Here is a 115343-nt window from a genome sequence, read left to right on the forward strand (position 1 = left end):
ATTAATAGCACACTTTAAACCACATAAAGATGAACTATGTGAAGATTGCCAGATGAGATTGGAAACGAATCCAATGCGCGTTCTTGATTGTAAAAAAGATCGAGAACACCCTGCTATGGAGACAGCCCCGTCCATTTTGGATTATTTAAATAAAGAGTCACGTGAGTATTTTGAAACAGTAAAGTCTGTGTTGGATAAGATGGGGATCTCATATGTAATTGATCCAAATCTTGTACGTGGTCTTGACTATTACAATCATACAGCTTTTGAAATTATGAGTGAGGCAGAAGGTTTTGGTGCTATTACTACTCTAAGTGGTGGAGGGCGTTACAATGGACTTGTTGAAGAAGTCGGGGGTCCAGAAACAGCTGGAATTGGTTTTGCCCTAAGTATCGAACGTCTACTCATGGCTTTGGACGCTGAAGGTATTGAACTTCCTATTGATGAACAGCTTGATTGCTATGTCGTAACCGTTGGGCAAGAAGCTAAAAAAGAAGCTGCAGCTATTGTTTATCAGCTACGTCAAGCTGGTATCCAAGTAGATAAGGATTATGCAGATAAGAAGATGAAAGCGCAATTTAAAGCTGCTGACCGATTAAGAGCGAAATATGTTCTTGTCTTGGGTGAAGATGAGTTAGCAAACGGTCAAATAAATGTGAGGAACATGGACACAGGAGATCAACAAACCATCCAACTAGAAGAAATTGTAGAGCATATGAAAAAGGAATTTAAGGAGGATTAACTCATGAGTGAACATCGTCAATTATGTGGTTATGTACGGGAAAGTCAAATAGAAGAAAGAATAAAGCTGAAAGGTTGGGTACAAAAACGACGTGATCTTGGTGGATTAATATTTATTGATTTACGTGATCGTTCCGGAGTTGTTCAGGTAGTATTTAATCCTGAAGTATCTAAAGAAGCTTTAGAAACAGCTGAAAACGTTCGAACAGAATATGTAGTTGAGATTGACGGAAAGGTCATAGCTCGTGATGAGAATACCGTAAATGAGAATTTAGCTACAGGTGAAATAGAAGTAATGGCAGACTCCATCGCTATTTTAAATAAATCAAAAAATCCTCCTTTTATGTTACAGGAAGAGTCAGAGACTTCAGAAGAACTTCGTTTGAAGTATCGATATCTAGATTTACGTCGTAGTCCGTTACAAGAAACATTTAAACTTCGTCATCAAGCTACACAAGCCATTCGCTCCTATTTAAATAACGAGGAGTTCCTAGAGATGGAAACGCCAATGTTAACGAAAAGTACACCAGAAGGAGCACGAGATTACTTAGTTCCGAGTCGGGTTCATGAAGGTGAATTTTACGCACTTCCTCAATCACCGCAAATTTTTAAACAGTTGATTATGATGTCTGGCTTCGAACGATATTATCAGTTTGCTCGTTGCTTCCGTGATGAGGACTTGCGTGCTGACCGTCAACCGGAATTCACTCAAGTTGACATTGAAACATCCTTTATGTCACAAGCCGAGATTCTAGACATGACAGAGCGAATGATGAAGAAAGTAATGAAAGATGTAAAAGGTATTGAGCTTGAAACACCATTTCCTCGTTTGAAATATGACGATGCAATGGAACGCTATGGTTCAGACAAACCTGATACTCGCTTTGGACTAGAGCTTGTAAATGTCTCAGAAGTCGTGAAAGAATCTGGTTTTAAAGTATTCCGAAATGCAGTAGAATCCGGTGGAACGGTGAGTGCTATTAATGTAAAAGGAAAAGCAAGTGAGTTTTCTAGAAAAGACATTGATAAATTAACAGAGTATGTGAAGGTATACGATGCGAAGGGGCTAGCTTGGTTAAAAGAACAAGAAGGTGAATTACAAGGACCTATCTCTAAATTCATCGAAGGCGAAGAAGCAAGCAATCTCCGCAGTATGCTGAATATTGAAGAAGGTGACTTACTTTTATTCGTTGCAGATAAAACCTCAGTCGTCCATGATAGTTTAGGCGCTCTTAGACAGAAGTTAGGTAAAGAACTGGGTTTAATAGATGAAACTCAGTTTAACTTCTTATGGGTAACAGATTGGCCACTATTCGAATACGATGAAGACCTTGGGCGCTATTTTGCTGCTCACCATCCATTTACCATGCCTGAACGAGAAGATATTCATAAAATGGAGAATCAGCCAGGAGAAGCGCGTGCTCAAGCCTATGACTTAGTATTAAATGGCTATGAAATTGGCGGAGGAAGTCTCCGTATTTATGAGAAGGAACTGCAAGATAAAATGTTCGAGATACTTGGGTTTACAAAAGAGGAAGCACAAGACCAATTTGGCTTCTTACTAGAAGCTCTTGAATATGGTGCTCCGCCACATGGTGGAATTGCGTTAGGATTTGATCGTTTCGTCATGATTCTAGCTGGACGCACGAACCTTCGTGATACTATATTATTCCCTAAAACAGCTTCAGCTTCTTGCTTACTAACAGAAGCACCTGATTCCGTTAGTGATGAACAATTGAATGAACTTCACCTTGAACTGAACGAAAGAGCAAAGAATCGCCAATCAGGACAAGAGTAATAGGTAGTCATTCATATTTCGTTTAGCAGGATAATAGTGGTTGATGTAAATTGTTAGATATGCTATGATTTTAGTACAAAGTAAATGAGCCAATCCTGATGTGTACGTTTTCCGACCAAATCGTTTTGACCGAACATCAATTATACGGGAGCTTGGCGTTTTCGGACAGCGTGCAAGCCTCATGTTCATTGAACGAGAGGACGCACAAACTCTGGAACAGAGCACCCACCTGCCTAGTGCGGGTTCAAAACATTGGATTCGACGGCACGATTGGGATTGGCTTAATACATATTTAGATCCTTAAGGGGGAAGCCTTAAGGTTATTTTTTTGTCTTTTTCTACGTGGTTCATACGAACGAACATCGTTATTGGTTTGTGTAATAGGGTTTGAGGTATACTGTGATACATAATGACTACAAAGAATTGTGAGTAGGAGTGAGGATATTGCTTCACCAGTTTTCAAGAAATGAATTAGCAATAGGTAAAGAAGGACTGCAATTAATGAAGGATGCCACAGTTGCTGTATTAGGGATTGGTGGTGTTGGTTCGTTTACTGTCGAAGCACTTGCAAGAAGTGGAGTAGGTCGCATTATTTTAATAGATAAAGACGACGTAGATATTACAAATATCAATAGACAACTTCACTCATTGCTTTCAACTGTTGGACAATCAAAAGTAGATGTTATGGCGGAACGTGTGCATGACATTAATCCGGAATGTGAAGTCATTCGATTAAAGATGTTCTATACAGAAGAAACATATGAGCGGTTGTTTCAGTATGAGTTGGATTATGTAATTGATGCTAGTGATACGATTTCTTATAAGATTCACTTAATAAAACAATGCATAGATCGAGATATCTATATCATTTCTAGTATGGGGGCAGCGAATAAAACTGACCCAACCCAATTTGAAATCGCTAATATCTTTGATACAAGCTACGATCCGATGGCACGTGTGATTCGAAATAGATTACGTAAGGATGGATACAAACAAGGTGTCCCAGTAGTTTATTCTAAAGAGAAACCAATTCGAATTCGAGAAGATATTCGCCAAGCCATTACGCCAGACGATCCCAAAACACGTAAATCAGAACAGCCACCTTCATCAAATGCCTTTGTTCCATCTGTATCAGGGCTTATTATGGCAAGTCATGTAGTAAATACAATTTTAGAACCAATTGATATAGAACGTTATTAGAAGTAGGCTTTGTTAAACTATTTCTATGGTAAAAATAGGTGAGATACGTTATTCAACAATCGAGGCATTATGTTGAAGACTTGAATTCGAGAGAAATTTTTGGAAGTTAATGTTATATTCCTCAGTATTAGTAATGGGTAGACCAAATGATTTATAATGGACGTAAAGGTACTTAGAGGAGGTTCTTCGTTTGGGTGCAGAAGAAGTTATCAACTTATTATTGAGTTACCTGAATCAGTAACCACAGAAGATATAATGATTAGATGAAGGAAGTTCTTTTACTCATACGAAGTAAAAGAGAAAATGGATAAATGAGTGAAATAATATGGGCTCAAACCTAGGACAAAGGTTTTACGCCCTTTTTTTATATTTGCGTTTTAAAGTACATGGATTAGAAAGCTATTTCTTATTCTTCTTAGTATAATTACAGATACTTTATAAGTAGATATAAACATACAGTACATATGTCAAAGTAAGTTATAAAAGAAGCCCCAGCATTATGCTGAAGCTTCTCTAGTTTATTTTTTAAATGTCTCAGGAAACTGTTTGACAACTCCTTCAGAGATCGCATCTGCCATTAAGATTATATGAGTCATTCCATCATCGATCGCAACAATTCTTTCATCCCATTCTTTTTCTAAGCTTGCAATTAAGTCATCTGTTACCAATTCTAAATGTATATATAGCATTTCTTTTAAATCTTCATTTTTTAAATGGGGATTGGCACCACTAAGGAACGCCGCAATATCATCAGCATTTCTATACCAGTCTTTGTTAAGCTTATCTATCATTTTTTCGTTCCCATTTTTAGCGGCATCTACGATTTTACCAGCTATAACGATATGTTCTTTTAGCAAATCAGTAAGTTTGTTCCCTGCTTTCTCTCCATACACTGGCTTGATTGCATTTCCTATATCCTCCTGATTCCTCAGAAGTCTTGATAGCACTTCTTTTTGATCCTCAGCCCCCGCTGTTGTTGCACTTGTAATATAATTGCTTGTCCACAATACATGATCAACCCAAAGTCTTCTAAATTCATTTTTGAACTTTACCTCTGATTGACTGATACATTGTTCCTGTGTTTTAGCATTGACACTAATTGTCCCTGGTAACGTATTAAGAATAAATACTAAAATTACCGCTATAAACATTAACTTTTTCATCCTATATTCTCCTTCCAAAATAAAAGTTCCTTCATATTATTGTTTTATTAAATTTTTTCATTCGTTAAAGTTATCTCGAATCCAAGTATTCAGCTTTTGCGCGCTTTTCTGGAATAAGGAACGGTCCTTTCATTTGTCTTAATCGTACAATAGATCAGGTTGTTAACTGGCTATTTGTGTTAAAATTTGAATTAGATTGTTATGCTAACTAACGCAAAAGAGTTGAAGAAGAAAAAACTAATATTGTAGCAGGAAGAAAAGAGTTTTTAAGGTGGTTGTAGTATGCAATCTAATGCTCTATTTTATATCATTCAAAAGGAAATCGTGTCGGTTGAAGACTATATTAATTGGTCGCACAGTTTATTAGAAAACAATATATCATCACCGTCATTAAACATAATTGCTACTTTTTCATTTGAAGATAATATTTTTGAAGTTGAAGAGTATTTTAATAAGGCATTAAATGAGCTAGAAATTCAAAAACCTAGCTTTGAAGTAAGTACGAGAGCTTATATAGAGCTTTTAGCAAATAAAATAATAAAAGTTAATAATTAATCAGAAATGTTTGGTTTAGCTAAGAGGATTTTTCATATTGTTGCAACAAAGTTAGATTACCCGGATGATTTGCTTGAGTGGTATGAAATTAGTGAAATGATTGACAGGCTACAATATGATGAGGTTGCTTTGGAATTTAATGAAGAGGATATATTATCCAAGATTAAATATAAGGCAGAATCTTTTCAGGGGGTAAACGATTAGCTTTTGTTCTAACGGATTCTATAGTTGCAGAACCACATTAATGAATATCTTGAAATCAAGTCTTCATTTAAAGGGCGCGAATCTGTAATTAGGATTCGCGTCTTTTAAACAGATTAAAGTTTCAATAAAGACCACTAATAAATTGGATATTTATATTAAAATATATGGAGATTAAATGTTGGTGTGCTTCAACAAGGGTTTTGAGATTTATGTTTAAATGGAATAATAGAAAAAGGTTTTGGGGGGAGATGAAATGAAGAACAAATTCATTTTATTTATTGTTTTAGCGACTATTTCATCCGCTTTGAATGGTTGTACTAATCAGGATTTCACTTCTCCAATGTTATTTTCAAGAGAAAGTGAAAATTGGGCAATTGAAACGGCTATTCAGCAAGAGAAAACTGGGGACACATATTTCGAAACATACAAAATACAATATTACTTACAAAAAAGATGATGTTGAAAAATATATTCAAAAATGGTCAGAAGGAGAAGAAGTTACTTTCGACTATGGTATAGAAGGATTAGATATTGAAGAAAATCCTCAAATAAGAATATTTCGTGGTTATGAAGATTATTGGGAATTAGGTGTTACTAACAATTCAGTTTCGGAACCATATACCAAAGAAGATGAGTTTGAAGCATTTATAAAATTAGATGGTGGTCAAAAAGAAACGTTTTCCCTGAGTTTTAATAAAAAAAGAACAGAAGATTTAAAGAACATAGAAGGCAATGTGATAAATAATTCATTGAAAGAACCAATAGGAGAACAGGGGAGATAATATTCTTCAACTATTGAGTGCTATAGATCAACAAATATTAGTAGTTGTCTCGAAGTCGAGTCTTCCAGATTAGGGCGCGAATATGGAATAGCAACAACAATACAAATAGAAAAAAAGACATCCCATGAAGGGTTGTCTTTTTAATTGCATATAACAAATCGATGCAGGTTTAAACTAATCTGTTATCTTGCAACTTGTTCTAGATTTCCGTTCTTCTCCATTCGGAATGCTGCTTTGGATTGGTCATCTTCATCGAAGACTACCATTTTGCGAGCACGGTCCATAATATTGATGAGAATTTTATAATCCTCTTGAACCGTATGGTATTGTTTCTCCATATGGGAAAGTTCTTTTTCTAGTTTTTCATTCTCATTACGTAGTGTTTCATTCTCTTGTTCTAGTTTCGCTACTTTAGATTGTGATTGATGAGATGCGTGATAGTGAGATTTTAGTTGTTTCATATGTTGAATGACTTGGTCAAAGGTTACAGAAACTGCAGGTTGCTCTTCTACTTGTGATTGATTAACAGGTTCCTGAACAGCCACTGTTTCATATTTGGTAGGGGCCTCCCATTCAAGGTCCTCCTCATCCTCTTGAGAAAAAACCATTGCCGGTTGTAGTGATGTTCTTTCAGATTGTTGTTGATTGGCAAGGGCACGTTTCTTTTCTTTACGTTGACGTTTCGCGATTTCAATTGCTTGAATATATTTTCTACGCACCTCTGCATTCCATCTGAATCCACATGCTGCGGAGGTGCGGTTTAAATGATCTCCAACTTCATCAAAAGCCTTTAATTGCGTGCTGCCTTCTCTTATGTGTCGAAGTACAGTCTCTGCTAGTAATAAATCATCCTCGTGGGACCAAGCATCTTGTCTTACTTTTACCATAGTATTTTCCATCTCCTTTTCTCCTTTTCCTGTTAAATGGATATCTTACCTTTTAAATATTCCCTATTAACCTTTTCATTTTTATAAAACTAGTTTGTTATATTTGGTTCTATTGTTAACGGAAAGAAGAAAAATATACCTATGGATAAGAGAAAAATACTATTTTCTTTTATTTTCTATACTTTCAAATACCTGACTAAGACCTTTTTCAAATTTTCCAGTCTTTTTGGGTGAATAATAGATGGCATCTTTAATAGAATCAGGTAAATATTGCTGGTCTACCCAACCATTCTCATAATTGTGAGGATATTTATATTCAACGCCTCTTCCTAATTTTTCGGCACCTTTATAGTGAGCATCTTTTAAATGTTTAGGGACATCTCCGCTTTTTCCATTACGAATATCATGTAATGCAGCATCTAATGCCTTATAGGCTGAATTAGATTTAGGGGAAAGTGCTAATTCTACAATGGCATTGGATAAAGGGATTCGTGCTTCTGGAAAACCTAAACGTTCTGCAGCTTCGACAGCTGCTATCGCTCTCGGTCCTGCTTGAGGATTTGCAAGGCCGATATCTTCGTAGGCCACCACAATCATTCTCCTAGCAATACTGTCTAAGTCACCAGCTTCAATCAATCTACCTAGATAATGAAGTGATGCATGAACATCACTTCCACGAATCGATTTTTGAAAGGCCGATAGGACATCATAATGAGCATCTCCGTCTTTATCGTGAGAAAAACTCTTCTTTTGCATGCATTGTTCCGCACTATCTAAATCAATTACTACTGTGCCTTCTTCGTTAGCGGGAGTTGAAAATACAGCCAGTTCAAGTCCGTTTAATGCAGCACGCAAGTCCCCGTTAGCTGAATGGGCAAAATGGTCGATTGCTTCTCCTGAAATATCAATGGTATAAGTTCCTAGTCCATTCACTTCATCATTCATTGAACGATATATGGCCTCTTTCACTTCATCTACTTCAAGTCGCTCCACTTCAAATAAATGGCAACGGCTTCGGATGGCAGGGTTGATAGAGTGGTATGGATTACTTGTTGTACAACCGATCAGTGTAATTAAATTGCTTTCAATATGTGGTAGCAAAAAGTCTTGTTTGCCTTTATCTAATCGGTGCACTTCATCTAAAATAAGAACGAGCTGCCCAGACATTTTTGCTTCTTCAACTGCGATTTCCATATCTTTTTTCTTGTCAACTACAGCATTTAACGTTTTCACACGTAAGTTTAATGTTTTGGCAATCGCCATCGCCAATGATGTTTTTCCGGTGCCTGGAGGTCCGAATAGAATCATGGAAGCTAGACGGTCTGCTTCTACCATTCGTCGAATCATTTTGCCTTCCCCAACAAGATGATGCTGACCAATAATGTCGTTGATGTGTGTGGGGCGCATACGAAATGCTAAGGGTTGTTGGTTCATTTACGTTCTCTCCTTTGTTGCATATGTAAAAAGTAGATGTTGGTATGGTTTTTTTGTTTAGCTCCAGCATCTATCCCATCGAGTAGTCAGCTTTTTGAATTGAGCTAGTGTCTTGAGCTTATCTATAGGTTCATTTTCTTTCCTTTTTATAGTAAGTCATATATAGTTTAAGTTTGATTAAACGTATGATTATGTTTTATTTTAGCCTATAGATGTAGCAGATAAAATGCAAGAATCATGCAATTCGTGCTATAATAGCAATGTTTGCATACTTTACGTATTTTGGACGCAGAAAGGAGTATGCGATATGGTGCAACAATTAAAGAATTCCCACGCTCAGATCATTCGAAAACAATCATCCATTCGTGAATTGATGATTCGTTGGTCTTTTTTTGTTATTGGATTAATTATTCTAGCATTTGGAATTGCGTTAACCATACAAGCAGAGATGCTCGGTATTGGACCCTGGGATGTTTTCCATGTAGGGTTAAATAAACAGTTTGGATTAACCGTTGGCACGTGGTCCATTATAGCTGGTATAGTTGTTGTTGGATTTACTTCAGCTGTAACAAAGTCATTTCCACAAGTCGGTACGATTTTAAACATGTTATTAATTGGCGTATTTATTGATGTATTTTTATTTATATTACCAGACCCTCAAGCAATTTGGACGAATATTGTTGTATTTGTACTTGGGGTTGTTGTACTTGCCTATGGAATCGGAATTTATGTTGCCCCTGAATTGGGAGCTGGGCCAAGAGATGGGCTTATGTTAGTTATTCGAGATATAACCGGTCTTAAGGTTCAATGGGTCCGCAATGGCATAGAAATTATTGTATTTCTATTAGGGTGGATGCTAGGTGGCCCTGTAGGTGTTGGTACAATATTTATTGCATTCTTTTTAGGTACAATCGTAGGCTATTCATTGCCTCAAACGAAAAAGCTGTTAGATTACTGTATTCAGAGAGGTGAACGAGATGAAAATCTCAACAAAAGGTCGTTACGGTCTGACCATCATGATAGCTCTAGCCAAAAAGTACGGTGATGGTCCGATATCTTTAAAATCAATTGCTCGCGAACATCAATTATCAGAGCATTATTTAGAACAACTAATTGCACCATTACGGAACGCTGGATTAGTAAGAAGTGTCCGAGGAGCCTATGGGGGTTACATGCTTACACGTAATCCAAACCAAATTACTTCAGGGGATGTCATACGAGTGCTTGAAGGGCCGATTAGTCCAGTTGAAGGCATAGAAGATGAAGAGCCGGCGAAACAAGCATTGTGGATGAGAATTCGTGATGCAGTGAAAGATGTACTTGATACGACTACGTTATATGATTTAGCTCAACATGACGATTCAGAAGATCAAGAAGCGTATATGTTCTATATTTAATAAACAAAGAAGGGAGGGGAAAGAATGCCCCCGATCTATTTGGATCATGCTGCTACTGCGCCAATAAGCAATGAAGTGATAGAAGCTATGGTTCCTGTGTTGCAAGATGTATATGGAAATCCTTCTAGCGTCCATTCACTTGGTAGAAAAGCTCGCAAAATTTTAGATGATGCACGAAAAACGCTTGCAACAAGTATAGGAGCTCAGGAGAAAGATATCATCTTCACAAGTGGCGGCACAGAAGCGGATAATTTAGCGATAATTGGCGCTGCTAAAGCTAACCAGCACTTAGGTAAGCATGTAATCACGACAGCAGTCGAACATCATGCTGTTCTACATCCTGCTGAACAGTTAGAAGCAGAAGGTTTTGATGTTACGTATCTACCTGTTAATGAAGCGGGATTGATCTCCATTGATGATTTGCAGGCTGAATTACGAGAAGATACCATTTTAGTTTCCGTGATGTACGTTAACAATGAGACAGGAAGTATTCAACCTATTGCGGAGATAGGTACAACCTTAACTGAGCATCAAGCACTATTCCATACCGATGCTGTCCAGGCTTATGGTGCACTTCCGATTCAAGTGGACTCTTTGAATGTGGATTTATTAACGCTATCCGCTCACAAAATCAATGGACCTAAAGGGATAGGAGCTTTGTATGCAAAAGAAGGTATAAGCTTGCATGCTCAACAACATGGTGGTGAACAGGAACGAAAACGAAGACCTGGTACAGAAAATACAGCCGCTGCTCATGGTTTTGCAAAAGCAGTAGAATTGATGAAAGAAAATCAAAGAGAACGTGTGCAAACATATAAACGGTATAAAAAGCTTTTTCTTGATACACTTAAAGAAGAAGAAATTGATTTTACTATTAACGGTGGGCGAATTAACATTCCTACTATAGTTAATCTACACTTCCCAGGTATGAATGTAGAGACATTGCTTACAAACTTCGATTTAGATGGTATTGCTGCTTCAAGTGGTTCAGCATGTACTGCAGGATCAGTAGAACCTTCTCATGTTTTGCGTGCTATGTTTGGTGAGGGTGATGAACGAATAACAAGTTCAGTCCGCTTTAGTTTTGGACTTGCCAATACAGAAGAAAATGTACAAGAAGGTGCACGTAAAGTAGCAAAAGTTATTAAGCGATTAACAAAGACATCTTAAGGTGGTGACAACAATGAAAGACCCAAAAGATACCCGCGTTGTAGTTGGGATGTCAGGCGGCGTTGATTCGTCTGTTGCAGCATTGTTATTAAAAGAACAAGGCTATGATGTTGTCGGGATTTTTATGAAAAACTGGGATGACACAGATGAAAATGGCGTCTGCACCGCAACAGAAGATTACGAAGATGTAATCCGCGTATGTAATCAATTAGATATTCCGTATTATGCGGTTAATTTTGAGAAGCAGTATTGGGATAAGGTATTTACCTATTTCCTAAATGAATATAAAGCCGGCCGTACTCCAAACCCAGATGTGATGTGTAATAAAGAAATTAAGTTTAAAGCATTTTTAGATCATGCCATGTCCCTAGGAGCAGATTATTTAGCGACAGGGCATTATGCTCAAGTGCGTAAAAATGGTGAGCGCTATGAAATGCTAAGAGGCAAAGACAATAATAAAGACCAAACCTATTTCTTGAATCAGTTGTCTCAAGATGTTCTTTCTAAGGTCATGTTCCCACTTGGCCATTTAGATAAAAGTGAAGTAAGAGAAGTAGCAAAAGAACATGATTTGGCAACTGCAACAAAGAAAGATTCAACAGGCATCTGTTTTATTGGAGAAAGAAACTTCAAGGAATTCCTTAGTCAATACCTTCCTGCTCAACCTGGAAATATGGAAACAATGGAAGGCGAAGTAAAAGGGAAGCAAGATGGGCTGATGTATTATACATTGGGTCAAAGACAAGGTCTAGGTATTGGTGGGCCAGGCGAGCCTTGGTTTGTCGTTGGTAAGAATGTTGAAGACAACATTCTTTATGTTGGACAAGGTTATCATAACGACTTGCTATACTCAGACGGATTAGAAGCATCTGAAATCAACTGGGCTCTAGGTGAGCCACCAACGGAAACTTTTACTTGTACAGCGAAGTTTCGCTATCGTCAAGAAGACACCCCTGTTACAGTAACTCCAGTTAGTGAAACACATGCAAGAGTAGAGTTTCATGAGCCACAGCGTGCAGTTACCCCTGGTCAAGCCGTTGTATTTTACGACAAGGAAGTATGCCTTGGGGGAGGCACGATAGATGAAATCGTAAAAAATGATGAGTATGTGTCTTATGTAGGTTAATATCCCTGACTCTGTTGAGTTAGGGATTTCTTTGCATATGATTCAACGAATTAACGAACTGATACCTCATGGCAATAGAGTGTATAATTTTGTAAGGAATAAATGGGAGGAAACATCTATGGATCATCTCAATCAAGGAATACAATATATGCAAGAACAACAATATGAAGAAGCTGCTCAAAGCTTTACACAAGCAATTGATGAAAACCCTAATGAACCATTAGGATATATCAATTTTGGCAATCTACTTCTTCATATGAACGATCCTGAGAGAGCAGAGCGCTTTTTCGAAAAAGCAATTGAAGTGGATCAGGACGCAGCAACAGCTTATTACGGGTTAGGGAATGTTTACTATGAACAAGAGCAATATGAAAAAGCTCAAAAACCCTTCCAACAAGCTATCCAAAAAGGGCTAGAAGAAAGCGATGCTTACTATATGTTAGGGCTAACACTTTTATATCAAGAACAATTTAAGTTGGCGATGCCGTATTTATTACGTGCTACCGAATTATCTCCAGAAGATTCGGAAATACATTTTCAATATGGAATGTGTTTAGCTCAAGTAGATTTAATTGATGATTCTATAAGTACGTTCCTTAAAGTGATTCAACTAGATGAGGAGCATAGTGATGCTCATTATAACCTAGGTGTAGCCTTATTGTATAAAGAGGATCCCCATAAAGCTATGGATCATTTCCAGCGAGCACTAGAGATTCAACCTGATCACATGTTAGCTTCACATGCAAAAGCGAAAGTTGAAGAAGCTCTAAATCAAGATACAGAGGAATAAAAGGAGAACATCGCAATGGAAAAGCAAATGGAAGAACAATTCAAAACCGAAAAAGGATTTATTAAAGGAGAGCTCATCCGTATGATTTATCATAATGAGGATGAGCACTTTTCCATTGCCTTAATACATATTGTAGAAACGAATGAATCCATTGAAGAAAGCGAAATTGTCGTCAAAGGTCATTTCACTCGTCTAGATGAGAAAGAACATTACATTTTTTATGGGGACCTAATCCACCATCCTAAATTCGGTGAACAATATAATGTAGAACATTATCAAAAAGAAATCCCTACCTCAAAAGAAGGGGTCGTCCTGTATTTATCAAGTGATTTGTTTTATGGGATTGGAAAAAGGACTGCGGAACGAATTGTTGGTGTTCTTGGTGAACAAGCAATACCAAAAATTCTTCAAGACCCGTCTGTTTTACAAGATGTTCCTTATATGAAGCAAGAAAAAGCAGATCAACTAGTGGCAGATCTTAAAGAGCATCAGGGGTTTGAACATATCGTTATTTCGCTTTCTGAATATGGCTTTGGTTTACAGATGGCACAAAAGATTTACGAAACGTATCAAGATCGAGCTTTAGAAATCTTACAAGAAAATCCATATCAATTTGTTTTTGATATAAATGGGTTTGGTTTCAAACGTGCTGATGAAGTGGCAGCTAAACACAACATAGCCTTTGATCATCCAACACGTATTCAGGCCGCGTGCCTTTACACTCTAAATGAATGGTCTCAACAGGGGAATGTGTTCGCACCCTACGATGTGTTAGTTGAGGAAGTTCAAAACGTGTTAAATAATGACAGTTCTTCGGTTACATCTGACGTTATTTCCCGTGAAATTAATCAGCTTGCTGAAGAAGAAAAATTAATTCAAGAGGAAGGGAATATATATTTACCTTCCCTTTACTATGCTGAGTCAGGTTTTGCTGAGCAATTGCATCGGCTATTAATGGGGGAAGTGGAAGAAGAGTATTCCCAAGCAGAATTAATGAAAGTTGTTGGAGAAATTGAAGATGAGGAAGAAATCAGCTATGGGAAGGAGCAATTTGACGCAATTGAAAAAGCGCTACATTCAAATTTAATGATTCTAACAGGTGGTCCAGGAACTGGAAAAACAACCGTCATAAAAGGAATTGTAACTGCTTATGCAAAATTAAATCGTAAATCGTTAAAACCTGCTGATTACGATGCTGAAGAATCCTTTCCGTTTTTACTAACAGCTCCTACTGGACGTGCTGCGAAACGAATGAATGAATCTACAGGCATACCTGCTGTTACCATTCATCGATTATTAGGTTGGAATGGTGGAGAAACGTTTGAGCGAGACCAGGATCATCAATTAGATGGAAAGATTCTTATTATCGATGAATTTTCCATGGTGGATATTTGGTTAGCCAATCAGTTATTTAGGGCTATTCCTTCAGATATGCAAGTGTTACTCGTTGGAGATGAGGATCAGTTGCCTTCTGTAGGACCTGGTCAAGTTCTCTCTGATCTTCTTACAACGAACTTAATTCCTGCCACACAGCTCCAAGAAGTATATCGTCAAAAAGAAGGGTCAAAAATTATTCAGCTAGCCCATGATATGAAGCAAGGAAGATGTAATGCACAATCACTGGCTAAAGCAAAAGACTTTAATTTTATTTCTTGCGTAGAGCATCAAGTACTTCATGTTATTCAGACCGTGTATGAAAAAGCAATGGAAAAAGGGCACAGGTTAAAGGATATACAAATTTTGGCTCCCATGTATCGATCGAAAATTGGCATTCATCGACTCAATCAAGAAATCCAACAATTAGCTAACCCTCCTAGTCGGCAGAAAAGAGAAATGAAAACCAAAGAAGTCATTTATCGAACTGGTGACAAGGTCATTCAACTTGTTAATCAGCCAGAATCTGGAGTTTATAATGGAGATATAGGTGAAATCGCTGCAATCTTTAAAGAAGATGAGACAAAGGAACAAAAGGAAAAGCTTGTGGTGTCGTTTGAAGGTAAGGAAGTTGAATATTCACGTAAAGATTTAACTCAATTGATGCATGCGTATTGTACCTCCATACATAAATCCCAAGGCAGTGAATTCTCGATTGTGATTTTACCTGTTGTAAGAAGCTACTCAAGAATGTTGCGTCGTAATTTACTTTATACAGCTGTGACGCGAAGTAAGAGGTCTCTCATTATTTGTGGAGATGAACAAGCCTTCCGACGTGGTGTGGAAACAGTTGATACCAATCGTCGTTACACTTCTTTACATGAACGTATGGATGTTTTATTTAACCAAATCCCAACAGATGACAATGAAAATGAGGAAGAACTTTCCCCTTATGACTTTATGTGATCCGCACATACTATAGATGTTCACCTGTTTCGGTGAACCTACCATTGGGTGCCAATTTTCAACTTAAGATGTATGTTTTGGCAATGAGTTGGTAACAATGTCATGCAGAAGGAATTATTCGGTAAGGAGTGCCTGCTGTATGCATTGTCCAAATTGTAATCGTAAAGATATCGGTAAGATTGGAAGTAATCAATACTATTGCTGGAACTGTTTCATTGAGCTTTCTATTACAGATAATAAAGTTCATGTTCATCAGGTAGAAGAAGATGGTTCCCTAAGCTCTCTCGATGATTTATTTGGAGAAGAAGAACAAGCAGCCCAATGGTAAATCCATTTAGGGTGGTGAAGCGGATGAATAGAACATTCACATCTCTTGCAGCTCTTGGGGTAGGTGCCGCACTATACTCGAGGAGAAGACGAAGAGGTAAGAATAATAATTTCTTTTCTCAAAAATCAATGAAGCGTATGCGAAAGAGAGTACGAAAAGCATTTGAATAATGCAAATGGGGCAGACTGCTAGTAAAGAGTCTGCCTTTTTTACAAGGAAAGAAAGTTAATTATTTGCGCTTACATGTCTAGCTCCAGCGTTCATCGAGGCGTGTGAAAGGCGGTGTTTCCATTGGATAGTCAACAACAGGGTACAACAATGAAGTGGATTTATCGAAGCATCTTAACGTTATTAGTCCTGTTAATTGTCTTCTTACTCATGAAGTTATACCCTTTCTATGAAGCTTTTTTACAAATTATCTTAACGTTATTGATACCATTTATTATTTCCATGTTTCTTGCCTATTTACTTCATCCTATAGTAGAAGCACTTCATGAGCAACATTTGCCAAGATGGTTAGCGATTATGATCATTTATCTTTTCTTCTTTGGTGGAGTTGGATATGTTGTTTATAAAACATATCCGGTTTTTTTGAAACAGTTAAAGGATTTAATTCATAATATTCCTGGGTTTGTGGACACTTATCGAACGTGGATTTATAGTCTGTATGAAAAAACGTCTTTTTTACCAGAAACGGTTCATGATCGTATGGACAGCATCCTCTTAAATGTGGAAAGAATGGGTGAAGACGCAGTAGCTTCTATTGGTACTAAGTTGACAGGAGTATTTGATGTTGTCATTATCATTGCTGTCATTCCAGTTTTAGTTTTTTATATGCTAAAAGACTTTCCAATTATGAGAAATTTGTTATGGCAGTTCACACCTTCAAAGTACAGAAATGAAGGTAAAGAAGTGTTGAGTGAAATTGATAGGAGCCTAGGGGGATACATTCGTGGACAATTACTTGTTTGTTTCTTCGTAGGAATGATTTCTATTCTAATGTTATGGCTGATTGGTATGAAATATCCCCTTGTTTTAGGTGGAATAATGGGTATAACAAATGTTATTCCTTATTTCGGACCTATTTTAGGAGCTATACCAGCATTGATTATTTCGTTTACGATGGGAATAAAAATGGTCTTATTAGTAGGCATAATTGTGTTGATTGTACAGATTATAGAAGGAAATTTACTTTCTCCTTTTATAGTAGGGAAGAGTTTGCACATTCATCCTGTCCTCATTATTTTAGCATTATTAGTTGGCGAAGAGGTGGCAGGTATTATCGGAATGATTGTAGCCGTTCCAGTGCTTACTATAATTCGGGTAATCTTACATCACATTCGATTACATCGTCACAAGGTTTGACATTTAAACAAGAGTTCTCTATAATTTTTGATACCATATACTTAACAAATACCTAACTAATAAAGGTTAGTGAACTAAAGTTACGTTTATTAACGTGCATAGAAGAGTAATCTAATACAAAATACGAAGATGGATCGAGTACATGGCAGACCGTCCAAAATAGAGAGAAGCACCCTTGGCTGGAAGGTGCTTTGGATGAAGGGTCATGGAAGGCTAATCCGGAGTGCGGGTAATTTCCGCCGGTAGCGCGCCGTTATTGCGATGGAAGACAGTGTCTTCATTGAGTGATGAATGGATTTCCATTCATAACCAGGGTGGTACCGCGAATATCAACTCTCGTCCCTGCAGTTAATTGCAGGACGGGAGTTTTTTTATGTTTAATTTCGTGGGAAAACTCCATTTACAAATATATTAACCAACCTTATCCAAGGAGGAACATATTATGAAAACATTAACTTCTGCACAAGTTCGCCAAATGTTCTTAGATTTCTTCAAAGAAAAAGGGCATAGTGTCGAGCCGAGTGCATCCTTAGTCCCTCATGAGGACCCTACATTACTATGGATTAATAGTGGTGTTGCTACACTGAAAAAATATTTTGATGGACGAGTTATTCCTGATAACCCACGTATTGTAAATGCACAAAAATCAATTCGTACCAACGATATTGAGAATGTGGGAAAAACCGCCCGACATCATACTTTTTTTGAAATGCTAGGGAATTTCTCTATTGGTGACTATTTTAAAGAAGAAGCAATTGAACTAGGGTGGGAATTTTTAACGAGTCCTGACTGGATTGGGTTTGAACCAGCACGCTTAAGTGTGACGGTTCATCCAGAAGATGATGAAGCCTATGAAATCTGGAGAGATAAAGTTGGTGTGGACGAGGAACGAATCATCCGTTTGGAAGAGAACTTTTGGGACATCGGTGAAGGTCCAAGTGGTCCAAATACAGAGATTTTCTATGACCGCGGAGAAGAATATGGTAATGATCCAAAAGATCCTGAGCTATACCCAGGTGGAGAGAATGAGCGTTACTTAGAAATATGGAACTTGGTATTTTCTCAGTTCAATCATAATCCAGATGATACGTACACCCCTCTTCCTAAGAAAAACATTGATACAGGCATGGGATTAGAAAGAATTGTATCGGTTATACAAGATACTCCGACAAACTTTGAAACAGATTTGTTTAAACCAATCATCGAGCAAACAGAACAATTTGCAGATGGAAAGTATGGAGAGGATCCTGAAAAAGATGTAGCGTATAAAGTGATTGCGGACCATATCCGAACAGTGACCTTTGCTATAGGGGATGGTGCTTTACCTTCCAATGAGGGAAGGGGCTATGTTCTACGTCGTCTCTTAAGAAGAGCAGTTCGTTTTGCTAAACAAATTGGAATACAAAAGCCATTTATGTATCATCTAGTACCTCATGTAGCGGAGATTATGGAGGACTTCTACCCGGAAGTAAAAGAAAAGCAAGACTTCATCACAAATGTAATGAAAACCGAGGAAGATCGTTTCCATGAAACGCTGAATGATGGCCTTTCTAGATTAACAGATATCATTAAACAGGAAACCGAAAAAGGGAAGAATGTCTTTCCGGGTACTGAAGTATTCCGTCTATACGACACATATGGATTTCCAAAAGAACTGACGGAAGAATACGTCCACGATGCAGGCTTTATTTTAGATGAAGAAGGCTTTCAACAAGAAATGGAACGCCAGCGTGAGCGTGCCCGCAACGCTAGACAAAAAGTGGATTCTATGAGCGTTCAAGAAGGTGTACTAGGTGAAGTAACTGTAGAAAGTGACTTTGTAGGGTACAATGAAATAGAGACATACACTACTATTACAGAACTTGTGAAACAGAAAGCCTTTGCTTCAGAAGCTCATGAAGGGGAAGAGGTTTACCTTTTCCTAGAACAAACACCATTCTATGCTGAAAGTGGTGGACAGATTGCTGACAAAGGTTGGATTCAAACAGAAGAAGCGACATTGGCTGTTCAAGATGTACAAACAGCGCCTAATGGGCAAAATCTACACCACGCAATCGTTCAAGAAGGAGCCATTCGTAAGGGAGATCAAGTGAAGGCTAGCGTAGAGCGTTCTTCTCGTTCCCATACAGTGAAAAACCATACAGCTACCCATTTGTTGCATCAAGCTCTTAAAGATGTGTTAGGAGACCACGTTAATCAGGCAGGTTCAATGGTTTCACCAGATCGTTTACGTTTTGACTTCTCCCATTTTGGTTCTGTCACAACAGAAGAGCTAGAACAGATTGAAACCATTGTGAATGAAAAAGTATGGGAATCTATACCTGTAGCAATCGACTACCACTCTTTAGATGAAGCAAAAGAGATGGGGGCCATGGCACTCTTTGGTGAAAAATATGGAGATACCGTACGTGTTGTGAAAATGAATGATTACTCTGTTGAACTTTGTGGTGGTTGCCACGTTATGAACACAGCGGAAGTAGGGTTGTTTAAGATTGTGTCTGAGTCTGGTATTGGTGCTGGTACACGTCGTATAGAAGCTGTTACAGGTAAAGGCGCATACCAGTTTATGAACGGGAAGCAACAAATTCTCCATCAGGCTGCCGACTTATTGAAAACAAAACCAGAAAACGTACCGGAACGTATTGAAGGATTGTATCAGGAAATGAAAGATATCCAACGTGCGAAAGACTCCTATGCAGCAAAACTTGCTAATATGGAAGCTTCCTCCATTCTTGATCAGTTTGAAGAAGTAGAAGGGGTACACTTGCTAGCCAAGCAAGTCGACGTCTCTGATATGAATGCATTACGTAATATGGTAGATGATGTAAAACAAAAAATGACATCTGGTATTATTATCCTTTCAGCCGTAAATGATGGGAAAGTACAACTTGCAGCTGGTGTTTCAAAAGATTTAATCGAACAAGGATATCATGCAGGTAATTTAATCAAAGAAGTCGCTACACGCTGTGGAGGCGGCGGCGGAGGTCGTCCAGACATGGCTCAAGCAGGGGGTAAAAACCCTGAACAAGTCGAAGAAGCACTTTCCTATGCAAAAACATATGTTGAATCTGTTTCTTCGAGCCAATAATTCGTTATAATGGAATAAATACGTATACATTGTCAATTTCATGCTGCATACATGGAGGAGATAAGTGGGTACATCTATTAAAGAGGTGATTCGATGAGTTCCATGGACAAGACCATGAAATTTAATTTCGCAGAAGAACCATTTGATGATAACGTCAAAGAGGTATTACTTTCTGTTCATGAAGCGTTAAAAGAAAAAGGCTATAATCCTATCAATCAAATTGTAGGATATCTTTTATCAGGGGATCCAGCTTATATCCCTCGTCATCAAGATGCGCGAAATATGATTCGTAAAATAGAACGTGATGAGCTAATCGAAGAATTAGTCAAATTTTATCTTGAACAACAACAGCAACAAGAGGAGTAACATGAAGATAATCGGGTTAGACGTTGGAGAAAAAACGATAGGCCTCGCAGTAAGCGATGCATTTGGTTGGACTGCACAAGGCATTACAACACTTTACTGGGAAGAAGGCGACTATGAAAAAGCTTTTAAAGAACTAGACCCATACATGAAATACCATGAAGTGGAAAGGCTAGTTGTTGGACTCCCGAAAAACATGAATGGTACGATAGGCGAACGTGGAGAAGCTTGTCAGGAGTTCGCGGAGAAGCTTCGAGAATATTACAACCTCCCAGTAGACCTATGGGACGAGCGTTTAACGACGATGGCTGCTGAACGGGTTTTATTAGATGCAGACATGAGTCGTGGCAAACGAAAAAAAGTAATTGATAAAATGGCAGCTGTAATTATTCTACAGGGCTATTTAGATTCGAAAGGATAGGTGACAACATGGCACTAGAAGAAAAAGAGCGCATTATTATCCCAGATGAAAACGGGGAAGAACATTTATTTGAAGTATTATTTAAATTTGATGTAGACCAGACAGGTCACTCTTACATCGCTGTTGTTCCAGTAGAGCAACAAGAGACAGAAGAAGTAGAAGTATTTGCATTCCGTTATGAAGAAAAAGATGATGATGAAGACGATCTAGCCCTTTATCAAATTGAAACAGATGAAGAATGGGAAATGGTTGAGGAAGTATTAAATACCTTCACAGAAGATGACGAATAAATTGCTAAAAAGAGCCTGCCGTTGGTAGGCTCTTTTTATATCTGTTAGATAGTGGATTTATTATTCCATAATAGCCCCATTATCTTGAAGGCTTGAGTTCGAGATAATTTCTTTTTATTCGTTATAAAAGGGATGATTTCGACTCTTTAGTTAGAAAAATATGTGGCCTCGGGAACACCTCTCGTCCTGTTGCGAGCTGGTAAATTGGGGCGGTCGCTCCTATTTTTTAAAAGTAGCTCCTGTTTTTGATTCTCGCTCCGAAAGCAGGGAAAGTCGCTCCAGAGCCGATGTTTTAACGCGCTACATCCTGTAGCAAACTCCACCGACCTCACGTCATGTGAGGCCGCAGGAAAGCGAGCTAATTCCCGGCCCACCACTTAACACAACGGAAACACCTCACTCTCCCTAAAACTATCTCGATTTTAGGTGTTCCACATTATGCCTCTTTACCTGAATAAACTTTTGTTCTTTAGTTTCCATATAGAAAAATAAATGATTACCATAGCTTTTCTATATAGAAATATGATGGGTACATAGATTCAAATATTCCCATCAAACTCACACATCATAGGCTTAATAATTGTATAAATGCTTTTCTTCTATACAAATTCACACTAAATAATGGATAGTGCTTGTCATTTTATAGTATAATGGAGCGGATGAAAGGAGGAATTGTCATGACTCCGTCGAAAAAAGACGACCAAAAAAATGAAAACCAATCAAAACGAACAGATGAAGCTCGCACTGTACGAAAAATAGTTGGAATTACATTAACAGCTCTCGTACTTGCGATTATTATAGTGGGGGTATCTGGCTATGTATATATTAACTCCGCATTAAAACCTGTTGATCCTAGTGATGAAGAAAAAAGAGAAGTTAAAATTCCTATCGGTTCTTCTGTATCTGAAATATCTAAGATTCTAGAAAAGAATGAGGTTATAAAAGATAGTCGAGTATTTCGCTTTTATATTAAATTTAAAAATGAATCAGGGTTTCAGGCAGGAGAATATCAATTCTCTTCTGCGATTACGATGGATGAACTAATATCTGCTCTTAAAACTGGTAAAGTGATGAAGGAACCTGTATTAACTGTAACGATTCCTGAAGGGAAGACCATTGATCAAATCGCGGATATTTACTCTAAGAAAACAGATATTGAGAAGGAAGAGTTCTTAGAGAAAGTAAATGATGTAGAATATATTCAAACATTGATTAATCAACACCCTAGTATTCTCTCAGAAGCTGTACTAGACCCAGAAATTCGAACACCACTAGAAGGATACTTATTTGCTGCCACCTACCAATTTTTCGAAGAAAGTCCTTCTACAACAAAGATTGTAGAGAAGATGATAAAGAAAACGGAAAGTATTGTCACCCCCATGTTAGGTGGTATTAAAGAACAAGGTTTGACGGTCCATGAAGCAATCACTATGGCCTCTCTGATTGAAAATGAAGCTAGAACGAAAGAAGATCGAAAGAAAATTTCAGGTGTTTTTTACAATCGTCTTGAAGATGATATGGCTCTTCAAACAGATCCAACTGTCTTATATGCTTTAGGAAAGCATAAGGACAGGGTGCTACACAAAGATTTAGAGGTAGAGTCCCCTTATAACACATACCAAAATAAAGGGTTACCTGTAGGTCCAATCTCAAACTTTGCTAAGAATTCTTTACAAGCAGTTGTGGAACCTACCTCATCAGACTACTTCTATTTTGTAGCTGCTCCAGATGGTGAAATATATTATGCAAAAGATTTTGAGGCACATAAACAACTAGTAGATAAACATTTAAATTAAGGAATATACGAAAGGAATGCGATTATGGACTCGCATTCCTTTCTTTAGTTATGCTACAATTATAGGGTTGTATTGACATATCCTATAAATTGTTGTGCAATTCCTAAAGGAGGTATATGGATGTTAGATGACATTCAATTAGATTACTTACGGTCAACTATTGAACAAAAAGATACATTTACTCAGTCATTAGAAGAGTATGCTTGGAAAAATGACATACCTATCATGGATCCTTTAGGAATGGATTTTGTTCAACAAATGATACGTATAAAACAACCAAAGCGAATAGTAGAGATTGGTACGGCCATAGGCTATTCTGCTATACAAATGGCAAGAAGTGTAAAAGACGTTATGATTACAACAATTGAAAGAGATAAGAACAGATATAACGAAGCTCTTCAGAACATAGAGCATGCTGGTTTGTCTCATCGCATTCAAGTCGTATTTGGCGATGCGTTAGAAGTCATGGGAGACATTGAACAGTATGGTCCTTTTGATGTTTTATTTATCGATGCGGCAAAAGGACAATATCAACGCTTTTTTGAAGGATACACTACCTATCTAAATTCTGAGGGAATCGTGTTATCAGACAATGTCCTGTTTAAAGGATACGTAGCCGACAACCCAAATGATGGTTCCAATAAAGCCAAAATTGCAAATAAAATTCGTGCTTATAATGAATGGCTCACGGAACATCCTCATTATAAAACAACCATTTTACCAATTGGTGATGGAATCGCAGTAAGTGTGAAGAGGTGAATGATATGACGAAACCTGAGTTGCTAGTCACTCCAACTAGTGTGAATGATATCTCTGTATTAACTGAGGCCGGAGCAGATGCTTTTCTAGTAGGTGAGGAGTATTTCGGCTTACGATTAGCAGGTGAATTTGATAGAAACGATATACAAAAAACAATTGAAATAGCTCATGAAAAGGGAAAAAAAGTTTATGTAGCAATGAATGCTATCTTTCATAATGAAAAAGTGGATTCACTTGCTGATTACATTCATTTTGTGAAAAATGCAGGAGCAGATGCTATCGTTTTTGGAGATCCTGCAGTGTTAATGACTGCAAGAGAAGTAGCACCAGATATGAAGCTACATTGGAATACGGAAACCACAGCTACAAACTGGTACACATGCAATTACTGGGGCCGTAAAGGTGCCTCACGTGCAGTACTTGCTCGAGAACTTAATTTAGATTCAGTAGTTGAAATTAAGGATCATGCTGAAGTAGAAATCGAAGTTCAAGTGCATGGTATGACCTGTATGTTCCAGTCGAAACGAATGTTACTAGGTAATTATTATCGTTACCAAGGTAAAACGATGGAAATTCAACGCCAGGGCCAAGAAGAAAATCTGTATCTTTATGATCAAGAGAGAGATAATTCTTATCCAGTATTTGAAGATGAAAATGGAACTCACATTATGAGTCCTAACGATATTTGTATGATAGATGAGTTAGATGAATTAGTTGAAGCAGGTATTGACTCGTTGAAAATAGACGGAATTCTAAAATCTTCTCAGTACTTGCAAGCTGTAACAGAAGCTTATCGAAAAGCTATTGATGCCTTATTAGAAGATGAAGATGCCTATTTTGATATAAGAGAAGACTTATATCATAACATAGCAGACATTCAACCTAAAAACCGCCCATTAGATACAGGCTTCTTCTTTAAAGAAACGGTGTATTAAGGAGGTATGAACGTTGGCTCTAGAGCAAATTTCAAAAGTTATTGATGGAAAGAGAAAGATTGTTAAAAAGCCTGAACTTCTTGCACCTGCAGGGAATCTTGAAAAATTGAAAATTGCTGTTCGTTACGGAGCAGATGCAGTATTTATTGGTGGGAAGGATTTTGGTTTGCGTTCAAATGCTGATAATTTCTCCATTGAGGAGATGGCTGAAGGAGTAGAATTCGCAAATTCATTTAATGCTAGAATATATGTAACCACTAATATATATGCTCACAATGAAAATATGAGTGGTTTAGAAGAGTATCTAAAGGATATACAAGGAGCAGGTGTATCTGGAATTATTGTAGCTGATCCTTTAATTATAGAAACATGTAAACGTGTAGCTCCTAACCTTGAGGTGCATTTAAGTACTCAACAGTCTCTTTCTAATTGGAAGGCTGTTCAGTTTTGGAAAGAAGAGGGACTAGAGCGTGTGGTTACTGCTCGAGAAACAGGGCATGAAGAAATTAAGCAGATGAAAGAAAGAGTGGATATTGAAATTGAAGCATTTATTCATGGAGCTATGTGTATTTCTTATTCAGGTCGTTGTACATTGAGTAATCATATGACAGCACGAGATTCAAATCGAGGCGGTTGCTGCCAATCTTGTCGTTGGGACTATGACTTGATGGTAGATACGGGCAATCAACAACAAGAAGACCAAGCAATGTTCACCGATCCTTCTGCACCTTTTGCCATGAGCCCTAAAGATTTAAACTTAATCATGTCTATACCGAAGATGTGTGATATTGGTATTGATAGTCTGAAAATAGAAGGTAGAATGAAATCCATTCACTATGTAGCTACTGTAGTTGGAGTATATAGAAAGGTGATTGACGCCTACTGCGACAACCCTGATAACTTCCAAATCAATCCTAAATGGGTTGAGGAGCTTGCAAAATGTGCAAACCGTGATACAGCTTCTGCGTTTTATGAAGGTACACCAAGCTATAAAGAGCAAATGTATGGGGAAGATAACCAAAGCCGCAAAACGAACTATGTGTTTTCTGGATTGGTACTAGACTTTGATCTTGAAACAAACATAGCTACCATCCAACAACGTAATTACTTTAAACCTGGGGATACGATTGAGTTTTTTGGACCAGAATCAGATGGGTTTACTCAAATAGTAGGAACTATATGGGATGAGAAAGATAATCAAATGGAAGCCGCTCGTCATCCACTACAAATCGTCAAAATAAAAGTAGATCAACCCGTTTACCCATATAACATGATGCGTAAGAATAAGGGAAAGGAGCACCAAACATCATGAGTGATAAGCCAGTTGTAATAGGAGTTGCAGGAGGTACAGGTTCAGGTAAAACGACTGTGACCAGATCAATAAATCAACAATTTACCAATAAAACAATTTTAATGATGGAACAAGATTTCTATTATAAAGATCAAACTCATCTTCCATTTGAAGAACGATTGAAGACAAACTATGACCACCCACTTGCTTTTGACAATGACTTGTTGATAGAACATATTCAAAAACTAATTAATCGTGAGTCTATTGAAAAGCCTGTTTATGATTATAAGCTTCACACACGCTCAGATGAGGTTATCCAAACAGATTCAAAAGACGTTATTATTCTAGAAGGTATTATGGTTTTAGAAGATACTCGTCTTAGAGATTTGATGGATATTAAGGTTTTTGTTGATACAGATGCAGATGTGCGTATTATTCGTCGGTTATTGCGTGATATTAAAGAAAGAGGTAGAACAATTGATTCAGTGATTGAACAATATGTTAACGTCGTTCGCCCAATGCATCTTCAATTCGTAGAGCCAACCAAACGCTATGCAGATATTATTATTCCTGAAGGTGGACAAAATCACGTTGCTATTGATTTATTGTCTGCTAAGATTAAAACTATTCTAGAAGAAAAGTCGTACAGCAATTAACCAAGAATTAGTAAAAAGATATTGAAAACAGAATGAAAATCTGCCATTATATGTGGTAGTAGTTCTAGAACACCAACTTACTATATAAAATGGATACATGCAATATTTGAGCGCACAGCTATGTGCCGCTCATTTTTATATAGGGATTTGGAGATTTCTTTTCATAGGAATTAAGGAGTGAATGAGAAAATGGCTGAAGAAAAAAGTTACTATATGACAGACGAAGGTAAAGAAAAGTTAGAACAGGAATTGCACTATCTAAAAACAGAAAAACGTCAAGAAGTAGTCGAGCGCATTAAAATTGCACGAGGATTCGGAGACCTTTCAGAGAACTCTGAGTATGATGCTGCTAAAGATGAACAAGCATTTGTAGAGTCCCGTATCGCTAGTGTAGAAAATATGATTCGTAACGCAGTGATTATTGAAAATGATGCAGGGAATAAAAATGAAGTATCATTAGGTAAATCGGTTACGTTTCAGGAGCTTCCTGATGGGGATGAAGAAACCTATAAAATCGTAGGAAGCGCTGAAGCTGACCCATTCGAAGGAAAAATCTCAAATGAATCACCGATGGCAAAAAGCTTAATTGGTCGTGAAGTTGGTGAAGAGGTTACTGTCGCCACTCCTGGTGGAGACATCGATGTAAAAATTGTAAAAGTTGAATAGGTGACAACTTATTCATCACCTTATGAGCCTAGCACATGTGATTTATGTGCTAGGTTTTTTCATGAGAAGGCTTACCAGCTCGCCCGCAGGAAAGCGAATTATTTCACCGTAACCCCCTTCCACTTTTCAAGTATCGGACCCATCACCTTTTGAATATATCTCGACTCCAAGTCTTCAAGATAATGGGGCTATTGCGGAGTATTAGCTGAACTATTACCCCAAGCCGAGTAATGGCTATCGGACCCGCGGCCAAATGTTTTATGTCTCCCGAAAGGACATATAAGCCCTTATTTTTAGTGAAAACCCTCTTTAGGTAGATCTTACGGACAAATAAAACTTTATTTTTTACAAACAGCGAACTAAATGTCCATTAGCTTTCTTGCCACAGAATTTTTTGTTATGAACCAATTGTTATACTAGAACATACTAGGGTGTAGACCCGTCAGAAGATATTCAAATACCTCAACCTCTCTAACTTCGCAATGTTTCCGTTTCTCCCAACATCGCAGGAGTTGTTCCACGGCCACCTTTATTCTAACTAAATCTACGAAAACATCGCTCTTTCTGTGCGATCACCAAATTTATCTCAACTTCAAGTCTTCAAAATTATGCCTCGATTATTGAATAACTTTTAATAACTATTTTTCTCTAGCGCCTTATCTTTTAATGGCTCTTATCGAAACGTTTAATTGCTATTATCGCTGGTGATAATGGTGAAGAGGTGAGGCCAATGAAAAGCACTCGAATAAAAGGGATTGCAGTCGTCCTGTTGATTAGTTTTGCCCTTATCCTTTACCGATTAGCTGATTTACAACTATTCAGCTCAGAGGATTTTGGTCGTGAAGGGGTTAACTTACTAGAGAAAAGTGTAGAGCAGAGAACTCAACAACTATCCATTAACGATGGAAGAGGTCATTTTATTGACCGAAACCAGATTGAGTTAACAAAACCAAAAGAGCATGATATTGTTTTTTTTCCTTTTTTAAGAGATATGGATTATCCTTTAGAAGAAGTATCAGATACACTTGGAATCCCTGATTATAATTTAAATTATTACATAAAAAATACAGAAGATCCCTTTTATATATCAGATATACTGAATGAAGAGGTAACTGAGGAAATGTTTACGACGCTTAAAGAGTTAAACTATCCAGGAATTTATCCTGTCGAGCGTAACCTTGAAGAAGATCCAGTGTATGCATCTCATTTTCTAGGTCTAGTAAGAGAAAAGGAAGGGAAAGAGGAATCCACTTCCACATTTTCTACAAGAGGTATTTCAGGTTTTGAGGCTGTATTTGAGCCTTTTCTAGCAACAAACGGAGAAGAAAAGCTCTTGTATCATGTCGACGCACATGGTGATCCATTATTCGGTCTCAATGTTAAATACCAAGGAGTGCAGGATGCTTTTTATCCGGTACAGGTCCAAACGACAATTGATATTGATATACAGAAAGAAGGAGAACGTATCCTAGAACAGCAAGGTATAAAAAAAGGAGGGTTAGTACTATTGGATGTACAGTCTAGAGATATCTTATCTATGGTGAGTAGACCGCAAATTAATTATGAGAATCCATATTTAAACGAAAACGACTCCAAGGATGACACGTTACACAATTACATGCTAAAGGCGCATTTTCCTGGGTCTGTATTCAAGACGGTTATTGCTGCTGCTGCTATTGAACACCCTTCTATTAATATTCATCGTATGTTTAACTGTGACCTTGGTATTAAAGAAGATGTTCCACCCGAAAGAGAATTGGGGATGCTCAGCTTCACAGAAAGCTTTGCTCAGAGTTGTAATCGGACCTTTGTGGAGATCGCACAAGAAATGATGGAAGAAGACCCTGAAGTGATTGATCATTATGTGGAGAAATTAGGCCTTAATGGGACTGTCGGCTGGAAGGGAGATGTGTTTCATTTCAAGGAATTTAGCCAGTTTCCTAAAGAAGAGGCCACAACTATATGGGCGCAAGATAATCATAAGCGAGACGCTAACATGATTGCTAATACGGCCATAGGTCAACAAAATGTAAAAGTTACACCACTGGCAGTAGCTAACATGATGGCTACTATTGCTTCGGATGGAATGAAAAAAGAAGTACGCGGTGCTTCTAGAGTGCTATACAAAAATGGTGCTCCCATGGCAACATTTGAGGAGCATCCAATTGAAGAGAATCGTCTCTCCTCTTATAGTGCTCTTCGCTTGCGAGAGTTAATGTATGAAGTAGTGAATAGTAAGGACGGAACAGGTAACGTTCTTCAAGGTTTGGGGGTTTCTGGGAAATCAGGAACAGCAGAAGTTGGTCCAGGCATAGAACCATATCGATGGTTTGCTGGATTTTTCCCTTATGAGCAACCACGTTATGCCATGGTCGTTGTGGACCTTGATTCAAATGATTCCGATGCTACCTATGCTGTATATAGAAAAATGGTGGAATATCTTAATGAAAAGACCTTCTAATCTAACATGGTAAGAAGGTCTTTTGTTTATACAAATGAGAAGGGTATTCTTTTAATAAATACTCTTTTAAAAACACTTCTTTATCAGTAGAAAGGACAAATTCAAACACATGCTTTTCTGTAATCTTATAGAGTTCCAATAAACTTCCATCAAAAAAGTGCACTGTAAATATTTGATTCACCTTGTCATAACCTACTTCTTCAAAGGTTGATAAGTTCCACATCTCTCGACTAAACTTCGATGATTTCACTCTATTCCACCTCTTTCGCAGAATTTGTATATATAGTTCATTATATTACACATTATTCTGAAAAATTCCTTCTTCGTTACAAAAAAAGTCCAAAAACGACAGGTAAATATAAAATTCATCATTCGTGAAGCATTGGTTCTGTTTTTAACCCATAGTATAATGTAGCAAAGGGGGATGGAATGATGGATAATGGATCTAGAATAAACCGCTTTGATAAAAAGCGAAGAAGTACAAAACTAATCACAACTCTCGGTATTGTAGGTGGTGTGCTAGCAGCAGTATTGTTGCTTATACTAATCTTGCCTTTTGGAGAGAATGGTACACCGGCTGCAAGCGATGAAAATGAAAAAGAAACGAAGAATGAAGAAAGCAATCAGAGCAAATCGAATGAGGAAACGGACACTTCTAAATCTGAAGAAAACGAGCAGGAGGGCCAATCCTCTTCAGAAAATGATGGTACTTCAAAGCAAGAGGAAGAACAAACTGATTCAACAGATAAAGAGAGTGATAAGAAATCAAACGATAAGGAAAATGAATCAGAAGAAGATAATACCAATTCAGAAGAAATCACTACAGAATCAGATGATCCAAATGTTGTGAAAACAATCAAAAAGGACTGGGAGCCAATAGTTACCGATCAAGAAGGCAATCACACAACAACCTACACAGAAGGTACGAAAGATTGGAAGGAAATGGAGGCTTCCTTTCGTAAAGCAACAGGGCTAAGTGAAGGGAATATGATTAATTGGTGGACTACAAGAGGGAAAGATAGTCAAAGCGTTGTTGGTACCGTAACGAATAATGCTCAAACAAAAGTGTACCGCGTGTATTCTACCTGGGTTGAAAATGAAGGGTGGAAACCAGTAAAAGTTGAGGAATTAAAAGAAAACGACAAAAAGAATAACCATAAAGAAACAAATCAAGAAGAACAAAATGAAGAAGCTAATGAAGAGGAAGAGCAGTAAGGAGAGAAGACAATGACAATAGGTATAATCGGTGCAATGGATGAAGAAATTCGCATTCTTTCTCATGAGATGGATATTCAATCTAAAGAAACCATCGCAAGTTGTGTGTTTTACAAAGGTACACTTGAAGGGAAGGAAATTGTATTAACAAAGTCTGGTATAGGAAAAGTAAATGCAGCTATGGCAACTAGTATTTTGCATGAACGGTATCAACCTTCCCATATTATCAACACTGGATCAGCTGGGGGATTTGCAAAGGAACTCAAAGTTGGGGATTTAATTATTTCTTCTGAGGTCCGTCATCACGATGTAGATGTAACAGCTTTTAGTTATGAGTATGGACAAGTTCCTGATATGCCAGCTGCTTACATACCTGATGAGAAGCTTGTACAGGTTGCTGAGGAAGCTACAGAAGAATTGCATGATATTCATAGTGTAAGAGGATTGATTGCTACAGGAGATGCCTTTATGCACGATCCAGCTAGAGTAGAGTTTGTACGAAGCAAATTCCCACTATTACAAGCGGCAGAGATGGAAGCTGCAGCTATTGCGCAAGTTTGTGTTCACTATCAGACTCCCTTTGTAATTATACGGTCTCTATCAGATATTGCTGGCAAGGAGTCAAGTGTATCCTTTGATCAATACCTAGCGACAGCAGCTAAACATGCAGCTACACTCATACAGAGCATGCTTAAGAATCTATAGTATTTCCATGATTTACTAGACTCTCGCCTTCATTATACATGTTATCATGCTAAAAGAGGGAGAGGTGGTAAAGTGGAAAACATGACAAAAGAATTAAAAGCCAAAATAGAAGATTATAAGCGTTTTATCTTAACATTAATTATTTTAAGCTTCTATTTTTATATAGGTACATTGATTACCACTTATATTCATCCGAACAAATTTAACTCCATATTATTAATGTTGACAGGTGTTAGTATAGTAGCATCTATGCTATTTGTAGTGAAATGGAAGAAGTACTATAAACAGTATCAAGAGCAACACCAAGAATAAGGAAGTAGGTAGAAGCGCGAGGGGCTAATTCAATGTCTCTCGTGTTTTTTTGTGTCAAAAACAGATGACACAAAATCTCCCGAACTCAAAAAGTTCGGGAGATTTGTTAATAATAGTACCGGTAATAATAAAAGCCACCAAGTACAAGCAATAGGATTAACAATACCACAACCAAACCTAAGCCGTATCCTCCATAGTATGGTCTATAGCCACATGGTAGTGGATATGCTGAATAAGGATATCCACAGTCTCCAAAGCCGTACATGCACTCTCACCTCATTAACCTGTATAGTTATGATTAGGGTATGTGCGGAGGTGAAAATCTGTATAGGGAATAGCCTATATAGCTAGGAAGAAGATTTATTTTTTTCTTTGCGATAGAATTCATGAAAAATCTTCATTAATGCTCTTTTCTCGATGCGAGATACATAACTCCTTGAGATTCCTAGTTTTTTTGCGATTTCTCGTTGAGTCAATTCATCTTTCAATCCTAGACCATACCTACCAATGATAACTTCCTTTTCACGGCTATCTAAAATTTGTAAGTATTCTTGTATTTTCTCAACTTCCATATTTAACTGGATTAACTCTACAACATCTGCATTTTCCGCTTTAAGAATATCGATTAAGCTAATTTCATTTCCCTCTTTGTCTTGGCCAATTGGGTCTTGTAAGGAAACATCCTTTTTTGTCTTTTTTAAGGCTCGTAAATGCATCAATATCTCATTTTCAATACAACGTGCAGCATACGTTGCAAGTTTTGTTCCCTTTCCTGGAGAGAAGCTTTCTATTCCTTTAATTAACCCTATCGTTCCAATGGAAATTAAGTCTTCATTGTCCTCGCCTGTATTCTCAAATTTTTTGACAATATGAGCGACAAGACGAAGGTTATGTTCAATTAAGCGGTTTCGAGCATCTTCATCTCCTTCTTGCATGGCTTCTAGACATTTTGTTTCTTCTTCTGAACTAAGTGGTTGTGGGAAGGCATGATTTTTAACATAAGATACAAAGAAGATCGTTTCTTTAACAAGATAAACCAAAGCGGACACTAAACTAGACAAACGCATGCACCTCCACCATTCATTTAGGCCATAGCCTATATAGTAACCTTATGCAACACGTTTTTCGATTGTGTCTGTCCAGTATAGAAAAGTATGAGTAAAGGATTTAATTCAAGCTATATAAAAAGAGAAATGTAATCATAAATATAAAAACGAGGTTTTCTATTCGCTAAAAGACCTAAATAAAATGTAAGATCTTTTGATTACCTTAGTCAGAAGGATGCTATGGAAGAAACATTTTATTCTGTATTGTTCAAAATGGAATGATTAATTATCATGTTGCAATTTGTGTAAGAGGGATGGAAAGATTGAATAGGAAACAACTAGCTTTTACTATCGATTTAAGCTTAATTAAGAAGAATATTAAAGCTGTGCTTATTCTCCACATTCTATTATGCTTTCAATTGGAATAACAAAAAACTAACAGGATTACAAAATAAAAAGCATTCTACTGAGCGAGTAGAATGCTTTTTGTATGAATTACGATTGTTGTTCTTCTGATTTAAATGCTTTATCATAATCGTCTTTTATGCTTTGGTCCCATAGTCGCACACCGCTTCGATAAGCAGCTCGTGAGATCATGTGCCCTGATACAGGAGCTGTTATCAGGACAAAGATAATCCCAAGGATGAGCTTACCACTAACAATTCCATATTCAATATACATAAATAGGAACGACCCAATCATAATTCCAGCTACCCCTAAGGTTGCGCCTTTTGTTGCAGCATGTAGACGAGTGTACACATCTGGAAATCGTAATATTCCAATAGAGCTTGAAATAATAAAGAAAGTTCCAGACAGTAGGAAAAGCATGATCACGATGTCCCATATGATTTCAATCCATGTCCCGCTCAATGATAACACCCTTTTCCAAGAATTTTGCGATAGCAACGGTTCCTATAAACAACAGGATACCAATCAGTAATATAATATCATTTAGCTTAGTAGTAACAAGATAAATGGCAAGCAATCCTGCCAATCCCATAAGATTGATACCGATTGTGTCTAGCGCAACGGCTCGATCTGGATTAGTTGGCCCCTTTATAGCTCGATAGAGCAGAATGAATATAGAAATAGAGACTCCGACAATGCAAATTTCAGTGACAATTTTTAATAAAGCTTGCGTCATTTCTAGGGCTTCCATGCTATCTTGTCACCTCCTTAATTGCCTTTTCAAAGGAATCTTTGATTGAGTTAATCTCTTCTTCGACATCCTCTATATTCATCGCATGTACGTAAATATAGGAGTGGTCGTTTGATACAGCAATGGATAGAGTACCAGGAGTAAGTGTAATAAGGTTGGCTAGTAGTGTAATTTCCCAATTGCTTTTTAAATCGATTGGCAATGCAAAGATACCTGGTTCCATGTCCAAGTTTGGCTTATATACCCATTTTACGATTGAGATATTGGATAGCAAAAGCTCTTTAATAAATAGCAATACTAAATAGATAATCTTCATGACACGCTTCATGTAAAATTCGTCTGGGATAAATCGCTGTAATAGAAACAGCATAAAGATTCCAATCAGATACCCTACAACGAAATTGCTAAAGTGATAGCTTTCATTTAAGAACATCCACATGAGCGCGATAGTAATATTTAATACAATCTGAAAAGGCATATTAGGTCTACTCCTTTAACACGGAATCGATGTATTGAGATGGGTCTAATAAATATGTGGAGATGTCTTCAACCATTGGATACACATATTCAGCTCCAACTCCGAGAAAAACAGAAAAGGCGACAAGGAAAGCTATTGGCCACGCGTACGCTCTTGATTTTATGCGATTTGGCGTAATGGTATCGTCCTTTTCACCCCAAAACGCTTGTATGAATATACGAATCATGGAGAATAGAATCAAAAGGCTTGTGATTAAGCCAATGATGACAATAGCAATTTGATCTTGGGCGAGCCCTTCTTGTAATAGTAATAATTTACCTATAAAGCCACTAAATGGAGGGATACCAGCCAACGTAAGTGAAGCCACAAAGAATAACCAACCTATAACAGGATAATGATGAATCAGACCTCCCATTTTTCTTAAGTCGCTTGTGCCAGTTATAGCTACAATGGCACCTACAATCAAGAAAAGTGTCCCTTTAACAATCATATCGTGCAATAGATAATAAATAGAACCTGAAATAGAAGCTTCTGTGTATAGTCCTATTCCCATAAGCATAAATCCAACTGCCGGAATAATGTTGTATGAAATAATTAACTTAATATTATTGGTGGATAGCGCTCCAATAACGCCTGAAATCATAGTTAGAGCAGCTAACCATAAGAAAAATTGATGCGTGATATCAATCTCATAGACAAAGATGGTTGTGAACACACGTAATATAGAGTAGATTCCAACTTTTGTTAGCAACGCACCAAATAAGGCTGATACTACTGGGTTAGGCACAACATATGATTTAGGAAGCCAATAGTAAAGTGGAAAAACAGCTGCTTTTGTTGCAAACACGAAAAACAACAGAATGGCTATGGTCGTAAGAATACCTCTTTGTTCTACTTCTTGAACACGCTCAGCGATTTGAGCCATGTTAACCGTTCCTACGACAGAATATAAAAAGGAAACCACGGTAACGAACAGGATAGAAGAGAATAGATTAATTAATACATATTTAATCGATTCTCGTAACTGAATCTTACCACCGCCTAGAACGATAAGGGCGTAAGAGGCCATTAATAACACTTCAAAAAATACGAATAGGTTGAATAAATCGCCAGTTAGAAATGCACCTGAAACGCCAGTGATTAGTAAGAAAAAGAATGTATAGAAATAGAAGTTTTCTTGTTGTTGACTTAGACTTTTTCTTGCAAAGAATACACAAGCTACTGCAATTATATTGGTTGTAATAACTAGAAGGATAGAAAGCATATCGGCTACTAGAACGATTCCATATGGTGCTTTCCAACCACCTGTTTCTAAAATGATAGATCCATTTTGAAAGACCAAGTACCCAATATAAGAGACAACAACTAAGTTACTAATGGATACGATAATAGAAAAGATACGGACCATTTTTGTTTTGTTATGAATAAAAGCTGCAAAAATCCCAGCTAATAACGGTATTAAAATTGGTAAGACGGCTAAATTACTCATAATCGCTACCCCTTAATTCTTCCATATTGTCGGTTTCGTTTAATAATGAAGCTCTGTAGGCTAACACTAGCAAAAAGCTTGTAACTCCGAAACTTATGACGATGGAGGTTAGAATGAGTGCTTGAGGAAGAGGGTCTACGTATTTTTCAACACCCTCTACTAATATCGGTGGTTTCCCACGTTTTAACTTACCCATCGTTAAAATAAATAAATGGGCTCCATGGGAGAGTAAGGCTGTTCCGATAATAATTCGTAACATTTGTTTTTGTAATAAATTATAGATACCAGTTGCAAATAAAATACCAGCTAACATTGAAGTGATAATTTCCATATTATTTCGCCTCCTTCTTACGGCGAAGTTTAATCATTCCATATATCCCTAAAGCTGCTATTCCTAAAACGGCAATTTCAAATAGCGTATCTAGTCCACGCATATCAACTAAAATAACGTTTACGACGTTACTTCCTCCACCCAACGATTTAGATGTTTCCAAGAAATAATCTGAAATAGGGTCAAACCATTTGCTAGTATAGGATGAAATCCCAACAAGGGTCATCATACCTCCAAAAGATATTGAAATTGCGGCATTCATAAAGATAGACCCTTTTGATTCATTTCGTTTTTCTAACTTCGGTAGATGCATGAAGACAAGAAGGAATAGAGCCACAGTTACAGTTTCAATAATCAACTGTGTTAACGCAAGGTCTGGAGCTCGGTATAAAACGAATAGAATCGATAGTCCATATCCTACTACGCCTAAAATAAGAATGGCAGCAATGCGGTTATTCGTAAAAATGGTAGCAATAGAAGCTAGAACCATCATACCTACAACTAGTAACTCAGGTAACCTTATTTTTGCTAGGTCAGTAGCATCAAGGTTTATGCCATTTGTAATGACAATCATGCTTATAGTGCCAAAAATAATCGCAATTAATATGAGCTGAACATAAAGTTTTAGCGAGCCAGTCATATAGGTTTTGGTGATTTTCGAAGAGAAGCGTTCCGTTCGATCAACCAACCAATCATAAACACGATTGAAACTTAACTTACCAGGAATCACATTGTAGATAGAATTCCAACGTTTACGCGTTAGTACAAGAAGGGTTCCAAGACCTACGACAGCAAGGGACATGAATAACGGAGTTACGAATCCATGCCAAAAACTAATATGTTTATGGCTTTCATGGCCACTAATGGCTTCAGCTGCATGAGCTAAGAAGGACCCATTCACTAGATGTGGGAACAAGCCAATGACAATAATTCCAATAACTAAGATGATAGGGGAAATGAGCATTCCAATTGGTGCTTCATGTGGTTTTTGAGGTAGCTCCTCTTTTTTATATTCACCACGAAACGTACCGAAGACAAGGTACATGGAATATACAAATGTAAAAATACTACCAAGTACCGCTAAGAATGGGATTGCTGTTGCTAATCCTTGAGCGATTCCACTATATTCTCCTAATTCCAGGGAATATTTAAAGAACATTTCCTTACTATAAAAACCATTCAAGAATGGGAGAGGTACACCGGCCATAGAGAATGTACCAAATAACGCTAGTGTAGCTGTAATGGGCATAAAAGTCATTAATCCGCCTAGCTTTCGTATGTCTCTTGTGCCTGTCTCATGATCCACTATACCGGCAACCATAAAGAGACTACCTTTAAAAGTAGCATGGTTTAATATATGAAATACAGCAGCAAATATAGCTGCGTCTGTACCGAAGCCAAGCATAGACATAATCATACCAAGTTGACTAATCGTTGAAAAAGCTAAAATTCCTTTTAAATCCGTTTGGCGAACTGCCATGAAGGAGCCCCAACAAAGGGTGATAATACCTATACCACTAACTACAACAAAGAACCATTCGCTTAGTGAAAGTATAGGCAAGAAACGTGCTACTAAGAAAATACCTGCTTTTACCATCGTTGCAGAGTGTAAGTAGGCACTAACGGGTGTTGGAGCTTCCATTGCATCAGGAAGCCAAATGTGAAACGGAAATTGAGCTGATTTGGTAAAGGCTCCTAAGAATACAAAACCTAGAATCCATCCGAAATAAGGGCTATTCATAATAGTATCCTTTTGATCGATCATGGATTGAATACTTGTTGTATCTGTAACAATTGTTAATAGAATGAGTCCAGCTAACAAGCTTAATCCACCAAAAACTGTAATTAACATCGATTTTAATGCTCCATAGCGGGATCCACTTCGATGATTCCAATAACCAATTAAAAGAAAGGATGAAAAAGAAGTAAGTTCCCAAAAGGAATACAGAGCATACACGTTGTCTGAAAATACAACGCCTAGCATAGCAGCCATGAACATAAGAAGATATACATAAAAATGGCCTAATTGTTCAGTCTTATGTAGATAATATATTGAATATAGAACCACTAAGGTGCCAATACCACTAATTAATAGCCCAAACAATAGTCCAAGCCCATCTAAATATAAATCAAAGTTAATATCTAGAGAAGGTATCCAATTATATGACTGTGAAATTGGAGAAAATTGTTTGCCCACCTTAAGGATAAGGAACAAAAATATACTAAAAGGGATAGGTAAAACAAACCATCCTGTATGAACCTTTTGTTTCCATTTACTTAAGAAGGGTATAAGACACGCAAATATGAGTGGTAAGAATACAGCAATTAACATTGAGTCTAAATCCTCCCTCGTTTTGCAAAGCGATTGTGCTTTAGCATATGTTTGTTCTTGTTGACATAGTATCCACTCCATTGTAAGCAAAAAAAGGTCCTAGGTTCAACTAATGTTTACTTGCAAAGGGGGAATGATGGGTTTTTATATTAAATAGGAAAGAATTATATAAACGAAAACGTGTATTATCGTTAAGTCTTCCCAATTTTGATAGGGTTGAGTTGATAAATGGGAAAAAATCAATAAAAAACCTTATCACTTTTTTGTGATAAGGTTTTGAAGCATCCTTTAACTTGTTTGTTTGATGGAATGAGAGATAGATCTTCGTTTTAGTTCTTCTTCAATTAGTTTAATAAATTCATCGCTTAAGTTTAATTCGGTAGCTTTTATATACGCATCAAGTAACAATTCATCAGATATGTGTTCCATAGCACTTCGCCAGCATACTATGCGGGCTAACACACCTCCTGCTTGGAATAAACTTTATGAGTTAATCCAAATTTATTAATTTCCTCCACTTTATAGCCTTTGTTTACTCTCTTGTGTCCTTAAGCCATTCTTCTTAGTGACATGAATTGCCCAATAGAAACCTTGCTCAATCTTGTCATAGATGAGTAGTAATACTAAGCTTTTCATTAAGAATTTGTTGTTCGAACATGTAACTCATGTAATGTAAATTAACTTTATCATGAATCATATATCGCTACAACATAGGTGATATCCACAGGATCCTGTATATAACTTGTGGGTAAATGGTTGATAATGGAAAGATAAACTGATGCAATACTGTGAGTTTTGTGGAGTAAGTTATCCACAGTGTAAACTATGTAGGAATTTGTCGAAAAGTTTCTTGTCTAAATAGTATTTTTAAACATATAATGATTAGGTTTCTCAAAAAAATTAAACTTTTTTTTGAAAGGCAACGCTAAATTGTATATCATGAATAAGTGGTTAATGTTCGGTAATAGGCATAAATTGAGGTGAGCCCGGTGTTGAAAAAGTTTTTACCAAATGAGCATGTTCAATCTGTGTTTGAGATTAAACCTTTGGATTTAAAAAAACAGGGGATTAAGGGAATCGTTACAGATTTGGATAATACGCTGGTAGCATGGGATACGAGAGACGCTACTCCCGAAATAGTTGAGTGGTTCAAATTAATGAAAGCAAATGGCATTCAAGTCACCATTATATCTAATAATAACGAAAAACGAGTAACATCATTCTCAGAACCTTTAGAGATTCCTTTTATCTATAGCGCTAGGAAACCATTAGGACAAGCATTTCGAAAAGCACAACAAGCAATGGGTGTAAGGAAACAGGAAATGGTGGTAATTGGAGATCAACTATTAACGGATGTATTAGGTGGAAATCGTGCTGGATTGCATACGATATTAGTAGTACCCATTGTGCAAACAGATGGATTCTTAACAAGAGTTAACAGAAAGATAGAGCGGCGCCTGTTAAGCTGGTTTCGTCGTAAAGGTATGATTTCGTGGGAGGAACAACAATGGAAAAAATAATTTGTCAAGGATGCGGCGCTGAGATTCAAACCCATGATCCAAATGCTGTTGGATATGCACCTTCATCAGCATTAAATAGGGATGAAGTTATATGCCAACGATGCTTTAGACTAAAACATTATAATGAAGTGCAGGATGTAGATTTAACAAATGATGATTTCTTAGATATGTTAAACCAAATAGGTGAAGCGAATGGAATAATCGTTAAAATCATTGATATCTTTGATTTCAATGGAAGTTTCATACAAGGTCTTCCTCGTTTTACGGGGAATAAACCAATTTTGTTAGTAGGGAACAAAGTTGATTTACTTCCAAAGTCTGTTAATCCAAATAAAGTTATGCAATGGATGAGGAAATCTGCTAAAGATCAAGGTTTGAAAGTTTCTGATGTTTTTCTAGTGTCTTCCAAAACTGGACAGGGGATGAAAGAGGTAGCTGAAGTGATGGATCAGATGCGTAAAGATAAGGATGTTTACGTAGTAGGTTGTACAAATGTGGGGAAATCTACATTTATTAACCACTTAATCCATGAAACTACGGGTCAAAAAGAAGCTATTACGACCTCTTATTTTCCGGGAACGACATTAGGCTTCATAGATATTCCGTTAGATGAAAGGTCATCGCTTTATGATACTCCCGGTATTATTAATCATCACCAGATGGCTCATTATGTTTCAGATCAAGATTTAAAAGTGATTACACCAAAGAAAGAAATTAAACCGCGGAATTTTCAACTAAATCCAGAGCAAACTCTTTATTTTGGTGGGTTGGCCCGCTTAGATTTCGAAAAGGGGGATAAGCATTCATTTGTATGCTATTTTTCCAATGAATTAATGATTCATAGAACTAAATTAGAAAAAGCGGATGAGCTGTATAAAGATCATGTTGGAGAGATATTAGTTCCTCCAAACGAAACTACATTAGCCAATTTACCTCCATTAAAACCACAATCCTTCTATATAGAAGAAGGTAAAACAGACATTGTGTTTTCTGGGCTTGGATGGGTAACAGTACCAGAAGGCGGGGTTACTGTTACTGCTTATTCACCAGAAGGCGTCCGAGTATCGCTACGTTCATCTCTAATATGATAGGAGGGCAAGGTACGTTATGGGTTATATATTTGGTCTGATTGGATATCCTGCTAAGCACTCCAGGTCTCCATGGATTCATCATCATTTTCTTGAACAGCAACATGAAAGTGGGGTGTATCGAATTTTTGAAACATCCCCTGCAGATTTACAATCTACACTAGCATCAATGAAGCAATTACAAATAGATGGTTTTAATGTTACTGTACCTTATAAAGAAGACATCTTACAGTATCTTGATAAGCTTGATCCGTATGCAAAAAAAGTTGGTGCAGTTAATACCGTCCTCTATCAAGACGGTGAGTGGATTGGTTATAATACAGATGGAAAAGGGTTTGTTCGATCACTATTAGAAGCCTACCCCAATGTAGATTTATCCTCCTCAAAAGCTCTGTGCATTGGTGCTGGAGGAGCGGCTAGAGGAATCTATACTGCTCTGTTAGAAGAGGATATGCAGCGAGTAGATATTGCCAATAGAACACCGGAAAGAGCGAATACGATTGTTGAGTTAAATGATCAAGAAATTCCTTCTAGAGCAATATCTTTAGGTGAGGCAGAGAAATCACTGGAGCAGTATGATATTATTGTACAAACAACCTCCGTGGGAATGCCTCCGAATGATCATCAACAAATTATTTCCTTGACAAATGTGAAAAAAGGAGCAATTGTTGCAGATATTGTCTATAAGCCATTTGAGACAATATTTCTACAAGATGCGAAACAAAAAGGTGCTCATATCCTCCATGGACATGGTATGTTGATTTATCAGGCAGCTTTAGCCTATGAAAAATGGACGAATACAACGATCCAAGCCGACGAACTTCTAGGGAAATTTGAACAACAATTGAAAGGTGATGACGCATGTTAACAGGTAAACAAAAACGATTTTTACGTTCTAAAGCACATCATTTAAGCCCAATTTTCCAAGTGGGGAAAACTGGTGTGACCAATAATATGGTTACACAGATTGATGAGGCTTTAGAGAAAAGAGAGTTAATTAAAATAAGTATTTTACAAAATAACTTTGATAATAAAAATGAGGTAGCTCAAGAATTGGCTGATGGAGCAAACGCGCATATTGTTCAAATCATTGGGAATACCATCATTCTTTATAAAGAATCTTCCAATAATAAGGAAATCCAACTACCTTAAAAAGGAGTATAGCATGAAAAAAATTGGGCTGTTAGGAGGGACATTTGATCCTCCTCATCTCGGGCATCTACTGGTAGCAGAAGAAGTGTATCATGCTCTAGACCTTGATGAAGTATGGTTTATTCCATCAAATGATCCCCCTCATAAAGATTCAACAGACACAAATACAGAAGATCGATTAGAGATGACCCGAATGGCTGTCCAATCAAATCAACATTTCAATGTGAACACAATTGAGATTGAACGATCGGGTACATCTTTTACGTTTGATACAGTCAGTTCTCTTGTGAATACCTACCAAGATACGGAGTTTTATTTTATTATGGGTGGAGATATGGTGGAGTATTTACCTAAATGGCATAGAATTGAAGAGTTACTAGAACTAGTCTCATTTGTGGGGGTTCAACGAAAAGGGTTCGAACTCCAGTGCGAATATCCAATTATTAAAGTTGAAACTCCTATGTTTGAAGTTTCTTCCACTTTAATCCGTAACCGAGTTCAAAATGGTGGATCTACTAGGTATTTATTGCCGGAAAGAGTTGAAACCTATATAAAGGAGCGAGGTTTGTATGGAAAGAGATGAAGCACTAGCAGTCGTAAAACCAAAGCTAAAGCAAGAACGATATGATCATACTGTTCGCGTGATGGAAACATCCATTCAGCTTGCTCAAACTTACGGTGTTGACGAGAAAAAAGCAGAAATAGCTGCTATTTTTCATGATTATGCTAAATATCGCCCAATTGAAGAAATGAGGCGTTGGATTCAAACAACTTATTTGCCAAAGGATTTACTTCATTATCATCATGAGTTATGGCATGGTCCAGTTGGAGCAAAGCTTGTCGAAAGAGAAGTAGGAATTCATGATCGGGAAATATTAGAGTCAATTCATTATCATACAACTGGACGATCTCATATGACCCCTCTTGATAAAGTAATTTTCCTTGCAGATTATATAGAACCAGGAAGAAAGTTTCCAGGTCTCTCTGATGTGCGAGATGCGGCTTGGATGGATTTAAATCATGGATGCTGGATGGCTGCTAAAAATACGATACAATTTCTAATGAGTAAAAACCAACCGATTTATCCTGAGACCTTTAATGCTTACAACGCATTAACGAAAGCAAATAAAAACTAGAATAGCTGGAGGTAAGATAGAATGGACAGTAAAGAACTGATGGAGCTTGTGGCAAAATCATGTGACGATAAACGTGCTGAGGATATTGTTGTTCTAGATATGAAAAACGTATCTCTTATTGCGGACTACTTCCTTATTTGTCACGGTTCAAATGAACGCCAAGTACAAGCAATAGCGCGTGGAATCAAACAAGATGTTGAAGAAAAGGATATCGAAGTGAAGAGACTGGAAGGGTTTGAACATTCTAGATGGGTCCTTGTAGACTTAGATGATGTTGTTTGTCACATTTTCCATGAAGATGAACGCGGTTATTATAATCTTGAACGTCTTTGGGGAGATGCACCCACTTATACGTATCAAGAGATTGAACAAAATCAAGGCCAAATGTAATGATGAGTTACGGACGATTTGCCCAGGTCTATGATCAGCTCATGAGTGATGTGCCTTACGATGAATGGGTAAGCTTCACAAAAAATCGTTTGCATGAGTCTTCTATTGTAGTTGAAAATGTAGCTGATTTAGGTGCAGGAACAGGGGAAATCACCCTCCGATTAGACAAAGAAGGATATAAAATGACCGGGGTTGATGTATCAGAAGAGATGCTCAGTATTGCTCACCAAAAATCAATTCAACATCAATCTAGCATAAGATGGTTACAGATGGATATTACTAATATGAATACAAGCTCCACATTCGACGCCGTGGTTTGCTATTGTGATGTTGTGAATTACATTACAGAAATTCATCAGGTTCAAGCATTCTTTCATAATGCTTATCAATTACTAACTCCTGGAGGGACATTTATATTTGATGTCCACTCTACTGGGTATGTACAAGATTTTCTTGCTAATCAAACTTTTGGTACAGTGACAGATGATATCTCTTATATTTGGTTTTGCGAAGAAGGAGATAGGCCGTACTCAGTCTCTCATGATTTGACGTTTTTTGTGAGAGAGGGAAATCAGTATGAGCGATTTGATGAGCTCCATTATCAGCGGACTTTTTCGGTTGAGACATATGTAGGCTATTTACAGGAAACCGGCCTTAAGGTACGTAGCATTCATGGTGATTTCTCTGATGAAAACGGTTATAATGAAGAAAGTCAAGATCGTATTTTCTTTGTATGTGAAAAACCATATAAGTAAGAGGAAGCCTGATTTATGAGGCTTCCTCTTTTTTTAGTAGTAAATATCCCGAGCTTAATACTTATATTAAATGTAAAATCAGAGAGGATTTTTTGTGACTAAGTCGAATATGTGTATTAGTCATTTAGTTGATTCGATATCTCTCGTTTATCCTCTTGGTATTTTTTATGTGTCTTTTGAAAGAGGTGATGAAACATGTCTCCAATTTCCTCTTCAAGTATTTGAATTCCCTCCCCTGTAACACCACCTTTAACACAAACCTTGGCTTGTAAAGTAGATAAAGAATAATACCCCTCTTCAATAAGCTTTCCAAACCCTATTAACATTTCGGTTATCATGGTAGTCGCATCTTCATTTGTTATGTCTGTCTCTTCACATGCAGCTTGCACGAATCGTTGGATAATATAACTAAAAAATGCAGGTCCGCACGATACGATATCGGATGATACTCTAGTAATTGCTTCGTTAATTTCAAGTGGTCTTGAGTAAAGTTTCACACTTTGTTGAATGTATGCTTTCATAACAGGATCAATACGTGTACCAAAAGTCATTAAACTGACCCCAGTTCTCGCTCTATTTGTTATGCTAGGAATGATTCTGGCGACTTGACATGGGACGAGTTTTTCAAGTTCTTCAACTGAATATGGACTTGTAATCGATACTAAGCAATGTTTCTCGGTTAACTGTGATTGTATGTCCGTTAAAAGGGGGTATATATCTAATGGCTTTACACAAATAAATAGCACATCTACTTTTTGAGCTAATGTAGCAGGATCATGTATGACATTTATATCCGGATAATAATCTTTTAACGCTACAGCTTTTTTTAAAGATCGATTGGTTATATACAAATCTGATTGTTGTATCATGCCAGAATCTAACCAAGCTTCCATCAAGATTCTCCCCATATTACCTGTACCAATAATTCCCCATTTCATCTATGTCCCTCCTTTACTCCAAAGGTCTTCTACATTTTATGTGCCAATATTAAATATATGAAGAAAGGTTGTTTGATTATGAATCGAATTATAAAAACCTTTGCTGTTATTGCTGCCGTGTTAATTGTTGGCATTATTGTATTAAATCAGCAAAACCAGCCGCAAACGGTTGCCTCTAATAACCCCGTTACTATCTCCTCAACAGAGTCATCTCTTTCCGAAGAAACATCCATTATCAATAATGAAGCTAATGATATTTTGTTTGTAGATGTTAAGGGGGCAGTTGTTCACCCTAATGTTTATCAAATGAAGCAAGGAACTAGAGTGAAGGATGCAATCAAAGAAGCAGGTGGGTTACGAGATGATGCCAATCCACTCTCCGTTAATTTGGCTCAAAAGTTATTAGATGAGATGGTTATTTACGTACAAGAGGAAGGAGCAATTTCCTCAGGTTCACCTATAGGTACAATCGAGACGGATAAAATTTTTGTAAATCAGGCTACATCAGAAGAGTTGCAATTATTACCTGGCATCGGAAAAGCAAAAGCAGAAGCCATTATTGAGTATAGGGAACAGAACGGACCTTTTATGTCCAGTGAGGAGTTGATGGACGTTAAAGGGGTAGGGGAAAAAACTGTGGAAAGCTTTCAGGATAAAATCCAAATTCCTTAACGATATTGACGAGTGGTTAAGCAGAGAGTAAACTGTATAGGAAAATTCAGAAAAGGGTGGTGTACAATGAAACGTATATCCTGGGATCAATATTTCATGGCACAGAGTCATTTACTAGCGCTACGTAGTACGTGTGAACGTTTGGCTGTTGGGGCAACCATTGTACGTGATAAACGAATTATAGCAGGTGGATACAACGGGAGTGTATCTGGAGGAGTACATTGTATCGATGAGGGGTGCTACGTTATTGATGGTCATTGTGTGCGTACCATTCACGCGGAAATGAATGCTTTATTGCAATGTGCAAAATTTGGTGTGGCAACGGAAGGTTCAGAAATTTATGTCACTCATTTTCCATGTTTGCATTGTTGCAAAGCTTTAATACAAGGTGGAATCAAAGCAGTTTATTATGCAACGGACTATAAGAATCATCCATATGCCCTACAGTTGTTTAAAGATGCAGGTGTCAGAACAGAAAAAGTAGAGCTAGAAAATAATATGATTGATCCAAATTCACAGGAAAAATTACAGTACATACAAAATTTAATTGAACGCTTAGAACAACAAAAAGTCCCTGAGGAAGAAATCGAATCCTTAAGAAGAGAAGCGGCCTCTTTATTTCAGGTTAATGAGTGAGGATGAGGAGTTCAACTTTACAAACTTTTCATAAAGTTGAATGGCATGACCACCTGTTAGAATAAAGTTCATTAACATTGGAAGAGGTGGGAGACAAGTGAAAGGGACGTGGCACTATATAGCAGTATGTGCGTTGCTCGGTCTCTATATAGACAATGTAAGACCTGTTATGACTTTCCTGTACATAATAGTCATCGTTTTATTATTATGGCGACTCCGCATGTCCTGGGTGATTATAGGGGGAAGCGTATCTGTTTTTTGCTATTTCGCATTTACTTTTACAATCGTTTCCCCTTCATCATTGGAAATAGAGGATGAACGTATTCAGAAATGGGAAGGGAGAGTGATTTCGGCCCCTATTAACCGCAAGGAGTACCTTCAATTTAATGTTAAAGATTTACAAAAAGAGAAAAAGTGGAGAGTTACAACTTTTTCTACCTCTGCTCAAATTGCGGGGTTAGATGTAGGTTCTATATGTAGGTTTACTGCCATGCAAGCACCTGTTCAACAGGCTAGAAATCCTGGAGCATTTGATTTTGGTGAGTTCCTACAATCTAAAGGGATATCAGGATCACTGCATGCTGATTCCAAATCCATTGCATGCAAAGCTACGAAAGGTATATCAGTCATCCATCAATTCCGCGAATTTATCATTGTTAACATCCAAAAGGCATATTCCCCCTCGACAGCGAGTTGGATAATGACTTTGGTACTCGGTAATGATGAATGGATGGATGAAGATATTGTTGAGTTGTTTCAGCGGTGGAATTTGTCCCACTTGTTGGCGATATCCGGATTGCATGTAGGATTATGTATTACTTTTTTTACTCTCCTTAGCTTTCGAACAGGATTTCTTACAAAAGAGTCTATTCGGTGGTTATTAATTTGTTTATTGCCATTGTATAGTATTATTGCTGGTGGAGCACCTTCCGTTGTGCGAGCAGTATGGATGGCAGAAATAATCCTTTTTATGACGTGGTTACAAAAACGTAGGCCTGTTACAGATATCATTAGTTTTTTGGTGGTCGTTCTTCTTCTAATTGACCCATACCTCGGATTTCAGCTAGGTTTTCAATTTTCCTTTCTTGTTACATTTGCTTTATTACTCTCCAAACAACTTTTTACAACTATATCCCCTCTTCGCACCCTTCTCCATGTAAGTATTATTAGTCAACTTACTCTTATCCCCATTCAAGTTCATCAATTTTATATTTTAAACCCCGTTTCGATTGTGGCTAACGTTTTTCTAGTGCCTATTTTCTCAATAATTTTGTTGCCATTTTGTATCTTCTTAGCTATAGTTAATTGGCTACCTGTAGTGGTTATCTCTGTTTTGGATCAATTGTTTACGATTGTAATCCAATTTTTAATACAATGTCTTCATATAATCGATCAATATCTATACATAGATTGGGTGATTGGGGAAATCTCCCTGTTAAGTGGAGTTGGTTATTATAGTATGTTTTTTATATTTATGTACATGTGGGAGCAACAGAAAAACGTTAAGGCATTTATAGCTAGTACAACTATGGTTTCTGTGTTGATTGTTCATTCGCTCTTTCCTTACTTTTCACCGGTAGGAAGAGTGACCATGTTGGATGTTGGTCAAGGGGACACCATTATTATTGAATGGCCTTACCGAAAGCATGTTCTTATGATTGATGCCGCTGGAAAAACATTTAATGATAATGGTGAAATATTCACGTATGCTATCAAACCTTATCTTCATTCAAGAGGTATTGGAAATGTGAACACACTCATCCTAACGCATAAGGATAGAGATCATATGGGGAGTGCCGAACTAGTTCTAGATCATTTTCATGTGGAAACACTTTTACTTAACCCTTTTTATCAGTTGGATTCTACGCCTGAAGATATTGATGTAAAAAATCTCCAAACAGGAGATACAGTGACGATTGAAAATATAACGTTTGTTGTGTTGCATCCAAAGCGTGAAGCAAAAGAGAAAAATGAGAACTCCTTAGTACTTTCGACTTCAATAGGTGGTAAAAGCTGGTTACTAACAGGTGATATTGGGAAAGAAACGGAACTTGAGATCGTGCAACAGTTCCCGGGATTAACAACCGATGTTCTAAAGGTATCTCATCATGGCAGTCGGTTCTCAACATCCGATTCCTTTGTAAAGGAAGTTAATCCAAGTGTTGCGTGGATATCTGTTGGTGAAAAAAATACGTATGGCCATCCTGCAAAAGAGGTCATTGATTTGTTAGCAGGTGAGGGGATTTATGCGATGAGAACAGATTTGCATGGGGCTGTCTATTATGAATTTAAAGAAAAGACAGGTACGTTTTTTCAATATCTCCCATAAGATAGCAATGTAAATAAAAGATTTGATTCATATAAATTCCAGGAACGGTAATACTTATATAGCCTCTCAGTTACTTCAGCTATACATCTTTACTTAATAGAACAAAGAATTGCTTTGTTAACAGTGTATGGGCTAGACCTGGTGGCCTGTATACTCACAAGCAAACATTTTTTAACTTTCTTTACTTAAAAAAAGAGACTGTAACAACAGTCTCTTTCATGTTAGGTATTGGTTCTAAGTAATAGGTATTTCATCCATCTTTTATAAGATTTCAATTAAGCGAACGCCTACTCCAATTGCAAAGATGACGAAAAAGAAAATAAAAGAAAATAGAAATCCTTTAGCAGAATCAACTACATCGTTTGTCGGTGATTGCACTTCTTTTTTAAATTCGTTCACGTTTACCCCTCCTATACCATTTCCTAGTATAAGCGATTATACCAGAAAAATCTATATTTCGTACAGAAAATACGTACCAATTGCCTTCCTTTGTTGACAAGAGTTAACATCCATAGTTTTTGTAAATTAGGCTAGGCTATGAGTATCGACAAAATATCGTTTGGAAAGTAGTATCCTGGGGCTACTCTCTAAACGTTTATATAGATCATGGGGGGGATGGGATCTCCATTTCCCCTTCTCATAATCAACTCTTGAAAGCCTTCCGAATTCCATATACCATTACGTTATAGTGAAATGGAGGAAGGAACATGGTCTACTTCGAAGCCTTAAAACAAATAAAACAAAAACAATTTGATTCCGTGTATTTACTTTATGGTACAGAAAGTTATCTTGTTCAAGATATTCAGCAAGCCATTGTCCAGTATGGGTTAACTGAAGAAGAGCAAGAAGTCAATTTATCCATATATGACTTAGAAGAGTTTCCAATTCAGGAAGTGGTTATGGATGCAGAAACATTTCCCTTTTTTGGAGAACGAAAAATTCTTATTTGTAAAAATGCGAGCCTATTCAAGGCCAAGCCAGATAAAGCACAAGTTGAACATGATATGAGCGTTTTACAACAATATTTAACTGAACCAGTTGATTATTCAATCTTAGTATTCATTGCCCCGTACGAGAAGGTTGATGAGCGAAAAAAAGTCATAAAGCAAATCAAACAACAAGGAAAGGTTATTCCTTGCCAATCTTTAAAAGAACATGAAATGAGCGATTGGATTCAGTCTATAGCAAGAGAATTACATATAAACATAGAATCTGCAGCGATTGATGTTTTTATTCAAGAAAATGGGACCAACCTTATGGCTATTCGTAATGAACTGCAAAAGATGTCATCATATGTTGGGGACGAGGGAACGATTACAAAAGATATTGCTGAAATGCTTGCCGCTCATAATCCGCAAGCATCAGCACTCAAGCTTGTGGATGCAGTAATGAACCAAAATGTTGAACAGGCCATTTTGCTCTATAAGGATTTAGAGAAACAAAATGAGGAACCTATTGCCTTATTAGCGTTGCTTGCTTCTCAATTTAGATTAATTTATCAATCTAAGCTTCTAAAGCAAAAAGGGTACAGTCAAAACCAAATGGCTCAACAAATAAAGGCTCATCCCTTTGCAATTAAAATGGCATTAAAGAGGGAAAGAGGGTTTTCTGAGGGACAACTAGCACAAATAACTCAACTGCTTACGGAAGCGGATGCCTCGATGAAACAAGGGAAAATGGAAAAAAACCTTTCATTTGAGTTGTTATTATATGAACTTATTCACGTAAAGAAGAATAAAAAGTAAATAAATATATGAAAAGTTCAGGGCGACTGCTATACATGCTAATGATGGAGGTTCGATTAAATCCGCTCCCTCACGTAGCAATATGAACTCACCCATGTCGTGTAGCCGAAGGAAATACAAATACCCAAAGTTAAAACCTTATTTATTGCAACTGAAAAAGGCATTTACTTCATACAGGCTTAGTAACATTCTCCTTATACAGTGCTTATCCAGACTCGATGTTGACTTATCGTATGGAAGCGAGCGAAGCATATTAGTTGCTGGGCGATGGAGCTAGACCTGTATGGACAAAAGTTTATACTTTTTTTACTAACAAAAAACCTCGGCTAGTGGACCTAACAGGACCATTAGCCGAGGTTTTTAGTAAATAAAACGACCCTTTAAAAGGATCGTTTGTTGGTCATAGTAAATGCAATTGTCTTACGCAGAAAGATTTTTAACTTTCTTATGAAGACGAGATTTGTGGCGATTACCATTGTTTCTATGAATAAGGCCTTTGCTTACAGCTTTATCAATTTTACGAACAGCTGTTTTAAGAGCATCTTGTGCTTCTTCTTTTTTATCTTCGCTAATAAGACCTTCAACTTTTCTTACTGCAGAACGCATTTCTGTTTTGAAAGAATGGTTCTTAGAACGTTGGAAACTTTGAGTAACAACACGTTTTTTCGCTTGTTTAATATTTGGCATATATCTTTCACCTCCCTGGAGAATTAAGCCTGCTTTATCTAATAAGCAACTTCTCGAACAAGAGACATTTTACCAAAGCAGAAGATAGTTTTCAATAGAGATATGCATGTAAAGATAAATCTCTTGAAATGTATGAACACCTTCTATCCTGTTTATGCTAATACCAAAACGGAGGTGTCCTTAATGAATGTTGACTTAGAGCGATACCAGATAAGAACTGATTTAGCTGTAGAAGCAAAAGAATTAGTGGACGAAAAAGAAAATCAAAATACAGATTCAAAACAAGGTGTCACTGTAAGAGAAAGTCAAGACGGAGATATTAAAGTAACTTATGTAGATATTGATGAAGACGGTGCAGAGAAAACCGGTAAGAAGCCGGGTTCCTATATTACAATTGAATCTCAGGGAATACGTAATCATGATTCTGAGTTACAACATCATACTTCTTCTATCTTTGCTCGAGAGTTAGAGGGTCTTATTAGTAAATCTAACCTTCCAGACGATGCGAGTTGCTTGGTGGTAGGGCTTGGAAATCACAATGTTACTCCTGATGCATTAGGGCCAATGGTCATGCAAAAGCTTTTAGTAACCAAACACTTATTTGAATTACAACCTGAACGAGTTGACGAAGGGTTTCGCCCAGTATCATCTCTTACTCCAGGAGTAATGGGGGTGACGGGAATAGAAACAAGCGATATCATTTTTGGTGTGATTAACAAGATTAAACCGGATTTTGTTATCGCTGTCGACGCATTAGCCTCTCGTTCTATTAATCGAGTGAATGCGACGATTCAAATCTCTGACACGGGGATACATCCTGGTTCTGGAGTAGGTAATAAGCGGAAAGAACTTAGTGTGGATACATTAGGAATCCCAGTTATTGCTGTAGGAGTTCCTACTGTCGTGGATGCAGTTACCATAACAAGTGATACGATCGATTATATGCTGAAACATTTCGGGAGAGAATGGAATGAAAAAGGGGATCCATCTAAAGCGTTAACCCCAGCCGGGATGGACTTTGGTGAGAAAAAACAACTTACAGAAGAGGACTTACCAAACGAAGAGCAACGAGAGGCAGTGCTCGGAATGATTGGTGGTTTGTCTGAACAGGAAAAACGTTCATTGATTCAGGAGGTATTAAATCCATTAGGACATAATCTTATGGTAACCCCTAAAGAGGTAGATGGGTTTATGAAAGACATGGCTCATGTGATTGCTACTGGAATGAATGCTGCGTTGCATGAATCAGTAGACCCTACTAATGATGGCACATTTACGAGGTAGGTGGTTGTATTCGTTTTAAGGTGCAACAAGGGAATCTGTTTTTGTAAATGAAAGGTTCTACTTTCTCTTTTTTCTACATAATGTTTACTAGAGTTGCTAGAAAAAGGAGAAAGGGTGGAACCATGAATTCAAAAGGAGTCTCCCTCATTCGTGAAGAGATGAAAAAATGGTATAAACGCAGTAGTTTTTATATGATTGCCATCATAGCGTTATTTTTGTTTGCTGGTATTTTAACATCAATCCAGCCAGCTTATAGATTATCCTCTTCGACTCTTCATCAGTGGACAAGTCAAATATCCGGTTCTTCCTTCTTACACTTAATGGGGATGGAAAATCGCATATTTAAGACAGCTTATCCGGAAGACCAGGAGGATATTAAAGTCTCTGAAGTTGTATTTCAAATGGCAACTAGTATAAAACCGAATGACCCAAGAACATTACTGGGGCGTGAAATCCCTGGATTCTCCTCATATGATGGAGAAATCATTGTTGCAGGTAAAGGCACCGATTATACTAATATGCCAATCGAATCGTCTCCACCAATGGAAGTATTTGAGACAGAGAAAGAAGCTGTTATAAAAGAAGAACCATCAACAGAAGAAAAGTCACCAGATAAGAATCCTTTCCAGACCACCGGTGAAAGGGATGTCGTTTTTATTTATCATACACATAACAGGGAATCTTTCTTACCTTTACTACCAGCTGGAACCGTAGCTGATGAAGCATTTCATTCAAAAGCAAATATTACGATGGTAGGAGAGAGATTAGCTAAAGGATTAGAAGAAAACGGAATAGGGACAAATGTTGATAAGACAGATATTACGAAAAAACTTAAAGAGAAGAACATGGAGTATTATCAGTCCTATGGTGCTTCACGTCCAATCGTCCAAGAAGCTATTAAACAGGATGGGAACTTACAATTCTTCTTTGACTTGCACCGGGATTCCTTAGGAAAAGACATAACTACTATTAAACTGGATGGAATAAACTATGCCAAGATATTTTTTGTGGTTGGGGGAGAGTACGCTCGTTACAAACAAAATCTTAAACTTGCTAATGACTTGCACATGGCTATTGAGAAAAAGTATCCAGGGTTAAGTCGGGGAGTACTTATTAAAAAAGGGGATGGAACAAACGGGAAGTTCAATCAAGATTTGTCCCAAAATGCTGTCCTTATAGAATTCGGTGGGGTAGAAAACAATCTTGACGAATTATATAGAAGCGCTGATGTTGTTGCAGATGTCTTTAGTGATTTTTATTGGAAGGCTGAAAAAGTGAACGGAAATTAAGGAGTTGAGGAGAATGGTACGCTTCACAATGACGTTTCTTATCATGGTCATCCTGTTCATGAGCGGAGTATTGTTAGGGATGAATCAAGCAAGTCTTGGGATGATCCAAATGAGAGGTTTTTCCGATACGAATTTTCATGAAGTAATTAAGACCCAACAACCTACTTCAAGCAATTATGAAGTGGAAGTTTTAGGAAAGGAATTCCAACAAGTACCTGTCGAGGAAAAACAACAGGTTTATGCTGATATGCAAACCACTCATGGTGTACAGAAATTAGCTTTCATGTTGGAAAAAGGTGTGAAATGGGTGTATAACACCATGATCTTTGTAGTGTACCAGCTTGTACAAGTCTTTTTTGCATAATAGGAGCGTTTGCCTGGTGGGCAAGCGCTTTTCGTGTTGTCTAGGAAATTATAAAATTCAATGCTTGTGTATAACTAAAAAAGTGAAGTAGCCACGTCCAGCTCCAGCGCCCAGCGACTAGTATGCTTCCCTCGCCTCCATAAGATAAGTTAACATCGAATCACTTCGTTCTTCGTGTTGCATTTATCTCCTACAGCTCAGTCCAGCATATACGTCGCTAGACGGGCGCTTGCGCTTTTGTTCTTGTATAGACAAACCTCGCTAAACGTGCGCCCGAGCTTTTCTTGATTGTCTAGCGTACTATAAAATGTTGTCTTGTGTATAACTTTATTAGTATAGATGCAACGTCCACCTCCCAATGAATTAGTACACTTCCTGTGAAGTAAGCACTGGTTCGTTACTGCTCTTCGTGTATACGTCGCTAAACGGACACCTTGACCTTTGTTCTTTCAGTTTTCGTTGAAGTATTGGCTTCACATTGCTATAATCAATGCTAGTGATTGTTGCGGAACCAAAGTAGGAGTGATAAATGTGAGTAACGACATGATTAAACAAGAAAATGTGCGTAATTTTTCGATTATAGCTCATATAGACCACGGTAAATCAACATTAGCAGACCGTATTTTAGAGAAAACAAAGGCTTTAACGGATCGCGAAATGAAGGAACAATTTCTAGATGCGATGGATTTAGAGCGTGAACGTGGAATTACCATTAAATTAAATGCTGTACAGCTTCGATATGAATCTCAACATACGGGGGAAGATTACCTCTTTCACCTTATTGACACACCAGGACACGTCGATTTTACGTATGAAGTCTCACGAAGTTTAGCTGCTTGTGATGGCGTTATTTTAGTGGTAGATGCTGCTCAAGGTATTGAAGCACAAACATTAGCAAATCTATACTTAGCACTTGATAATGACCTAGAGATTATTCCAGTTATTAATAAAGTCGATTTACCAGCAGCAGACCCTGAAGGTGTCTCAAAAGAAATTGAGGACCTGTTAGGCGTAACAAGTGAGGAAGTATTATGGGCTTCTGCAAAAGCTGGAAAGGGCATTGATGAAATTCTTGAAGCCATTGTACACCGAGTACCTGCTCCTGAAGGAAATCCAGATGACCCATTAAAAGCATTGATTTTTGATTCCTTGTATGACCCATATCGTGGGGTTATTGCCTCTATAAGTGTCAAAGAAGGAACAGTTAAGGTTGGTCAGCGCATTCGAATGATGCAAACAGGTAAAGAATTTGAAGTCAATGAAATTGGGGTATTCAATCCTAAACCTACCGCCAAAGACCAACTAACTGTAGGCGATGTTGGCTTTTTAACCGCATCTATTAAGAATGTTAGTGATTCCCGAGTAGGTGATACGATTACTGATGCTAATAAACCAGCAGCAGAACCACTCCCGGGTTATAAGAAATTGAATCCTATGGTGTTCTGTGGGTTATTCCCTGTAGATGCTAGTAATTATAATGACTTACGTGAGGCATTAGAGCGTCTTGAATTAAATGATTCTTCCTTACAATACGAAGCAGAGACATCTCAAGCTCTTGGGTTTGGTTTCCGTTGTGGCTTCTTAGGTCTCTTGCACATGGAGATTATCCAAGAACGTATTGAACGTGAGTTTGGTATCCAAATGATTACAACAGCACCAAGCGTTATTTATGAAGTGGAATCTGTAGATGGAGAAGAGTTTACCATTGATAATCCATCTTTAATGCCAGATCCTCAATCCATAAGAGAAGTGCGTGAACCATTTGTTAACGCCACTATTATGGTTCCGAACGAATATGTGGGAGCTGTTATGGAAATTTGCCAGAAAAAACGTGGCGCATTCCAAGATATGGAGTATTTAGATGATAACCGAGTGAATATAACGTATGAGATTCCATTGTCTGAAATCGTCTATGATTTCTTTGATCAATTGAAATCTCAAACAAAAGGGTATGCCTCCTTTGACTATGAGCTTGAAGGGTATAAGGCCTCTAACCTAGTGAAAATGGATATCTGGTTGAACGGTGATACAATTGATGCGCTTTCTTTCATTGTCCACAGAGACTTTGCCTTTGAACGTGGTAAAGCTATTACACATAAACTAAAAGATTTAATTCCAAGACAACAATTTGAGGTACCTGTTCAAGCTGCCATTGGAAATAAGATTGTTGCTCGTTCTACCATTAAGGCAATGCGCAAAAACGTGTTAGCAAAATGTTATGGCGGGGATATATCTCGTAAGCGTAAACTTCTAGAGAAGCAAAAAGAAGGTAAAAAGCGAATGAAAATGGTAGGATCTGTAGAGGTGCCACAAGAAGCCTTTATGGCCGTTCTTGAAATGGATACAGACAACGATTGATGTAAAAAACCGCAGGAGGAATTTCTTGCGGTTTTTGTAACGTTTGAGGTTGTTTATTCACGCAAAGACGCTTGCTTGAAATTGAAGCGCTTTTACACTTTGATAAAGGAACGTGACTAGCATGATATCTTCTGTATATATTCATATACCATTCTGCCAACAAATCTGTCATTATTGTGATTTTACAAAGTTTTTCTATAATAAAGAATTAGCTGATCAATATCTAGATGCATTGGATCGAGAAATAGAAGAAGAAGTTGGTAAGAAGCAAATGTATATGCGAACAATTTTTGTTGGAGGTGGAACTCCTACAGCACTCAACTATACTCAACTAGAGCAACTTCTTAAGACCATTTCCGAGTCTTTTGATGTAGAAAGTTGTGAAGAGTACACCTTTGAAGCCAATCCAGGAGAGTTTGATGAGAAGAAACTCGCTCTTTTAAAGGACTATGGCGTGAATCGAATCTCGTTTGGTGTGCAAGTATTTGATGATCAAATGCTTGAAAAGCTCGGACGTAATCATCGAGTGAAGGATGTATATGATAATCTACGTCATTTTGAAAAGCTCGACTTTGAAAATGTATCAGTGGATTTAATTTATGGTTTACCTGGCCAAACGGTTGAACATTTTCAACAAACAGTGAATGAAGCGATTCGTTTAGATCTTCCTCATTATTCTTCTTATTCTTTGCAAATAGAGCCTAAAACAGTGTTTTACCAACGGCATAAGAAAGGTAAACTTCATAAGCCGATGGAAGAAGACGAAGCTCAAATGTATGAATTGCTTGTGAGAGATATGGAACAAAGTGGTGTACAGCAGTATGAAATCAGTAATTTTGCCAAACCAGGTTTTGAAAGTAAGCATAATTTAACTTATTGGAATAACGATTATTATTATGGTTTCGGTTCAGGAGCTCATGGGTATTTACCTGGGAAACGAACAGTAAATATCCGGCCACTGCCTCAATATATTAAGAAGGCAATGGAAGATGGCAAACCTACTCTTCATGAAGAGCCAATTCATGAGAAGGAAAGAATAGAAGAGCAAATGTTTCTAGGTCTACGAAAAGCTGAGGGAGTTTCCAAGAGCGTTTTTAAAAATCGTTTTGGTAAATCGTTATCTTCTTTATATCAAGAGGAATTAGATTATTTAAAACGGAAAGAATGGATAGAAGAAAAAGGTGATTTCATTCGAATCACTCCCCAGGGCAGGCTATTTGGGAACAATGTATTTCAAGAGTTTCTGTTAGAGGATGAAAAACTACAATAATCTTCAAATCAATAGGAAGTAGTAGTATCTAGAAAAGAGCTTGATTGAACACTGATGGCTATTCTGATGTAGATAGAAATACAAAGGAATTCCATAATAATCCGAATTTCTTTGTATTTCTGAAATAAATATCGTTGACAATGGATAAGGCATTTGATAACTTAATATTAGATTTAGCACTCAGTAACGTCGAGTGCTAACAGAGGTGATCATCATGTTGACTGAAAGACAATTACTTATATTGCAAGTGATTATTGATGATTTCATCGACTCAGCGCAGCCTGTGGGCTCTCGTGCCATTTCCAAGAAGGAAAAAGTCTCTTTTAGTTCTGCTACTATCCGAAACGAGATGGCTGATTTGGAAGAAATGGGTTTTCTAGAGAAAACACACTCTTCCTCAGGACGTGTGCCTTCAGAAAAAGGGTATCGATTTTATGTTGATCATTTAATGTCACCCTTTCATTTGCCAAGGTCAGATATTTCTTTTGTTCAGGAAGCATTCACCAATCAGTTGGTTGAGTTTGAAAGGGTAGTCCAGCAATCAGCTCGTGTTTTGTCAGATTTAACAAACTATACTTCCATCATTTTAGGTCCTGAAGTGTACGAAACAAGATTGAAGCAACTCCAGATTATACCATTATCTAATTATTCTGCTGTTGCGATTCTTGTTACGAATACAGGGCATGTTGAACATCGGTCGTTTACGATCCCAGTAGAAATACAATCTAGTGATTTGGAAAAGATGGTCAACATTTTAAACAAGAAGTTGTATGGTGTACCGATTATTCATTTACATCGCAAGTTAAACTCTGAAATATCAGAGTTGTTGCGTCAGCACACGGATGAATTTGATAAAGCATATAAGTATTTGCAGGCAGCTCTTTTTGAAGAACAGCCAGTTAAACTGTATGTTGGTGGCAAAACCAACATTCTTATGCAGCCTGAATTTAAGGATATTGAGAAAGTTCGTTCTTTATATTCTATGATTGAAGAAGAAGCAGAAATTGCTCATCTTCTTAGACACGAATCTGATGAAATCAAAGTCACAATTGGTCAAGAGAATGAAGTCAAAGCAATGAAAGATTGTAGTCTCATTACTGCGTCTTATTCATTAGGCGATGAGCAAATGGGAACCATTGCTTTATTAGGTCCAACAAGGATGGAATATTCAAAAGTTATTTCCCTTTTAAATCTTTTGTCTAATCGAATGTCACAAACGTTTCATTCTTGGTATCAAAATGGTGGAAATGGGGAATGAATGAAAAAGTTGAAGAAACATCGTGCAACCTTATAAACGCAGTATCAAATTAATAGCGTCTATTAGGTTTGCTAATTAATATTGTTTCTTCAAGTTTTTATGGTTTAGTTTATAACCATTTTCTGATATATTCGTAAATGGTGCGTAACAACCCGTTTACTAGAGGAGGTGACAAACATGGACGAGAATAAACAGAAATCCGAAGAAATGGAAGATCAAGAAAACGTTGAACAAGAAGAAGTAATTGATCATCCAGAACAAGAAGTGGTTGAGGATACCAATCCAGCTAGTAACGAAGTAGAACAGTTAAGGCAAGAAAAAGACGAAACGTACCAACGTTTGTTACGCTTGCAAGCTGATTACGATAATTTCCGTCGACGTTCTCAAAAAGAACGTGAAGACGATCTAAAATATAAATCTCAGGATTTAGTGGAAGAGCTATTGCCAATTGTTGATAACTTTGAACGTGCTCTACAAACAGAGGTTCAAGATGATTCTGCGAAAAGCTTTGTAGAAGGTATTAACATGGTGTATCGTCAGCTTAAAGATGCATTGAATAAGCAAGGTGTGGAAGAAATTCCTGCTGTAGGAGAAGAATTTGATCCAAATATGCATCAAGCTGTTATGCAAGTTAATGATGAAAATTATGAATCAAATGTAGTGGTTGAAGAGCTGCAAAAAGGGTATAAGCTTAAAGATCGTGTGATTCGACCTTCAATGGTGAAGGTAAATCAATAAACAAGTCAACACACTACATACGCAATAAGTAAAGGAGGAAATTTAGTCATGAGTAAAATTATTGGTATTGACTTAGGAACAACAAACTCTTGTGTCGCTGTCATGGAAGGTGGCGAATCAAAAGTAATTCCAAACCCAGAAGGTAACCGTACTACTCCTTCAGTAGTGGCGTTTAAAAATGGTGAACGTCAAGTAGGTGAGGTTGCGAAGCGTCAGGCTATCACAAACCCTAATACAATCCAATCCATTAAACGTCATATGGGTACAGACTATAAAGTAGAAATTGAAGGAAAAGAATATACACCACAAGAAATCTCTGCTATGATTCTTCAACACATCAAATCTTACGCAGAAGATTATCTAGGCGAAACTGTTGAAAAAGCAGTAATCACAGTACCTGCATACTTTAACGATGCTGAGCGTCAGGCTACAAAAGATGCTGGTAAAATTGCTGGTTTAGAAGTAGAACGTATCATTAACGAACCTACAGCTGCAGCACTTGCTTACGGCATTGATAAAGAAGAAGAAGACCAAACAATCCTAGTGTATGACCTAGGTGGAGGTACCTTCGACGTATCTATCCTAGACATTGGCGAGGGCACATTTGAAGTTGTATCTACTGCTGGTGACAACAAACTAGGCGGAGACGACTTCGACCAAGTAATCATCGATCACATGGTTTCTGAATTCAGAAAAGAAAATGGCATTGACCTTTCTCAGGATAAAATGGCACTTCAACGTTTAAAAGATGCTGCTGAGAAAGCGAAAAAGGATCTATCTGGTGTAGCTCAAACTCAAATCTCACTACCATTTATCACAGCTGGTGAAGCTGGTCCTCTACACCTAGAAATGAACCTAACTCGTGCTAAATTCGAAGAACTATCTTCTAACTTAGTAGAGCGTACGATGGAGCCAACACGTCGTGCACTTAAAGATGCAGACATGTCATCTAAAGACATCAACAAAGTACTACTTGTAGGTGGTTCTACACGTATTCCTGCAGTACAAGAAGCTATCAAGAAAGAAGTTGGAAAAGATCCTTCTAAAGGCGTAAACCCTGACGAAGTAGTAGCACTAGGTGCAGCTATCCAAGGTGGCGTACTTCAAGGTGATGTAAAAGACGTTGTACTATTAGACGTAACACCATTATCCCTTGGTATTGAAACAATGGGTGGAGTAACTACTAAGCTTATTGACCGAAACACGACAATTCCTACAAGTCATTCTCAAACGTTCTCTACAGCTGCAGATAACCAAACAGCAGTTGATATCCACGTACTACAAGGTGAACGTGAAATGGCTCAGGATAACAAAACGCTTGGTCGTTTCCAGCTAACAGATATTCCACCAGCACCACGTGGCGTACCACAAATCGAAGTTTCTTTCGACATTGACGCTAACGGTATCGTTAACGTACGTGCTAAAGACCTTGGTACAAACAAAGAACAATCTATTACCATCAAATCCTCTTCTGGTCTTTCTGATGATGAAGTAGAACGCATGGTAAATGAAGCGGAAGAAAACGCTGAAGAAGACAAGAAGAAACGTGAAGAAATTGAACTTCGCAATGAAGCAGATCAACTAATCTTCACAACTGATAAAACAATCAGTGATCTTGGAGAAAGCGTATCTGAAGAAGAAAAACAAAAAGCTGAAGAAGCTAAGCAAGAGCTTCAAACAGCGCTTGAAGGCGAAGACATGGAGCAAATCCGTGAGAAGAAAGATGCTCTTCAAGAACAAGTACAACAACTTTCTGTTAAAATGTATGAGCAAGCACAACAACAAGCTGAAGCACAACAAGGTCAAGAAGGTGCTGAAGACGTAGAAGACGCCGATTACGAAGAAGTAAACGACGACGAAAAGAAACAGTAAGTTGAACTACAGGTAGAAAAAGTCAAAGTCAGGATTTTCTTGACTTTGACTTTTTTACTGAATAACGTAAAATGTTAGTGACCTTTGAAATAGGACAGACAATCATGTTAATATAAACTTTATGCAGTAAGAGTCGGGAGAGTGATCGTCAATGAGTAAAAAAGACTACTATGAGGTCTTAGGTGTCTCAAAGGACGCATCAAAAGATGAAATCAAAAAAGCTTATCGTAAGCTAGCAAAAAAATACCACCCAGACGTCAGTGAAGAAGAAAATGCTTCTGATAAATTTAAAGAAGCACAAGAGGCATGGGAAGTATTAGGTGACGAACAAAAACGTCAACAATATGATCAATTTGGTCATGCTGGCATGAATGGAGGCTCCCAAGGATTTGGTGGCTTCGGTGGCGAAGACTTTGGTGGATTTGGTGACATCTTTGATATGTTCTTCGGTGGCGGCGGACGTCGTCGTGATCCAAATGCTCCTCGTAAGGGTGCAGATCTTCAATATACAATGACATTAGGATTTGAAGAAGCTATTTTTGGTAAGGAAACAGATATCCAAATACCAAAAGAAGAAACATGTGATACATGTGAAGGTGATGGTGCAAAGCCAGGCACGCAACCTGAAACATGCCCACACTGTAAAGGTGCTGGACAGTTTAACCAAGAACAAGATACACCATTCGGTCGTATTGTAAACCGTCGTGTATGCCATTACTGCCAAGGTACTGGTCAGTATGTGAAAGACAAATGTAATACATGTGGTGGGGACGGAAAAGTCAAGACACGTAAAACTATTCATATCTCTATTCCTGCAGGTATTGATGAAGGTCAACAAATCCGTGTACCTGGTCAAGGTGAAGCTGGTGTAAATGGCGGACCAGCAGGTGACTTGTATGTAGTTGCTCAAATCCGTCCACATGAATTCTATCAGCGTGAAGGCGATCATATTTTCTGTGAGATGCCACTCACCTTTACTCAAGCAGCTCTAGGTGATGAAATTGAAGTGCCTACTGTGCACGGGAAAGTAAAACTTAAAATTCCAGCAGGTACTCAACACGGTAAAACGTTCCGCTTAAAAGATAAAGGCGCACCTGATGTACGCGGCCGTGGACATGGGGATCAGCATGTTAAGATTCGCGTTGTTACGCCAACGAACTTAACCGATCGCCAGAAAGAGTTACTTCGTGAATTCCATGATATTAGTGGAAATGAAGCGACGGAAGAACAACACGGAAACATTTTTCAACGTGTGAAGCGAGCGTTTAAGGGAGAATAAGAAATTAAGAGTAAAGTGAGTTGATCCCCATTGAAATGGTCAGAATTATGTATTCATACCACAAATGAAGCAATAGAACCGATTTCGAATATTTTGCATGAAGCAGGAGCAAGTGGTGTCGTCATTGAGGATCCACAAGACTTGGTGAAAGAACGTGACACATTTATGGGCGAAATCTACGAGCTTAATCCAGAAGACTATCCAGAGGAAGGTGTGTATGTAAAAGCATACCTTCCTGTTAATAGCTTCTTAGGGGAGACTGTAGAGGAAATCAAAGAAGCCATCAATAACCTGATTGTGCATGAAATTGACCTTGGGCATAATAAGATTACCATGAGTGAATTGAACGAAGAGGATTGGGCAACGGCATGGAAAAAATACTATAAGCCTGTGAAGATATCAGAAACATTTACTATTATTCCAACCTGGGAAGACTACCAGCCTGTATCTAGTGATGAAATCATTATGGAATTAGATCCTGGAATGGCTTTTGGTACGGGAACACATCCTACAACTGTGTTAAGTATCCAAGCAATTGAACAATATATTCAAAAAGATGATACCATTATTGATGTAGGTGCTGGATCTGGTGTGTTAAGTATTGCTTCTGTTCTACTTGGAGCTAAAGAAGTATACGCGTATGATTTAGATGATGTAGCAGTGAAAAGTACAACGATTAACTCCAAGTTGAATAATGTAGACCAACAAGTACATGCCAAACAAAACAATTTATTAGATCATGTAGATTACCAAGCCGATATGATTGTAGCCAATATTCTAGCTGAAATTATTGTTCGTTTTACAGATAAAGCTTATGAAAATCTGAAGTCAGGTGGATATTTCATATCTTCTGGAATTATCCAAAACAAGCGCCAAGATGTAAAAGACCAATTAGTCAAATCAGGTTTTGAAGTAGTAGAAACGAACCAAATGGAAGATTGGACATGCATTATAGCAAGAAAACCATAAAAAACGTTTAAGAGGGAATACCTTTTGAGCTAAAAGGCAGGGACCATCATGCAACGTTATTTTGTATCGTCATCAGGTTGGGAGAATCAGCATGTAACTCTAACGGGTGAAGACGTGCATCATATTACCAAAGTAATGAGAATGAGGACAGATGATGAAATTATTTGTTGTACACCTGAGGGACAGGCTGCACTATGTAAAATCATCGAAATAACTCATGACATGGTAACCTGTTACATAGTAAAATGGTTAGATGAGGACAAAGAACTTCCGGCCCAGGTTACCATCGTTCAAGGTTTACCTAAAGGGGATAAAATGGAGCTTGTGATTCAAAAGGGAACCGAATTAGGCGCTAGTCGTTTTATCCCTTTTGAAGCAGAGCGCTCTATTGTGAAATGGGATGCGAAAAAAACCCAAAAGAAAGTAGACCGGTATCAAAAGATTGCAAAAGAAGCTAGTGAACAATCTCATCGCACAATGATTCCCACTGTTTCAAAGCTTTATACTATAAAGCAACTGATTGAAGAAGGTCAAGATTATGATTGGAAGCTTCTTGCGTATGAGGATGAAGCAAAGTCCTCATCTTTTAGCTCTCTGAAAGACGTAATACCGTATATTAACCCCTCTGAACAGGTAATGATTGTTATAGGTCCAGAAGGTGGGTTTAGCGAGAATGAGGTTGATTTGTTAAAGGGAGCATCGTTTATGTCTGTACGATTAGGCCCTAGAATACTTCGGGCTGAAACAGCTCCAGCCTACTTTTTATCTGCTATCTCCTACCAACTAGAAGAATTGAGGTGACGATATGTCAACAGTAGCTTTTCATACATTAGGTTGTAAAGTAAACCATTATGAAACAGAAGCGATTTGGAATTTGTTTAAAGAAGAAGGATACGAGCGTGTTGAATTTGATCATCAAGCAGATGTGTATGTAATCAACACATGTACTGTAACGAATACAGGGGATAAGAAAAGTCGTCAAATGATTCGTCGTGCTATTCGTAAAAATGATAATGCGGTTATATGCGTAACAGGTTGTTATGCTCAAACTTCCCCAGCTGAAATTATGGAGATTCCAGGTGTGGATATTGTAGTAGGTACACAGGATCGTAAGAAGATGCTAGATTATATTGAACAGTTTAAAGAGGAGCGTCAACCAATTAATGGCGTCTCAAATATCATGAAAACACGTATATTCGAGGAAATGGATGTGCCAGCATTCACAGACAGAACTCGTGCGTCACTTAAAATACAAGAAGGCTGTAATAACTTCTGTACATTTTGCATCATCCCTTGGGCACGTGGTCTAATGCGTTCAAGAGATCCTGAAGATGTCATTCAGCAAGCGCAACAACTTGTAGACGCTGGTTATAAAGAAATCGTATTAACTGGTATTCACACGGGTGGTTATGGTGAAGATATGAAAGAATATAACTTAGCCAAGCTATTACGTGAGTTGGACGAGCGTGTTAATGGCCTTAAACGAATTCGCATATCATCTATTGAAGCTAGTCAAATTACGGATGAAGTAATAGAGGTTTTGAATGACTCAGATAAGATTGTTCGACACCTTCATATCCCTCTACAGTCAGGTTCCAATACAGTGTTAAAACGCATGCGTCGTAAGTACACAACCGAGTATTATAAAGAACGTATTGATCGAATTAAAAAAGCTCTTCCTGGATTAGCCATTACATCAGACGTAATTGTTGGTTTCCCAGGTGAAACAGAAGAAGAGTTCATGGAAACATACCGATACATTCAAGAAATTGGTTATTCAGAGTTGCATGTGTTTCCTTACTCCAAACGAACTGGTACACCAGCAGCTCGTATGGATGACCAAGTAGATGATGTAATCAAAAATGAACGAGTTCATCAATTGATTGAATTATCAAATCAACAAGCAAAAGAATATGCTTCCACCTATGAAGGTGAAGTGCTAGAAGTAATCCCTGAAGAAAAGTTCAAAGATGATGAAAACGATCGTCGTTATGTAGGGTACACAGATAACTATCTTAAGGTGATTTTTGAAGCAGATGAAGAAATGATTGGAGAAATTGTACGGGTGAAAATTACACACGCTGGTTATCCTTATAATGCAGGAGAATTTGTACGTGTATTAGATGCCCCTAATCTGAACGAGAAGATAAAAATGTCTTCCTAACGTTGCCCCCCCCCTTGCTGTATGATTATTCGGTAAGGGGGTTTATTATGGTTTAGAAATGAAATGTATTGGTACTAAGAGTTATAGCATTTTTTTGATGAGAATGCTATTATAGAAGAGGTACGTACAACTACGGTTTGAAAGGATGATATAATGGATACAAAAATGGCGAAAATGATAGATCATACGCAATTAAAGCCTGATACAAAACAAGAAAAAATAGAACAGATTTGTAAAGAAGCGAAAGAATATGGTTTCGCTTCGGTATGTGTGAATCCATACTGGGTACCCCTTTGCTACGATCTTCTAAAAGACACAGATGTGAAAGTATGTACGGTTATCGGATTTCCATTAGGAGCAACAACGACTGAAATGAAAGCTTATGAAACAAAACAAGCCATCGAAAATGGAGCAACTGAAGTGGATATGGTTATCAATATCGGAGCACTTAAGAGTGAAAAATATGAAGCTGTAAAAGCTGATATTGAAGCCGTTGTTCGAGCTACTGAAGGAAAAGCTCTTACAAAAGTAATTATTGAAACTTCTCTTCTTTCAGATGACGAGAAAGTTAAAGCTTGTCAACTAGCTAAGGAAGCAGAAGCAGATTTCGTTAAGACATCTACAGGCTTCTCTGGTGGCGGAGCTACGGTGGAGGATGTACGCCTAATGAGAGAGACTGTCGGACCTGACATGGGTGTTAAGGCTTCTGGTGGTGTACGTGACCGCGAAGGAGCAGAAGCAGTGATTGAAGCCGGAGCAACTCGTATTGGTGCAAGTGCAGGGATGCAGATTGTTTCAGGTGGACAAGGCACTTCTGACTACTAATTTAACTGCATACAGTGATAGATCAAAAACGTATGGAATTCTCCAATTTTGGAGCCCATGCGTTTTTATTTTGTTATTTGAGTTTTATTCATGTACATTTCTGTAATAGAATAGACCGATTCTAGTAGGTAGAAAAAATTGATAGGTGTAGATACTTTTCCCAAATAAGAGGCATAATCTGGAAGACTTGGGTTCGAGATAGTTTGGGGTGGCCCGATGCGTAAAAAGAGTAGGGTTGGGTAGGAAACAACTCGCTTTCCTGCGGGCGAGCTGGTAAGCGAGTTGTTTCCCACCCACCTATCCTGCCCAGGTATTGCTATCGGACTACGGCATACTTGTTGCTTTATTTGTTATGGAGAGCTTACCGAACAATTTAATGTGAAAGCGGACATAGGATGCGTTATTATCTTCAATCAAGACGATTTTCGGTACTCAAAGGACATAGGATACCTTATTTGAAGCAAAACACCTTTTATGAAGGGGGATTTAGTTACATAAGGTATCCTGTGTCCGTTAACTGCTATAAACAGCGTTTTTTCAGGAAATAAGAGGTTATATGTCCGTTAAGATAGAGGAGACATCAATCACCATTGCCATGTATCCGTTTCTCCCAACATCGCAGGAGGTGGCCGTGGAACAAGGAGACTCCCACCGGAGAAAAAGGTAGGCAAGATCCCACTGAGGGTGTTTTCCCCCGAAGGTAGAATGATTAGGGAAGGTTCGACTAAGATCGTCACATCGTGTGACAACGTCGAACGACCCTACGTCGTGTAGGGGCCGGCAGGACGCGAGTTGTTCCAGAGGCCACCTTTATTCTAACGAAAGCAACGGAAACATCCCTCTTTTTTAGCATTTTCAACTATGATAAGAAGATTATATCGAATCCAAGTCTTCAAGATAATGGGCTATAATGGAACGAGAATTAATAAGAGCAAGAGGGAGGAGATCTTTTTGTGAATGATACATTGATTTCTATACAAAAAACTAAAAACTTACCATTGTTTGTTAATATCTACGTATTGTCGCTTAGATACAAATATACGAAACTCTTATCATGTTCTATTTTTACCGTGGATCAGTAAAACGAAAGATGTAAAGTGTCTAAGGAAAGGAAGAACGATAATCGAAGAAAGAACATTAAAAAGTACCGAAATATGTGCTAGTTGTTGCATTGGTGAGTTAGCTAACCACCCTGAAATCATTGCCATCTCCTCTAAAAAGGGAGCGAATATCAAAACACCAATCAAATTCAACCAAACATGAGCCATAGCTACAAGTTTAGCTTCGTGGTTACTACCAAGAGAGGCGAGCCATGCGGTAATACATGTCCCGATGTTGGCTCCTAGCATGATGCCGATGGCTGAGGGCATTGTAAACAAGCCTTCATCTAGAAATGACATAGCTATACCTGTTGAAGCAGTCGAAGATTGTATGATGGCAGTTAACAGTGTACCAACAGCAATACTTAGCGACGGGAAAAGGTTCGTGAAGGCTAGCATTTCTTGAATAATAGGGAGCTGTTGAATAGGTTCTGCAAGCGTGGAGAAACCATGTAAAGCCACAAACATTGTACCTAACCCAAATAAGATCCCGCCAGTACCAAATAGTATCGGTTTCTGAAAAAATAATAGAATACAGCCAGTCACTAACAATGGCCATATAGGTACTTGATGAGAAAGCGAGAGTAATTCAACAGTAACCGTTGTTCCGATGTTAGCACCTAACATTATTCCAATCGATTGCTTAAACGATAATGCACCAACAGCTACCAACCCAACTGTAATAATCATTGTACAAGAACTACTTTGTAATATACCTGTTACGACAATTCCGGTAAGCATTCCTTTGATTGGATGATCGGCAAAAAGAGACAGAAGACCTTTCATCCTATGATAAGAAAGCTGATATAAACCGATTCTTAATATGGTCATACCAAATAAAAACATAATGATAAATACAGCTAAGAGAGTTAGCATATCACCCATACTTGTTCACCCCTATATCATCATATGGACAAGGGGATATTTCATGAGTGAATTTTTTAAAACATCTAGTAATTTATCATTAAATAACAATAATAGATAAAATGTCATTCAAAATCCAAATCCTTATTAATAATCAGTCAGAAAAAAGTTGAACTAACCATTGGAATATATTATAATTGCAAAAGGCATATGTCGAGTAAGAACATGTGCAATATTGAAACTGTCTTTTTGCTTTGGAGGGAGGGAAATAGCATGTCAAATAATACTCGCGTACGTAAAAACGAGAACCTTGAAGATGCTCTTCGTCGCTTCAAGAAAAGTGTATCTAAGAATGGTACACTAGCTGAGTACAAAAAACGTGAACATTACGAAAAACCAAGTGTTCGTCGTAAGAAGAAGTCTGAAGCTGCTAGAAAGCGTAAATAAGAGGGTGTAAACTCAATGTCATTACTTGAACGTCTTAATCAAGATATGAAACAGGCTTTAAAGAGTAAAGATAAAGAAAAGCTTTCCGTTATTCGAATGGTGAAAGCATCTTTGCAAAATGAAGCCTTAAAACTTGGGAAAGGCGATTTATCTGAGGAAGAAGAATTAACTGTTTTATCTCGTGAGTTAAAACAACGAAAAGATTCCCTCCAGGAGTTTAAAGATGCAGGTCGTGAAGATCTAGCTGAAAAACAAGTAAGAGAAATTGAAATTATTGAATCATATATGCCTTCTCAGCTTTCTGAAGACGAGCTTGATGAGATCGTAAAAGAAACGATTAGCGAACTTGGAGCGACTTCTAAGAAAGACATGGGCAAGGTGATGAGTGCTGTTATGCCTAAAGTGAAAGGTAAAGCGGATGGCTCTCAAGTAAATCAACTTGTACAAAAACATCTATCTTAATAAAAAAACCGCCAGTCTGGCGGTTTTTTTGTTATCTATATGAAATAGGCGGCTGATGGTAATCCACTTCCTACTCCAGCGACCTACTTCTAGTGGATTTTATACCCCTTAAGATAATAGTGTGCATAATTGATATATACAAGTTAATTTTTTGAAACGTTTTCGTATATCCTATCGTATATAGGGTTAAGAAAGAAAGGAGGGTGGCAATGAAGAGAACAGCTCGCTTCATCTGGGTACTGTCCTTACTATTACTCGCTTTTCATGCACTAGTTTCACATACTATTAGCGCTGAAGGAGAAGGAAAAAAGGTATATGTTGTCCCTGTAGAACAAGCTGTTGAAAAAGGCTTAGCTTCATTTTTAGAACGAAGTGTCAAAGAAGCTCGTCAAAGTAATGCTGATCATATTATTTTTTCGATTGACACCCCTGGTGGTGCGGTTGATGCAGCTAGCTCCATTGCTAAACTTTTTCAAAATATTGAGATTCCAAACACAGCCTTCGTTGAAAAAAATGCGCTTTCAGCAGGTTCCTACATAGCGCTGAATGCGGATCAAATTTATATGACACCAGGCTCCACTATGGGGGCAGCGGGTGTGATAACAGGAGACGGAAATGCTGCTAGCAAAAAGGCTCAGTCTAATTGGATTAAAGCCATGCGTAGCGCTGCAGAAACAGGAGGAAGAGATCCTAAATATGCAGAGGCTATGGCAAATCCAGACATCGATTTACCCAAATATCAGGCAGGAGAAGGAAAGTATCTCACTTTAAGTGCTAATGAGGCGGTTGAGGTTGGCTATGCAGAAGGTGTTGTGGATGATCGAGCAGCCTTATTAAAGCAATTAAATCTTGAGGATGCAGTGATTGTCGAAACCAGTCCAACATTTTCGGAACAAATTGCTAGATTGATTACGAATCCTGTAGTTGTACCGATATTATTATCCATCGCAAGTCTAGGTTTCGTTGCAGAACTCTATTCACCTGGTTTTGGTGTAGCTGGCATAATGGGATTATTAGCCTTAGTATTGTTTTTCTATGGACATCTCATTGCTGGACTAGCAGGTTATGAAACCATTATCTTTTTCGCATTAGGAATTATCTGTATTGTCTTAGAGTTATTTGTTCCAGGGGGGATACTCGGTATCATAGGCGTAGGAGCGGTCATCGGATCGTTATTTATGACTGGAAATGATATGGGGTATATGGCCATGAGCATTGGGATTGCCTTAATGGTTGCGATTATTGCTTCCGTTGTGCTTTTTAAAACAATGGGATTAGAACGTGGATTTCTTAAGAATATTATTTTAAATGATTCCACTTCTACTGAAAAAGGCTACATCTCATCAAAGAATAGACTTGAGCTTATTGGCTTAGAAGGTATCACACTAACCCCTTTACGTCCTTCTGGAACAGGTGATTTTGATAATGAGAGAATTGATGTTGTCACTGAAGGTGGATTTATAGAAAAAGGGAAGCGTGTAAAAGTTGTGAAAACGGAAGGAACTCGCGTCATTGTACGAGAAATCAATAAGGAAGAATAATTAAGGGGGAAAACAAATATGACTCCAGAACAGTTTATGCCAATTATATTGGTAGGGATTATAATAATAGCAGTTGCTGTGCTATTTACGTTTATTCCGGTAATGCTATGGATTAGTGCACTAGCAGCGGGAGTTAAAATTAGCATATTTACTCTAATTGGTATGAGATTACGTCGAGTTGTACCAAACCGCGTAATCAACCCACTAATCAAGGCTCACAAAGCCGGAGTGGATGTGAATACAAACCAATTAGAGAGTCACTACCTTGCTGGTGGTAATGTGGATCGTGTAGTAAATGCACTAATTGCTGCACAACGTGCAAACATAGAATTAAGCTTCGAACGAGCAGCTGCTATTGATCTAGCAGGTCGAGATGTATTAGAAGCAGTTCAGATGAGTGTGAATCCAAAAGTAATTGAAACACCATTTATTGCTGGTGTAGCAATGGATGGTATTGAAGTGAAAGCAAAAGCTCGTATTACAGTACGCGCCAACATTGATCGCCTAGTAGGTGGTGCTGGTGAAGATACAGTTATTGCCCGTGTCGGAGAAGGAATTGTAAGTACCATTGGTAGCTCTCAAGATCATAATAAAGTATTAGAAAACCCTGATCGTATTTCTCAGAACGTACTAGGAAAAGGGTTAGATGCAGGTACAGCCTTTGAGATTCTATCTATTGATATTGCTGATATTGATATTGGTAAAAACATTGGTGCAATCCTCCAAACAGATCAAGCAGAAGCAGATAAAAATATTGCTCAAGCGAAAGCAGAAGAACGTCGTGCAATGGCTGTGGCAACAGAACAAGAGATGCGTGCTCGTGTACAAGAGATGCAAGCGAAAGTTGTCGAAGCTGAAGCAGAAGTTCCGCAAGCAATGGCAGAAGCACTACGAAGTGGTAATATTGGTGTAATGGATTACTATAATTTGAAAAACATTCAAGCAGACACTGATATGCGTGATGTGATTGGTAAGATGAATAGTGGTGAAAATGAGGAAGAGGATAAATCTTAATGCCTTTTCCGGTAAGTAAGGAGGCTTTTGTATGGGTGACATAATTGAAGTGATCATTAGTAATGTTGTCATCATTGGTGGTGTTATCGCTTTTTTATATAATGCCTTTGCTAGTAACAAAAAGAATGAAGAAAAAGGTGAAAAAACATCCAAGAATAAACCAATGCCTTCCTTTGGAGGAAACCAAAAGTCAGAACCTTCAACAAATACAAAACAAGAGAACAAGCCCGAATTACAAACGTTTGCTGAAGCTCAAAAAGAACGTTATGAGGAAATGAAAAAAAGGAAACAAGAATCTACAGATCGCTATGCACATACAGCTCAGCCAGCAGGGGAAAATGCAGAACATAATGTACTACCAGATAGGCCTAGTGGTGATCAATACAAACGTGATACATTACAGCCTTATAAAAAAGGTTCTGCACCGGTTGTTGAAAATATAGACAAGAAACTTTCAAGTAAACGGTTAATGGAAAGTATTGTTATGGCTGAAGTGCTAGGAGCTCCGAGGTCTAAAAAGCCCTATGGATCAAAAATAAAATAAAAGCAATAAGAAAGCACGAAATGTAGTGATACATTTCGTGCTTTTTTCATACACATGTATGAGAGAGGGGGCGGAGCTGATGAACAAATGGCAGCAAAGAATAGGGAGTTGGATTGCACAACATTTAGATTTACCATCTGATGTTATTCTTGAACTTCCTAGAATCACGACAATTGGTCAAATACATGCCTACATAGAAAATCATAAAGGTCTACTCATCTTTTCAGAGCAAGAACTCCGCTTAAAACTAAAACAAGGTCAATTGAAGATAACTGGTAAAAATTTTGTCCTTCGAATGATGCTACCTGAAGAAATCTTACTTGAAGGTACGATAGAAAATATATCATTTATTGACCAAAACTAGTGATATCTAGGAGGCATATATGAAACGGACACAAGGGGTTTTTTTTAATGGATATACAACGTTTAAGGTGAAGGGGAATTTTCCAGAATTCTTTTTAAATCGTTGTGTTGAAAATGGAATCGTGATATGGAATGTAAAAAAAATAGACGAGTCTTCCTGTCAGGCAAATATTAAACTAGAAGATATCCCTAAGTTAAAGGACTTACGAAAAAACATGTCCTATAAAATCACATTTAGTTCTAGAATCGGATTACCTTTTCTCGTTAATGCTATCTGGAAAAGAAAACCATTAGTTATAGGTTTCTTGTTAAGCCTTATTCTCATATTCACGCTATCAAATATGGTGTGGGACATAGATATTGAAGGAGTAACACCAGAAATTGAGCACAAAATAAAAGAAAATTTAGATGAGTATGGAGTGCGAAAAGGTGCTTGGAAGTTAAATCTTGAAACACCTAGCGAGATGCAACAAAAGCTCCTTAATGATGTTCCTGAATTACTTTGGATAGGGATTACGGAAAAAGGTACAACCTATCATTTACAAGGAGTAGAAAAAACCGTTGTTGAAGAGAAAGAAAAAGGAGGTCCGCAACATCTTATAGCGAGGAAAAAAGGGATTATTGTAGATATGTATGTTGAAAAAGGAGAACCCCAGGTCAATGTGAATGATTTCGTACAGCCGGGAGACATCTTGGTTTCTGGTTTAATTGGGGGGGAGGAGGATCAGCAAGTAGTCCATGCAGAAGGTGAAGTTATTGCGGAAACATGGTATGAGAGTGAAGTGTCTATTCCTATAAATGTTGAATATAAAGTAATAACAGGGGAAAAAGAAAAACAATATGCTATAACGTTGTTTAAAACTTCTATACCATTATGGGGCTTTACAAAACCTGATTTTAAACAGGTTTTTGTAGATGAAAAAGAACGCCCTCTATACTTATATAAATGGAAACTTCCTATTGCATTTAAGACGAAACAAATATGGGAGCAAGAAGTATATGTACAAAATAGAACACAGGATGATGCGGTTCTTGCAGGGATAGAACAAGCAAAAAAAGAATTAAGTAAACAATTACCAATTGATGCCAAAATATTAAGTGAAAAAATTTTGCACCAGAAGAAAGAGAATGGTAAAGTAAACTTAATCCTATATATAAAGGTGCAAGAAAATATTGTAAAACCATATCCGATCACTCAAGGAGACTGAAGAATGCAAGAAGAGTTACAAACGATTGACATACAATTAGATAATCCTAACGAAGCTTTAGCCTTATTTGGCAACGGAGATCGTAATCTGAAGCAAATGGAGGAACAACTCCAAGTGTCGATTGTGACAAGAGGAGAGCATGTAAGTGTTTCTGGAAATAGGGAACATGTGCTTTTAGTGGAAAGTGTCCTTCATGCGATATTAAAGGTTATTCGTAAAGGATTAACCATCTCAGAACGCGATGTAATCTATGCGATCGATTTGGCTAAAAAAAATAAAATTGAGCAATTTGAAACATTGTTTGAAGACGAGATTTCTCGAAATACGAAAGGGAAACCAATTCGTGTTAAAACCCTTGGACAACGCAACTACGTTTCTGGCATTAAGAACCATGATTTAGTGTTTGGTATTGGTCCAGCTGGAACTGGTAAAACGTATCTTGCTGTTGTTATGGCGGTACAAGCTTTGAAAAATGGTGAAGTGAAACGAATCATACTTACACGCCCAGCAGTTGAAGCTGGAGAAAGTTTAGGATTCCTACCAGGAGATTTGAAAGAAAAGGTAGATCCGTATTTACGCCCATTATACGATGCTTTACATGATGTTTTAGGGACAGAGCATACAGCTCGTCTAATAGAAAGAGGAACAATTGAAATAGCCCCTCTCGCATATATGAGAGGTAGAACGTTAGACGACGCTTTTGTAATTCTTGATGAAGCTCAAAATACAACACCAGAACAAATGAAAATGTTTATTACTCGACTTGGCTTTGGTTCCAAGATGATTATTACTGGAGATATTACACAAGTAGACTTACCAAAAGGAGTAACCTCAGGACTCAAAACAGCTGAAAAAAGACTTTCCCAAATACATGGCGTCGCATTTCATTATTTAGAACAGTCGGATGTTGTTCGTCATCCAATCGTTCAAAGGGTGATTGATGCTTATGATAAAGGAAATGATTGATAGTAAGACCCAAATCTAGGGTCTTATTTTCTGTATATACGTCTATAATGGGGTGTGACCATGTACTTACATTGGCTAAAAAAGCTAAAAAAGATTAAATGGGTTCAAAATACGTGGCTGCAAGTAGGAGTCACTTTACTTATACTTGCGACCGCTTTATTTTTTATGTCTTTTTCCAATGTACAAACGAAAACGTATGATGTTGAGCAATTCGAGAAGGCGGAAGAAACGATTCTGTCACCTATTACAATTGAGGACAAAGTTAAAACAGATGAGAAAAGAAGCCAAGCATTTCAATCTGTAGAAGACATACATACTGTATCCACTGAGGTCATTTCTAAACGAGTCAATTATATTAACGATATATTTAATGCCGTTTCTACAATAGAGTCTAAGGAAAAAAAATCCAAAAATGAACAAAAAACAGACCAACTTACTAGCATGCTCTCAAATGAAATAACAAATAATCTGGATTCAACTGTTTTCAAGAAACTATTGGCCTCTACATCCCAAGAACGTAAACTAGCAGAAGAGCTAATAATCAAAGAAGTAAATGAAATCTTAAAAGCTGGTGTCAAAGCTGAGGAAGTACAAGCTGCTAAGTCAAAAGTGCAAAACCAACTTAATTTATCGAGCTTTAATGCAGATTTAAGAGAAGCCATTCATTCTATTGCTTCATTTGCCATTGTTGAGAGTTCATTCTTAAATCTATCCAAAACCAATCAAGCTAAAACACATGCTGCTAATGAAGTAGATCCAGTGATGATTCGTCAAGGACAAGTTCTCGTTTTTCAAGGTGAGCGAATAACAAGTGACATTTACAATCGCCTTAAACTGGTAGGTCTTTTAGATAGCAAAAATAATCTTTACCCTTATATTGGACTTATTTTATTCATTGTTTTATCGATGGGGGTTATCGCTTATGAAATTAACCATTTACATAAAGATGGACGATTAAATACAGGCAATTTATTAGCTATTGGTATTATAAGTATGTTGGCTTTTTTGTTTATGGAAATAGGCAGCTTTCTTCAAGACACATGGGCAAAGTTGTATTTTGCTGTACCATTAGCTACCTGTGCATTTCTACTGAAAATCTTGATACAAGAAAGAATTGCAATCATTCTTTCTGTTTTGTACACAGTATTTGCAACCATATTCTTTAATCAACAAATACCGGGGACTCTAAATATTGAAGCTGGATTATTCTTGTTGTTTTCGCAGTTGAGCGCGATTATGTTGCTTAATAACCAAAGAGATCGAATGTATATTCTTAAGGCAGGATTAGGTGTAACGGTAATAAATGTTTTGTTGGTCATCGTTTTTACATGTTTATCTTATGAGCCATTGTCTATTTCTGCTATACTTGTATTTATGCTTTTTGCAGTACAATCAGCCTTTTTATCCTCTGTACTTACTTTAGGGCTGTTACCGTTTTTTGAAGCAGGGTTAGGTATTCTCTCTGATACTAAGTTGTTAACACTAGCAAATCCAAATCATCCGTTATTACGTAAGATATTAACCGAAACGCCGGGAACGTATCACCATAGTATAATGGTTGCCAACTTGAGTGAAGCGGCATGTGAAGCGGTTGGTGCAAATGGTTTATTGGCAAGAGTTGGTTCCTATTACCATGATTTAGGCAAGACATATAAACCTCATTATTTTATTGAAAATCAAATGGGAATAAAAAATCCTCATGATATGATTGAACCAGAGCAAAGTGCGGAAATAATAATAGAGCATCCTTATTTAGGTGCTGAAACATTGCGAAAGCATAACATGCCCCAAGAGATTGTTGATATTGCTGAACAACATCATGGTACAACCCTTTTAAAGTATTTTTACCATAAAGCGAGAGAAGGTAATAATTCAGTATCAGAACACCAATTTCGATATCCAGGGCCAAAGCCTCAAACAAAAGAAGCTGCAATTATCAGTATATGTGATTCTGTAGAAGCTGCTGTAAGATCATTAAAACAACCAACAACTCAGGATATTGAAGAGATTGTACGTTCCATTGTCACAGAAAGGTTGTTAGATGGCCAGTTACACTCAAGTCCATTAACAATGAAAGATTTAGACCGAGTACAAGTAGCGATATGCGAGACATTACAAGGTATTTTTCATTCTCGAATCCAATATCCAGAAAGCAAACAAACTATTAAGGAGGCTACATAATGTACATTGATTTCCATGATGAAACGAATTCCGTAGAAGAAAACTACATTGATCTTATCCAACGTATTTTAAATTTTGCAGCTCAAAAGGAAAATATAACGGATGAAGCGGAAATATCTGTTTCCTTTGTAGATAACAAAGAAATCCAAATTATTAACCGAAATTACAGACAAAAAGATGAGCCAACAGACGTCATTTCATTTGCTATGCAAGAAGAAGGGGAAGATGAAATGAAGATTATTGGTGAAGAGATACCTATTTTATTAGGAGATATTGTTATATCCATTGACCGAGCAAAGGAACAAGCAGAGGAATATAAACATTCTCTTGAGAGAGAATTAGGTTTCTTAGCCTTGCATGGTTTCTTACATCTTCTTGGATACGATCATCAATCTAAAGAAGATGAAAGTGCTATGTTTACTAGACAAGAGGATATATTAAATGAGTTCGGACTCAAAAGAAACTAAATCAAGAAAGTGGGTTGGCTTTTCCTTTGCTTGGAATGGACTAAAAGAAGTTATTAAGTCAGAACGAAATTTTCGCATACATTGTATCATTGCTTTTTTAGTGATTGTCTTTAGTTTTTATGTGGGACTTTCTCTTATAGAGTGGGGAGTACTTGTTTTAGCTATTACATTCGTTTTAACAATGGAAATGCTCAATTCGGCTATTGAAAGGATAATGGATTTTCTTTCACCTGAACATCACCCTCTTGTAGGGGAAATAAAAGATATTACAGCTGGAGCAGTATTTGTAGCTGCTATAGCTTCTGTCATTATTGGATGTATTTTATTTATTCCTAAATTTCTGTAGCCCTGGTATAAGTACCAGGGCTTTTTCGACAGTGAAGAAACAAAGTTGGTGGCTTCTTCATGTCTAGCTCCAGCGACTTGGAAACTTACTGCCCCTCCTACGATAAGTCAACATCGAACGCTTGCGCTCTTCGTGTTTGCATTATCTCCTAAGGGGTCAGGTGATGGTGGTACTGAGGTGAGGGAGGTTCGATTAAAACTTGTGCGTCACGCAGCAACATCGAACTGAACTAGTTCGTTCTAGGGTGCAGCATTGTTTTCAGGACACATTTAGCTTTTATTAAGGTATGTCGAATTTTATACTGGATTACAAATAATCGTTCTATCTGTAACAGGTTTTGTCGATTACATGAAAAGGCAATAAATTTGTAGTAAAATAGATTAAAACCATAACATTCATTATGAAATATCTACTTGGAGGATACAACATGTCAGCAAGTTTTAAATCAGGATTCATATCTATTATCGGACGACCAAATGTCGGAAAGTCTACATTTATGAATCGAGTAATTGGACAGAAAATAGCAATTATGAGTGATAAAGCTCAAACTACACGAAATAAAATTCAAGGTGTGTACACTAGTGAAGATGCTCAGCTTGTATTTCTTGATACACCTGGTATTCATAAACCTAAACATAAGCTTGGTAACTTTATGGTCAATACTGCTGAGCAAACACTAAATGAAGTCGACTTAGTTTTGTTTATGATTAATGCTAAAGAAGGTTTTGGGCGTGGAGACGAGTTTATTATTAACATGCTTCAGAAGGTAAAGCAGCCTGTCTATCTCATTATCAATAAAATTGATCAGGTACACCCAGATGAATTGTTGCCTATTATTGAGGAGTATCGAACAAAATATGAGTTTGCAGAAATAATTCCTATCTCAGCGCTAGAGGGTAACAATGTGGACCATCTATTACAAACAATGGTTTCCAAAATGCCAGAAGGCCCACAATATTATCCTGAAGATCAAATTACCGATCATCCAGAACGATTTGTAATAGGGGAGTTAATCCGCGAAAAGGCTTTGCATTTAACTCATGAAGAAATACCTCATTCCATTGCAGTAGCAATCGATTCAATTGAAGAACGTGAGGAAAATGACAAGGTATATGTACAGGCAACGATTGTAACTGAACGTCCTAGCCAGAAAGGAATCATAATTGGAAAGCAAGGTAAGATGTTGAAGGAGATTGGTCAAAGAGCCAGAGAAGATATTGAAGCATTGTTAGGAACAAAGATTTATTTAGATCTTTGGGTGAAAGTGCAGAAAGATTGGAGAAATCGTCCAAGTCAATTACAAGATTTCGGTTATGATGAAAGAGAATATTAAGGTTGGTAAATTTTTAATAACATATCAAAAACGTTTTATGGTCAATCTAAAATCAAGTTACCTTATATTACGGTAAATAAAAGAAAGGTGTGGTTTCTTGTGCTCGACTTTACATGGAAGGTTTTTAGTCAAACAGGGAACATTGAAACCTATTTATTATTAAAAGAACTTGAAACAAATGATGATGAGCAAAACGTTAAAGAACACAAAGAGTATTTTGCTGAAATGGATTCACAGTTATAGCAAGAGAAAGGTGAACCTAATGTGTTACAAAAGGTAGAGGGGATTGTTATTCGAACAGGTAACTATGGGGAAACGCATAAAATAGTTACCTTGTTCACTCGCGAAAGAGGAAAAATAGCTGTAATAGCAAAAGGAGCAAAAAAACCTAAAAGTAAAATGTCCGCTATTACCCAGCCATTTGTTCATGCTAGTTTTTTAATTCAAATTGGCTCAAATATGGGAACGTTATACCAAGGTGAGGTATTACAATCGTTAAGATCTATTCGAGAAGACATTGTAAAAGCTGCATATGCCTCTTATGTTGCAGAATTAACGGATAAATTAGTAGAAGAAAATCATCCTGACCCATTCTTGTATCAACAACTACTTCAGACTATGGTATGGATGACAGAAGATAAAGACCTAGATATCCTTCTTTATATGTATGAATTAAAGATGTACAAAAAAGGTGGATTTGCTCCAGAGTTGAATCAATGTGTGAATTGTGGTCGTACGGAAGGTCCTTATACTTTCTCAGTGATGGAAGGAGGCCTTTTGTGCCGCTTCTGTAATCATATGGACAGTGAATCCTTTACGTTACCAGATACCATTATAAAGCTATTACGCATGTGTCTTTTAGTAGATGTAACAAGAATTGGGAATATATCTGTCAAAGACGAAAATAAACATCGTATCCGTGAAATATTAGATTTGTATTATGATCGTTATGGTGGTTATTTTATGAAGTCAAAAAAATTTCTTAATCAGCTGGATTGGTTAAAAGAATAAAAAACTTATAAAGCTTAAAAACTCGCTCATTTGTTACTTGATGACGGGTTTTTTCTTTCGTTTTAAACAGTATCTCACTAGTTCTTACACTTTCAAATAATGGTGATATAGTATATAATATTTAAACTAGTATGTCACATATAATGAGGGTGATAAAGCGTATGGATTTATCAGATCGGCAGCATCAAATTATAGAAATTGTCAAAGAGAATGGACCTATTACTGGAGAAAACATCGCGGAACAGTTAAGCTTAACACGTGCTACACTTCGTCCTGATTTAGCTATTTTAACAATGGCTGGATATCTAGATGCACGACCAAGAGTTGGGTATTTTTATACAGGGAAAACGGGATCAGAACTTCTTACAGAAAAACTAAAGAAATTTAAGGTGCATGAGTTTCAATCAATTCCTGTTGTTGTAAGTGATAATGTCTCTGTATATGATGCTATTTGTACAATGTTTCTAGAAGATGTGGGGACATTATTTGTTGTGAATGAAGGGGCTTTCTTGGTAGGAGTTCTTTCAAGGAAGGATTTGTTACGAGCAAGTCTAGGGAACCAAGATTTACGAGAAATTCCCGTCCATATCATCATGACAAGAATGCCTAATGTTACAATATGTTATAAGGATGACCTTCTGCTCGAGGCAGGACAAATTCTAATTGAAAAGCAAATTGATGCACTTCCTGTTGTGAAAGATAGCGAACAAGGGTATGAAGTAATCGGCAGGTTGACGAAGACTAACTTAACAAAAGCATTAGTAGAACTTGGGAGAGATCAAAGGGTATAAAGGTGTGTAGGAGGTATAGAAAGTATGGATAAACCAATTGTTTATGTAGTATCTGATTCAGTAGGTGAAACCGCAGAATTAGTAGTTAAAGCATCTATTAGTCAGTTTAATAACAGTAATTTTGAAATTCGACGTATCCCATATATTGAAGATACAGCTACACTTACAGAAGCTGTGCTTCAGGCAAAAGAACATAAAGCATTAATTGGCTTTACATTAGTAAAACCAGAATTCAGGTCTTTTTTGCTTGAAGAAGCAAGAAATCATAACGTTCCAGCAATCGACATAATTGGGCCCATTATTGATGAAATGGAGAACTTATATGGAAAAAAACCTCGTTTAGAGCCAGGATTAGTACATAAATTGGACGAGGATTATTTTAAACGAGTGGAAGCCATTGAATTTGCTGTGAAGTATGATGATGGACGAGATCCAAGAGGAATTCTAAAGGCAGACATCGTTTTAATAGGTGTGTCAAGAACTTCAAAAACACCATTATCTCAATATCTTGCTCATAAGCGGTTAAAGGTAGCCAACGTGCCTATTGTTCCAGAAGTAGATCCGCCAGAGGAATTATTTAAAGTGAACCCAGAGAAATGCATTGGTTTAAAGATAAGTGCAGAGAAATTAAATGATATACGAAAAGAACGTTTGAAAGCTTTAGGGTTAGATGACAAAGCAACATATGCTAACATGGAACGAATTAAACAAGAATTAAATCATTTTCAACAAGTTGTAGATAAAATTAATTGTGATGTGATAGATGTATCAAATAAAGCAGTAGAAGAAACAGCTAATACAATTATGAATGTAATAAGAAGAAAAGAACAATCATAATATAGTCTTTGAAGTGATTTAACTCACCTTAGAAACATCCTGTCATAGCTTATGCTAACCAGGGTGTTTCTGCTTTTATTATAGTAATGGAAAAATCACTTGATGTATTGCTAAAAGGAACGTTTTTGATGAGAGTGAAGAACTTTTCTTAGTGTTTCTATAAAATAACAGCTAAATTTGAAAAAAAAATCATGGCATTTACAAGATTTTTGTATTATAATTATTTTTTGTGAAAAAATGTTTATAGTTCGTTTGTCATATCCTGTGATTTACTTTTCAGAAAGTTTAAACTTATAGGGGAAGGAAGGAATTCTGGTAGTAATGTAGAAATAGAACTATAACACAACTCTAAATCCCACAAATATTGTCGAATTTTCTTATCTACTTAGAACTTAATTGGACTCATTTCTAAGAAATTAGATGTTCAGAGAAAAACAATCTATCGAATGGAAGGGTTTATGTAGTTATGGAATCAGGGAACATGATGGAAGAGCCTTTTTTATACTTCTGTTGAAGTATGTACACCATAAATGAACTCTTTTTTATACAAACAGACAGTCAACAATTTTTTAAAGGAATCGAAAAATGTTGTCGAAATATGAAGGTATTGTCTCCTTGATATAGAATAAACAGTAAACACGGTGATAAGTATGTCAACTCGTATCCCAGACAGTATAGTGGAAGAAATCAGGAATGCCAACGATATTGCTGATGTTGTGGGTGAATATGTTCAGCTAACAAAGAAAAGCCGTAATTACTTTGGGTTATGTCCTTTTCATAATGAGAAGACTCCTTCTTTTTCCGTTTCCCCAGACAAGCAGATTTTTCACTGCTTTGGTTGCGGAAAGGGTGGGAATGTCTTCACCTTCATTCGAGAAATAGAAGGACTATCCTTTCAAGAGGCTGTGCAATTGTTAGGAGAAAAAAGTGGTCATCAGCTTCCAGAAGGTATTTCTGGTAACGATGATGGCAACCATTCGAATCCTGAACTACAGAATTTATATGAAGCTCATAATTGGTTAACTAAATTGTACCATCATTTGCTCAGACATACAAAAGAAGGAAAAGATGGGTATGAACTTTTGAAAGAAAGAGGGTTAACCGATGAAACCATTGATGAATTTCAATTAGGATTTGCACCTAATTCAAAAGATTTCACTAAAAAATTTCTGGAGAATAAAGGATTTCACCCTCAATCGATGGTAAAGGGTGGTTTATTATCCTATAACGAAAATGGTCAATACGGTGATCGTTTCCGAGGGAGAGTTATTTTTCCTATAAGAAACCATCAAGGTAAAACCGTAGCGTTTGCAGGACGAAGTGTGAATGGTAACGACCCTAAATATTTAAATAGTCCTGAAACGGACCTTTTCCATAAAGGAAAGCTTCTTTATAACTTCGATCTAGCACGAGCTGAGATTAGGAAGCGTGGAGAAGTAGTTTTGTTTGAGGGCCAAATGGATGTTATATCTGCGTATCAAGCGGGTATAAAAAATGGTATTGCTACTTTAGGAACAGCGATTACAGATGCTCAAGCAAAATTAATTCGTAGATATGTAGAGCGTGTTATCATTTGTTATGACTCAGATGATGCTGGTATCGAAGCATCCTATAAGGCTGCTAATGCATTAAAGCAGGCTGGTTGTGAGGTGAGAGTAGCTACAGTTAGGGATGGGAAAGACCCTGATGAATTCATTCATCAATTTGGTAGTGAAAGCTTCAAGCAACAGGTATTAGATACTAGTGCTACTTACATGGGATTTATGATTCAATATCTAAAGCGTGGGTATAATTTACAACATGAAGGAGATCGCATCGCTTATATCGAAAAAGTGTTGGACGAGATTTCTAAAATGGATAAACCAATCGAGAGGGATCATTATGTACGAGAAGTGGCAGCTGATCATGATCTCTCTGTAGATGTTTTAGAAAAAGAAATCATAGATCGTAGAAAAAAGCAAGGTCTATATAAGGATAAGAACCCAACGAAAAGCTATACTAATTACCAGGAGCCTACGAATAAAGGGTCAAAGCTACTACCAGCCTTTCATAATGCAGAAAGACAATTGATACACTACATGATGCAAGATATGTCTGTAGCTGAAAAGGTTCAAGAACAATTAGGTGGTGCCTTCAATCTTACAGAACATCAAGTAATCGTAACTTACTTGTACGCTTTTTATGAAGAAGGATTTGCACCTAATTCCAGTCAATTTATCGAACATGTTCCAGACCCAGATGTTAAGAATCTTGTTTCAGAAATTGCAATGATGAAGTTACAGCCAGAAATAAGTGATCCTGAGATCCAAGACTACATCCGTGTTATTCAAGCAAAGAAAAATGAACAAGAAAACATTACATCATTACAAGCAAAGCAAAAAGAAGCAGAGAGACAACAGGATCCAGTACGAGCAGCCCAAATTGCAATGCAAATTTTAGAATTAAAAAAAAGCTTAAAGTCTTAATAAAGACTTGAGATAGAAGGAAGTTTTGGAAGGAGGGGGACTCATGGCAGAGAAGCCATCTAACTCAAAATCAACTGAGAATGAGCTAACCCTAGAACAGGCAAAAGAACAGGTGCTTGAATTAGGGAAGAAACGTGGTATTTTAGCTTACGAAGAGGTAGCAGAACGTTTATCCGGTTATGAGCTTGACTCAGAATCAATGGATGAATTTTATGAATATCTAAATGACCAAGGTGTAGAAGTCATTGGAGACTCTGAAGCAGATCCAAGTATGCAACAGTTAAACAAAGAAGAAGAATTTGATTTAAATGATTTAAGTGTCCCACCAGGAGTGAAAATTAATGATCCCGTCCGTATGTATCTTAAGGAAATAGGACGTGTAGATCTTCTTTCTGCTGAAGAGGAAATCAATTTGGCCCAACGTATCGAGAATGGAGACGAAGAAGCCAAACGTCGTCTTGCGGAGGCGAACTTACGTCTTGTAGTAAGTATAGCTAAACGTTACGTTGGGAGAGGTATGTTATTCCTTGACCTTATTCAAGAGGGTAATATGGGACTAATTAAAGCCGTTGAAAAGTTTGATTACCGTAAAGGTTACAAATTCAGCACCTATGCAACATGGTGGATTCGTCAGGCTATCACTCGCGCCATTGCAGACCAAGCAAGAACTATACGTATCCCCGTGCATATGGTAGAGACGATTAACAAGTTAATCCGAGTACAACGTCAACTTCTTCAAGACCTTGGTCGTGAACCATCTCCTGAAGAAATTGCAGAGGATATGGAACTAACTCCTGATAAAGTGAGAGAGATTCTAAAGATTGCTCAAGAGCCTGTATCTCTAGAAACACCTATTGGTGAAGAAGATGATTCTCATCTAGGCGATTTTATCGAAGATCAAGAAGCTACTTCACCTTCTGATCATGCTGCGTATGAGTTGCTAAAAGAGCAACTTGAAGATGTATTAGACACGTTAACAGATCGAGAAGAAAATGTATTACGTCTTCGTTTTGGTCTAGACGATGGACGTACTAGAACATTAGAAGAAGTAGGTAAAGTATTTGGAGTAACTCGTGAACGTATCCGTCAAATTGAAGCGAAAGCACTACGTAAGCTTCGTCACCCAAGTCGAAGCAAACGTCTCAAAGACTTCTTAGAATAGTCATTTAGTTTTTCAGTCATTAAGCGTCATATGAGATACGCTTAATGACTGGTTATTTTTATTTTATCAACACTATTCGATAATCATTCTAAAGAAAATTTGCCGAGTGGCAAGCCTATGGCGCAAACAGTGGCCTAGTTGCGCTTATACTTTCATCTTTTAAAAGATTTAAACTTTCTGAAAGTGCAATAAAACATAAGTGCTTTGAGTTGGAGTGAAGTTGATGGGAAATGAGCGCAAAAAAGTAATTATTGATGAAATTCAGTATTGGAGAACCCATCAATTGCTCCCAAAAGAATATTGTGATTTTTTGTTAGCGCTTTATACAGAAGGAGAAGGTGCTGATAATAGTAAAGGTGCTAATCGAAAATTAACATCTAATTTTATTCAGGTTTTTCTCCTACTACTTTTGTTACCAATATCATTTCTTGTGATATATTTTACTGAATTATCCATACCAATGCAACTTAGTGTACTAATTATTTTGTTAACCTTTTCATATTGGAGTATAATACGTAATAAAGAAAAGAATTCCCTCAACATACATATCGCAATGATTGTCTTTTTGCTTATATTATTCCTAGTAACTGTTTATGCTACAAAAGAGTTGATTGGATCATTTTTGCTATTACAAATCATGATATTATTTCATTGTGTTTTATGGAGCTATATTGGAATTAAACGAAAACTGTATTATCTTACAGCCTCAGGGATTATTGGATGTATCATCTGGGCAATTTACATCTTTTTTTAAGTTTTGACACGTTTTTCCCTTTTCTATCCTTGCTTTTTAAAGTAAAATATATATAGTTTGTCCTAGTGATAAAGAAAAAGGGGATTACATAAGGAGGAAATTAGCATGAAACGAAACCCAGTTATACCGTATGCACTTATAGCGGTATTAGGTATTACCCTTATGATTATTTTATCTTTTGTTGGTTTAAATCAAGTAGATAAGGTACAAGAAGAGCACAAAAATGGTGGAGAACAACAGCAAGAAGAAGGTGGGGGAGAAAGTGAAGGTGGCGAATCATCTTCGGCTAACCCTGAACAAATCTTCAAAAATAACTGTGCCTCTTGTCATGGCAGTGACTTATCAGGTGGAGTAGGTCCGAACTTACAAAAAGTTGGTAGTAAATTAAGCGTGGAGGATATTAAAGGCATCATTACAAATGGTAAAGGTTCTATGCCTCCAAATCTAATTCAAGGCGAAAAGAAAACTGCTGTTGCAAATTGGCTAGCTGAAAAGAAATAAAGCGTATTTGAAAAGCCTTCTGTCTTATGGAAGGCTTTTCTTTATGCTCTTGCGGTATACGTGCATACATCTGGTGAATTGTAGTAGGTCTAAGGGAAAGTTGGTCTTTGTAAGTAATATTAGTTTTTAAAATATACTATAAGTTTTCCTATTAGTAAGTTTTATGTAAAATAAAAGGTGTAAGAAAGATAAAGTGGTGATAAAAATGAATAGTTTACAGTTGTCAAACCGATTGCGTATAGTGGCATCTTATTTGCCAGATCATGCAATGTTTGCAGATATAGGTTCTGATCATGCTTATTTACCTTGTTATGTTTGTCTTCAAGATCATACAGCCACTGCAATTGCAGGAGAGGTAAATGAAGGACCGTTTCAATCTGCTAAAAGCGAGGTTAGTAAGCAAGGATTGAAAGACCGTATTGAAGTACGAAAAGGAAATGGACTAGAGGTGATTGATAGTGGTGAAGTTTCAGAAATAACCATTGCAGGTATGGGAGCAAGTCTGATATCTCTGATATTGAATGATGGCCTATCAAAATTAAAGCATGTGTCTAGGTTGATCCTGCAACCAAATGTGAATGCGATTCTTCTTAGAAAGTGGTTTATTGACCATGGGTATGAATTAATAGATGAACAGATTGTGGAAGAAGAGGGGCATTATTACGAAATTCTCGTTGCTGACAAGGGAATGCCAAGAGACCCTTACACAGATGAGAACTTTGAAAAAGAACTTTTATTTGGCCCCTTTTTAATGAGGAAATCCTCCGAAACTTTTCGTCAGAAGTGGACATCCGAAGCTGAAAATATAGAGAGAATTTTGAGTGAAATGAGGAAGGCATCACAGCCGAATCATGATAAAATAGAGGATTTCACACGTAAACTAAATTGGATAAAGGAGGTTTTACAAAGTGAGTCATAATATTGCAACTGGCCAACAAATTATTAAATGGTTTGAAGAATTTTCACCTAAGCATCTAGCTATGGATAAGGACCCAATTGGTCTTCATGTAGGAACCTTAAATAAACCCATATCAAAGGTGATGGTGACATTAGATGTGTTGGAGAATGTAGTTGATGAAGCTATTGAAAATGGTGTTGAATTAATTATTGCTCATCATCCACTATTATTTAAACCAATTCAACAAATTAATCCTGATACAGAAAAAGGTCGCATCGTTCAGAAATTAATCAAACATGATATAAGTGTTTATGCAGCTCATACCAACCTCGATGTTACAAAGGGTGGTGTGAACGATGCTATGTGTGAAGCAATGGGTCTCGAAGTGTCAGATGTATTAGTGGAGACAGAGAGAGAATCATTGTATAAACTTGCAGTATTTGTGCCAGCTACACATGAAGATCAATTGAGAGAAGCTCTTGGACATGCAGGGGCAGGTCATATAGGGGAATATAGTCATTGTACTTTTCACAGCTCGGGGACAGGAGCATTTAAACCATCAGATAACACCAACCCTTATATTGGTACACAAGGAGAACTAGAAAAAGTAGACGAGGTGAAAATGGAGACGATTATCCCTCAAAGTCATTTATCAAAAGTTCTTACTGCGATGGAAGAAGCCCATCCTTATGAAGAAGTAGCCTATGATCTCTTCCCACTTGAGAATAAAGGACAAAAACATGGTGCAGGTCGCGTGGCTTCACTTAAAGAGCCTATGAGCCTTAAGGATTTTGCGAACCATGTTAAAGCCTCCTTCGATGTACCTTCATTACGTGTTGTTGGTGATTTGTCTAAGACTATAAAAAAGGTAGCTGTTTTGGGAGGAGATGGGAATAAATTCATCACTCAAGCTAAACGCTCAGGGGCAGATGTGTTTATAACTGGTGACTTATACTTCCATGTTGCCCATGATGCTCTAGGTATGGGCTTAAATGTTATTGACCCAGGCCATCACGTAGAGAAGGTAATGAAAAAAGTCGTTCATGATTACTTACAAACAACGTTTAAAAAGCATAACATCCACACAGAAGTTATGACTTCGAAAGCGAATACGGAGCCATTTCAGTTCTTATAAAGAAAGCGCAACCGTGCTGGGAGTAACATATATCTGCGCCCTACAGGACGAAGGTCTGACGTAGCGGTTTTAATCGAACCTCCATCTTCCTAGAACCTTCAGATGAATCCTTTAGTGGGTAAAGAAACAAGAAAACACGTTTGATTCTATGTTAACTGATTGTACGAAGGTGAGGGAATTAAACTAGTTACTGGGCATTGGACCTAGCAAGTAAAAGGCAAAACTTAAACTTTCTTTCTTTTATTATAAGAAAAATCCTAGTACTGTGTACTAGGATTTTTCTACTTGCTTTATTTTTTTGTTTTAACTTTTGGTAGAATTTTGCGTTGTTCTACTTTAGATGTTCGATCCCATGTATTATCATCGTTGATATCGTAATTTTCAATAAAACGGATAACTTCTTTTACGAGTGGAGTAGGTGTTGATGCTCCTGCTGTAATGGCAACTTTCTCTACATCTTCTAACCACTCATAATCGATTTCACTTACGTCTGCTATACGATAAGCCTTTGTGCCGGCTTTTTCTTCGGAAACCTGTTGCAAGCGGCAAGAATTATTGCTTCGTGGATCACCAACAACAAGGGTTAAGTCGGCTGCTCCTGCTTGTTCAGCAACCGCTTCTTGACGAACTTGGGTCGCCATACAAATTTCTTGATGAATTTCGGTTTGAGGGTATTTTTCTTTCACTTTTTCCATTACATCGTAGACATCCCATTGACTCATTGTCGTTTGGTTGGTGACCATGATTTTATCAGATGTTAGGTTTAAGTCTTTAATATCTTCCTCATATTGGATTAAGTGTACATGATCAGGTGCAACTCCTAGTGCCCCTTCAGGCTCTGGGTGCCCTTTCTTACCAATATATACGATTTCATATCCATTTCCAGTCATTTCACGAATTAAATCATGGGTTCTTGTTACATCAGGGCATGTTGCATCTAATACAGTTAGTCCTTTTTCTTCAGCGCGTTGCTTCACCTCTGGAGATACACCATGAGCAGTGAAAATAACAGTACCCTCATGAATATCTTCCAATAGTTGTGAGCGGTCTTTACCATCTAACGTAACAACACCTTCACTTTCAAAGGCTTCTGTTACATGACGATTATGAACAATCATCCCTAAAATGTATAAAGGACGAGGTAAATTCGGATCTTTGGAGGCGTTGCGTGCAATGACCATTGCATCTACAACTCCATAACAATAACCTCTAGGAGCAATTTTAATTACTTCCATTATGCGGTCCCCCTCTAACTCCTGGAGAGTAAAAAGTTTCAAGTTTCTCTAACCCATTATAAAGGGAAAATGCAAATTATACAAAACAAGTCGGTTAAAAACTAAGCAAAGATGGATTAATTAATAGAACTCTACTATAATAAATAAGCAATAGTTGTACGTAAAGGAGACCTATAATGACAGATCAAACATTTAAATCATATGCATTGACGCCGATGATGAATGAAATTATAAGCAAGCTTGGGTTTCATGAACCTACCCCCATTCAATCAAAGGTTGTCCCGTCCGTTTTGAGAGGAGAAAGTTTAATTGGACAATCTCATACGGGCTCAGGTAAGACTCATTCCTACTTAATCCCATTGATCGATCAGATTGATGAAACAAAAAAAGAAGTACAAGTTATCGTTACAGCACCAACTAGAGAACTTGCTACTCAAATTTACGATGAAGTACGTAAGATGATTCAACATGCTGACAAACAAGAAACCTGGAAAGCAAAGTTATTTATTGGTGGAACGGATAAGCAAAAAACGATGGAAAACCTTAAAGAGCAACCACAAATTGTAGTAGGCACCCCAGGTAGAATTCTTGATTTAGTTCAAGAAGAAGCCTTAGATCCATATACAGCTAAATCGTTTGTTGTGGATGAAGCTGATCTTATGCTTGATTTAGGTTTTATTGAAGAAGTGGATCAAATTTTGTTAAGAATGGATGAAAAGGTTCAATTGCTTGTCTTCTCAGCTACTATTCCTGAAAAGCTAAGACCATTTCTGAAGAAGTATTTAGAAAACCCTGAATTCATAGTAGCAGATGAGAACAAGCCTTCTCCTGAGAAAATGGAACATCGCCTTATTCCTTTGCGTCATCGTGACAAGTCCGATATGATCATTAGTATTTCTAAGCTTATTCAACCTTACTTAGCAATTATTTTTGCAAATCGTAAGGAAAGAGCAGATGAACTGTACAAAGAATTAAATGATAAAGGCTTAGAAACGGGATTATTACATGGGGGTCTTTCTCCACGCGAACGTAAGAGAATGGTAAAGGACATTAAAAATTTACGCTTCCAGTATATTGTAGCTACAGACTTAGCTGCTAGAGGAATTGATATACAAGGCGTTAGTCATGTAATAAATGCTGACTTACCAAAAGAGGAAGAATTCTACATTCACCGAGTGGGTCGAACAGCTCGCGCCGGGTTAGAAGGTACAGCAATAAACCTATATACTGCAGAAGATGAGCAATTAATAAGCAAGCTTGAAAAGAGAGGTTTAACCTTTGATCGATATGATATCAAAAAAGGAGATTGGGAGCTTCTGAAAGATTGGAATGAACGCTCAACTCGCAAACATAAAGAGAGTGAAGCTGATCGTGAAGCATGGAAGCGAGTACGTAAGCCTAAAAAAGTAAAGCCAGGTTATAAGAAAAAAATGAAAAAGCAACAGGATGACATCAAGAAAAAGATGAATCGGAATAATAAAGGTAAGCGATAAAGCTTTTCATAATAAAACCCTCACTAGTTTTTCACTAGTGAGGGTTTTATTATGAAACGTTTTAAATTATTATTTTTAAAACGATTCTCGATGTAAGTTTAGTATCAGAAGAAAAAAGGTAAAGGACGAAAGGGTCAGTCGTCCTACGTTAAGATTTTGTAGTTTGAAGTAAATTTGGACGCCAATCAGAGAATGTTTGGTTTCTAAGGTCATCAATTTCATATTGATATGGAGGCTTTTTGTTCTTTTTATCTTCACCTACATAAGGGGTTTCCAGAATTTTAGGTATGTTCGTAAGCTTTGGATGATGAACAATATAAGATAATGCTTTAAAACCGATATATCCATATCCGATGTTTTCATGACGGTCTTTTCTAGCACCGCATTCATTTTTACTATCATTAATGTGAAGTACTTTCAATCGGTCTAGGCCTATTGTTTTATCGAAATGCTCTAATACACCATCAAAATCATTAACAATGTCATAGCCTGCATCATGGACGTGACAAGTATCAAGACATACAGAAAGCTTGTCGCTGTGTTCTACACCATTAATAATAGTTGCAATTTCTTCAAATGTTTTGCCTAGTTCACTACCTTTACCTGCCATCGTTTCAAGCGCTATCTGGCAATTGGTGTTTGGTTTATTTGCAAATACTTCATTAAGCCCTTCGATGATCTTGCTCAAACCAATTTCTTCACCCTGACTTACATGGGAGCCTGGATGTAACACGATTTGGTTAGCTTTTTGTAAGGCTTCAACTCGTTCTATTTCATTCGATAAGAAATCTACACCTAACTCAAATACATGGGGCTTTACCGTGTTCCCTATATTAATGATGTAGGCAGAATGTACAATGATTTCCTCAATATTATGCTTGTTCATATGTTCAATTCCTGCTTCAATATTAAGGTCTTCAATCGCTTTTCGTCGAGTGTTTTGAGGTGCACCTGTATAAATCATAAACGTGTTAGCACCATAAGAAAAGGCTTCTTCACTTGCACCTTTTAGCATGTTCTTCCCACTCATGGATACATGAGATCCTAATGTAATCATATCGACAACTCCTTTGCATGAATCAATTCAACATGGTTGATCTGCTCTCCATACTATAAATAAATTCATGCAAATGGTCAACTGAAACCGTATAAAAACGCCCTTTAAAAGGACGTTTAAGGTTGTTAGAACCAATGAGATAGACCATTATCTTTAATCATTTGTTGGAAGATGCGATTTACTTTCTGTGCAGTTTGAGGATCAGTTATTTGGGCGAGCTTTTTTAATGCTTTTATTCGATCTTCTTCCTCTAATGGATTTAAGTCCGTCCTTTTTAAGTAAGCAACTATATCGTTCGCTTGTTCTTTTGTTATATAAATTTGATGCTCCTGACCATAAGCTATAAGTGCGTTAGGTGTTAAATTCTTTAATTTTTGGTGAACTACTTGTTTAATCATCTTCTTCAAAATCATTCGCCTCATTTCTAAAATACTCTTTATAAGCAATCCTATGATAGGTCTAGGCTGGATGTGCATGATCTTCTAATTCATTAAAAAGACCTTTTACATATGGATTGGGTCAACCTGAGTGTTAAATGAAGAAAGGAGGACGATACGTATGGAACGTATTAAGTCTTATTCACAGTTATTGCTTTTGTTTTTATTTATAACCATTAGTTTTATGTTAATGTTACATTTCTATGGAGAGAAAACGGAAACATTACAGGAGAAAAATAAGCAACTAAGAAAAAAGAATGAGGAATTAGAGTCTGAAAATGATTATATGTCAAACATGGAAACGAGCTTCAAAGAAAAAAATGGCTATCACATTTGGCCTGCAAGAGATAAAATAGCGGAGAAGATGGTTCAAGAAAGTGAAGGAAGATTTAAAAAAACGTGGGCCTTGTATTTAGTTCGAGAAGCAAAACGATATGAAATCGACCCTTATATCGCATATGAGTTATTAAAAGTGGAAACAGGTGGTAAATTTGACCCCAAATTAGTTGGGCCTGAAACGAAATACGGACGAGCATATGGCATGTCACAGTTTATGAAGAATACAGCGCCATGGATTGCTGATATGGGTGGCTTGCCATACGAAGAAGAGCTTTTATTTGATCCTTATTACTCCATGCAATTATCTTTAATTTATTTAGATTATCTTCACAATGAATATGGAAACTGGAATGAAGCATTAACTGCATACCATCGAGGCATGGGTGGATTAGAAACCTACAAGAAAGAAAATGGACATGCAAAGAGTTGGTATGCAGAGGAGATACAGGAGAAAGCTAAATCTCATGGGGCATTAGCTTTTGCAGAATAACTAGACCATAACTAGCTCATCTTAAGATGAGCTAGTTTTAATTCAATGCATTTGTATAACTGAAAAAGTGATGTGGCTGGACCGAGCAATTAGCAAACTTCCTGCACCTCGTCAACATCAAATCGCTACAGCTCATCGTGTTTCCTTTATCTCAAAACGATTCATACGCAGAAACATCGAACCTAGCCACGTCCTGTGGGCAGCAGTTTGTACGTCGCTAAACGGCGCATGCGCTTTTGTTCTGTAGGAGCAATTAGACCATCACTTTAACATAAGGTACTTCCATGGCTAAATGTACCACCATAATCTATGTGATTTTGCCATAAACTAAACATGCACCTCTAAAGAAAGCGAGGGAAAATTTTTATGGATGATAAAAATCGTAACTCCAACGAGGAACATGTTGAAGAAGCTCCGCAATATGGGAACGAAAAAGAAAGTGAATTCAAAGAAATAGAAAATCATGACCAGGATGAACGTGTCATAGGGGAAGAAGACACATTAGCGAACAGTCCAAGCGTTTATCCAGGTACAGACGATGTGGAATTCGCCCAAGAAGCTGCAATTGATGAAAACAGTGTCCGTGATCCAATTAAATCTGATGAAAAGGAAACAGATATGGAGAGCAATGTCCAAGCAGGTTTTGGCTGGTTGGCTGTCATTCTTTCCGTACTATCCTTCTTTATATTACCGGTTATTATGGGCGCTGCTGGGATCATTGTTGGTTTTATTGCTAGGCGAAGAGGTGCTGACACATTAGGGAATACAGCGATTATTGCTGGTGCCATTTCTATTGTGTTAACGCTGTTTTTAGCTCCATTTTAATTAATTTAAATAAAAAAAGCAGCTCTTATTGAGCTGCTTTTTTCGATTTATTAACCTTTTTGTGCTAAATATTCTTCAGCAATTTTGTCGACTTCTTTCTTCAATTCTTCTACCATGGTTTCTTCAGGAACCTTACGAATAATTTCTCCGTGTCGGAAAAGAAGACCCTCACCACGTGCTCCGGCAATACCAATGTCAGCTTCACGTGCTTCTCCTGGACCGTTAACAGCGCAACCTAGCACAGCGACTTTTATCGGTGCTTTAATGTTTTGAATGTATTCTTCAACTTCATTTGCAATAGAAATTAAATCAATTTCAATTCGACCGCATGTTGGACAAGAAATAAGTGTTGCAGCATTGTCGGCTAGGCCGAATGTTTTAAGCAGTTCACGGCCAACTTTGACTTCTTCTACAGGATCTGCACTTAAAGAAATACGAAGGGTACTTCCAATTCCTTTGCTTAGGATAGCTCCTAAACCTGCAGCACTTTTTACGGTACCAGCAAATTGAGTTCCTGCTTCTGTAATACCTAAGTGTAATGGATAAGAAATATGCTCAGCAGCCTTTTCGTATGCTTCAATAGCTAAGTTAACATCAGAAGCTTTTAATGAAACGATGATATCATGGAAATCAAGTTCCTCTAATATTTGAATATGGTGAAGAGCACTTTCGACCATGGCATCAGCTGTTGGATAACCGTATTTTTCAAGAAGATGGCGCTCTAAAGATCCAGCATTAACTCCTATTCGAATAGGTATTCCTTTTTCTTTAGCAGCATTAACAACAGCTTCTACTTTACGACGTTTACCGATATTACCAGGGTTGATACGAATCTTGTCAGCTCCACCTTCAATTGCTTTTAAAGCCATTTTATAATCAAAATGTATATCGACAACTAGTGGTATATTAATTTGTCTTTTAATGTCAGCAATTGCGTCTGCTGCACGTTCATCTGGACATGCCACTCGAACGATTTGACAACCAGCCTCTTCTAGACGATGTATTTCTTTTACAGTTGCTTCTACATCATGTGTCTTTGTTGTTGTCATTGATTGGACGACAACTTTATTACTACCACCAATTACGAGGTCTCCAACACGTACTGGGCGTGTATCTTTACGATTTGTAATAGTCATATAATCGCTCCTTTAACGATTGCGATATTTCTAAGCCTATAAAACTCACCATAATCATTATAAAGGCATTCAAATCAAATATGAAGTAACGAGCATTATTTTTACATATCATTTTCATTTTGTCTATAGACAGGGAAATAATAAGGTTCGTTTGTTTCAATTTGATGAGGATTTGTATTAGGATTTAAGTCTTCGAAATCCTTAAGCATTTGCTGAATGGTAACTGGGTTACCTTGTTTATTTAATCGTTCAATTATAGATAGTACCGTTTCACCAGCTTTTACTTTATATTGAATAGTTTCGAATCGTTTATTGGATTGAAGAGGTTGGTCAACAGTGTTAGTTGTAGCCTTTGAAGTAGTAGAAGGCTGTGTTATTTGTTTTGAAGTTGTTTCTTCATTTTCATTAACGGATGCTGGGAATGTTCCTGTGGTTAGGTCTTTTGTTATACTTACAATAAAAAGAAAAACGAGAGTCACAACTAATAATTTTTTTATCATTTTCCTCATAAACCTTCTCCCTTTAATTTATTTCTTTATACTTAGTTCTATAAAAAACGTAATTTTCTTTCTTTTTTGAAACAATTAAGAAAAATAAATCGTAAATATATATATAAGTGAGGTGTTTACAATGTTTGCTATAGATGCAGCCTGGATTGCGTTACTCATTACTGGTTTTGGGACGATGTTCTTGTTTGGGGAATTATTTGTTAACATGAAAGGAATATTTGGTGTCCTAGGATTGGCATTTATTACATTCTACTTTATGTCATATTTGTCAACTACGATGTTCTTTATCATGATGATCGTGTACTTAGTTAGCTTGCTTCTTATTATAATTGATGGGAAATTATTAAATGATGGCACCCTATCTACTATTGGGGGCATAAGTATGCTTTTTACAGTAGGTATGAGTGCGCCTGACTGGGTGACAGGAATGTATGGAGTGAGCGGTGTGTTACTTGGTGCATTTGGTTCACTGCTGTTTCTGAAGGTGTTCCCTAAGCGTAAAATGTGGTCGAAAATTGCTTTATTAGATCAGTTAACTTCGGAACAAGGGTATAATTCGATGAATGCCTCTTATCAGCATTTAGTGGGAAAAGAAGGTGAAACGCTAACAGATCTAAGACCTGTAGGGAACATAAAAGTAGAAAATAATGAATACAGTGCTGTATCAAATGGTCATTGGATTCAAAAAGGAGAAGCAATTCGTGTAGAAAATGTAGATGGGACGAAAATCCTGGTGAAAAAGATTGAACTTTAATAAAATTTAAGGGTTTATTTACACCTCATTAAAAAAAGGATTGTCATACTCAATTGACTAATCATGAATAATGAGGTGTTCGTTATGAAAATCACCTAAGCTTTTTCAAAAGCTCTTTTCGAAGAGAAATATAAATGGACGAAACAGAAGAGGTAAGGAATCAACTAGCAGTTATTTCCAGGAACTTACAATTTTAACTTGAATATAGAAAGAAGGACCGTTCCCATTTATTAGGAACGGTCCTTCTTTCTATATAGGGACAAGCAAAGGCTTTAAATTTATCAGGTACACAACCGTGTTAATTCTTCATTTTCTCTCTTTTGGCCTTGGTACTTTCTTGATGATAAAGAAGAGATAAAGTGTAGAACCAATCCAAGCTAGCATGGCGCCAATAGGTAATTGAATGCCTAATCCTTCTAGTATTGCTAGTGTAAGGGTAGGAACGGTTGTTGCATATACAGAAAGATTCCATGTTTGTTTGTAATTCAAGGGCTTAGATTGCAACTTAGCAAACAAAATTCCTATCCCACCCAAAAGAGTTATCTCTACAAATTTTATCCCAGTCGCAAAAAAATAAAGAATTGTAAGTGAAATGGGTAAGGGGAGCGGGAGGCTAGATAGCACATCCCCTTCATATGTACCGAGCACCTCTCCAAATAGTGTAGGAAGTAAACTGATCAGCATGAGAAAGAATAGATATGTAATGGACTTGCCAATAGATAATATTCTAAATGCTGAAGTGCGTTTTGGGGAATAGATACTATATAAGAGCTGTTTGAATAGTGTAATATTTTTCATTCTGTCATCACCTTCATTCTGTTTACAAACCTAATGATAAATGAGGAGGTTTCCTAAAAGCAATTATAAAGAATAAAAAAAGATTTAAGAGGTTCTATGAAAATGAATGTTAAGAAAATGTAAATTTAATATTAAATAAACCGAAATGCCTTTACAAAACATTCATAATCCTTTAATAATAGATGAGGGTTTTGGAACAGAAATCTACAAAAAAAGACAAAACATTGGATGAGGGGAGTAAAACCATTGGAAGAAATTAACGTACAAGAAATGATCTTTCAGTTTATTGGTGGTTTAGGGATCTTCCTATTTGGATTGAAATATATGGGGGACGGTTTGCAAAAATCTGCTGGTGATCGTCTTCGAAATATATTAGATCGCTTTACTACGAATCCATTCATGGGCGTACTAGCGGGTATGCTAGTTACAATGCTAATCCAGAGTAGTTCGGGCACAACGGTTTTAACTGTAGGCTTGGTTAACGCTGGTTTTATGACTTTAAGACAAGCAATTGGGATCATAATGGGGGCGAACATAGGTACTACCGTAACTGCATTTATTATAGGAATTGAGATTAAAGAATACGGTCTGCCTATATTAGCTCTAGGAGCATTGTTGCTATTCTTCTTTAAGAACAAAAAAATCACTTATTTAGGCCAGACTCTCTTTGGCTTTGGTGCTCTATTCTATGGTTTGAAGCTAATGAGCACTGGGATGAAACCTTTGAGAGGGCTTGAAGCGTTTCAAGATCTTACGGTAAGCATGAGTGAACAACCTATTCTAGGTGTGGCGATAGGAACATTATTTACAGTTGTTGTTCAAAGTTCCAGTGCGACAATTGGAGTGCTTCAGGGTTTATATGAACAAGGCGCAATTGACCTTCAAGCAGCTCTGCCTGTGTTATTCGGGGATAATATTGGGACAACCATTACAGCAGTACTTGCTGCTATTGGTGCTAGTATAGCTGCCAAACGTGCAGCATTTACGCATGTCATTTTCAACATTGTAGGGACGGTCTTGTTCTTATTTTTGCTAAAGCTTTATATTCCATTTATAGACTACTTGAAAAGTGCTATAGGATTAAACGAGCCAATGACAATCGCATTTGCACATGGTATTTTTAACTTTACGAATATGCTTATACAATTTCCTTTCATAGGTTTACTAGCCTATATTGTAACCAAACTTATACCAGGTGAGGATACGGCAGTGGATCAAAAACCTCAACACTTAGATCCTATATTTATTGAACAGTCTCCATCACTGGCTTTAGATCAAGCGAAAGAAGAAGTGATGAGAATGGGAGACTTTGCATATAAAGGACTCGAAGAAACGAGTCAATATTTAAATACTCAACAACGGAAACATGCAGACAAAGCTCTACAATTTGAAGAAGCCTTAAATAATCTAGACCGCAATATAACAGATTACCTAGTAAGTATCTCAGGGTCTTCTTTAACAGAAGCAGAAAGTGCAAAGCATTCGGCACTTATTGATTCAGTACGTGATATTGAACGAATTGGGGACCACTTTGAAAATATCCTTGAATTAGTTGATTATAAAATATCAAACAAACTAGACCTTACTGAACAGGCAAAGGAAGATTTAAATGATATGCTAAATCTAACTTTACTCACAGTAAAACAGGCTATAAAATCACTTGAAACAATGGATAGGGAAGAAGCATTAGCAGTTGTTCAAAAAGAGAATCAAATTGATCAATATGAAAGGTCTTATCGCAAGAAACACATCATACGCATGAATGATGGACTTTGTACTGGACCTGCTGGTATCGTTTTTGTTGATATCATTAGTAATTTAGAACGAATAGGGGATCATGCAGTAAATATTGCCGAAGAAGTATTAGCTAATCATAATTAAAGAAAGAGGGAGAGAGTTACTCTCTCCCTCTACAAAAAAATAATAAGTATTTTTAAATTTTTATCTTGAATGATAAGGGACTACGTGCTATATTATTCGTGTTGCTTCTTTTTCAACAAAAAATTATTGACGGATTTCAGAAACAATGTTATATTATAATTCGTCGTTGAAAAGATATTGTTTCTTCAACGGAGAGGCAATTATTACAAAGATCACTATTAAATGATCTTCAAACATTTAATGTAGCCGCTGTGAATAGCAGGTCATTAAATATCAGAATTTAATTACTGTAAACTTATTATCATATTCCAACGTAGCTCAGAGGTAGAGCTATCGGCTGTTAACCGATCGGTCGCAGGTTCGAATCCTGCCGTTGGAGCCAATTGGCGGCGTAGCTCAGCTGGCTAGAGCGTACGGTTCATACCCGTGAGGTCGTGGGTTCGAGTCCCTCCGCCGCTACCATTTACATATTGTCCTGTTCTACAGGGACTAATGAAAAATAATATTTATGGCGGTTGTGGCGAAGTGGTTAACGCACCGGATTGTGGCTCCGGCATTCGTGGGTTCGATCCCCATCAATCGCCCCATTAGAGTTGGACCCTTAGCTCAGCTGGTTAGAGCTATCGGCTCATAACCGATCGGTCGCAGGTTCGAGTCCTGCAGGGTCCACCACTCTTTTTTTATGTTAATACGGAGGAGTACCCAAGTTCGGCTGAAGGGAGCGGTCTTGAAAACCGCCAGGGGGTTAACGCCCCGCGGGGGTTCGAATCCCTCCTCCTCCGCCATTTTATTTAAAAACAATACATATCTTTTAGGTTAATGTAGGCTCGGTAGCTCAGTCGGTAGAGCAACGGACTGAAAATCCGTGTGTCGGCGGTTCGATTCCGTCCCGAGCCACCACTTTTTTTTTAGAAGCAAGCAAATCAAGCTTGCATTTTTTTATGTTATTGGAAAATAAAAACTTGATTTGTGTATAAACAAAATAATAATAATTTAAAATCTAAAACACACCATTGAATAAATGGATGTGTTTTTTATTTAAATGTTTTATATTGCCTAATTTAGGATAATATACAAGTGGAGCGTTTCTTATGTTATCTTTTGTGTGCTTATTATTTGCAAGGGAAACAACGGTTTGATACGCTTACAATTGAAGCTTGTAACTCTCGCAAGCAAATATGTTTTACATATTATTTAAGGAGGAGATTCAAGATGGCTAAATTTGAACTACCAGAACTTCCATATGCATATGATGCATTAGAGCCTCATATTGACAAAGAAACAATGAACATTCACCACACGAAGCACCATAATGGTTATGTAACGAAGCTAAACAATGCTTTAGAAGGGCATGCAGACCTACAAGACAAATCACTTGAACAACTTCTTGGAGACCTAGATGCAGTACCTGAAGATATCCGTACTGCTGTTCGTCGCAATGGCGGTGGCCATGCAAACCACACCTTATTCTGGACAATTATGTCTCCAAATGGTGGTGGAGAACCATCTGGTGAACTAGCTGATAAGATTAAAGCTAAATTTGGAAGCTTTGATGAATTTAAAGATACATTCACTAAGACAGCACTTGGCCGTTTCGGTTCAGGCTGGGCTTGGCTAGTTCTTAACAATGGTGAATTAGAAGTTATGGATACCCTTAATCAAGACTCTCCAATCATGGAGGGCAAAACGCCTATCTTTGGTCTAGATGTTTGGGAGCATGCTTATTATCTAAATTATCAAAATCGTCGTCCTGATTACGTTTCTGCATTTTGGAACGTAGTTAATTGGGATGAAGTAGAGCGTCGTTTTAACGAAGCTAAATAAAGTAACGTATTCAATAAGGTGCGGATTACAATCTGCACCTTTTTTTTGTTGAAAAATTTTAAATGTTTGCTTGTGAATAACAGTTGTATCAAGTTCCAAATGCAAACAAAAGGGCCAATTTCTCGTTTTAAGAGTACTTATGTTTTTCTTTCCTCGATTCAAAAGAAAATCCTTCCTTCATTTATTGCAGCAACATCAAACAAGCCTAGACCTTCTAGGTAACAATACATAAAATCTAAACTCACGCCTTTGTAAAAATGCAAATATAACATTTCATATCCCTTTGTTTTGAATAACTATATCCTTTTTGAAAAGACTAAGGTGTAGATATTTAGGAGGCGTTTGGGGTAATGAACAAAAAAATGAACGCAATACTAGGAGATGTAGAAGTCAACCGAGACTTGATTTTATTATTAACTATTGGTGGATTATATGCGCTAGGGATTTTCCTCTCCAATACATTTGTAAATATATACTTATGGAAGCAATCTGGGGAATATTTAGCTATTGCGCTATATAATCTTTCTATATATATTATGCAACCCTTAACTTTTATTTTAGCAGGTCGGTGGGCCAAGCGTATGGATCGCGTCATTGTGCTTAGACTTGGTGTGATTTTCTTATCTTTGTTCTTTTTAACTGTGCTTATTGTAGGAGAACAAGCTGCTACCTATAAACTACTGTTGGGGTCAGTGCTAGGCATTGGATATGGATTTTATTGGCTAGCATTTAACGTACTTACTTTTGAAATAACAGAACCAGAAACAAGGGATTTTTTTAATGGTTTCCTTGGTTTACTTCAATCCTTTGGTGGTATGGTTGGTCCAATATTAGCTGGTTTTATTATTTCTAGAATGACTGAGAATACAGGTTATACGATCATTTTTTCTATATCTCTAACGTTGTTTATTTGTGCAGTAATCTCAAGCTTCTTTTTAAAAAGGCGTTCCGCTAAAGGGAATTTTTCGTTCAGGCGTATTATTCATGAACGTAAAAGGGATCATAACTGGAAGCGCATATTAACAGCGCATATTTTTCAAGGATTAAGAGAAGGCACATTTCTATTTGTAATTTCTATTTGGGTATTTATCACTACGCAGAGTGAATTTGCTCTAGGAACGTTTAACTTAGTATATTCAGGTTTTGCATTTCTCTTCTATTATTTAGTAACACGTTTCGTGAAGCCAAGAATGCGAAAGACATCTATTTTTGTTGGGGGACTGACACTATATTTATCTTTATTTTTAATCTTGATTAAATTGAGTTACCCAACATTGCTAATTTATGCCGCCATTATAGGTGTAGCATATCCAATTATATATGTCCCTTATTTATCGTTAACCTATGATGTGATCGGGAAAGCATGGCATGCTGCTGAAATGAGGATTGAATATATTGTTGTAAGAGAATTGTATTTGAATTTAGGGCGTGTTATTTCTATATCCATTTTTTTATTAGGTGTTTCGTTATTTTCTCCAGAGATAATCATCCCATATATATTGATGATTGTAGGTATTGGACATTTTGTAATTTACTTCTTTATAAAGGATGTTCGATTTACTCTAAACACAGAGGAAGAATCTGTTTTTGTAAAAAATAAACTTGCTGACAACGATAATAGGTAAACAGGAATTGAGTTGCATAGTATAGGACCAGGAGAGATGATATAATTATAAAGATGATATTTAAGTAATAGGGAGAGAGCTATGGGGAACAAACATAAGAAAAAGAAGTCACATCTTCCCTTTCGGTTGAATGTATTGTTTTTTGCGATATTTTTATTGTTTTCTGGCTTAGTGCTACAGCTAGGGGTTGTGCAAATTCTATATGGGGCTGATGCACAAGAAGAAATTGATAAGACGACAAATCAAACAACTAAAGTACCTGTACCAAGAGGCAAAATGTATGATCAATACGGTAATATAGTAGTGGACAATGAACCTATGTACTCTATCACATATACACCTATGAAATCACCTAGTCAACAACTCCATTTAAGCATTGCTAAGAAGTTGGCAGAAATGATTGAAATGGATACAGGAGACATTACCGTTAGAGATAAGAAGGATTATTGGATCTTAACACAAGAATCACCTTACGAAGATCGTTTAACAAAAGAGGAGCAAACATATACAGATGAAGAAGCGCAAGCAGAAAAATCAACACCGTACGAGCTTCTTTTAGAAAGAATCGATGTAAATAAAGACCTTAATTATAGTGAAAAAGAGAATGAAATCATCGCCATTAAACGAGAATTAGATCGAGCGTATTCCTTAACGCCACATGTTATTAAGAACGAGGGTGTAACTCAACAGGAATATGCAGTGGTTGCAGAGCATTTAAATGAACTACCGGGAATTAACGTTACCACAGACTGGAAACGAAAATACCCATATGGGAATTCACTTAGAGATTATCTTGGTAGTATAACCTCTGAAGGGTTACCAAAAGATGAACTTGATTATTTCTTATCCCGTAATTACAGTCGTAATGACCGCGTGGGTTCGGGTGGAATTGAAAAAGAATATGAGATGGTTTTAAAAGGTCAAAAGAAGCAAATCCAATATACTACAGACCGTAATGGTAACCTTGTTAATGAGAAAGTCGTACAGGAAGGTGAACGCGGTCAAGATTTAGTTTTGAATGTGGATATGGAATTGCAAAAGATAATGGATGAATCTATTCGTAAACACTTAACCATCGCAAAACAAAAGTTTCCTATAGAAAACAAATATATGAAGGAAGCGATGGCCGTAGCAATGGATCCGAACACTGGTGAAGTATTGGCTATTTCGGGTCAAACCTACGATGAAGAAGAAAACGAGTTTTATGATAGTGGTGTAAGAGCAGTGAATGCTCCAGTATTACCTGGTTCCGCTATAAAGGGAGGAACGATGCTTGCAGGTTATGATTATGGAGTAATAAGTTATGGGGAGCAAATTTATGATAATCCAATTAAACTAATGGGAACTCCTTCAAAAAGTTCTTATCAAAATTTGGGATTAGTTTCTGATATTGAAGCTCTTAAGAAGTCATCCAACGTTTATATGTACCACGTTGGGATGAGAATTGGTGGCGATCCTAGTTACCAACCCAACGAGAAACTTACTTTTTATCCAGAGCGTTTTCAAGTATTTAGAAATTACTACAGTCAATTTGGCTTAGGTGTCAAAACAGGCTTAGATATTCCTAGCGAAACGGAAGGTTCTGGTCAACAGAGTGATAATTTCCGAGGTGGTAATATAATGGACCTTGCAATCGGACAGTATGATACGTACACCACAATGCAGTTGGCACAATATGTATCAACAATTGCAAATGATGGTTACCGTGTCCAGCCTCAGATTGTAAGTGAAATTCGTGAGCCAACTACAGAAAGAGAGCAACTTGGACCTGTGGTTCAATCGAATAACACCAATGTGTTAAACCGAGTAACAATGGATGAAAAATATATCAATCGTGTCCAGCAAGGATTTAGAGAGGTGTTTACAAACGGAGGTACAGCCTACACATACTTCAAAGATGCTGATTATGACGCAGCAGGTAAAACAGGTACTGCGCAAGCTAGTTATTGGGAGCCTATACGTGATGGTGAAGGAAATGTAATGGAATATAAAGAGCGTAAACTTGAAAATTTAACACTAGTAGGATACGCGCCATATAATGATCCAGAAATTGCGTTTGCAGTAGTAGTTCCCTATACAGGCATTGTGAATGGGCAATATCAAACAAATAAAATGATCGGAAGAGATCTTTTAGATGGATACTTTAAATTAAAAGAAGAACGAAAAGAAAAGGAAAGCGTTAAAGATATCTCAGAAGAAAAGAAACAAGTAAATGAACAGTAGATGAATAATTATATACAACAGAAAATGCATACTAATAGATGTCCTAGGACAAAATATTGCGAGTCAAGCAATATTTTGTCCTTTTTTTATACTTAATATAAGAAAAAGGTAATCAAGCAGATGCCCTTTTTGTAGGTTTTTGCTGAAAAGTTTACATCATCTTTTAACTAATTTACACAACCTTAACATTTTGTTCATATGTACTTAAAAGTGTCTAGGTAAGATGTGAATTGTAAGTTGATCAAGGGAATCAACCAACAAAATTCAACAAACATTTTAGGGGGCAAAAGAAATGAAGAGTTTCAAGAATTTAGCGCTATTACTTACTCTTGTATTCGCTCTTACTGCATTAGTTGCTTGTGGAAGCAGTGAAGGTGGAGACAGTGCAGAAGGCTCTGGTGATGAAGGACAAGCAGATTCAAACGGCTCTGAAGGCGGCGAAAGTGAAGAGCTTTCTGGTACAGTAAAAGTTGCAGGTTCCTCTACTGTTTATCCAATGGCAGTTTACATTGCAGAGCAGTATCAAAGAGAACAATCCAGCGTTCAAGTAACAGTTGACTCAATTGGATCTGGCGGTGGATTCAAGAAATCTACTAAAGGTGAAATCGACCTTTCTAACGCCTCTCGTAAAATTAAAAAAGAAGAAAAAGAAATTGCAAAAGAAAATGGTGTAACTCTTGAACCACTAACTCTTGCTTATGACGGTCTTACTGTTGCAGTAAGTACAGAAAATGATTTCGTTGACAACCTTTCTGTTAAACAGCTTAAAGAAATCTTCTTAGCTGACAGTGGGAAAACAAAATGGTCTGACATTAACTCTGAATGGCCTGACAAAGAAATTAAGATCTTCGCTCCTGGACATGATTCAGGTACATTCGATTACTTCAACGAAGCCATTCTTGAAGAAAATCCAATGCGTGAAGACAGTGGTGTAACACTTTCTGAAGATGACAACGTACTTGTACGTGGTATTAAGAACGACAAATACGCTATCGGATTCTTCGGTTATGCATACTATACTGCAAACAAGGACTCTCTTAAAGCTCTAGGTATTCAAGATGGCGAAGATGCTGAAGCTGTAAAACCAAGCCCTGAAACAATTCAAGATGGTTCTTACACTCCACTTTCTCGTCCACTATTCACTTATGTAGTTAAGAGTAACTTAGAAAAACCACAAGTTCTTGATTACACGCTTTTCACTCTAAACAATGCTGGCGCTGCAGCTGAGAATGTAGGTTATGTAGCACTTCCAGATGATGAATATCAAGAACAAATTGATAAAGTTAAAGAATGGGCTCCATCAAACTAAAAAGAAAACATCTAAATCAAAACTCTAAATAGTTTAGGTGAGGGGCAACTAGTGTCACTAGTACCCCTCGCTTTTGCTATGTTGATGAGATGAAAGGAGTTTTTATGAATTATGGCTTCTAACTCTAATGAGAAGACAGAACAAACTTCAATTAGTAAAAGAATAGAGAAGAACAGACAAAATAACGGCTCTCTAAGGTTTATTGAGAAAATGGTCCCTAAGCTATTATTGTTAGCATCAATCTTATCGGTATTAGTTACAGTTGGGATATTATACACTTTATTAAGTGAAGCTGTAACATTTTTTGCAGAAGTGAACATCTTCAGCTTCTTATCGGGGACGGATTGGCAACCATGGCAGGGGTCATTTGGAGTGTTAGGATTAGTAAGTGGAACTTTATTAATCACCGTAATTGCTATGATTGTAGCCATACCAGTCGGTGTGGCATCAGCTATTTTCTTGAGTGAGTATTCGAGTGATAAGTGGAGAAGAATTTTAAAACCCCTTTTAGAGGTACTAGCAGGTATCCCTACAGTTGTTTATGGTTTCTTTGCGTTAACCTTTGTAACTCCAGTCCTAAAATCTTTTATACCTGATTTATCTTTCTTTAACGCATTGAGTGCTGGAATTGTTGTAGGTGTTATGATTATACCAATGATTGCATCGTTAACTGAAGATGCTATGAGTGCTGTTCCAAATGAAATGCGCCAGGGGGCATTGGCATTAGGATCTACTCGTTTAGAAACAACACTTAAAGTTGTTTTACCTGCATCTCTATCCGGCATAGTAGCTTCATTCGCTTTAGGTATTTCCCGTGCAATAGGAGAGACGATGATCGTTGCCATTGCTGCAGGTGCAACACCTAAATTTACGATGGATCCTACACAGTCTATTCAAACAATGACAGGATACATTGTTCAGGTTGCAAAAGGGGATGCTGGTTTCGGTAGTACTATATACTACAGTATATATGCAGTAGGAGCTACCCTATTTATCTTTACTCTAATTATGAATCTATTAGCTCAATATATTTCTCGTCGATACAGAGAGGAGTATTAAAGTATGAACTATATTGACGAACAAGTTGTCCAAAAAAACATGGGGAAGCGAATCAAAAAGAATAGTATAGGTAAATGGCTATTCTTTATTGCTACACTTATCGGTTTAGTATTCTTAGCTGCTTTAGCTTATCGTATATTGACTCAAGGGATTGGTGGAATAGATTGGCAGTTTTTAAGTGGTTTCACATCTGCATCACCTGAACGTGCTGGTATTAAAGCAGGTGTAGTTGGCTCGTTATGGTTAATGGCTGTTACAGCACCAGTAACGATTATCTTAGGGGTAAGTACTGCCATTTATTTAGAGGAATATGCCAAGCAAAATCGATTGACTCGATTTATTCAAACAAATATTCAAAACCTTGCAGGAGTACCATCCATCGTTTTTGGTCTATTAGGTTTAACGATTTTCGTTTATGTTTTTGGTATTGGGGAAGTGATTCTATCAGGGGGACTAACGTTAGCGTTACTTGTTTTACCAGTTATTACTGTAGCTGCACAAGAAGCAATTCGTTCTGTTCCACAAGATGTACGCCAAGCTTCCTTTGCTTTAGGTGCCACTAAATGGCAAACAGTAAGGCGTGTTGTATTGCCAGCAGCTATTCCAGGAATATTAACTGGTAGTATATTAGCGTTATCTCGTGCTATAGGTGAAACAGCGCCATTACTTGTTGTAGGTGCTTCAACGGCTATATTCACTTTACCAGGTAATATAAATGATCCTTATACAGCAATGCCTATCCAAATCTTTAGTTGGACTCAACAGCCTCAACAAGCGTTCCAAGACGTCGCTTCTGCTGGTATTGTTATATTATTAGCTATCTTGTTGTTGATGAATTTTATTGCTGTAATGATTCGTAATAAGTTCTCAAAACGTTTTTAATCAAGATACTGTCTACAAGATTAGATCTAAGGAGGTCATACACATGGCTCAGGCAAATGAACAACAAACTCAAAGTGCAATGACACAAAATCAACCAAAAGAATCAGTATATAGTGTTAAGAACTTAAACCTTTGGTACGGTGAAGACCAAGCACTTTATGATATTAATATGGATATTGGTGATAAAGATGTAACGGCAATAATTGGTCCATCTGGTTGCGGTAAATCTACGTTCATTAAAACTCTTAATCGTATGGTTGAGATGGTTCCTATAGTTCGTACTTCTGGTGAGATTGATTATAGAGGGAACAATATTTTTAGAAAGAACTATTCTGTAGAGGACTTAAGAACCAAAGTAGGGATGGTCTTCCAGAATCCTAACCCATTCCCTAAGTCCATTTATGAAAATATTGTATATGGTCCAAGAATCCATGGCATTAAAGACAAAAAAACGCTCGATGCTATTGTAGAGAAGAGTTTAAAAGGCGCTGCATTATGGGATGAAGTAAAAGATCGTTTAAATCAAAATGCATTTGGTCTATCTGGTGGTCAGCAGCAGCGTGTATGTATCGCTCGTTGCTTAGCTATTGAGCCTGATGTTATACTAATGGATGAGCCAACATCAGCATTAGACCCAATATCTACAGCTAAAATTGAAGAACTTGTACAAGAATTAAAAGAAAATTATAGTATTATAATCGTAACACACAACATGCAACAGGCTGCACGTATCTCTGACAATACAGCCTTCTTCTTGAATGGGGAGTTAGTAGAATTTAATGATACAAACACCCTATTCTCTACACCGGCAGATAAACGAACTGAAGATTATATCACAGGCCGTTTTGGTTAATAGAGTGGTGTAGCTCTGGAAAGGAGAATACCAAATGGCTTTACGTGTTCAGTTTCACGATGAATTAGACAGATTAAAATTTAGAATTAAGAAACTTGCAGTAAGTTCAGTGGATGCATTTGACCAGTCTGTACAAGCTCTATATGAACATGATGTTGAGAAAGCGCAACGGATAATCGATGAAGATTCAAAGATTGACAAAGAAGAATTGGAAATTAATGAATCAGCGATACTGTTAATTGCAAAACAACAACCTGTTGCTACGGACCTACGTCGTCTAATTGTTGCTATTAAAGCTTCATCAGATTTGGAGCGAATGGCAGATCATGCAACGAATATTGCCAAAAGTACGATTCATCTAGGCGAAAATCATGATGTTGATATTCATCCAAAGCTAAAAGAGATGGCGTCAGTTGCTAAAGAAATGGTAGAGGTAGCAACGAAAGCTTTTGAACAAGAAAACGTGTCTCTAGCACGTAAACTTGCAGAGATGGATGACCAAATCGACGAAATGTATGGACAAGTGACGAGAGAAATGCTTGAACTTACAGCAAATAACCCACAAAAGATACAACACATTATGCAAATGGCTTTTGTTGGAAGATATATAGAACGCTTTGCGGACCATATTACTAACATTGGCGAAAATATCTTTTATATTGTTAAAGGCGAAACCTTTGAATTAAATGATTAATTTGCATAGAAAAACCCTGTTTCCATATGTGAAGCAGGGTTTTTTTGCGTTTGAACTATTTCATATAAAGTTATTTATTTGTGATAGCATTGGCTATTTCCTCATATGTCATATCTTTTTTTAATTCGTAGCTACCTACTTGTATATAGCGACTGAAATCATTCATCTCTAAATATTGATTAAAGGCCTTTGTATCTTCTACTAATCCCATTTCATTTAGCTTTCGACTTATACTCTTGGAATACATACCTTGGTTAATAGTAAGCGTAAGCAATTCTTTTTCGGGAGAAGACGCAGTGTTATTTTCAGAATTTTGTTCTTCTTTCGTTGATGTCGATTGGTTTGATTTCTTTGATTTTTTAGGTTCTTCCGTTGTCTCCTGGAGGGATTGATATTCCGAATTGGAAAGAATGTGGTATCCTTTTTTTTCTAAGTAATTCGAAGCTTTTTCTTTCGTTATTGGTTTGGGCTGGCTTGACTCATTTGCTTCTCCACTTTGAAAATAAACGATTGTTAATAAAGAAGTGGCAGTAAATATACCTAATGCATATGCTCGAACGGCATGCTTCATATTAATACCCCTTTGTTGCAGAATATTGGCGTAATGTTGTTAAGATGTCATGTTCTTTTAAAGAGGTTTCTTGAGCGATTTCATTAGTGGTGTAGCCTTTCTCATACATATGTAAAACTTTTTGTACTAATGGTGGTTGGTGTGTTTCAGAAGTTGAAGTGGTGTTTGCTTGGCTTTCACTCGTTTTCTGTTTATATTGGGGTCTAGCCCCAGTAAACATGGTGGTAGTCACATCATCAACAAGTAGTTCTTCTTCTAATATGCGCATTTTCTTCTTTAATTGGTAACTCTCTTGCATTGTTGTCATAGATAACTGTTCCACTTGTTCTTCTAAATCGTTGAAACGATCTTTCAGAGCAAAAGAAAGAACGTAAAGGGCAAATGCTACCCCGAATAATGTAAGTATTGTATATAACATATTCATCACCTCATTTCAGTCCTTTACTAGTTATATCATAAGTTAGCCATGTAGAAAACAAAGGAACTACAACATTCATGTTATTTTTAAAATTGATAAAGAACGCTAATTTTGCTTGAAACAAAGCAAATAATTTGATACTATTATTAAGTCTGATAAAGAATGTGAATACATGACACAGTAACACTTGTTTGGAGGGATAACCAATGCGTGTAAATATTACACTTGCTTGCACAGAAAGCGGCGATCGTAATTATATTAGTAGTAAAAACAAGCGTAAAAACCCTGAGCGCTTAGAGCTAATGAAATATAGCCCACGTTTGAAGAAACACACTCTTCACCGTGAAACGAAGTAACAGTAGGATTTCCGATCCTACTGTTTTTTTTATACTTAGGTTGCTGGTTATGTTAGCCCTCGCCAGATATATTGTTATTCTTTCAATTACCCCCATTATCTTGAAGACTTGGATTCGAGGTAAATACCGTTATTAAGCGGGATGTTTCCGATACCTTAATCTTAATATGGAATAAAGGTGTTCTGGGAATAACTGCGTCCTGCCGGCGAGTTGGCAAGTCTCCTCAAGCGCAAAAACAGGGCTCTGTGGGGTCTTGCTACCTTTTTCTCCTTGGGGAGTCTCCTTGTTCCCAGGTCACCTCCCGCAATGTTGAGATGAACGGAAACATGGACCGGGAATGGGGGCGGTCGCTCCTATTTTTCAAAAGTAGCTCCTGTTTTTTCTATGCTCGCTCCGAAAGCAGGGAAAGTCGCTCCAGAGCCTATGTTTTGTCGCAGCGACATGACAAGTCCCTGTCCTCCATTATGGATTGGCCCGTGGAAAAACGGATGTGTCGAGACCCTGCAAGGCCGCGTTTTGCCTGAGGAGACGAAGGACCACAGGGAAGCGAGCTGTTTCCCGCCTCTTCTTTTCTCTCCCTTAACACAACGGAAAAATCCCTCACACCCAAGTTATCGCGACTTCAAGCTGCAAGATTATGCCTCTTATATTGAAGAAGCTTTACTTTTAAACATTAAAAAATCATAACAAAATGGAATTCTTAACTTGGGAATTTTCAACGAATAATATTACTCCATAACACAGTATTGTATAATGTCTGGTATGCTTAACGTTTTATAGAAGGTTACAATATTATTTGGAGGTGTGCTTTTGTGAAGAAAGAGTTACGAAAAAAGGGATTAGATATTCTTAAAAGTCTAGTAGGGGAAGAAAGAAATAAGATATCAACAGAAATTGAAAAATCGTTATACCAAACAGAACTTTGGAAAAAATCTAATGTAATAGGTATTACCATTTCTCAAGCACATGAAATAGACACGTACCCAGTAATTAAGAATGCATGGGAAGACGGAAAACAAGTGGCTATTCCTAAATGTTACCCTAAACAAAACCAGCTCGTGTTTTATCAATTCACATCATTTGATGATTTAGAAACGGTGTATTATGGATTAAAAGAACCTATTATGGAAAAAACAAAAGAATTACATAGAGACGAAATTGACCTCATGATTGTTCCTGGGTTGTTATTTGATAATAGGGGCTATCGCATTGGGTATGGTGGTGGGTATTACGATCGATACTTGGTTCATTTTCCGAATCATACCATTGCTCTTGCAACAAATCGTCAACTAGTGGAGGAAGTTCCAAATGATGTGTATGATATACCTGTTCAACATCTTATTACAGAAAGCGGAGTGATTTATTAAGTTGATTTGTTAACAATATTGAAACAATGATAACGTTTACAGCTCTTTTTACAATATACAAACTAATGTACACTTTGAATTAGATAGATAAAGTACTCTCCTAACTGAAAGGATGATTTTCATGGAAAGAGTTAATCGAGTGGCATTAATCGGAACAGGATTTGTAGGATCTAGTTATGCATTCGCTCTACTGAATCAGGGTATTGCTGATGAACTGGTTATGATTGATTTAAACAAAGAAAAATCTGAAGGTGACGCTATGGATTTGAATCATGGTTTAGCATTTGCGCCTTCTACGAAGAAGATTTGGTATGGTGATTATTCTGATTGTGAAAAAGCAGATATTGTTGTGATAACTGCTGGAGCTAATCAAAAGCCAGGAGAAACTAGATTGGATCTAGTAGAAAAGAATACACATATCTTTAAAAGTATTGTTGGTCAAGTGATGGACTCTGGGTTTGATGGAATCTTTATCGTAGCCACTAATCCGGTAGATATATTAACGCACATGACATGGAAATTTTCTGGATTACCGTCTCATCGAGTTATTGGATCAGGAACTATATTAGATACATCTCGCTTACGGTATAGTTTAGGAGAATATTTTGAAGTGGATGCCCGAAATGTCCATGCCTATATTATGGGGGAGCATGGCGATTCAGAATTGCCAGTATGGAGTCATGCTAATGTAGGGGGACGCTCTATTTATGACCGAATTAACGATGACCCTGAAAAATATGATCAATCTGATTTAGAAGATCTCTTCATTGGTGTGAGAGATGCTGCTTATCACATTATCCAGCGTAAAGGTGCTACTTATTATGGCATAGCTATGGGACTGGTTCGGTTAACAAAAGCAATCCTTCATAATGAGAACTCTATTTTAACTGTGTCTGCTTATTTAGAGGGGCAATACGGGGAAAATGACATTTATATTGGAGTACCTGCAGTAGTTAATCGATCAGGTGTACGGGAAGTTCTAGAGTTAAACCTAGATGAAGACGAACAAGCAAAATTCAATCATTCA

Annotated in this window: 114 protein-coding genes, 6 tRNA genes, 1 other RNA gene, 1 pseudogene and 1 other annotated feature (2 of these 123 cut by a window edge); of the genes and pseudogenes, 98 read left to right on the forward strand and 24 right to left on the reverse strand. The window is 37.3% G+C overall.

Features of this window, described 5'->3' with window-relative positions; all coding sequences use genetic code 11:
- The 4 genes from hisS to GLW08_RS08585 form a co-directional block, all read left to right on the forward strand.
- Positions 1-742, forward strand: the 3' portion of a protein-coding gene (gene hisS, locus GLW08_RS08570) for a histidine--tRNA ligase (protein ID WP_160848201.1). The gene continues 539 nt to the left of window position 1, outside the view; 742 of the gene's 1281 nt are visible here — the last part of the coding sequence; the start codon falls outside the window, past its left edge; the stop codon is at positions 740-742.
- A gap of 3 nt (positions 743-745) precedes the next feature.
- Complete coding sequence (gene aspS / locus GLW08_RS08575) at positions 746-2539, forward strand: aspartate--tRNA ligase (RefSeq protein WP_160848203.1); 1794 nt, start codon at positions 746-748, stop codon at positions 2537-2539.
- An 89-nt stretch (positions 2540-2628) separates the two neighbouring features.
- A non-coding RNA gene (ssrS, locus tag GLW08_RS08580) (6S RNA) lies at positions 2629-2820 on the forward strand.
- A gap of 163 nt (positions 2821-2983) precedes the next feature.
- Positions 2984-3739, forward strand: a complete 756-nt coding sequence (locus GLW08_RS08585; RefSeq protein WP_160848205.1) for a tRNA threonylcarbamoyladenosine dehydratase — start codon at positions 2984-2986, stop codon at positions 3737-3739.
- 518 nt (positions 3740-4257) lie between these two features.
- Here GLW08_RS08585 and GLW08_RS08590 read toward each other — a convergent pair.
- Positions 4258-4902, reverse strand: a complete 645-nt coding sequence (locus GLW08_RS08590; protein WP_160848207.1) for a glycosyltransferase — start codon at positions 4900-4902, stop codon at positions 4258-4260.
- Between the two features lie 282 nt (positions 4903-5184).
- On the opposite strand from GLW08_RS08590, the gene GLW08_RS08595 reads away from it, so the two are divergent.
- Both GLW08_RS08595 and GLW08_RS08600 read left to right on the forward strand, forming a co-directional pair.
- Positions 5185-5457, forward strand: a complete 273-nt coding sequence (locus tag GLW08_RS08595) for a hypothetical protein (RefSeq protein WP_160848209.1) — start codon at positions 5185-5187, stop codon at positions 5455-5457.
- Positions 5458-6020: 563 nt separating this feature from the next.
- Entirely contained in the window at positions 6021-6443 is a 423-nt protein-coding gene (locus GLW08_RS08600; RefSeq protein ID WP_160848211.1) for a hypothetical protein, read from the forward strand.
- 182 nt (positions 6444-6625) lie between these two features.
- Here the strand turns inward: GLW08_RS08600 and GLW08_RS08605 are convergent, their stop codons facing one another.
- The gene (locus GLW08_RS08605; RefSeq protein WP_160848502.1) at positions 6626-7330 is read right to left on the reverse strand and encodes an RsfA family transcriptional regulator; all 705 of its coding nucleotides are present in this window, start codon (positions 7328-7330) and stop codon (positions 6626-6628) included.
- Positions 7331-7489: 159 nt separating this feature from the next.
- Complete coding sequence (locus GLW08_RS08610; RefSeq protein WP_160848213.1) at positions 7490-8764, reverse strand: replication-associated recombination protein A; 1275 nt, start codon at positions 8762-8764, stop codon at positions 7490-7492.
- A 307-nt stretch (positions 8765-9071) separates the two neighbouring features.
- Between GLW08_RS08610 and GLW08_RS08615 the strand changes: the two genes are divergently transcribed.
- The 20 genes from GLW08_RS08615 to GLW08_RS08710 all read left to right on the forward strand — a co-directional run bounded on the left by GLW08_RS08615 (position 9072) and on the right by GLW08_RS08710 (position 30006).
- Positions 9072-9809, forward strand: a complete 738-nt coding sequence (locus tag GLW08_RS08615; protein WP_160848215.1) for a YczE/YyaS/YitT family protein — start codon at positions 9072-9074, stop codon at positions 9807-9809.
- A complete protein-coding gene (gene cymR, locus GLW08_RS08620; protein ID WP_160848217.1) occupies positions 9742-10161 on the forward strand; it encodes a cysteine metabolism transcriptional regulator CymR in 420 nt (139 codons plus the stop codon). The genes GLW08_RS08615 and cymR overlap by 68 nt, the downstream gene beginning before the upstream one ends.
- 24 nt (positions 10162-10185) lie before the next feature.
- The gene (locus GLW08_RS08625) at positions 10186-11331 is read left to right on the forward strand and encodes a cysteine desulfurase family protein (protein WP_160848219.1); all 1146 of its coding nucleotides are present in this window, start codon (positions 10186-10188) and stop codon (positions 11329-11331) included.
- 13 nt (positions 11332-11344) lie between these two features.
- Positions 11345-12457, forward strand: a complete 1113-nt coding sequence (mnmA, locus tag GLW08_RS08630) for a tRNA 2-thiouridine(34) synthase MnmA (protein WP_160848221.1) — start codon at positions 11345-11347, stop codon at positions 12455-12457.
- Between the two features lie 118 nt (positions 12458-12575).
- Complete coding sequence (locus GLW08_RS08635; RefSeq protein WP_160848223.1) at positions 12576-13247, forward strand: tetratricopeptide repeat protein; 672 nt, start codon at positions 12576-12578, stop codon at positions 13245-13247.
- A 15-nt stretch (positions 13248-13262) separates the two neighbouring features.
- Positions 13263-15587, forward strand: a complete 2325-nt coding sequence (locus GLW08_RS08640) for an ATP-dependent RecD-like DNA helicase (RefSeq protein ID WP_160848225.1) — start codon at positions 13263-13265, stop codon at positions 15585-15587.
- 139 nt (positions 15588-15726) lie between these two features.
- Positions 15727-15915 carry a DUF2797 domain-containing protein gene (locus GLW08_RS08645; protein ID WP_160848227.1) on the forward strand — a complete coding sequence of 63 codons (189 nt, stop codon included), beginning with the start codon at positions 15727-15729 and terminating at the stop codon, positions 15913-15915.
- A 23-nt stretch (positions 15916-15938) separates the two neighbouring features.
- Positions 15939-16085: a YrzQ family protein gene (locus GLW08_RS08650; protein WP_160848229.1), complete on the forward strand. Its 147-nt coding sequence runs from the start codon at positions 15939-15941 to the stop codon at positions 16083-16085.
- A gap of 121 nt (positions 16086-16206) precedes the next feature.
- Positions 16207-17280, forward strand: a complete 1074-nt coding sequence (locus tag GLW08_RS08655; protein ID WP_160848230.1) for an AI-2E family transporter — start codon at positions 16207-16209, stop codon at positions 17278-17280.
- Between the two features lie 117 nt (positions 17281-17397).
- Positions 17398-17627, forward strand: a binding site (T-box leader).
- Between the two features lie 95 nt (positions 17628-17722).
- Positions 17723-20368, forward strand: coding sequence for an alanine--tRNA ligase (gene alaS, locus GLW08_RS08660; RefSeq protein ID WP_160848232.1), 2646 nt, complete (start codon positions 17723-17725; stop codon positions 20366-20368).
- 93 nt (positions 20369-20461) lie between these two features.
- Positions 20462-20734 carry an IreB family regulatory phosphoprotein gene (locus GLW08_RS08665; protein WP_036823788.1) on the forward strand — a complete coding sequence of 91 codons (273 nt, stop codon included), beginning with the start codon at positions 20462-20464 and terminating at the stop codon, positions 20732-20734.
- 1 nt (position 20735) lies between these two features.
- Positions 20736-21152, forward strand: coding sequence for a Holliday junction resolvase RuvX (ruvX, locus tag GLW08_RS08670; RefSeq protein WP_160848234.1), 417 nt, complete (start codon positions 20736-20738; stop codon positions 21150-21152).
- An 8-nt stretch (positions 21153-21160) separates the two neighbouring features.
- Complete coding sequence (locus GLW08_RS08675) at positions 21161-21442, forward strand: DUF1292 domain-containing protein (RefSeq protein ID WP_036823782.1); 282 nt, start codon at positions 21161-21163, stop codon at positions 21440-21442.
- Between the two features lie 677 nt (positions 21443-22119).
- A complete protein-coding gene (mltG, locus tag GLW08_RS08680; RefSeq protein ID WP_160848236.1) occupies positions 22120-23238 on the forward strand; it encodes an endolytic transglycosylase MltG in 1119 nt (372 codons plus the stop codon).
- Between the two features lie 120 nt (positions 23239-23358).
- Positions 23359-23997, forward strand: coding sequence for an O-methyltransferase (locus GLW08_RS08685; RefSeq protein WP_160848238.1), 639 nt, complete (start codon positions 23359-23361; stop codon positions 23995-23997).
- A gap of 5 nt (positions 23998-24002) precedes the next feature.
- A complete protein-coding gene (locus GLW08_RS08690; RefSeq protein ID WP_160848240.1) occupies positions 24003-24932 on the forward strand; it encodes a peptidase U32 family protein in 930 nt (309 codons plus the stop codon).
- Positions 24933-24945: 13 nt separating this feature from the next.
- The gene (locus tag GLW08_RS08695; RefSeq protein WP_160848242.1) at positions 24946-26244 is read left to right on the forward strand and encodes a peptidase U32 family protein; all 1299 of its coding nucleotides are present in this window, start codon (positions 24946-24948) and stop codon (positions 26242-26244) included.
- Entirely contained in the window at positions 26241-26879 is a 639-nt protein-coding gene (udk, locus tag GLW08_RS08700; RefSeq protein WP_160848243.1) for a uridine kinase, read from the forward strand. Before GLW08_RS08695 ends, udk begins: the two co-directional genes overlap by 4 nt.
- A gap of 189 nt (positions 26880-27068) precedes the next feature.
- Positions 27069-27545: a transcription elongation factor GreA gene (gene greA, locus GLW08_RS08705; RefSeq protein WP_160848245.1), complete on the forward strand. Its 477-nt coding sequence runs from the start codon at positions 27069-27071 to the stop codon at positions 27543-27545.
- A 730-nt stretch (positions 27546-28275) separates the two neighbouring features.
- A complete protein-coding gene (locus GLW08_RS08710) occupies positions 28276-30006 on the forward strand; it encodes a peptidoglycan D,D-transpeptidase FtsI family protein (RefSeq protein ID WP_160848247.1) in 1731 nt (576 codons plus the stop codon).
- Between the two features lies 1 nt (position 30007).
- Here the strand turns inward: GLW08_RS08710 and GLW08_RS08715 are convergent, their stop codons facing one another.
- On the reverse strand, positions 30008-30256 hold the full coding sequence (locus GLW08_RS08715; RefSeq protein WP_160848249.1) for a KTSC domain-containing protein: 249 nt from the start codon (positions 30254-30256) through the stop codon (positions 30008-30010).
- Positions 30257-30435: 179 nt separating this feature from the next.
- Here GLW08_RS08715 and GLW08_RS08720 point away from each other — a divergent pair.
- The 3 genes and pseudogenes from GLW08_RS08720 to GLW08_RS08730 all read left to right on the forward strand — a co-directional run.
- Positions 30436-31155, forward strand: a pseudogene (locus tag GLW08_RS08720) (DUF1510 family protein); the annotation flags it as partial.
- 78 nt (positions 31156-31233) lie between these two features.
- Positions 31234-31926 carry a 5'-methylthioadenosine/S-adenosylhomocysteine nucleosidase gene (mtnN, locus tag GLW08_RS08725; RefSeq protein WP_160848253.1) on the forward strand — a complete coding sequence of 231 codons (693 nt, stop codon included), beginning with the start codon at positions 31234-31236 and terminating at the stop codon, positions 31924-31926.
- Between the two features lie 81 nt (positions 31927-32007).
- Positions 32008-32238, forward strand: a complete 231-nt coding sequence (locus GLW08_RS08730) for a YrhC family protein (protein ID WP_160848503.1) — start codon at positions 32008-32010, stop codon at positions 32236-32238.
- Positions 32239-32585: 347 nt separating this feature from the next.
- On the opposite strand, the gene sigK is transcribed toward GLW08_RS08730, so the two are convergent.
- The 8 genes from sigK to GLW08_RS08770 form a co-directional block, all read right to left on the reverse strand.
- The gene (gene sigK / locus GLW08_RS08735) at positions 32586-33299 is read right to left on the reverse strand and encodes an RNA polymerase sporulation sigma factor SigK (RefSeq protein WP_160848255.1); all 714 of its coding nucleotides are present in this window, start codon (positions 33297-33299) and stop codon (positions 32586-32588) included.
- A 480-nt stretch (positions 33300-33779) separates the two neighbouring features.
- Complete coding sequence (gene mnhG, locus GLW08_RS08740) at positions 33780-34154, reverse strand: monovalent cation/H(+) antiporter subunit G (RefSeq protein WP_160848257.1); 375 nt, start codon at positions 34152-34154, stop codon at positions 33780-33782.
- Positions 34135-34443 (reverse strand): Na(+)/H(+) antiporter subunit F1, encoded by a 309-nt coding sequence (locus GLW08_RS08745; RefSeq protein WP_160848259.1) that lies wholly within the window; start codon positions 34441-34443, stop codon positions 34135-34137. Before GLW08_RS08745 ends, mnhG begins: the two co-directional genes overlap by 20 nt.
- Position 34444: 1 nt before the next feature.
- Positions 34445-34921, reverse strand: a complete 477-nt coding sequence (locus tag GLW08_RS08750; RefSeq protein WP_160848261.1) for a Na+/H+ antiporter subunit E — start codon at positions 34919-34921, stop codon at positions 34445-34447.
- A gap of 7 nt (positions 34922-34928) precedes the next feature.
- Entirely contained in the window at positions 34929-36410 is a 1482-nt protein-coding gene (locus GLW08_RS08755) for a Na+/H+ antiporter subunit D (protein WP_160848262.1), read from the reverse strand.
- Positions 36403-36741, reverse strand: a complete 339-nt coding sequence (locus tag GLW08_RS08760; protein WP_160848263.1) for a Na(+)/H(+) antiporter subunit C — start codon at positions 36739-36741, stop codon at positions 36403-36405. Before GLW08_RS08760 ends, GLW08_RS08755 begins: the two co-directional genes overlap by 8 nt.
- Before the next feature lies 1 nt (position 36742).
- A complete protein-coding gene (locus tag GLW08_RS08765) occupies positions 36743-39073 on the reverse strand; it encodes a Na+/H+ antiporter subunit A (RefSeq protein ID WP_160848264.1) in 2331 nt (776 codons plus the stop codon).
- A gap of 288 nt (positions 39074-39361) precedes the next feature.
- Positions 39362-39535, reverse strand: a complete 174-nt coding sequence (locus GLW08_RS08770) for a sporulation histidine kinase inhibitor Sda (protein WP_423808691.1) — start codon at positions 39533-39535, stop codon at positions 39362-39364.
- A gap of 527 nt (positions 39536-40062) precedes the next feature.
- Between GLW08_RS08770 and GLW08_RS08775 the strand changes: the two genes are divergently transcribed.
- From GLW08_RS08775 to GLW08_RS08810, 8 genes are read left to right on the forward strand one after another with little or no spacing between them, the layout of a single operon-like run.
- The gene (locus GLW08_RS08775; RefSeq protein WP_160848265.1) at positions 40063-40593 is read left to right on the forward strand and encodes a YqeG family HAD IIIA-type phosphatase; all 531 of its coding nucleotides are present in this window, start codon (positions 40063-40065) and stop codon (positions 40591-40593) included.
- Complete coding sequence (gene yqeH / locus GLW08_RS08780; RefSeq protein ID WP_160848266.1) at positions 40581-41681, forward strand: ribosome biogenesis GTPase YqeH; 1101 nt, start codon at positions 40581-40583, stop codon at positions 41679-41681. Before GLW08_RS08775 ends, yqeH begins: the two co-directional genes overlap by 13 nt.
- A gap of 19 nt (positions 41682-41700) precedes the next feature.
- Positions 41701-42549 carry a shikimate dehydrogenase gene (gene aroE / locus GLW08_RS08785; protein ID WP_160848267.1) on the forward strand — a complete coding sequence of 283 codons (849 nt, stop codon included), beginning with the start codon at positions 41701-41703 and terminating at the stop codon, positions 42547-42549.
- Entirely contained in the window at positions 42543-42833 is a 291-nt protein-coding gene (yhbY, locus tag GLW08_RS08790; RefSeq protein ID WP_160848268.1) for a ribosome assembly RNA-binding protein YhbY, read from the forward strand. The genes aroE and yhbY overlap by 7 nt, the downstream gene beginning before the upstream one ends.
- Positions 42834-42846: 13 nt before the next feature.
- The gene (locus GLW08_RS08795) at positions 42847-43416 is read left to right on the forward strand and encodes a nicotinate-nucleotide adenylyltransferase (protein ID WP_160848269.1); all 570 of its coding nucleotides are present in this window, start codon (positions 42847-42849) and stop codon (positions 43414-43416) included.
- Positions 43403-43969: a bis(5'-nucleosyl)-tetraphosphatase (symmetrical) YqeK gene (gene yqeK / locus GLW08_RS08800; protein ID WP_160848270.1), complete on the forward strand. Its 567-nt coding sequence runs from the start codon at positions 43403-43405 to the stop codon at positions 43967-43969. Before GLW08_RS08795 ends, yqeK begins: the two co-directional genes overlap by 14 nt.
- 21 nt (positions 43970-43990) lie before the next feature.
- Entirely contained in the window at positions 43991-44359 is a 369-nt protein-coding gene (rsfS, locus tag GLW08_RS08805) for a ribosome silencing factor (protein ID WP_160848271.1), read from the forward strand.
- Positions 44359-45114, forward strand: coding sequence for a class I SAM-dependent DNA methyltransferase (locus GLW08_RS08810; protein ID WP_237458374.1), 756 nt, complete (start codon positions 44359-44361; stop codon positions 45112-45114). The genes rsfS and GLW08_RS08810 overlap by 1 nt, the downstream gene beginning before the upstream one ends.
- Positions 45115-45230: 116 nt before the next feature.
- On the opposite strand, the gene comER is transcribed toward GLW08_RS08810, so the two are convergent.
- Positions 45231-46052, reverse strand: coding sequence for a late competence protein ComER (comER, locus tag GLW08_RS08815; RefSeq protein WP_160848272.1), 822 nt, complete (start codon positions 46050-46052; stop codon positions 45231-45233).
- A gap of 78 nt (positions 46053-46130) precedes the next feature.
- Between comER and GLW08_RS08820 the strand changes: the two genes are divergently transcribed.
- The 3 genes from GLW08_RS08820 to GLW08_RS08830 all read left to right on the forward strand — a co-directional run bounded on the left by GLW08_RS08820 (position 46131) and on the right by GLW08_RS08830 (position 49689).
- Positions 46131-46724 (forward strand): ComEA family DNA-binding protein, encoded by a 594-nt coding sequence (locus tag GLW08_RS08820; protein WP_160848273.1) that lies wholly within the window; start codon positions 46131-46133, stop codon positions 46722-46724.
- Between the two features lie 66 nt (positions 46725-46790).
- On the forward strand, positions 46791-47360 hold the full coding sequence (locus GLW08_RS08825) for a ComE operon protein 2 (RefSeq protein ID WP_160848274.1): 570 nt from the start codon (positions 46791-46793) through the stop codon (positions 47358-47360).
- A gap of 97 nt (positions 47361-47457) precedes the next feature.
- The gene (locus tag GLW08_RS08830) at positions 47458-49689 is read left to right on the forward strand and encodes a DNA internalization-related competence protein ComEC/Rec2 (RefSeq protein WP_160848275.1); all 2232 of its coding nucleotides are present in this window, start codon (positions 47458-47460) and stop codon (positions 49687-49689) included.
- Between the two features lie 261 nt (positions 49690-49950).
- On the opposite strand, the gene GLW08_RS08835 is transcribed toward GLW08_RS08830, so the two are convergent.
- Positions 49951-50088, reverse strand: coding sequence for a YqzM family protein (locus GLW08_RS08835; protein WP_036818259.1), 138 nt, complete (start codon positions 50086-50088; stop codon positions 49951-49953).
- A gap of 308 nt (positions 50089-50396) precedes the next feature.
- On the opposite strand from GLW08_RS08835, the gene holA reads away from it, so the two are divergent.
- Entirely contained in the window at positions 50397-51434 is a 1038-nt protein-coding gene (gene holA, locus GLW08_RS08840) for a DNA polymerase III subunit delta (RefSeq protein ID WP_160848276.1), read from the forward strand.
- 420 nt (positions 51435-51854) lie between these two features.
- Here the strand turns inward: holA and rpsT are convergent, their stop codons facing one another.
- Positions 51855-52121, reverse strand: a complete 267-nt coding sequence (gene rpsT, locus GLW08_RS08845) for a 30S ribosomal protein S20 (protein WP_160848277.1) — start codon at positions 52119-52121, stop codon at positions 51855-51857.
- Positions 52122-52304: 183 nt separating this feature from the next.
- Between rpsT and gpr the strand changes: the two genes are divergently transcribed.
- The 13 genes from gpr to deoC all read left to right on the forward strand — a co-directional run bounded on the left by gpr (position 52305) and on the right by deoC (position 67791).
- Positions 52305-53405 carry a GPR endopeptidase gene (gene gpr, locus GLW08_RS08850; RefSeq protein ID WP_160848278.1) on the forward strand — a complete coding sequence of 367 codons (1101 nt, stop codon included), beginning with the start codon at positions 52305-52307 and terminating at the stop codon, positions 53403-53405.
- A gap of 122 nt (positions 53406-53527) precedes the next feature.
- Positions 53528-54694, forward strand: coding sequence for a stage II sporulation protein P (gene spoIIP, locus GLW08_RS08855; RefSeq protein WP_237458375.1), 1167 nt, complete (start codon positions 53528-53530; stop codon positions 54692-54694).
- Positions 54695-54707: 13 nt separating this feature from the next.
- Entirely contained in the window at positions 54708-55058 is a 351-nt protein-coding gene (locus tag GLW08_RS08860; RefSeq protein ID WP_160848279.1) for a DUF3679 domain-containing protein, read from the forward strand.
- Positions 55059-55601: 543 nt separating this feature from the next.
- Entirely contained in the window at positions 55602-57416 is a 1815-nt protein-coding gene (lepA, locus tag GLW08_RS08865) for a translation elongation factor 4 (protein WP_160848507.1), read from the forward strand.
- A 121-nt stretch (positions 57417-57537) separates the two neighbouring features.
- Positions 57538-58686, forward strand: coding sequence for a radical SAM family heme chaperone HemW (hemW, locus tag GLW08_RS08870; protein ID WP_160848280.1), 1149 nt, complete (start codon positions 57538-57540; stop codon positions 58684-58686).
- A 214-nt stretch (positions 58687-58900) separates the two neighbouring features.
- Positions 58901-59944 (forward strand): heat-inducible transcriptional repressor HrcA, encoded by a 1044-nt coding sequence (gene hrcA / locus GLW08_RS08875; protein WP_160848281.1) that lies wholly within the window; start codon positions 58901-58903, stop codon positions 59942-59944.
- A gap of 177 nt (positions 59945-60121) precedes the next feature.
- Positions 60122-60682, forward strand: a complete 561-nt coding sequence (gene grpE / locus GLW08_RS08880) for a nucleotide exchange factor GrpE (protein ID WP_160848282.1) — start codon at positions 60122-60124, stop codon at positions 60680-60682.
- 48 nt (positions 60683-60730) lie between these two features.
- Positions 60731-62554, forward strand: a complete 1824-nt coding sequence (gene dnaK / locus GLW08_RS08885; RefSeq protein WP_160848283.1) for a molecular chaperone DnaK — start codon at positions 60731-60733, stop codon at positions 62552-62554.
- A gap of 151 nt (positions 62555-62705) precedes the next feature.
- Positions 62706-63833 (forward strand): molecular chaperone DnaJ, encoded by a 1128-nt coding sequence (gene dnaJ / locus GLW08_RS08890; RefSeq protein WP_160848284.1) that lies wholly within the window; start codon positions 62706-62708, stop codon positions 63831-63833.
- Positions 63834-63863: 30 nt separating this feature from the next.
- Positions 63864-64802, forward strand: coding sequence for a 50S ribosomal protein L11 methyltransferase (gene prmA, locus GLW08_RS08895; protein WP_160848285.1), 939 nt, complete (start codon positions 63864-63866; stop codon positions 64800-64802).
- Positions 64803-64850: 48 nt separating this feature from the next.
- Complete coding sequence (locus GLW08_RS08900; RefSeq protein ID WP_160848286.1) at positions 64851-65603, forward strand: 16S rRNA (uracil(1498)-N(3))-methyltransferase; 753 nt, start codon at positions 64851-64853, stop codon at positions 65601-65603.
- Between the two features lie 4 nt (positions 65604-65607).
- Complete coding sequence (gene mtaB, locus GLW08_RS08905; protein WP_160848287.1) at positions 65608-66966, forward strand: tRNA (N(6)-L-threonylcarbamoyladenosine(37)-C(2))-methylthiotransferase MtaB; 1359 nt, start codon at positions 65608-65610, stop codon at positions 66964-66966.
- Between the two features lie 153 nt (positions 66967-67119).
- Positions 67120-67791: a deoxyribose-phosphate aldolase gene (deoC, locus tag GLW08_RS08910; RefSeq protein ID WP_160848288.1), complete on the forward strand. Its 672-nt coding sequence runs from the start codon at positions 67120-67122 to the stop codon at positions 67789-67791.
- A 1052-nt stretch (positions 67792-68843) separates the two neighbouring features.
- On the opposite strand, the gene GLW08_RS08915 is transcribed toward deoC, so the two are convergent.
- A complete protein-coding gene (locus tag GLW08_RS08915; RefSeq protein ID WP_160848289.1) occupies positions 68844-69776 on the reverse strand; it encodes a Na/Pi symporter in 933 nt (310 codons plus the stop codon).
- A gap of 252 nt (positions 69777-70028) precedes the next feature.
- On the opposite strand from GLW08_RS08915, the gene rpsU reads away from it, so the two are divergent.
- The 22 genes from rpsU (at position 70029) to GLW08_RS09025 (ending at position 90181) form a co-directional block, all read left to right on the forward strand.
- Positions 70029-70202, forward strand: coding sequence for a 30S ribosomal protein S21 (rpsU, locus tag GLW08_RS08920; RefSeq protein ID WP_036818291.1), 174 nt, complete (start codon positions 70029-70031; stop codon positions 70200-70202).
- Positions 70203-70217: 15 nt separating this feature from the next.
- Positions 70218-70664 (forward strand): GatB/YqeY domain-containing protein, encoded by a 447-nt coding sequence (locus tag GLW08_RS08925; protein WP_036818294.1) that lies wholly within the window; start codon positions 70218-70220, stop codon positions 70662-70664.
- 209 nt (positions 70665-70873) lie between these two features.
- Positions 70874-72205, forward strand: a complete 1332-nt coding sequence (locus tag GLW08_RS08930) for an NfeD family protein (protein ID WP_160848290.1) — start codon at positions 70874-70876, stop codon at positions 72203-72205.
- Between the two features lie 18 nt (positions 72206-72223).
- Positions 72224-73219 carry a flotillin-like protein FloA gene (gene floA / locus GLW08_RS08935; protein ID WP_160848291.1) on the forward strand — a complete coding sequence of 332 codons (996 nt, stop codon included), beginning with the start codon at positions 72224-72226 and terminating at the stop codon, positions 73217-73219.
- A gap of 31 nt (positions 73220-73250) precedes the next feature.
- Positions 73251-73763, forward strand: a complete 513-nt coding sequence (locus GLW08_RS08940; protein WP_160848292.1) for a hypothetical protein — start codon at positions 73251-73253, stop codon at positions 73761-73763.
- A gap of 79 nt (positions 73764-73842) precedes the next feature.
- The gene (yqfC, locus tag GLW08_RS08945) at positions 73843-74127 is read left to right on the forward strand and encodes a sporulation protein YqfC (RefSeq protein ID WP_202406258.1); all 285 of its coding nucleotides are present in this window, start codon (positions 73843-73845) and stop codon (positions 74125-74127) included.
- 19 nt (positions 74128-74146) lie between these two features.
- Complete coding sequence (gene yqfD, locus GLW08_RS08950) at positions 74147-75334, forward strand: sporulation protein YqfD (protein ID WP_160848293.1); 1188 nt, start codon at positions 74147-74149, stop codon at positions 75332-75334.
- Positions 75335-75337: 3 nt separating this feature from the next.
- Positions 75338-76300 carry a PhoH family protein gene (locus GLW08_RS08955; protein ID WP_160848294.1) on the forward strand — a complete coding sequence of 321 codons (963 nt, stop codon included), beginning with the start codon at positions 75338-75340 and terminating at the stop codon, positions 76298-76300.
- Between the two features lie 60 nt (positions 76301-76360).
- Entirely contained in the window at positions 76361-78481 is a 2121-nt protein-coding gene (locus tag GLW08_RS08960) for an HD family phosphohydrolase (protein WP_160848295.1), read from the forward strand.
- Entirely contained in the window at positions 78481-78948 is a 468-nt protein-coding gene (gene ybeY, locus GLW08_RS08965; RefSeq protein WP_160848296.1) for an rRNA maturation RNase YbeY, read from the forward strand. The genes GLW08_RS08960 and ybeY overlap by 1 nt, the downstream gene beginning before the upstream one ends.
- Positions 78923-79294 carry a diacylglycerol kinase family protein gene (locus tag GLW08_RS08970; protein WP_160848297.1) on the forward strand — a complete coding sequence of 124 codons (372 nt, stop codon included), beginning with the start codon at positions 78923-78925 and terminating at the stop codon, positions 79292-79294. Before ybeY ends, GLW08_RS08970 begins: the two co-directional genes overlap by 26 nt.
- Before the next feature lie 427 nt (positions 79295-79721).
- The gene (gene era / locus GLW08_RS08975; protein ID WP_160848298.1) at positions 79722-80627 is read left to right on the forward strand and encodes a GTPase Era; all 906 of its coding nucleotides are present in this window, start codon (positions 79722-79724) and stop codon (positions 80625-80627) included.
- Between the two features lie 99 nt (positions 80628-80726).
- Positions 80727-80870: a YqzL family protein gene (locus GLW08_RS08980; RefSeq protein WP_160848299.1), complete on the forward strand. Its 144-nt coding sequence runs from the start codon at positions 80727-80729 to the stop codon at positions 80868-80870.
- A gap of 21 nt (positions 80871-80891) precedes the next feature.
- Positions 80892-81638 carry a DNA repair protein RecO gene (recO, locus tag GLW08_RS08985; RefSeq protein ID WP_160848300.1) on the forward strand — a complete coding sequence of 249 codons (747 nt, stop codon included), beginning with the start codon at positions 80892-80894 and terminating at the stop codon, positions 81636-81638.
- A 161-nt stretch (positions 81639-81799) separates the two neighbouring features.
- Complete coding sequence (locus GLW08_RS08990) at positions 81800-82429, forward strand: helix-turn-helix transcriptional regulator (RefSeq protein WP_160848301.1); 630 nt, start codon at positions 81800-81802, stop codon at positions 82427-82429.
- 24 nt (positions 82430-82453) lie between these two features.
- Positions 82454-83266: a pyruvate, water dikinase regulatory protein gene (locus GLW08_RS08995; RefSeq protein ID WP_160848302.1), complete on the forward strand. Its 813-nt coding sequence runs from the start codon at positions 82454-82456 to the stop codon at positions 83264-83266.
- Between the two features lie 650 nt (positions 83267-83916).
- Positions 83917-85731, forward strand: coding sequence for a DNA primase (dnaG, locus tag GLW08_RS09000; protein ID WP_160848303.1), 1815 nt, complete (start codon positions 83917-83919; stop codon positions 85729-85731).
- Positions 85732-85774: 43 nt separating this feature from the next.
- Positions 85775-86893 carry an RNA polymerase sigma factor RpoD gene (gene rpoD, locus GLW08_RS09005; RefSeq protein WP_160848304.1) on the forward strand — a complete coding sequence of 373 codons (1119 nt, stop codon included), beginning with the start codon at positions 85775-85777 and terminating at the stop codon, positions 86891-86893.
- 223 nt (positions 86894-87116) lie between these two features.
- Positions 87117-87647, forward strand: coding sequence for a hypothetical protein (locus GLW08_RS09010; RefSeq protein ID WP_160848305.1), 531 nt, complete (start codon positions 87117-87119; stop codon positions 87645-87647).
- Positions 87648-87752: 105 nt separating this feature from the next.
- Positions 87753-88148 carry a cytochrome c550 gene (cccA, locus tag GLW08_RS09015; protein WP_160848306.1) on the forward strand — a complete coding sequence of 132 codons (396 nt, stop codon included), beginning with the start codon at positions 87753-87755 and terminating at the stop codon, positions 88146-88148.
- A 205-nt stretch (positions 88149-88353) separates the two neighbouring features.
- Complete coding sequence (locus GLW08_RS09020) at positions 88354-89067, forward strand: tRNA (adenine(22)-N(1))-methyltransferase (RefSeq protein WP_160848307.1); 714 nt, start codon at positions 88354-88356, stop codon at positions 89065-89067.
- A complete protein-coding gene (locus GLW08_RS09025) occupies positions 89057-90181 on the forward strand; it encodes a Nif3-like dinuclear metal center hexameric protein (protein ID WP_337193920.1) in 1125 nt (374 codons plus the stop codon). Before GLW08_RS09020 ends, GLW08_RS09025 begins: the two co-directional genes overlap by 11 nt.
- A gap of 290 nt (positions 90182-90471) precedes the next feature.
- Here GLW08_RS09025 and GLW08_RS09030 read toward each other — a convergent pair whose 3' ends face one another.
- Positions 90472-91416 (reverse strand): 4-hydroxy-3-methylbut-2-enyl diphosphate reductase, encoded by a 945-nt coding sequence (locus GLW08_RS09030; protein ID WP_160848308.1) that lies wholly within the window; start codon positions 91414-91416, stop codon positions 90472-90474.
- 176 nt (positions 91417-91592) lie between these two features.
- Here GLW08_RS09030 and GLW08_RS09035 point away from each other — a divergent pair, with 176 nt between their 5' ends.
- On the forward strand, positions 91593-92909 hold the full coding sequence (locus tag GLW08_RS09035) for a DEAD/DEAH box helicase (protein WP_160848309.1): 1317 nt from the start codon (positions 91593-91595) through the stop codon (positions 92907-92909).
- 148 nt (positions 92910-93057) lie between these two features.
- Here GLW08_RS09035 and GLW08_RS09040 read toward each other — a convergent pair whose 3' ends face one another.
- Positions 93058-93966 (reverse strand): deoxyribonuclease IV, encoded by a 909-nt coding sequence (locus GLW08_RS09040; RefSeq protein ID WP_160848310.1) that lies wholly within the window; start codon positions 93964-93966, stop codon positions 93058-93060.
- Between the two features lie 125 nt (positions 93967-94091).
- Positions 94092-94364, reverse strand: a complete 273-nt coding sequence (locus tag GLW08_RS09045; RefSeq protein ID WP_237458394.1) for a DUF2624 domain-containing protein — start codon at positions 94362-94364, stop codon at positions 94092-94094.
- A gap of 160 nt (positions 94365-94524) precedes the next feature.
- Here GLW08_RS09045 and GLW08_RS09050 point away from each other — a divergent pair, with 160 nt between their 5' ends.
- Both GLW08_RS09050 and GLW08_RS09055 read left to right on the forward strand, forming a co-directional pair.
- On the forward strand, positions 94525-95232 hold the full coding sequence (locus GLW08_RS09050; RefSeq protein WP_237458376.1) for a lytic transglycosylase domain-containing protein: 708 nt from the start codon (positions 94525-94527) through the stop codon (positions 95230-95232).
- Between the two features lie 366 nt (positions 95233-95598).
- Entirely contained in the window at positions 95599-96057 is a 459-nt protein-coding gene (locus tag GLW08_RS09055; protein ID WP_160848312.1) for a DUF4190 domain-containing protein, read from the forward strand.
- Positions 96058-96107: 50 nt separating this feature from the next.
- On the opposite strand, the gene ispG is transcribed toward GLW08_RS09055, so the two are convergent.
- Together ispG and GLW08_RS09065 are read right to left on the reverse strand one after the other, a co-directional pair.
- Positions 96108-97193, reverse strand: coding sequence for a flavodoxin-dependent (E)-4-hydroxy-3-methylbut-2-enyl-diphosphate synthase (ispG, locus tag GLW08_RS09060; RefSeq protein ID WP_036818345.1), 1086 nt, complete (start codon positions 97191-97193; stop codon positions 96108-96110).
- A gap of 101 nt (positions 97194-97294) precedes the next feature.
- Positions 97295-97702, reverse strand: coding sequence for a type IV pilus assembly protein FimV (locus GLW08_RS09065; RefSeq protein WP_160848313.1), 408 nt, complete (start codon positions 97700-97702; stop codon positions 97295-97297).
- 121 nt (positions 97703-97823) lie between these two features.
- Between GLW08_RS09065 and GLW08_RS09070 the strand changes: the two genes are divergently transcribed.
- Positions 97824-98456, forward strand: a complete 633-nt coding sequence (locus GLW08_RS09070; RefSeq protein WP_160848314.1) for an NfeD family protein — start codon at positions 97824-97826, stop codon at positions 98454-98456.
- Positions 98457-98762: 306 nt separating this feature from the next.
- On the opposite strand, the gene GLW08_RS09075 is transcribed toward GLW08_RS09070, so the two are convergent.
- Positions 98763-99254: a DUF1189 family protein gene (locus GLW08_RS09075; RefSeq protein WP_160848315.1), complete on the reverse strand. Its 492-nt coding sequence runs from the start codon at positions 99252-99254 to the stop codon at positions 98763-98765.
- 270 nt (positions 99255-99524) lie between these two features.
- On the opposite strand from GLW08_RS09075, the gene GLW08_RS09080 reads away from it, so the two are divergent.
- The 15 genes from GLW08_RS09080 to phoU all read left to right on the forward strand — a co-directional run bounded on the left by GLW08_RS09080 (position 99525) and on the right by phoU (position 111604).
- The gene (locus GLW08_RS09080; RefSeq protein WP_423808612.1) at positions 99525-101135 is read left to right on the forward strand and encodes a Na/Pi cotransporter family protein; all 1611 of its coding nucleotides are present in this window, start codon (positions 99525-99527) and stop codon (positions 101133-101135) included.
- A 307-nt stretch (positions 101136-101442) separates the two neighbouring features.
- Positions 101443-101517: transfer RNA gene (locus GLW08_RS09085), tRNA-Asn, on the forward strand.
- Between the two features lie 3 nt (positions 101518-101520).
- Positions 101521-101597: transfer RNA gene (locus tag GLW08_RS09090), tRNA-Met, on the forward strand.
- Between the two features lie 49 nt (positions 101598-101646).
- A tRNA-His gene (locus tag GLW08_RS09095) sits at positions 101647-101722 on the forward strand.
- A gap of 8 nt (positions 101723-101730) precedes the next feature.
- Positions 101731-101807: transfer RNA gene (locus GLW08_RS09100), tRNA-Ile, on the forward strand.
- Positions 101808-101827: 20 nt separating this feature from the next.
- Positions 101828-101920, forward strand: a tRNA-Ser gene (locus tag GLW08_RS09105).
- A 39-nt stretch (positions 101921-101959) separates the two neighbouring features.
- Positions 101960-102035, forward strand: a tRNA-Phe gene (locus GLW08_RS09110).
- 312 nt (positions 102036-102347) lie between these two features.
- Positions 102348-102959: a superoxide dismutase gene (locus GLW08_RS09115; RefSeq protein ID WP_160848317.1), complete on the forward strand. Its 612-nt coding sequence runs from the start codon at positions 102348-102350 to the stop codon at positions 102957-102959.
- Between the two features lie 350 nt (positions 102960-103309).
- The gene (locus GLW08_RS09120; RefSeq protein ID WP_160848318.1) at positions 103310-104584 is read left to right on the forward strand and encodes an MFS transporter; all 1275 of its coding nucleotides are present in this window, start codon (positions 103310-103312) and stop codon (positions 104582-104584) included.
- Between the two features lie 81 nt (positions 104585-104665).
- A complete protein-coding gene (locus GLW08_RS09125) occupies positions 104666-106807 on the forward strand; it encodes a peptidoglycan D,D-transpeptidase FtsI family protein (RefSeq protein WP_160848319.1) in 2142 nt (713 codons plus the stop codon).
- Positions 106808-107099: 292 nt separating this feature from the next.
- Entirely contained in the window at positions 107100-108116 is a 1017-nt protein-coding gene (locus GLW08_RS09130) for a PstS family phosphate ABC transporter substrate-binding protein (RefSeq protein WP_160848320.1), read from the forward strand.
- A gap of 111 nt (positions 108117-108227) precedes the next feature.
- Entirely contained in the window at positions 108228-109175 is a 948-nt protein-coding gene (pstC, locus tag GLW08_RS09135; protein ID WP_160848321.1) for a phosphate ABC transporter permease subunit PstC, read from the forward strand.
- Positions 109176-109178: 3 nt separating this feature from the next.
- Positions 109179-110057: a phosphate ABC transporter permease PstA gene (gene pstA, locus GLW08_RS09140; protein ID WP_160848322.1), complete on the forward strand. Its 879-nt coding sequence runs from the start codon at positions 109179-109181 to the stop codon at positions 110055-110057.
- A gap of 43 nt (positions 110058-110100) precedes the next feature.
- On the forward strand, positions 110101-110910 hold the full coding sequence (gene pstB / locus GLW08_RS09145) for a phosphate ABC transporter ATP-binding protein PstB (protein ID WP_160848323.1): 810 nt from the start codon (positions 110101-110103) through the stop codon (positions 110908-110910).
- A 34-nt stretch (positions 110911-110944) separates the two neighbouring features.
- Positions 110945-111604: a phosphate signaling complex protein PhoU gene (phoU, locus tag GLW08_RS09150; protein WP_160848324.1), complete on the forward strand. Its 660-nt coding sequence runs from the start codon at positions 110945-110947 to the stop codon at positions 111602-111604.
- Between the two features lie 70 nt (positions 111605-111674).
- Here phoU and GLW08_RS09155 read toward each other — a convergent pair whose 3' ends face one another.
- Together GLW08_RS09155 and GLW08_RS09160 are read right to left on the reverse strand one after the other, a co-directional pair.
- Positions 111675-112175, reverse strand: a complete 501-nt coding sequence (locus GLW08_RS09155; protein ID WP_160848325.1) for an endolytic transglycosylase MltG — start codon at positions 112173-112175, stop codon at positions 111675-111677.
- 1 nt (position 112176) lies between these two features.
- Entirely contained in the window at positions 112177-112593 is a 417-nt protein-coding gene (locus GLW08_RS09160) for a hypothetical protein (RefSeq protein WP_237458377.1), read from the reverse strand.
- Positions 112594-112799: 206 nt separating this feature from the next.
- Here GLW08_RS09160 and rpmG point away from each other — a divergent pair, with 206 nt between their 5' ends.
- The 3 genes from rpmG to GLW08_RS09175 all read left to right on the forward strand — a co-directional run.
- A complete protein-coding gene (rpmG, locus tag GLW08_RS09165; RefSeq protein ID WP_160848326.1) occupies positions 112800-112949 on the forward strand; it encodes a 50S ribosomal protein L33 in 150 nt (49 codons plus the stop codon).
- Positions 112950-113761: 812 nt separating this feature from the next.
- A complete protein-coding gene (locus GLW08_RS09170) occupies positions 113762-114316 on the forward strand; it encodes a 5-formyltetrahydrofolate cyclo-ligase (protein ID WP_160848327.1) in 555 nt (184 codons plus the stop codon).
- A gap of 121 nt (positions 114317-114437) precedes the next feature.
- On the forward strand, positions 114438-115343 hold the 5' portion of the coding sequence (locus GLW08_RS09175; protein WP_160848328.1) for an L-lactate dehydrogenase. Its footprint extends 57 nt past the window's final position; the window shows 906 of its 963 coding nt (coding positions 1-906); it begins with the start codon at positions 114438-114440; its stop codon lies beyond the right edge, outside the window.

It is taken from the genome of Pontibacillus yanchengensis, from assembly GCF_009856295.1.
Classification (GTDB): Bacteria; Bacillota; Bacilli; order Bacillales; family BH030062; genus Pontibacillus; species Pontibacillus yanchengensis_A.

Bases quoted from the DNA above. Each gene is read 5' to 3' on its own strand.
- aspS (WP_160848203.1), top strand. From the start codon at position 746: ATGAGTGAACATCGTCAATTATGTGGTTATGTACGGGAAAGTCAAATA.
- GLW08_RS08590 (WP_160848207.1), bottom strand. From the start codon at position 4,902: ATGAAAAAGTTAATGTTTATAGCGGTAATTTTAGTATTTATTCTTAAT.
- GLW08_RS08595 (WP_160848209.1), top strand. From the start codon at position 5,185: ATGCAATCTAATGCTCTATTTTATATCATTCAAAAGGAAATCGTGTCG.
- GLW08_RS08605 (WP_160848502.1), bottom strand. From the start codon at position 7,330: ATGGTAAAAGTAAGACAAGATGCTTGGTCCCACGAGGATGATTTATTA.
- GLW08_RS08610 (WP_160848213.1), bottom strand. From the start codon at position 8,764: ATGAACCAACAACCCTTAGCATTTCGTATGCGCCCCACACACATCAAC.
- GLW08_RS08615 (WP_160848215.1), top strand. From the start codon at position 9,072: ATGGTGCAACAATTAAAGAATTCCCACGCTCAGATCATTCGAAAACAA.
- cymR (WP_160848217.1), top strand. From the start codon at position 9,742: ATGAAAATCTCAACAAAAGGTCGTTACGGTCTGACCATCATGATAGCT.
- GLW08_RS08625 (WP_160848219.1), top strand. From the start codon at position 10,186: ATGCCCCCGATCTATTTGGATCATGCTGCTACTGCGCCAATAAGCAAT.
- mnmA (WP_160848221.1), top strand. From the start codon at position 11,345: ATGAAAGACCCAAAAGATACCCGCGTTGTAGTTGGGATGTCAGGCGGC.
- GLW08_RS08635 (WP_160848223.1), top strand. From the start codon at position 12,576: ATGGATCATCTCAATCAAGGAATACAATATATGCAAGAACAACAATAT.
- GLW08_RS08640 (WP_160848225.1), top strand. From the start codon at position 13,263: ATGGAAAAGCAAATGGAAGAACAATTCAAAACCGAAAAAGGATTTATT.
- GLW08_RS08645 (WP_160848227.1), top strand. From the start codon at position 15,727: ATGCATTGTCCAAATTGTAATCGTAAAGATATCGGTAAGATTGGAAGT.
- GLW08_RS08650 (WP_160848229.1), top strand. From the start codon at position 15,939: ATGAATAGAACATTCACATCTCTTGCAGCTCTTGGGGTAGGTGCCGCA.
- alaS (WP_160848232.1), top strand. From the start codon at position 17,723: ATGAAAACATTAACTTCTGCACAAGTTCGCCAAATGTTCTTAGATTTC.
- GLW08_RS08665 (WP_036823788.1), top strand. From the start codon at position 20,462: ATGAGTTCCATGGACAAGACCATGAAATTTAATTTCGCAGAAGAACCA.
- ruvX (WP_160848234.1), top strand. From the start codon at position 20,736: ATGAAGATAATCGGGTTAGACGTTGGAGAAAAAACGATAGGCCTCGCA.
- GLW08_RS08675 (WP_036823782.1), top strand. From the start codon at position 21,161: ATGGCACTAGAAGAAAAAGAGCGCATTATTATCCCAGATGAAAACGGG.
- mltG (WP_160848236.1), top strand. From the start codon at position 22,120: ATGACTCCGTCGAAAAAAGACGACCAAAAAAATGAAAACCAATCAAAA.
- GLW08_RS08685 (WP_160848238.1), top strand. From the start codon at position 23,359: ATGTTAGATGACATTCAATTAGATTACTTACGGTCAACTATTGAACAA.
- GLW08_RS08690 (WP_160848240.1), top strand. From the start codon at position 24,003: ATGACGAAACCTGAGTTGCTAGTCACTCCAACTAGTGTGAATGATATC.
- udk (WP_160848243.1), top strand. From the start codon at position 26,241: ATGAGTGATAAGCCAGTTGTAATAGGAGTTGCAGGAGGTACAGGTTCA.
- greA (WP_160848245.1), top strand. From the start codon at position 27,069: ATGGCTGAAGAAAAAAGTTACTATATGACAGACGAAGGTAAAGAAAAG.
- GLW08_RS08710 (WP_160848247.1), top strand. From the start codon at position 28,276: ATGAAAAGCACTCGAATAAAAGGGATTGCAGTCGTCCTGTTGATTAGT.
- mtnN (WP_160848253.1), top strand. From the start codon at position 31,234: ATGACAATAGGTATAATCGGTGCAATGGATGAAGAAATTCGCATTCTT.
- GLW08_RS08730 (WP_160848503.1), top strand. From the start codon at position 32,008: ATGACAAAAGAATTAAAAGCCAAAATAGAAGATTATAAGCGTTTTATC.
- GLW08_RS08745 (WP_160848259.1), bottom strand. From the start codon at position 34,443: ATGGAAGCCCTAGAAATGACGCAAGCTTTATTAAAAATTGTCACTGAA.
- GLW08_RS08750 (WP_160848261.1), bottom strand. From the start codon at position 34,921: ATGCCTTTTCAGATTGTATTAAATATTACTATCGCGCTCATGTGGATG.
- GLW08_RS08755 (WP_160848262.1), bottom strand. From the start codon at position 36,410: ATGAGTAATTTAGCCGTCTTACCAATTTTAATACCGTTATTAGCTGGG.
- GLW08_RS08760 (WP_160848263.1), bottom strand. From the start codon at position 36,741: ATGGAAATTATCACTTCAATGTTAGCTGGTATTTTATTTGCAACTGGT.
- GLW08_RS08765 (WP_160848264.1), bottom strand. From the start codon at position 39,073: ATGTTAATTGCTGTATTCTTACCACTCATATTTGCGTGTCTTATACCC.
- yqeH (WP_160848266.1), top strand. From the start codon at position 40,581: ATGGAAAAAATAATTTGTCAAGGATGCGGCGCTGAGATTCAAACCCAT.
- aroE (WP_160848267.1), top strand. From the start codon at position 41,701: ATGGGTTATATATTTGGTCTGATTGGATATCCTGCTAAGCACTCCAGG.
- yhbY (WP_160848268.1), top strand. From the start codon at position 42,543: ATGTTAACAGGTAAACAAAAACGATTTTTACGTTCTAAAGCACATCAT.
- GLW08_RS08795 (WP_160848269.1), top strand. From the start codon at position 42,847: ATGAAAAAAATTGGGCTGTTAGGAGGGACATTTGATCCTCCTCATCTC.
- yqeK (WP_160848270.1), top strand. From the start codon at position 43,403: ATGGAAAGAGATGAAGCACTAGCAGTCGTAAAACCAAAGCTAAAGCAA.
- rsfS (WP_160848271.1), top strand. From the start codon at position 43,991: ATGGACAGTAAAGAACTGATGGAGCTTGTGGCAAAATCATGTGACGAT.
- GLW08_RS08810 (WP_237458374.1), top strand. From the start codon at position 44,359: ATGATGAGTTACGGACGATTTGCCCAGGTCTATGATCAGCTCATGAGT.
- comER (WP_160848272.1), bottom strand. From the start codon at position 46,052: ATGAAATGGGGAATTATTGGTACAGGTAATATGGGGAGAATCTTGATG.
- GLW08_RS08820 (WP_160848273.1), top strand. From the start codon at position 46,131: ATGAATCGAATTATAAAAACCTTTGCTGTTATTGCTGCCGTGTTAATT.
- GLW08_RS08825 (WP_160848274.1), top strand. From the start codon at position 46,791: ATGAAACGTATATCCTGGGATCAATATTTCATGGCACAGAGTCATTTA.
- holA (WP_160848276.1), top strand. From the start codon at position 50,397: ATGGTCTACTTCGAAGCCTTAAAACAAATAAAACAAAAACAATTTGAT.
- rpsT (WP_160848277.1), bottom strand. From the start codon at position 52,121: ATGCCAAATATTAAACAAGCGAAAAAACGTGTTGTTACTCAAAGTTTC.
- gpr (WP_160848278.1), top strand. From the start codon at position 52,305: ATGAATGTTGACTTAGAGCGATACCAGATAAGAACTGATTTAGCTGTA.
- spoIIP (WP_237458375.1), top strand. From the start codon at position 53,528: ATGAATTCAAAAGGAGTCTCCCTCATTCGTGAAGAGATGAAAAAATGG.
- GLW08_RS08860 (WP_160848279.1), top strand. From the start codon at position 54,708: ATGGTACGCTTCACAATGACGTTTCTTATCATGGTCATCCTGTTCATG.
- lepA (WP_160848507.1), top strand. From the start codon at position 55,602: ATGATTAAACAAGAAAATGTGCGTAATTTTTCGATTATAGCTCATATA.
- hemW (WP_160848280.1), top strand. From the start codon at position 57,538: ATGATATCTTCTGTATATATTCATATACCATTCTGCCAACAAATCTGT.
- hrcA (WP_160848281.1), top strand. From the start codon at position 58,901: ATGTTGACTGAAAGACAATTACTTATATTGCAAGTGATTATTGATGAT.
- grpE (WP_160848282.1), top strand. From the start codon at position 60,122: ATGGACGAGAATAAACAGAAATCCGAAGAAATGGAAGATCAAGAAAAC.
- dnaK (WP_160848283.1), top strand. From the start codon at position 60,731: ATGAGTAAAATTATTGGTATTGACTTAGGAACAACAAACTCTTGTGTC.
- dnaJ (WP_160848284.1), top strand. From the start codon at position 62,706: ATGAGTAAAAAAGACTACTATGAGGTCTTAGGTGTCTCAAAGGACGCA.
- GLW08_RS08900 (WP_160848286.1), top strand. From the start codon at position 64,851: ATGCAACGTTATTTTGTATCGTCATCAGGTTGGGAGAATCAGCATGTA.
- mtaB (WP_160848287.1), top strand. From the start codon at position 65,608: ATGTCAACAGTAGCTTTTCATACATTAGGTTGTAAAGTAAACCATTAT.
- deoC (WP_160848288.1), top strand. From the start codon at position 67,120: ATGGATACAAAAATGGCGAAAATGATAGATCATACGCAATTAAAGCCT.
- GLW08_RS08915 (WP_160848289.1), bottom strand. From the start codon at position 69,776: ATGGGTGATATGCTAACTCTCTTAGCTGTATTTATCATTATGTTTTTA.
- rpsU (WP_036818291.1), top strand. From the start codon at position 70,029: ATGTCAAATAATACTCGCGTACGTAAAAACGAGAACCTTGAAGATGCT.
- GLW08_RS08925 (WP_036818294.1), top strand. From the start codon at position 70,218: ATGTCATTACTTGAACGTCTTAATCAAGATATGAAACAGGCTTTAAAG.
- GLW08_RS08930 (WP_160848290.1), top strand. From the start codon at position 70,874: ATGAAGAGAACAGCTCGCTTCATCTGGGTACTGTCCTTACTATTACTC.
- floA (WP_160848291.1), top strand. From the start codon at position 72,224: ATGACTCCAGAACAGTTTATGCCAATTATATTGGTAGGGATTATAATA.
- GLW08_RS08940 (WP_160848292.1), top strand. From the start codon at position 73,251: ATGGGTGACATAATTGAAGTGATCATTAGTAATGTTGTCATCATTGGT.
- yqfC (WP_202406258.1), top strand. From the start codon at position 73,843: ATGAACAAATGGCAGCAAAGAATAGGGAGTTGGATTGCACAACATTTA.
- yqfD (WP_160848293.1), top strand. From the start codon at position 74,147: ATGAAACGGACACAAGGGGTTTTTTTTAATGGATATACAACGTTTAAG.
- GLW08_RS08955 (WP_160848294.1), top strand. From the start codon at position 75,338: ATGCAAGAAGAGTTACAAACGATTGACATACAATTAGATAATCCTAAC.
- GLW08_RS08960 (WP_160848295.1), top strand. From the start codon at position 76,361: ATGTACTTACATTGGCTAAAAAAGCTAAAAAAGATTAAATGGGTTCAA.
- ybeY (WP_160848296.1), top strand. From the start codon at position 78,481: ATGTACATTGATTTCCATGATGAAACGAATTCCGTAGAAGAAAACTAC.
- GLW08_RS08970 (WP_160848297.1), top strand. From the start codon at position 78,923: ATGAGTTCGGACTCAAAAGAAACTAAATCAAGAAAGTGGGTTGGCTTT.
- era (WP_160848298.1), top strand. From the start codon at position 79,722: ATGTCAGCAAGTTTTAAATCAGGATTCATATCTATTATCGGACGACCA.
- GLW08_RS08990 (WP_160848301.1), top strand. From the start codon at position 81,800: ATGGATTTATCAGATCGGCAGCATCAAATTATAGAAATTGTCAAAGAG.
- GLW08_RS08995 (WP_160848302.1), top strand. From the start codon at position 82,454: ATGGATAAACCAATTGTTTATGTAGTATCTGATTCAGTAGGTGAAACC.
- dnaG (WP_160848303.1), top strand. From the start codon at position 83,917: ATGTCAACTCGTATCCCAGACAGTATAGTGGAAGAAATCAGGAATGCC.
- rpoD (WP_160848304.1), top strand. From the start codon at position 85,775: ATGGCAGAGAAGCCATCTAACTCAAAATCAACTGAGAATGAGCTAACC.
- GLW08_RS09010 (WP_160848305.1), top strand. From the start codon at position 87,117: ATGGGAAATGAGCGCAAAAAAGTAATTATTGATGAAATTCAGTATTGG.
- cccA (WP_160848306.1), top strand. From the start codon at position 87,753: ATGAAACGAAACCCAGTTATACCGTATGCACTTATAGCGGTATTAGGT.
- GLW08_RS09020 (WP_160848307.1), top strand. From the start codon at position 88,354: ATGAATAGTTTACAGTTGTCAAACCGATTGCGTATAGTGGCATCTTAT.
- GLW08_RS09030 (WP_160848308.1), bottom strand. From the start codon at position 91,416: ATGGAAGTAATTAAAATTGCTCCTAGAGGTTATTGTTATGGAGTTGTA.
- GLW08_RS09035 (WP_160848309.1), top strand. From the start codon at position 91,593: ATGACAGATCAAACATTTAAATCATATGCATTGACGCCGATGATGAAT.
- GLW08_RS09040 (WP_160848310.1), bottom strand. From the start codon at position 93,966: ATGATTACATTAGGATCTCATGTATCCATGAGTGGGAAGAACATGCTA.
- GLW08_RS09045 (WP_237458394.1), bottom strand. From the start codon at position 94,364: ATGATTAAACAAGTAGTTCACCAAAAATTAAAGAATTTAACACCTAAC.
- GLW08_RS09050 (WP_237458376.1), top strand. From the start codon at position 94,525: ATGGAACGTATTAAGTCTTATTCACAGTTATTGCTTTTGTTTTTATTT.
- GLW08_RS09055 (WP_160848312.1), top strand. From the start codon at position 95,599: ATGGATGATAAAAATCGTAACTCCAACGAGGAACATGTTGAAGAAGCT.
- ispG (WP_036818345.1), bottom strand. From the start codon at position 97,193: ATGACTATTACAAATCGTAAAGATACACGCCCAGTACGTGTTGGAGAC.
- GLW08_RS09065 (WP_160848313.1), bottom strand. From the start codon at position 97,702: ATGAGGAAAATGATAAAAAAATTATTAGTTGTGACTCTCGTTTTTCTT.
- GLW08_RS09070 (WP_160848314.1), top strand. From the start codon at position 97,824: ATGTTTGCTATAGATGCAGCCTGGATTGCGTTACTCATTACTGGTTTT.
- GLW08_RS09075 (WP_160848315.1), bottom strand. From the start codon at position 99,254: ATGAAAAATATTACACTATTCAAACAGCTCTTATATAGTATCTATTCC.
- GLW08_RS09080 (WP_423808612.1), top strand. From the start codon at position 99,525: ATGATCTTTCAGTTTATTGGTGGTTTAGGGATCTTCCTATTTGGATTG.
- GLW08_RS09115 (WP_160848317.1), top strand. From the start codon at position 102,348: ATGGCTAAATTTGAACTACCAGAACTTCCATATGCATATGATGCATTA.
- GLW08_RS09120 (WP_160848318.1), top strand. From the start codon at position 103,310: ATGAACAAAAAAATGAACGCAATACTAGGAGATGTAGAAGTCAACCGA.
- GLW08_RS09125 (WP_160848319.1), top strand. From the start codon at position 104,666: ATGGGGAACAAACATAAGAAAAAGAAGTCACATCTTCCCTTTCGGTTG.
- GLW08_RS09130 (WP_160848320.1), top strand. From the start codon at position 107,100: ATGAAGAGTTTCAAGAATTTAGCGCTATTACTTACTCTTGTATTCGCT.
- pstC (WP_160848321.1), top strand. From the start codon at position 108,228: ATGGCTTCTAACTCTAATGAGAAGACAGAACAAACTTCAATTAGTAAA.
- pstA (WP_160848322.1), top strand. From the start codon at position 109,179: ATGAACTATATTGACGAACAAGTTGTCCAAAAAAACATGGGGAAGCGA.
- pstB (WP_160848323.1), top strand. From the start codon at position 110,101: ATGGCTCAGGCAAATGAACAACAAACTCAAAGTGCAATGACACAAAAT.
- phoU (WP_160848324.1), top strand. From the start codon at position 110,945: ATGGCTTTACGTGTTCAGTTTCACGATGAATTAGACAGATTAAAATTT.
- GLW08_RS09155 (WP_160848325.1), bottom strand. From the start codon at position 112,175: ATGAAGCATGCCGTTCGAGCATATGCATTAGGTATATTTACTGCCACT.
- GLW08_RS09160 (WP_237458377.1), bottom strand. From the start codon at position 112,593: ATGTTATATACAATACTTACATTATTCGGGGTAGCATTTGCCCTTTAC.
- rpmG (WP_160848326.1), top strand. From the start codon at position 112,800: ATGCGTGTAAATATTACACTTGCTTGCACAGAAAGCGGCGATCGTAAT.